The 111589-nt window shown below is 74.5% G+C and carries 87 protein-coding genes and 4 pseudogenes; 36 read left to right on the top strand and 55 right to left on the bottom strand.

The features are described 5' to 3' along the window. Nucleotides 1–162 precede the first annotated feature (162 nt). The 3 genes from K7787_RS13490 to K7787_RS13500 all read right to left on the bottom strand — a co-directional run bounded on the left by K7787_RS13490 (nt 163) and on the right by K7787_RS13500 (nt 3596). A complete protein-coding gene (locus tag K7787_RS13490) occupies nt 163–1458 on the bottom strand; it encodes a ribonuclease D (RefSeq protein ID WP_223001540.1) in 1296 nt (431 codons plus the stop codon). A gap of 326 nt (nt 1459–1784) precedes the next feature. Further along, nucleotides 1785–2441 carry a response regulator transcription factor gene (locus tag K7787_RS13495; protein WP_019981737.1) on the bottom strand — a complete coding sequence of 219 codons (657 nt, stop codon included), beginning with the start codon at nt 2439–2441 and terminating at the stop codon, nt 1785–1787. Between the two features lie 480 nt (nt 2442–2921). Further along, nucleotides 2922–3596, bottom strand: coding sequence for a DUF3000 domain-containing protein (locus K7787_RS13500; protein ID WP_009191239.1), 675 nt, complete (start codon nt 3594–3596; stop codon nt 2922–2924). 126 nt (nt 3597–3722) lie between these two features. Here K7787_RS13500 and hemE point away from each other — a divergent pair, with 126 nt between their 5' ends. Next, entirely contained in the window at nt 3723–4793 is a 1071-nt protein-coding gene (hemE, locus tag K7787_RS13505) for a uroporphyrinogen decarboxylase (RefSeq protein WP_223001541.1), read from the top strand. A gap of 180 nt (nt 4794–4973) precedes the next feature. Here the strand turns inward: hemE and K7787_RS13510 are convergent, their stop codons facing one another. The 3 genes from K7787_RS13510 to K7787_RS13520 form a co-directional block, all read right to left on the bottom strand. Then, entirely contained in the window at nt 4974–7313 is a 2340-nt protein-coding gene (locus K7787_RS13510; RefSeq protein ID WP_247720853.1) for a glycosyl hydrolase family 18 protein, read from the bottom strand. Between the two features lie 285 nt (nt 7314–7598). Next, a complete protein-coding gene (locus K7787_RS13515; protein WP_009191242.1) occupies nt 7599–8675 on the bottom strand; it encodes a YVTN family beta-propeller repeat protein in 1077 nt (358 codons plus the stop codon). 224 nt (nt 8676–8899) lie between these two features. Beyond that, a complete protein-coding gene (locus tag K7787_RS13520) occupies nt 8900–10792 on the bottom strand; it encodes a hypothetical protein (protein WP_223001542.1) in 1893 nt (630 codons plus the stop codon). 265 nt (nt 10793–11057) lie between these two features. On the opposite strand from K7787_RS13520, the gene fes reads away from it, so the two are divergent. Next, the gene (gene fes, locus K7787_RS13525) at nt 11058–12326 is read left to right on the top strand and encodes an enterochelin esterase (protein WP_223001543.1); all 1269 of its coding nucleotides are present in this window, start codon (nt 11058–11060) and stop codon (nt 12324–12326) included. Nucleotides 12327–13198: 872 nt separating this feature from the next. On the opposite strand, the gene K7787_RS13530 is transcribed toward fes, so the two are convergent. Genes K7787_RS13530 through K7787_RS13560 form a run of 7 tightly spaced genes read right to left on the bottom strand, consistent with a single transcriptional unit; the run spans nt 13199 to nt 22690 of the window. Next, on the bottom strand, nt 13199–17131 hold the full coding sequence (locus tag K7787_RS13530) for a non-ribosomal peptide synthetase (RefSeq protein ID WP_223001544.1): 3933 nt from the start codon (nt 17129–17131) through the stop codon (nt 13199–13201). Next, nucleotides 17128–17355 carry a phosphopantetheine-binding protein gene (locus tag K7787_RS13535; protein WP_043261439.1) on the bottom strand — a complete coding sequence of 76 codons (228 nt, stop codon included), beginning with the start codon at nt 17353–17355 and terminating at the stop codon, nt 17128–17130. The genes K7787_RS13530 and K7787_RS13535 overlap by 4 nt, the downstream gene beginning before the upstream one ends. Nucleotides 17356–17360: 5 nt before the next feature. Then, complete coding sequence (locus K7787_RS13540) at nt 17361–17993, bottom strand: isochorismatase family protein (protein ID WP_009191247.1); 633 nt, start codon at nt 17991–17993, stop codon at nt 17361–17363. 15 nt (nt 17994–18008) lie between these two features. After that, nucleotides 18009–19646, bottom strand: a complete 1638-nt coding sequence (locus tag K7787_RS13545; RefSeq protein ID WP_223001545.1) for a (2,3-dihydroxybenzoyl)adenylate synthase — start codon at nt 19644–19646, stop codon at nt 18009–18011. After that, a complete protein-coding gene (locus K7787_RS13550) occupies nt 19643–20857 on the bottom strand; it encodes an isochorismate synthase (RefSeq protein WP_223001546.1) in 1215 nt (404 codons plus the stop codon). Before K7787_RS13550 ends, K7787_RS13545 begins: the two co-directional genes overlap by 4 nt. Before the next feature lie 46 nt (nt 20858–20903). Then, the gene (locus K7787_RS13555) at nt 20904–21710 is read right to left on the bottom strand and encodes a 2,3-dihydro-2,3-dihydroxybenzoate dehydrogenase (RefSeq protein ID WP_164387962.1); all 807 of its coding nucleotides are present in this window, start codon (nt 21708–21710) and stop codon (nt 20904–20906) included. Next, nucleotides 21707–22690: an ABC transporter substrate-binding protein gene (locus K7787_RS13560; RefSeq protein ID WP_009191251.1), complete on the bottom strand. Its 984-nt coding sequence runs from the start codon at nt 22688–22690 to the stop codon at nt 21707–21709. The genes K7787_RS13555 and K7787_RS13560 overlap by 4 nt, the downstream gene beginning before the upstream one ends. 188 nt (nt 22691–22878) lie before the next feature. On the opposite strand from K7787_RS13560, the gene K7787_RS13565 reads away from it, so the two are divergent. The 4 genes from K7787_RS13565 (at nt 22879) to K7787_RS13580 (ending at nt 26947) form a co-directional block, all read left to right on the top strand. Continuing rightward, a complete protein-coding gene (locus K7787_RS13565; RefSeq protein ID WP_164387963.1) occupies nt 22879–23937 on the top strand; it encodes a FecCD family ABC transporter permease in 1059 nt (352 codons plus the stop codon). Then, nucleotides 23934–25253 carry a FecCD family ABC transporter permease gene (locus K7787_RS13570; RefSeq protein ID WP_308036344.1) on the top strand — a complete coding sequence of 440 codons (1320 nt, stop codon included), beginning with the start codon at nt 23934–23936 and terminating at the stop codon, nt 25251–25253. Before K7787_RS13565 ends, K7787_RS13570 begins: the two co-directional genes overlap by 4 nt. Then, nucleotides 25250–26053, top strand: a complete 804-nt coding sequence (locus K7787_RS13575) for an ABC transporter ATP-binding protein (protein WP_223001547.1) — start codon at nt 25250–25252, stop codon at nt 26051–26053. Before K7787_RS13570 ends, K7787_RS13575 begins: the two co-directional genes overlap by 4 nt. A gap of 174 nt (nt 26054–26227) precedes the next feature. Continuing rightward, nucleotides 26228–26947 carry an FAD binding domain-containing protein gene (locus tag K7787_RS13580; RefSeq protein WP_019981753.1) on the top strand — a complete coding sequence of 240 codons (720 nt, stop codon included), beginning with the start codon at nt 26228–26230 and terminating at the stop codon, nt 26945–26947. Nucleotides 26948–27037: 90 nt separating this feature from the next. Here the strand turns inward: K7787_RS13580 and K7787_RS13585 are convergent, their stop codons facing one another. Then, entirely contained in the window at nt 27038–27856 is an 819-nt protein-coding gene (locus tag K7787_RS13585; RefSeq protein WP_223001548.1) for a rhomboid family intramembrane serine protease, read from the bottom strand. 145 nt (nt 27857–28001) lie between these two features. Here K7787_RS13585 and K7787_RS13590 point away from each other — a divergent pair, with 145 nt between their 5' ends. Then, nucleotides 28002–28349 carry a hypothetical protein gene (locus K7787_RS13590; protein WP_169436430.1) on the top strand — a complete coding sequence of 116 codons (348 nt, stop codon included), beginning with the start codon at nt 28002–28004 and terminating at the stop codon, nt 28347–28349. A gap of 637 nt (nt 28350–28986) precedes the next feature. On the opposite strand, the gene K7787_RS13595 is transcribed toward K7787_RS13590, so the two are convergent. Together K7787_RS13595 and K7787_RS13600 are read right to left on the bottom strand one after the other, a co-directional pair. Next, a complete protein-coding gene (locus K7787_RS13595; RefSeq protein ID WP_223001549.1) occupies nt 28987–30387 on the bottom strand; it encodes an FAD-dependent oxidoreductase in 1401 nt (466 codons plus the stop codon). A gap of 103 nt (nt 30388–30490) precedes the next feature. Next, the gene (locus K7787_RS13600) at nt 30491–31675 is read right to left on the bottom strand and encodes a DUF4349 domain-containing protein (protein ID WP_223001550.1); all 1185 of its coding nucleotides are present in this window, start codon (nt 31673–31675) and stop codon (nt 30491–30493) included. Nucleotides 31676–32055: 380 nt separating this feature from the next. Here K7787_RS13600 and hemG point away from each other — a divergent pair, with 380 nt between their 5' ends. Further along, a complete protein-coding gene (hemG, locus tag K7787_RS13605; protein WP_223001551.1) occupies nt 32056–33522 on the top strand; it encodes a protoporphyrinogen oxidase in 1467 nt (488 codons plus the stop codon). A gap of 4 nt (nt 33523–33526) precedes the next feature. Beyond that, nucleotides 33527–34258 carry a hydrogen peroxide-dependent heme synthase gene (gene hemQ, locus K7787_RS13610; protein WP_169436426.1) on the top strand — a complete coding sequence of 244 codons (732 nt, stop codon included), beginning with the start codon at nt 33527–33529 and terminating at the stop codon, nt 34256–34258. Between the two features lie 93 nt (nt 34259–34351). On the opposite strand, the gene K7787_RS13615 is transcribed toward hemQ, so the two are convergent. The 12 genes from K7787_RS13615 to zapE form a co-directional block, all read right to left on the bottom strand. Continuing rightward, nucleotides 34352–36022, bottom strand: a complete 1671-nt coding sequence (locus K7787_RS13615) for an alpha/beta hydrolase (RefSeq protein ID WP_223001552.1) — start codon at nt 36020–36022, stop codon at nt 34352–34354. A 244-nt stretch (nt 36023–36266) separates the two neighbouring features. Continuing rightward, nucleotides 36267–37064: a TIGR04222 domain-containing membrane protein gene (locus tag K7787_RS13620; protein WP_223001553.1), complete on the bottom strand. Its 798-nt coding sequence runs from the start codon at nt 37062–37064 to the stop codon at nt 36267–36269. Between the two features lie 97 nt (nt 37065–37161). After that, nucleotides 37162–37959 carry a DUF4142 domain-containing protein gene (locus K7787_RS13625; RefSeq protein WP_223001554.1) on the bottom strand — a complete coding sequence of 266 codons (798 nt, stop codon included), beginning with the start codon at nt 37957–37959 and terminating at the stop codon, nt 37162–37164. A gap of 392 nt (nt 37960–38351) precedes the next feature. Further along, nucleotides 38352–39800 (bottom strand): multinuclear nonheme iron-dependent oxidase, encoded by a 1449-nt coding sequence (locus K7787_RS13630; RefSeq protein ID WP_223001589.1) that lies wholly within the window; start codon nt 39798–39800, stop codon nt 38352–38354. Nucleotides 39801–39956: 156 nt separating this feature from the next. Beyond that, nucleotides 39957–40688 (bottom strand): aminoacyl-tRNA hydrolase, encoded by a 732-nt coding sequence (locus tag K7787_RS13635; protein ID WP_308036345.1) that lies wholly within the window; start codon nt 40686–40688, stop codon nt 39957–39959. A 61-nt stretch (nt 40689–40749) separates the two neighbouring features. Beyond that, nucleotides 40750–40971 carry a hypothetical protein gene (locus K7787_RS13640; RefSeq protein ID WP_223001555.1) on the bottom strand — a complete coding sequence of 74 codons (222 nt, stop codon included), beginning with the start codon at nt 40969–40971 and terminating at the stop codon, nt 40750–40752. A gap of 60 nt (nt 40972–41031) precedes the next feature. Then, on the bottom strand, nt 41032–41913 hold the full coding sequence (locus K7787_RS13645; protein ID WP_223001556.1) for a polysaccharide deacetylase family protein: 882 nt from the start codon (nt 41911–41913) through the stop codon (nt 41032–41034). Between the two features lie 386 nt (nt 41914–42299). Beyond that, nucleotides 42300–43343, bottom strand: a complete 1044-nt coding sequence (locus K7787_RS13650) for a slipin family protein (RefSeq protein WP_223001557.1) — start codon at nt 43341–43343, stop codon at nt 42300–42302. 174 nt (nt 43344–43517) lie between these two features. Beyond that, entirely contained in the window at nt 43518–45023 is a 1506-nt protein-coding gene (locus K7787_RS13655) for a SulP family inorganic anion transporter (RefSeq protein WP_169436411.1), read from the bottom strand. Next, complete coding sequence (locus tag K7787_RS13660) at nt 45020–45595, bottom strand: carbonic anhydrase (RefSeq protein ID WP_164389011.1); 576 nt, start codon at nt 45593–45595, stop codon at nt 45020–45022. The genes K7787_RS13655 and K7787_RS13660 overlap by 4 nt, the downstream gene beginning before the upstream one ends. A 179-nt stretch (nt 45596–45774) precedes the next feature. Continuing rightward, nucleotides 45775–46179 carry a hypothetical protein gene (locus K7787_RS13665; protein ID WP_247720854.1) on the bottom strand — a complete coding sequence of 135 codons (405 nt, stop codon included), beginning with the start codon at nt 46177–46179 and terminating at the stop codon, nt 45775–45777. A gap of 212 nt (nt 46180–46391) precedes the next feature. After that, on the bottom strand, nt 46392–47498 hold the full coding sequence (gene zapE / locus K7787_RS13670; protein WP_169436409.1) for a cell division protein ZapE: 1107 nt from the start codon (nt 47496–47498) through the stop codon (nt 46392–46394). Between the two features lie 37 nt (nt 47499–47535). On the opposite strand from zapE, the gene K7787_RS13675 reads away from it, so the two are divergent. From K7787_RS13675 to K7787_RS13710, 8 genes are all read left to right on the top strand, one after another. Then, a complete protein-coding gene (locus K7787_RS13675) occupies nt 47536–48363 on the top strand; it encodes a pyrimidine reductase family protein (protein ID WP_223001558.1) in 828 nt (275 codons plus the stop codon). Nucleotides 48364–48970: 607 nt separating this feature from the next. After that, entirely contained in the window at nt 48971–49444 is a 474-nt protein-coding gene (locus tag K7787_RS13680; RefSeq protein ID WP_223001559.1) for a putative universal stress family protein, read from the top strand. 73 nt (nt 49445–49517) lie between these two features. Then, a complete protein-coding gene (murC, locus tag K7787_RS13685; protein ID WP_164391023.1) occupies nt 49518–50909 on the top strand; it encodes a UDP-N-acetylmuramate--L-alanine ligase in 1392 nt (463 codons plus the stop codon). 14 nt (nt 50910–50923) lie between these two features. Next, nucleotides 50924–51331 carry a peptide-methionine (R)-S-oxide reductase MsrB gene (gene msrB / locus K7787_RS13690; RefSeq protein ID WP_009191266.1) on the top strand — a complete coding sequence of 136 codons (408 nt, stop codon included), beginning with the start codon at nt 50924–50926 and terminating at the stop codon, nt 51329–51331. Nucleotides 51332–51578: 247 nt separating this feature from the next. Further along, nucleotides 51579–51944 (top strand): DUF6479 family protein, encoded by a 366-nt coding sequence (locus K7787_RS13695; protein ID WP_223001560.1) that lies wholly within the window; start codon nt 51579–51581, stop codon nt 51942–51944. Between the two features lie 168 nt (nt 51945–52112). Continuing rightward, the gene (locus K7787_RS13700) at nt 52113–53243 is read left to right on the top strand and encodes an ABC transporter ATP-binding protein (protein WP_027758035.1); all 1131 of its coding nucleotides are present in this window, start codon (nt 52113–52115) and stop codon (nt 53241–53243) included. After that, nucleotides 53240–53959, top strand: coding sequence for an ABC transporter permease (locus K7787_RS13705; protein ID WP_223001561.1), 720 nt, complete (start codon nt 53240–53242; stop codon nt 53957–53959). The genes K7787_RS13700 and K7787_RS13705 overlap by 4 nt, the downstream gene beginning before the upstream one ends. Next, a complete protein-coding gene (locus K7787_RS13710) occupies nt 53956–54624 on the top strand; it encodes an ABC transporter permease (protein WP_019981785.1) in 669 nt (222 codons plus the stop codon). Before K7787_RS13705 ends, K7787_RS13710 begins: the two co-directional genes overlap by 4 nt. A 93-nt stretch (nt 54625–54717) precedes the next feature. Here K7787_RS13710 and K7787_RS13715 read toward each other — a convergent pair whose 3' ends face one another. The 4 genes and pseudogenes from K7787_RS13715 to K7787_RS13730 all read right to left on the bottom strand — a co-directional run bounded on the left by K7787_RS13715 (nt 54718) and on the right by K7787_RS13730 (nt 59625). After that, nucleotides 54718–55323 (bottom strand): GTP-binding protein, encoded by a 606-nt coding sequence (locus K7787_RS13715; RefSeq protein WP_223001562.1) that lies wholly within the window; start codon nt 55321–55323, stop codon nt 54718–54720. Beyond that, nucleotides 55313–55727, bottom strand: a pseudogene (locus tag K7787_RS13720) (DUF742 domain-containing protein); the annotation flags it as partial. The gene K7787_RS13715 and the pseudogene K7787_RS13720, both read right to left, overlap by 11 nt. 35 nt (nt 55728–55762) lie before the next feature. Continuing rightward, nucleotides 55763–56239 carry a roadblock/LC7 domain-containing protein gene (locus tag K7787_RS13725; RefSeq protein ID WP_223001563.1) on the bottom strand — a complete coding sequence of 159 codons (477 nt, stop codon included), beginning with the start codon at nt 56237–56239 and terminating at the stop codon, nt 55763–55765. Beyond that, nucleotides 56236–59625, bottom strand: coding sequence for a sensor histidine kinase (locus K7787_RS13730; protein ID WP_223001564.1), 3390 nt, complete (start codon nt 59623–59625; stop codon nt 56236–56238). The genes K7787_RS13725 and K7787_RS13730 overlap by 4 nt, the downstream gene beginning before the upstream one ends. 336 nt (nt 59626–59961) lie before the next feature. On the opposite strand from K7787_RS13730, the gene K7787_RS13735 reads away from it, so the two are divergent. Beyond that, a complete protein-coding gene (locus K7787_RS13735) occupies nt 59962–60930 on the top strand; it encodes an ABC transporter substrate-binding protein (protein ID WP_223001565.1) in 969 nt (322 codons plus the stop codon). A gap of 29 nt (nt 60931–60959) precedes the next feature. Next, the gene (locus tag K7787_RS13740; RefSeq protein WP_308036346.1) at nt 60960–62666 is read left to right on the top strand and encodes an aromatic amino acid ammonia-lyase; all 1707 of its coding nucleotides are present in this window, start codon (nt 60960–60962) and stop codon (nt 62664–62666) included. 198 nt (nt 62667–62864) lie between these two features. Here K7787_RS13740 and K7787_RS13745 read toward each other — a convergent pair whose 3' ends face one another. Beyond that, a complete protein-coding gene (locus K7787_RS13745; RefSeq protein ID WP_009191277.1) occupies nt 62865–63320 on the bottom strand; it encodes a tellurite resistance TerB family protein in 456 nt (151 codons plus the stop codon). Nucleotides 63321–63753: 433 nt separating this feature from the next. Here K7787_RS13745 and K7787_RS13750 point away from each other — a divergent pair, with 433 nt between their 5' ends. From K7787_RS13750 to K7787_RS13770, 5 genes and pseudogenes are all read left to right on the top strand, one after another. After that, a complete protein-coding gene (locus K7787_RS13750) occupies nt 63754–64401 on the top strand; it encodes a ScbR family autoregulator-binding transcription factor (RefSeq protein WP_164388587.1) in 648 nt (215 codons plus the stop codon). 117 nt (nt 64402–64518) lie between these two features. Continuing rightward, nucleotides 64519–66666 (top strand): annotated as a pseudogene (gene cyc2, locus K7787_RS13755) (germacradienol/geosmin synthase Cyc2); the annotation flags it as partial. Between the two features lie 653 nt (nt 66667–67319). Continuing rightward, nucleotides 67320–68219: a PDZ domain-containing protein gene (locus K7787_RS13760; protein WP_247720855.1), complete on the top strand. Its 900-nt coding sequence runs from the start codon at nt 67320–67322 to the stop codon at nt 68217–68219. A gap of 551 nt (nt 68220–68770) precedes the next feature. Next, complete coding sequence (locus tag K7787_RS13765; RefSeq protein WP_223001567.1) at nt 68771–69898, top strand: aminopeptidase P family protein; 1128 nt, start codon at nt 68771–68773, stop codon at nt 69896–69898. A 46-nt stretch (nt 69899–69944) separates the two neighbouring features. Then, a complete protein-coding gene (locus K7787_RS13770) occupies nt 69945–70895 on the top strand; it encodes a phosphotransferase family protein (protein ID WP_223001568.1) in 951 nt (316 codons plus the stop codon). A 123-nt stretch (nt 70896–71018) separates the two neighbouring features. On the opposite strand, the gene treZ is transcribed toward K7787_RS13770, so the two are convergent. Next, nucleotides 71019–72773, bottom strand: a complete 1755-nt coding sequence (gene treZ / locus K7787_RS13775; protein WP_223001569.1) for a malto-oligosyltrehalose trehalohydrolase — start codon at nt 72771–72773, stop codon at nt 71019–71021. A gap of 252 nt (nt 72774–73025) precedes the next feature. Between treZ and K7787_RS13780 the strand changes: the two genes are divergently transcribed. Beyond that, nucleotides 73026–73478, top strand: a complete 453-nt coding sequence (locus tag K7787_RS13780; protein WP_223001570.1) for an SSI family serine proteinase inhibitor — start codon at nt 73026–73028, stop codon at nt 73476–73478. An 85-nt stretch (nt 73479–73563) separates the two neighbouring features. Here the strand turns inward: K7787_RS13780 and K7787_RS13785 are convergent, their stop codons facing one another. The 3 genes from K7787_RS13785 to glgX form a co-directional block, all read right to left on the bottom strand. Beyond that, entirely contained in the window at nt 73564–74814 is a 1251-nt protein-coding gene (locus K7787_RS13785) for a M14 family zinc carboxypeptidase (protein ID WP_223001571.1), read from the bottom strand. Between the two features lie 106 nt (nt 74815–74920). Further along, nucleotides 74921–77287: a malto-oligosyltrehalose synthase gene (gene treY / locus K7787_RS13790; RefSeq protein ID WP_223001572.1), complete on the bottom strand. Its 2367-nt coding sequence runs from the start codon at nt 77285–77287 to the stop codon at nt 74921–74923. Between the two features lie 137 nt (nt 77288–77424). Next, nucleotides 77425–79554 (bottom strand): glycogen debranching protein GlgX, encoded by a 2130-nt coding sequence (gene glgX / locus K7787_RS13795; protein WP_164394672.1) that lies wholly within the window; start codon nt 79552–79554, stop codon nt 77425–77427. A 310-nt stretch (nt 79555–79864) separates the two neighbouring features. On the opposite strand from glgX, the gene K7787_RS13800 reads away from it, so the two are divergent. The 3 genes and pseudogenes from K7787_RS13800 to K7787_RS13810 form a co-directional block, all read left to right on the top strand. Further along, the gene (locus tag K7787_RS13800) at nt 79865–81103 is read left to right on the top strand and encodes a DUF5919 domain-containing protein (protein ID WP_078512117.1); all 1239 of its coding nucleotides are present in this window, start codon (nt 79865–79867) and stop codon (nt 81101–81103) included. A gap of 130 nt (nt 81104–81233) precedes the next feature. Then, nucleotides 81234–81956: a 3'-5' exonuclease gene (locus tag K7787_RS13805; protein WP_223001573.1), complete on the top strand. Its 723-nt coding sequence runs from the start codon at nt 81234–81236 to the stop codon at nt 81954–81956. 323 nt (nt 81957–82279) lie between these two features. Then, nucleotides 82280–82642: pseudogene (locus K7787_RS13810) on the top strand (3'-5' exonuclease family protein); the annotation flags it as partial. A gap of 351 nt (nt 82643–82993) precedes the next feature. On the opposite strand, the gene K7787_RS13815 reads toward K7787_RS13810, so the two are convergent. Continuing rightward, complete coding sequence (locus K7787_RS13815; RefSeq protein WP_223001574.1) at nt 82994–83857, bottom strand: phosphotransferase enzyme family protein; 864 nt, start codon at nt 83855–83857, stop codon at nt 82994–82996. 104 nt (nt 83858–83961) lie between these two features. Between K7787_RS13815 and mgt the strand changes: the two are divergent. Continuing rightward, a pseudogene (gene mgt, locus K7787_RS13820) lies at nt 83962–85201 on the top strand (macrolide-inactivating glycosyltransferase). Nucleotides 85202–85335: 134 nt separating this feature from the next. On the opposite strand, the gene K7787_RS13825 reads toward mgt, so the two are convergent. Next, the gene (locus tag K7787_RS13825) at nt 85336–87612 is read right to left on the bottom strand and encodes an MMPL family transporter (RefSeq protein ID WP_223001576.1); all 2277 of its coding nucleotides are present in this window, start codon (nt 87610–87612) and stop codon (nt 85336–85338) included. A gap of 255 nt (nt 87613–87867) precedes the next feature. Here K7787_RS13825 and K7787_RS13830 point away from each other — a divergent pair, with 255 nt between their 5' ends. The 3 genes from K7787_RS13830 to K7787_RS13840 all read left to right on the top strand — a co-directional run bounded on the left by K7787_RS13830 (nt 87868) and on the right by K7787_RS13840 (nt 90280). Further along, a complete protein-coding gene (locus K7787_RS13830) occupies nt 87868–88422 on the top strand; it encodes a DUF1697 domain-containing protein (RefSeq protein WP_223001577.1) in 555 nt (184 codons plus the stop codon). Between the two features lie 117 nt (nt 88423–88539). After that, on the top strand, nt 88540–89559 hold the full coding sequence (locus tag K7787_RS13835) for a ketopantoate reductase family protein (protein ID WP_223001578.1): 1020 nt from the start codon (nt 88540–88542) through the stop codon (nt 89557–89559). Nucleotides 89560–89602: 43 nt separating this feature from the next. Then, on the top strand, nt 89603–90280 hold the full coding sequence (locus tag K7787_RS13840; protein ID WP_223001579.1) for a mycothiol-dependent nitroreductase Rv2466c family protein: 678 nt from the start codon (nt 89603–89605) through the stop codon (nt 90278–90280). A 137-nt stretch (nt 90281–90417) separates the two neighbouring features. On the opposite strand, the gene K7787_RS13845 is transcribed toward K7787_RS13840, so the two are convergent. The 14 genes from K7787_RS13845 to K7787_RS13915 form a co-directional block, all read right to left on the bottom strand. Continuing rightward, a complete protein-coding gene (locus K7787_RS13845; RefSeq protein WP_019981809.1) occupies nt 90418–91158 on the bottom strand; it encodes a sirohydrochlorin chelatase in 741 nt (246 codons plus the stop codon). Nucleotides 91159–91164: 6 nt separating this feature from the next. After that, nucleotides 91165–92055: an ABC transporter permease gene (locus K7787_RS13850; RefSeq protein ID WP_223001580.1), complete on the bottom strand. Its 891-nt coding sequence runs from the start codon at nt 92053–92055 to the stop codon at nt 91165–91167. Beyond that, on the bottom strand, nt 92042–92821 hold the full coding sequence (locus K7787_RS13855; protein WP_019981811.1) for an ABC transporter ATP-binding protein: 780 nt from the start codon (nt 92819–92821) through the stop codon (nt 92042–92044). The genes K7787_RS13850 and K7787_RS13855 overlap by 14 nt, the downstream gene beginning before the upstream one ends. A 36-nt stretch (nt 92822–92857) precedes the next feature. Beyond that, nucleotides 92858–93970, bottom strand: coding sequence for an aliphatic sulfonate ABC transporter substrate-binding protein (locus tag K7787_RS13860; protein WP_009191298.1), 1113 nt, complete (start codon nt 93968–93970; stop codon nt 92858–92860). Nucleotides 93971–94196: 226 nt separating this feature from the next. Continuing rightward, nucleotides 94197–95552 (bottom strand): sulfate adenylyltransferase subunit 1, encoded by a 1356-nt coding sequence (locus K7787_RS13870; protein WP_009191299.1) that lies wholly within the window; start codon nt 95550–95552, stop codon nt 94197–94199. A gap of 2 nt (nt 95553–95554) precedes the next feature. Next, a complete protein-coding gene (gene cysD, locus K7787_RS13875) occupies nt 95555–96493 on the bottom strand; it encodes a sulfate adenylyltransferase subunit CysD (protein WP_009191300.1) in 939 nt (312 codons plus the stop codon). Next, nucleotides 96490–97026 (bottom strand): adenylyl-sulfate kinase, encoded by a 537-nt coding sequence (cysC, locus tag K7787_RS13880; protein ID WP_043261454.1) that lies wholly within the window; start codon nt 97024–97026, stop codon nt 96490–96492. Before cysC ends, cysD begins: the two co-directional genes overlap by 4 nt. Nucleotides 97027–97054: 28 nt before the next feature. Beyond that, nucleotides 97055–97765, bottom strand: coding sequence for a phosphoadenylyl-sulfate reductase (locus K7787_RS13885; protein WP_009191302.1), 711 nt, complete (start codon nt 97763–97765; stop codon nt 97055–97057). Beyond that, a complete protein-coding gene (locus K7787_RS13890) occupies nt 97762–97944 on the bottom strand; it encodes a hypothetical protein (RefSeq protein ID WP_009191303.1) in 183 nt (60 codons plus the stop codon). Before K7787_RS13890 ends, K7787_RS13885 begins: the two co-directional genes overlap by 4 nt. Then, nucleotides 97941–99638 carry a nitrite/sulfite reductase gene (locus tag K7787_RS13895; RefSeq protein WP_223001581.1) on the bottom strand — a complete coding sequence of 566 codons (1698 nt, stop codon included), beginning with the start codon at nt 99636–99638 and terminating at the stop codon, nt 97941–97943. Before K7787_RS13895 ends, K7787_RS13890 begins: the two co-directional genes overlap by 4 nt. Nucleotides 99639–100001: 363 nt before the next feature. Further along, a complete protein-coding gene (locus tag K7787_RS13900; protein WP_223001582.1) occupies nt 100002–100574 on the bottom strand; it encodes a GNAT family N-acetyltransferase in 573 nt (190 codons plus the stop codon). Nucleotides 100575–100748: 174 nt separating this feature from the next. Beyond that, nucleotides 100749–102152: a hypothetical protein gene (locus tag K7787_RS13905; RefSeq protein ID WP_223001583.1), complete on the bottom strand. Its 1404-nt coding sequence runs from the start codon at nt 102150–102152 to the stop codon at nt 100749–100751. 320 nt (nt 102153–102472) lie between these two features. After that, the gene (locus K7787_RS13910) at nt 102473–103780 is read right to left on the bottom strand and encodes a GAF domain-containing protein (RefSeq protein WP_223001584.1); all 1308 of its coding nucleotides are present in this window, start codon (nt 103778–103780) and stop codon (nt 102473–102475) included. Nucleotides 103781–104209: 429 nt separating this feature from the next. Beyond that, on the bottom strand, nt 104210–105844 hold the full coding sequence (locus K7787_RS13915; RefSeq protein ID WP_164387425.1) for an acyl-CoA dehydrogenase family protein: 1635 nt from the start codon (nt 105842–105844) through the stop codon (nt 104210–104212). Nucleotides 105845–106034: 190 nt separating this feature from the next. On the opposite strand from K7787_RS13915, the gene K7787_RS13920 reads away from it, so the two are divergent. Then, nucleotides 106035–107210, top strand: coding sequence for a YihY/virulence factor BrkB family protein (locus K7787_RS13920; RefSeq protein WP_043261455.1), 1176 nt, complete (start codon nt 106035–106037; stop codon nt 107208–107210). A gap of 269 nt (nt 107211–107479) precedes the next feature. Next, nucleotides 107480–108175, top strand: a complete 696-nt coding sequence (locus K7787_RS13925; protein ID WP_223001585.1) for a helix-turn-helix domain-containing protein — start codon at nt 107480–107482, stop codon at nt 108173–108175. Here K7787_RS13925 and K7787_RS13930 read toward each other — a convergent pair. Together K7787_RS13930 and K7787_RS13935 are read right to left on the bottom strand one after the other, a co-directional pair. Continuing rightward, on the bottom strand, nt 108158–108559 hold the full coding sequence (locus K7787_RS13930; RefSeq protein WP_223001586.1) for a VOC family protein: 402 nt from the start codon (nt 108557–108559) through the stop codon (nt 108158–108160). The genes K7787_RS13925 and K7787_RS13930 overlap by 18 nt on opposite strands. A 78-nt stretch (nt 108560–108637) precedes the next feature. Continuing rightward, complete coding sequence (locus tag K7787_RS13935; RefSeq protein WP_164390208.1) at nt 108638–109654, bottom strand: DUF5954 family protein; 1017 nt, start codon at nt 109652–109654, stop codon at nt 108638–108640. A gap of 396 nt (nt 109655–110050) precedes the next feature. Between K7787_RS13935 and K7787_RS13940 the strand changes: the two genes are divergently transcribed. Continuing rightward, nucleotides 110051–110914 (top strand): isocitrate lyase/PEP mutase family protein, encoded by an 864-nt coding sequence (locus tag K7787_RS13940; RefSeq protein ID WP_009191312.1) that lies wholly within the window; start codon nt 110051–110053, stop codon nt 110912–110914. Further along, nucleotides 110911–111201: a hypothetical protein gene (locus K7787_RS13945; protein ID WP_223001587.1), complete on the top strand. Its 291-nt coding sequence runs from the start codon at nt 110911–110913 to the stop codon at nt 111199–111201. The genes K7787_RS13940 and K7787_RS13945 overlap by 4 nt, the downstream gene beginning before the upstream one ends. The last annotated feature ends 388 nt before the right edge of the window (nt 111202–111589 follow it).

The raw sequence follows: 111589 nt of genomic DNA on the forward strand, positions 1-111589 counted from the left end.
GGGGGGGGGGGCTGGGGGTGGGGGGGGGGGGGGGGGCGCCGCGGGGGGGGGGGGGCGGGGCTTGGGGGCGGGCCCCGTTCCGCACGGGGGCGGGGGGGGGGGGGGCGATGCGCCCGTACCTCAGGCGCAGGGGGCGGAGGCCCCCGGGCCCACGGTGGGGCGCTACGCGTCCGTCGGCTCGCCTGTCAGGGCCGTGACCAGGGGCGGCGTCACCTGGTTGATCTGCCACGGGCGGGCGCCCAGCGCGGCCAGGGCCGCGGCGACCGAGTCCGCGTCCGCCGGCTTCGGGGGCTCCCAGCACAGGCGGCGGACGGTGTCCGGGGAGACGAGGTTCTCCTGGGGCATGTTCAGCCGCTCGGCCAGCGCCGTGACGGCCGCGCGGGCCGCGGAGAGCCGGGCCGCGGCGGCCGGGTCCTTGTCCGCCCACGCCCGCGGCGGCGGGGGACCGGTCACCGGCTGACCCGGCTGCGGCAGCCCCGACTCGGGCAGCGCACGGGCCCGGTCCACCGCCGCCTGCCACTGCTCCAGCTGGCGGCGGCCGACCCGGTGCCCGAAGCCGTTCAGCGCGGCGAGCGCGTGCACGTTGGGCGGCAGGGCGAGGGCGGCCTCCACGATGGCCGCGTCCGAGAGCACCTTGCCCGGCGACACGTCCCGCCGCTGCGCGATCCGGTCCCGCAGCTGCCACAGCTCCCGTACGACGGCCAGCTGCCGCCGGCGCCGCACCTTGTGCATGCCGGACGTACGCCGCCACGGCTCCTTGCGCGGCTCGGGCGGCGGCGCGGACGCGATGGCGTGGAACTCCTGCAGGGCCCACTCCAGCTTGCCCTGCCGGTCCAGCTCCTTCTCCAGCGCGTCGCGCAGGTCGACGAGGAGTTCCACGTCGAGGGCGGCGTAGCGCAGCCAGGGCTCGGGCAGCGGCCGGGTGGACCAGTCGACGGCGGAGTGGCCCTTCTCCAGGACGAAGCCGAGGACGTTCTCGACCATCGCGCCGAGTCCGACCCGGGGGAACCCGGCCAGCCGGCCGGCCAGCTCGGTGTCGAACAGGCTGGTGGGCACCATGCCTATCTCGCGCAGGCACGGCAGGTCCTGAGTGGCGGCGTGCAGCACCCACTCGGCGCCGGACAGCGCCTCGCCGAGGGCGGAGAGGTCGGGACAGGCGACGGGGTCTATCAGCGCCGTCCCCGCGCCCTCGCGGCGCAGCTGCACCAGATAGGCGCGCTGGCCGTAGCGGTAGCCGGAGGCGCGCTCGGCGTCCACGGCGACGGGACCCGAGCCGGCGGCGAACGCCGCGACGGCCCGGTCGAGCGCGTCGGCGTCGGCGATCACGGGCGGAATGCCCTCGCGCGGTTCGAGCAGCGGAATCGGCGCCCCCGTGTCAGAAGTTCCGCCGTCGTCCGGAGGGGCGCCTCCGGTGGTTCGCAGTGAGCTGTCTGCTGCGGTTTCTTGGGCGTCGGTCACCTGTCAAGGGTATCCGTGGATGGACGGCGCCCGCCGACGGAACGTTCCGTCGACGGGCGCCGGGGGGTCGTAAACCGGTCAGGTCGTTGATGCGTCCGGTTCACGGCCGGGACTGGAAAGACGGGGCCGGCGCCTCATGGGGACAGTGCGCGGCAAGGCGGTCGGGCAGGGCGTCGGACGTGTGGCGAACGGATGACGGACGGCGGGCGGACGGGTCGTGGAGCGGGCGGCGGGGCGTCGGAGGAGCGTTCGCGCCGCGGTGGGGAGGGGGCGGCGAGAGCGCCGGCGCCGGTACCGGCAATCGGGTGGGGGGAGGGGATCGGAGATCAGTGGATGATGCCGGTGCGCAGGGCGACGGCGACCATTCCCGCGCGGTCCCCGGTGCCGAGCTTGCGGGCGATCCGGGCGAGGTGGCTCTTGACGGTCAGCGCCGACAGTCCCATCGAGACGCCGATCGCCTTGTTCGACTGGCCTTCGGCGACCAGCCGCAGCACCTCGACCTCACGGCCGGACAGCTCGCGGTAGCCGCCCGGGTGGCTCGGGGCACCCGGGGGGCGGCGGTGCAGACGGGCGGCGCCGATGGGGGCGGCGCCCGGGCGGGCGGGGAGCCCGACGTTGGTGCGGGTGCCGGTGACGACGTAGCCCTTCACACCGCCCGCGAGGGCGTTGCGCACGGCGCCGATGTCGTCGGCGGCGGACAGGGCCAGCCCGTTGGGCCAGCCGGCGGCGCGGGTCTCGGACAGCAGGGTCAGCCCGGAACCGTCGGGCAGATGAACGTCGGCGACGCAGATGTCGCGCGGGTTGCCGATGCGGGGGCGGGCCTCCGCGACGGACGACGCCTCGATGACGTCACGGACTCCGAGCGCCCACAGATGACGGGTGACGGTGGACCGGACGCGCGGGTCCGCCACGACGACCATGGCGGTCGGCTTGTTCGGGCGGTAGGCGACCAGGCTTGCGGGCTGCTCGAGGAGAACGGACACCAGGCCTCCTGGGGGGTGGGGGACGGGGCCGGCTTGTGGGGGGTCAAGCCGGTACGAACCGTGCTTGCAAGGTCACAGTCGTTTTCGGCACCAAACCTGTTGTCCTTTAGAGAATGATCACGATCTGGTGAGTAACAATGCGAGCAATTCGGACACACTGTCGATCATCCGAAGGTCGAATCGGTTCACTCAGGGCCGTTCGGGGTCGCTACATGTCCGAAAGTGGTCGTATCGACAAAGTGACGGCAAGGAACGGGTAAGACCCGCACGGCCGTGCCGGGCGGTACCGCGCGGTCGTCCCCGAAGCGCCTCCCGGCGGCAGGCGACAGCGGCTCCCGGCGGCGGGCGACAGCGACTTCCGGGCGGCCGGAGACAGCACTCGGCCCGGACGGAAGATCCCGTCCGGGCCGAGTGCGTGAGTACGTAAGTGCGTGAGTACGCGAGTGCGTGAGTGCGTGAAGGAAGGAGCCTGCGCCGCGCTCAGCGCGACTGGGGACCGCGCCGCTGCGGCAGCGTCACCACCGAGGCGTCGCCCGGCCCGGCCGGCGGCAGACCGGCGACCTGGGCGAGCAGATCCGACCAGGCGGCCAGGTGCGCCCCGGCGTCCGGCACCCCGCCGAGCCCCTCGCGCGGCGTCCAGGAGGCGCGGATCTCGATCTGCGAGGCCGCCGGCCGCGCCGCGAGCCCGCCGAAGTAGTGCGAGCTCGCCCGCGTCACGGTGCCGCTCGGCTCGCCGTACGTCAGCCCGCGCGCCTGCAGCGCCCCGGTCAGCCAGGACCAGCACACCTCCGGCAGCAGCGGATCGGCGGCCATCTCCGGCTCCAGCTCCGCGCGCACCAGGGTGACCAGCCGGAACGTGCCCCGCCAGGCGTCGTGCCCGGCCGGGTCGTGCAGCAGCACCAGCCTGCCGTCCGCGAGGTCCTGCTCGCCGTCCACGACGGCGGCCTCCAGCGCGTACGCGAACGGCGCGAGCCGCTTGGGCGGCGGCACCGGCTCGATCTCCACCTGCGGCCGCAGCCGCGCGGCCCTCAGCGCCTCCACGGCCGCCCGGAAGGGCAACGGGGCCTCGTCCGCCCTGTTCGCATGCGCGTCCCCCTCCTTCGCGTCGTCCATTCCGCCAGCGCCGTCCGACAGTCGTCCCTGAGCCGCAGCCATGCCGGGAAGATTAAGGGGAACGACGCCTTCGTGCAGGGCAAGACACCCCGCCGTGCCCGCCGACGCCGCCCCGGGGGCCCGACACCGCTGCCGTCGCGCCCCCGCGGTCGTGGGAGACTTGCCACCGTGAGTGCCAACGAGACGCATGCCGGCCACCAGCCGCCGACCGCCACCTACGACTCCGCCTTCCTCAAGGCGTGCCGGCGTGAGCCCGTGCCGCACACCCCCGTGTGGTTCATGCGGCAGGCCGGCCGCTCGCTGCCGGAGTACCGCAAGGTGCGCGAGGGCATCGGCATGCTGGAGTCCTGCGCGCGCCCCGAGCTGGCCGCCGAGATCACCCTCCAGCCGGTCCGCCGGCACGACGTGGACGCGGCGATCTACTTCAGCGACATCGTCGTGCCGCTGAAGGCCATCGGCGTCGAGCTGGACATCAAGCCCGGCGTCGGCCCCGTCGTCGAGCGCCCCTTCCGCACCCGCGAGGACCTGGCCCGGCTGCGCGACCTCACCCCCGAGGACGTCCCCTACGTCACCGAGGCGATCGGCCTGCTCACGGCCGAACTCGGCGCCACCCCGCTGATCGGCTTCGCCGGCGCCCCCTTCACCCTGGCGAGCTACCTCGTGGAGGGCGGCCCGTCGCGGACGTACGAGAACGCCAAGGCGATGATGTACGGCGACCCGCAGCTGTGGGCCGACCTGCTGGACCGGCTCGCCGCGATCACGGCCGGCTTCCTGAAGGTGCAGATCGAGGCCGGCGCGAGCGCCGTGCAGCTCTTCGACTCCTGGGCCGGCGCCCTCGCCCCCGCCGACTACCGCCGCTCGGTGCTGCCCGCCTCCGCGAAGGTCTTCGAGGCCGTCGCCGGCTACGGCGTGCCCCGCATCCACTTCGGCGTCGGCACCGGCGAGCTGCTCAGCCTGATGGGCGAGGCCGGCGCGGACGTCGTCGGCGTGGACTGGCGGGTGCCGCTGGACGAGGCCGTGCGCCGCGTCGGCCCCGGCAAGGCGCTCCAGGGCAACCTGGACCCGACCGTGCTGTTCGCCTCCCGCGAGGCCGTCGAGGCCAAGACCCGCGAGGTGCTGGAGGCCGCCGCCGGTCTGGAGGGCCATGTGTTCAACCTCGGCCACGGCGTGATGCCGGCCACCGACCCGGACGCGCTCACCCGCCTCGTGGCGTACGTGCACGAGCACACCGCCCGCTGAGGCGCGCACGAGCACACCGCCCGCTGAGGCGCGCCGGACCCACACGTGTGACCCGGGCGGGCGGTCCGCCGACCGCCCGCCCGGGAGCCGTTCACGCCGCGGGCGCTGCCGTGCGCGGCGCCGGGACCGCCGTACGGGGTGCGAAGACCGCCGTACGCGCCGTCCGGCGCCGTCGCCGGGTCACTTCAGCCCGTCGTTCAGCGCGGTCATCAGCTGACCGCTCGGGGTGTCGCCGGACATCTCCCAGACGAAGCCGCCCAGCAGCCCCTTGGACTTGATCCAGGCCGTCTTCTTCCCGATCGACCAGGCGTCGTCGAACGTCCACCACTGGCCGCCCGGACCGGTGTAGCCGTACGTCGAGACGGACTGCTCGTCGTGGCGGACGGTCATCGACGGGAAGCTGGTGATCAGGTTGTTGTAGCCGCGCACCCCGGCCTCGGTGTCGAACTGGCCGGGCGCCGCGCCGTTCGCGGCCTGCCACTCACCGGCCGCCCCGCCGTCGGCCACACCCTGCCAGCCGCGCCCGTAGAACGGGAAACCCACCGTCAGCTTGCGGGGGTTGACCCCGGCGTCGAGATACACCTTGATCGCGTCCTCGATGCTGAAGTGGAAGGGGTACGGGTCCTGCGCGTCGGCGTACAGGTTGGAGCCGTGGCCGGTGCGGCCGGGCTCCCACGAGTTGTCGCTGCCGGCGCCGTGGAAGTCGTAGCCCTGTACGTTCGCGTAGTCGAGCGAGTCGAAGATGCGGCCGAGGTCCCAGCCGGCGGAGATCTTCGCCGGGTCGGCCGGGGTGAACGCGGTCAGCAGCCGGTGTTCGCCGCCGAGCGCGTCGAGCTGCTTGCGGAACTCGGCCAGCAGCGCGGTCAGGTTGGCCTTGTCCTGGGCGCCGTAGTGGTTGCCCGGGTGGCCTTCGGAGCCGGGCCACTCCCAGTCGATGTCGATGCCGTCGAAGATGCCGGCGGCCGTGCCGGGGCCGCCCGCGCCGTTGTAGACGGGCAGATCTCCCTTGATCCACACGTCGACGCAGGACTTGACGAACTTCTCCCGCGAGGCCTGGGTGGCGGCGGCGTCCGAGAAGAACTTCGAGTACGTCCAGCCGCCGAGCGACACCACGACCTTCAGCTTGGGGTACTTGGCCTTGAGCTTCTTCAACTGGTTGAGGTTGCCGCGCAGTTTGCCCCAGCCGTCGTCGGCGACGCCGTCCACCGACTGGTCGGCCGACATGGGGCGCGCGTAGTCGGCGTCCGCGTCGCCCGCGCCGGTGCCCTCGTCGGGGTCCTGCGGGTTGGCGGAGACGCCCTTGGTCACCCCGGCCTGGCAGGTGAGGTTGGTCGGATCGAGGTTCTCGAAGGCGTAGTTGACCACGTCGAGCTTGGCCGCGGCGCCCGAGGTGTCGAGGTTCTTCACGAAGTACTGGCGGCCGTAGATGCCCCACTGCGCGAAGTAGCCCACCTTGAGCTGCTTGCCCGCCCCGGCCACGTCGTCGGTGGTGGCGGTCACCGCGTCGGAGGCCGCCGAGGAGTTGTCGGCGGTGTCGCGGGCCTTGACGGTGAAGGTGTAGGCGGTGGCGGGGGAGAGGCCGTCGACGGTGGCCGCCGTGGTGTCCGCGCCGACCGTCCTGACCAGCGTGGTTCCGCGGTAGACGTCGTAGGCGGCCACGGCCACGTTGTCGGTGGACTTGTCCCAGGCCAGGCCGACGCTGGAGGACGTCTTGCCGGTGACACGCGGATTGCCGGGCGCGGTCGGCGGCGTCGGGTCGGTCGCCGGGTCCACGGTTTTCACGGTGAGCGGGGCGCTCGCCGGCCCGGTGTTCCCGCGGGTGTCCTTCGCGCGCACGGTGAACGTGTAACTCGTCGCCGGGGTGAGGCCGTTGACGGTGGCCGAGGTGCCGGTCGCGGTGGCCACGACGGTGGTGCCGCTGAGGACTTCGTAGGAGGCGACGTCGTGGTCGCCGCCCTGCGCCGCCGTCCAGTTCAGGGCGACCGAGTGCGCGGTGACCGCGGTCGCCTTCGGCGTGCCGGGCGCGGTCGGCGGGACGTCGGGGGTGCCGTCGCACTTGTCGCCGTTGACGGTGCAGCCCGTCGGGGCGCCGATCGGTCCGTTGGCGATGAACCAGTAGCTGTACGGCTCGGTGCTGCCGCCGGCCGGGACGTTCGCGTTGTAGAAGGCGTTCTTCACGGTGACGTGCCGCCCGGAGACGGTCGCGTCGCCGTTGTAGTGGCCGGTCACCGAGACCCCGGCCGGGAGGTCGAACTCCAGGCTCCAGCCGCTGACGGCGGCCGCACCGGAGTTGTGGACGACGTATGTGCCCTTCCACCAGGAGCCGTTGTCCTGGGTGGTGAAGGTCGCCGTCAGGGTTCCGGCCGCGTGGGCGGGCGCGGCGAGGGCGGTGAGCAGCGCGAGCGGCAGCAGCAGTGCGGTGCCGAGGGCGGTGAGGAATGTGGTGCGCGGGCGTCCGAGCGACGTGGTGCGCGGGCGTCCGAGCGCCGTCGCGGGTAGTGGTCTGCGCCGGTGGAACATGGCTCTCCCTGTCGTCGTGGGGTGGTACAGGGGTGAGGTGAACCGTGCGTGCGCGGTGTCCGTCTGGGTCTGTCTGGCGGAGCGCCCACAACGTAGAAGGTCTGGACCAATGCGTCAACGGGTTCCGTGAGCCGATTGGTCGAGACCACCGAATGGCCGAAAGTGGCCGTACGACGGGGGGAGTTGACGTCGCTCATGCGCGGAGCCCGGCTCCCTGAAGGGGGAAGCCGGGCTCCGGTTCGGCCGTGCGGGGTGTCGGCCCCTGCGGTTCTGCGCTGCTGTGGCTCAGCGCGCGATACGGATGCGGTACGCCTGGTCCTGGCCCTCCGGGCCGGCGCCGGACTTGTCCACGACGTAGGCCGTGCCCTCGTCCACGGTGATGTGGTTCGGGTTGGCGCCGGTGGCCAGCGTCTCCACGACGACGCCCTTGCGCGGGTCGACCACCGACACGTCGGCGTCCGTGCGGTTGACCACGAGGACGCGGCCGGTGCGCGCGTCGGCGGCCACGGACAGCGCGCCCGCGCCCGTCGGGATGGTCTTGGCGACGGACTTCTTGCGCAGGTCGACCACGGAGACGGCGCCCGCGGCCTGGTCGGCGGCGTAGGCGGTGCGGCCGTCGGCGGACAGGGCCACCGAGATCGGGCCGTCGCCGGCCGGGATGAACACCGGGTCCTTGGCGAACGGGGAGACCGCGATCAGCCGGTCGCCGTTGAGGTCGGCCGCGTACACCGTGCCGGTGCGCTCGTTGACGGCGAGGCCGGCCGGGCCGGCGCCCTCGACGGTGACGCGCTTCTTCTCCTTGAAGGTGCGGGTGTCGAAGGCGACCACGCTGCCGTCGCCGAAGCCGCTGGCCCAGGCCAGGTTGTGGCGCTCGTCCACGACGACCTCGCGGGCGTGGGCGACGTTCGGCAGGGTCGCCAGGTGCTTGCCGGTGCGCTGGTCGTAGACGGCGACGGAGTTGTCGCGGGTGTTCGTCGTCCAGACGGTGTTGTGCTCGTCGTCCACGGCCACGCCGTAGACCGCCTCGACGGCGCCGGTGGCCGCGTCGGTGACCGGCGGCGTGTACGTCGCCTTCACCGCCAGGGTCTTCGGGTCCACCTTGAGCAGCGCCGAGGAGGACACCGGCGGGCGGCCCACAGCGGTGGTCGCCCACAGCACGTGGTTCCGCTCGGAGTACGCCGACTGGTAGAGGCCCTTGGCGAGCGGCGCCGAGGTGACGGTCGAGGTGGGGGCGGGCTTCTGCGGGTGGCCGGTGTGCGCGGAGGCGGTGCCGGTGAGCGCGAGCACGCTGCCCGAGGCGAGGGCCACGGCGATGGCGCTGATACGGCGGACTCGGCGGACCTGGCGGGTGGCTGCGGACATGCTGCGTCGATCTCCTTGGGGTCAGGACCTCCCCACCAGGGGGAGGGGGACGACAATCAACTTAGCTTAGGCTTACCTAACTTTTGACCGCGGGAGGTGTGTCGGTGGTCACAACTCCCCTCTGTGGCCGGTGAGCTGACGTGACGTCGGTTATGGGCATGCCGCGGAGGGGTGCCCGCTCACACGTGTCGAGCGGAACACCCCTCCGGTGGGAGCGGGTCGGGTCAGGCGCCCTCGGCCGGCCGCGCCGGACGGCGGCGTACGACGAACACCGTGGTGGCCGCGGCGCCGGCGGCGCCGCCCACCGCGGCGGCCGCGGCGGACCACGCGATGGTGGCGTAGGAGACCTCGGAGCGCACCGAGGCCACCGGGGCCGTGGCGGGGGTCGCCGCACCGGCGCCCGCGGCCGGGTCGGCCGCGCCGGCCGCCGTGACGCCCGGCTGCGTCACCTTGAAGTCCACCTTCAGCGTGGTGGGCGGGTTCGGCGCGAGGAAGCGCAGCCAGTGCGCGCCGACGGAGGTGTCGGCCGGTATGGTCACGTCCCCCTCGTACGCGCCGGTCGCGTCGGCCTTCCACTGGCCGAGGATGGCGTCGTCGTCCAGCTTGATGGTGACGGTCTGGCCCGCCGGGAACTTCTCCACCTCGAAGTGGAGCTTGCCGCCCGGCTGCACCTGGCTGGCCGTGATCTGCGCTTTCGCGCCACGGGAGTTGGAGGCGGCGGCCGGTGCTCCGGAGGCGGCCGGAATCGGCGTCGCACCGTCGCCGGCGCCACCGCCCGCAGCGCCGCCGGCCGTGGCGGAACCGCCCGTACCCGAACCGCCGGCCGTGGCGGCCGACGCCGGGTCCGCGCCGGAGGTGACGGTGAAGTCGGCGCGCAGGCTGGTGGGCGGGTTGGGGGCCAGGAAGCGCAGCCAGTGCGCACCCTTGGTGGCGTCCTGCGGGATGGTCACGCTCCCGGAGAGGGTGCCGTCCGCGCCGATGCCGTCCGGCCACTGACCGATGATCTTGCTGTCGTCCAGCTTCACGGTCAGCTGCTGGCCGGCCGGGAAGCCGGTGACGCGGAAACTCACCTTGCCGCCCGCCGCCACGCTGGAGCCGGCGGTGATCGTGGCCGAGGCGCCGCTGGTGCTGCCGCCTCCGCCGCCCGAACCGGAGCCGCCGGTGCCGGTGCCTGTGCTGCCCGTGCCGCCCGTGTCCGTGCCGCCGGTGCCGGAGCCGCCGGTGGAACCGCCGCCGCTGCCGCCCGTGGAGCCGCCTCCGCCGGTCGAACCGCCGCCTCCGGAACCGCCCGTGCCACCGCCGCCGGCGGAGGTCACCGTGATGTCGGCGCGCAGGCTGGTGGGCGGGTCGGGAGCCAGGAAACGCAGCCAGTGGCCGCCGGCCGAGGTGCCCTTGGGGACGGTGACCGAGCCGGAGAACGTGCCGTCGGCGCCGACCGCCTTCTGCCACTGGCCGATGATCGTCTCGTCGTCGAGCTTGACGGTGACCGTCTGGCCCTTGACGAAGCCGCTGAGCGCGAAGGAGACCTTGCCGCCCGCCGCGACGCGGTCGCCGCCGGTCAGCCGCACCTTCGGCTCGGCGGCCGGGGTGCTCGGCGTCGGGGTCGGCGTCGGGGTGGGGGTCGGCTTGGGCGTCGGGGTGGGGGTCGGGGTCGGCGTGGGGGTCGACGGGTCCGTGACCGTCAGGTCGTCGCTGCGCACGCTGGTCTGCGGGGCGAGGAACCGCAGCCAGTGCCCCGCGCCGGGCGCGGTCTCCGCCGGGATCGTCACCGAGCCGGCCACGCTGCCGTCGTCGCCGAGGGGGAACTGCTTGAGCAGCGTCTTGTCGTCCAGCTTGACGCTGAGCGTGGCGCCGGCCGGGAAGCCCGAGACGGAGAAGGACACTTGACCGCCCGGCGCCACCGAGCGCGCGTCCAGGGAGACGGTGGGCGCGGTGGCGTCGGCAGCGAGCGCCACGGTGCCGGGGGCGGCCGTCGAGCCCGCGTGCGCGGTGGCGAACGGCGCGGCGAGCGCGCCGAGTCCGAGGGCCGCGCCGGCCGTCAGGGCCGCGGTGCGGGCGGCCCGGCGGCTGCCCCGGGAGGCGGGCGACGGGGTGCGGGTGGGTCTTCCGGAGGTCATGTTCGTTGCTCCTGGCGGGCAGAAGTGAGGCGGGGCGCGATACGCGAAGCGTGCGCGGGACGCGCGGGGGCACCGGAGACGCCGGGCCCGCGAGCGAGACTTAGGTTAGCCTAACCTCAATTTTCGGTCACCGGGAGGGATCGCCTCCTGTGCGGCCCCTGTCCCGATTCCCGGGCCTTATGGCGGCCGGTCCGGCGCGGCGCCGCCAAGGTAAGGTACACCTAAGTCGATCACCGCAGTGTCCCGTGCACCGGAGCCGCCCGCCATGTCCCTGACCGCGCCGCCCGAGGGCGACCCGCAGCACCCGCCCCGTCTGGCCCGCCCCGACGCGCTGCCGCTGCTCGACGCACCGCCCTTCGCCCTGCCCCGACCTGACGGCCTGGCGGACTTCTGGGCGGACGTGCACCGCCGCGGCACCCCCCTGGTCTCCCCGGACCCGCTGGGCGGCGCCGATCACCGGGCGGTCACCTTCCTGTGGCGCGGCACACCCGCGACCCGGGCGGTGCAGGTGCTGCCCAACAAGCTCGGCGACCCGCGCGCCCCCGAGGGCAACCTCATGCGGCACGTGGCCGGAACCGACGTGTGGCACTGGACGCTGCGGCTGCGCGCGGACTGGCGCGGCACGTACGACCTCTACGTGGACGAGGGCGACGGACCCGCGCCGGGCGAGCCGGGCTACTGGCCGTGGCTGCGCGGACAGGTCCGCACCGACCCGTACAACTCCCGCACCCTGCCGAGACGCTGGGGCGGGCAGCCGGTCGGCTACGCCGAACTCCCCGACGCGCCGCGCGCGGTGGACTGGGAGCCGCGCCCGGAGGTGCCGCGGGGCACGGTGACCGAACACGTGGTGGCGAGCGAACTCCTCGGGGACAGCAGGCGCGTATGGCTCTACGAGCCCGCCGCCGAGCACGCGGGGCGGGCCGCCGCCGGGGGACTCCCGGTGCTGGTGCTCCTGGACGGCGAGCACTGGCAGCCGCGGCTCGGTCTCGCCCGTCTGCTGGACAACCTCATCGCGGACGGCCGCGTACCGCCCCTCGCCGCAGTGCTCCCGGAGTCCGTGGACGCGGGCACGCGCTGGGCGCAGTTGACCTGCCGGCCGGAGTTCGTGAGCTTCCTGGAACGGGAGTTGCTGCCCTGGGCGGCGGGCGCGCTGCCGCTCACCGAGGACCCGGCGCGCACGGTCGTCGCCGGGCAGAGCCTCGGCGGCCTCACCGCCGCCTACGCCGCCGCGCACAGCCCGCACCGCTTCGGCAACGCGCTGGTCCAGTCGGGCTCGTTCTGGTGGCCCAACGGCCCCGGGGCGGAGTGGCTGACCGCCGAACTGGCCGCCGCGGGGCGGCTGCCGGTGCGGTTCTGGCTCTCCTTCGGCGAACAGGAGTGGGTGGCCCTGCCGGCCGCCCGCCGCCTGCGCGACACCCTCACCGCGGCGGGCTACGACGACGTGGTGTACCGCGAGTTCAACGGCGGCCACGACTACCTGTGCTGGCGCACGGAACTCGCCGACGGCCTGGTGGGGTTGCTGGGCGACGGCTGAGCCGTCGTCGCCGGTCCCACCCGGCCCGCTCCGCGGCCGCGGAGCCGCCCCGGCCTCCGCTCGGCCTCCGTCCGACCCCGCCTGGACCGCCCGTTGCCGCTCGGCCGACCTCGTTCCCGCCCGGCCGGTCCTGGAGCTGCCCGAACTCCCGTTCCGGTCCGGCCCCGATGCCGCCGGGTCCCGGGCCGGGCGGCCTGGTCGGCACGGTCGGCTGCCGGGGCTGCTGCCGGGGCTGTCGGGGCCGCTGGGGCAGCCCGGGCGGCTGGGACGGTCTGGGACGGCCGGGTCGGACCGACCGCCCCGCCGTCCTTCCTGCCCGGTCAGCCTGCTCGAAGGCGAACCGGGCGATGGGTCCGGCCCCCGCCGTCCTTCCTGCCCGGGGCAGCCGGTCCGGTGCCGTCGGCCCGGTTCCGCGCGGCGCAGGCCGCCGTGTGGTCCGGCGGGGCGCCACCTCCAGGAGGCTCCCACCGGAGAGCGGCGAGGGCCGCCGCCGTGTGCCGCCCGAGCGGGCGGCGGCACACGGCGGCGGTGCCGTGCTCTGCCGAAGCAGCCGTACCGGCCGCACGTGTCGCCCGTCCGCCGGATCGGGCGGCGGGCCTCCCGTCGGCGACCCGGACCACGTCCGGAGCCCCGGCGGGCCCGTCACCGCGTCCGAGCGTCGCCTCCCGGTCACCGCGTCCGGAGCGTCGGCCCTCGGTCACCGCGTCCGGAGCGTAGGCCCTCGGTCACCGCGACGGCTCACGACCACCGCGACAGCCCTCGGACACCGCGATGATTCCCCCCGCCACCGCGACGGCCCCGGCGGACGGCCCCGTCACGTCGGGGCCGTCCGCCGGGGCCGTTCGCCGGGGCCGTCCCTCCTCACCCGTCCCTCACCCGTCCAGTTCCTTCAGCCGGGCCGACAGGACCGACGTGATCGTGTCCAGGTGGGCCTCGCGCAGGAGTTGCGGGTGGGTGCAGTCCAGGTCGTGGTTGTCGATGCTCCCGGCGACGTGCGGGCGCCAGGCCTCGCGGGTCAGCCAGTCCTCGGCGCGCGGCGCGGCGGCCGTGAAGAACAGCACGTCGCCGTCGAAGCGCCGGTGCCGGTGCTCGCGCATCATCCGCGCGTGGTTCGGCACGATGTCCACGATCCGCGCCAGGGTGCGGTCGCCGAGGCCGGCCAGCGGGCTGCCGGCCCGGCGCAGGGTGGCCAGGACGTCCTCGCGGGTGCGTTCGCCCGCCCGCTCGAAGCCGGCCATCCGCAGCACCGCGGTCAGCGCGTCGCCCTCCTCGGGCGCCGGCCGCTCGCGCCACTGCTCGGCCGGGAAGGCGTCCAGCAGCGCCAGCAGATCGACCCGTTCACCGGCCTCCCGCAGCAGCACGGCCACCGTGTGGGCGAGGATGCCGCCCACCGACCAGCCCAACAGCCGGTAGGGGCCGTGCGGTTGGATCTCGCGGATGCGTGCCGCGTAGTCCTCCGCCTCCTCCTGGAGGGTGCGCGGCAGCGGCTCGTCGTCGGCCAGGCCGCGGGCCTGGATGCCGTACAGGGGCTGGTCGGGACCGAGCCGTGCGGACAGCCCGGCGTAGCACCAGGCGAGGCCGCCGGCCGGGTGGATCGCGAACAGCGGGGTCCGCTCGCCGCCGCCGCGCAGCGTCAGCACCACGCCGAGGGCGTCCCCGGCGGCCGGCGCGGCGGCGCCCAGCCGGGCGGCGAGCGCGGCCGGGGTGGGCGCCTCGAACAGCGAGCCGATCGTCAGCTCGGCGCCGAACTCCTCCCGCACCCGCGCCACCAGCCGCACCGCGAGCAGCGAGGTGCCGCCCAGGTCGAAGAAGGTGTCGTCGGGGCCGACCCGGTCGACGCCGAGCACGTCGGCGAAGATCCGGGTCAGCGCCGCCTCACGGGCGTCGGCGGGTTCCCGGCCCTGCCCTGACCCGGCGAACACGGGCGGCGGAAGCTCGCGCCGTTCCAGCTTGCCGCTGGGGCTCAGCGGGAACGCCTCCAGCGCGACGACGGCCGACGGCACCATGTGCTCGGGCAGTTCGCGCGCCACACCGGCCCGTACGGCGGCCGGGTCGGCGTCGCCGGTGACGTAGCCGACGAGGAGTTGCTCGCCGGGCCGGTCCTCGCGCACCAGCGCGCACGCGCCGTCCACGCCGTCCTGCGCGGTGAGCGCCGCCTCGATCTCGCCGAGTTCGATGCGCTGGCCGCGCAGTTTGACCTGGTGGTCGGTGCGGCCGAGATACTCGACCTCGCCCTGCCCGGTCCACCGGGCCACATCGCCGGTGCGGTACATCCGGCTGCCCGGCGGGCCGAACGGGTCGAGGACGAACCGCTCCGCCGTCAGCTCCGGGCGGTGCAGATAGCCGTCGGCCAACTGCCGTCCGGCGAGGAACAGTTCGCCGGGCACTCCGGGCGGGCAGGGCCGCCGGGCGGCGTCCAGGACGTACAGGCGGGTGTTCCACACCGGCCGGCCGATCGGCACCGGGCCCGAGTCCGCCGGGTCGCAGGCGTGGTACGTCACGTCGACGGCGGCCTCGGTCGGGCCGTACAGGTTGTGCAGCTCGACGCCGGGCAGGGTGCGCGCGAAGACGTGGGCGCTCTCGCGGGGCAGCGCCTCGCCGCTGCAGAACACCCGGCGCAGCACTCCGGCGCAGTGGGCGGCGGCCGGCTCGGCGAGGAACACCTGGAGCATGGACGGCACGAAGTGGCAGGTGGTGACGGCCTGTTCGTGGATCAGCCGGGCCAGCTGCGCCGGGTCCTTGTGCACTCCCGGTTCGGCGACGACCAGCGTCGCGCCCTCGCGCAGCGGCCAGAAGAACTCCCACACCGACACGTCGAACGACGACGGCGTCTTCTGCAGCACCCGGTCCTCGCCGGTCAGCCCGTAGGCGTGCTGCATCCAGCGCAGCCGGTTGTCGATCGCCGAGTGCGGCACGACGACGCCCTTGGGGCGGCCGGTGGAACCGGAGGTGTAGATCACGTAGGCCGGGTGGGCGGGGGTCAGGGCGCGCGGCGGGTTCACCCACGGCCGCCCAGACACGTCCAGCGTGTCCAGGGCCACCAGCGGCACCCCGGTGTCCTGCGGGAGGCGGTCGGCGCGGTCGGTGATCGCGCAGACCGGGGCCGCGTCCGCCAGCATGTACGCCAGCCGCTGCGCCGGATAGTCCGGGTCCAGCGGCAGATAGGCGGCGCCCGCCTTGAGGACCGCGAGCAGGGCGACGATCAGCTCCGCCGAGCGCGGCACGGAGACCGCGACGACCGCGCCGGGCCGCGCGCCGAGGGACTGGAGGTGGTGGGCCAGCCGGTTGGCGCGCTCGTCGAGCTGTGCGTAGGTGAGCCGGGTGTCGCCGAACACCAGCGCGGTCGCGCCGGGGGTGCGGGCCGCCTGCGCCTCGATCGGGCCGATCAGCGTGGTCGGCGGCACCGGCCGCTCGGTGCGGTTGAACTCCTCCAGCACCAGGGCGAGTTCCTGCGGGGTGGCGATGTCCAGGTCGCCGGTGGGCCGGTGCGGGTCGGCGGCGGCGATCCGGTCGAGCAGGTGCAGGAACCGCTCCTGGTGGGCGGCGAGCGCATCGTCGTCGTAGAGCGCCGGGTTGCCGTCGTGGTCGACGGCCAGGCCCCGGCCGTCGGCGCGGTCGTAGATGTTGACCGTCAGGTCCTCGACCGGTCCGGCGGACAGGTTGCGGGCGCGGGCGGGCGAGCCCGCGAAGTCGACGCCGTAGTCGAACGGCATCACGTTGACCAACGGGCCGACCAAGGCGCGCTGTTCGCCGAGCAGACCGAGGTCGCGGCGGATGTCCTCGTAGCGGTAGCGCTGGTGGCGGCGCACCTCGCGGATGCTCAGCACCACCTGCCGCACCAGGTCGGCGAAGGTGGCCTCGGGGGTGACGGCGAGCCGCAGCGGCAGCACGTTCATCACCATGCCCGGCACGCGCAGCGCGACGCTGCCCATCCGGCACATCATCGGCATCCCCAGCACCACGTCCGCCCGGCCGGTGGCCCGCGACACGTACAGCGCCTGCGCGGCGACCAGGACGTCCGGCCAGGTGGCGCGCAGCCCCGCCGCCAGTTCGCGCAGCCGCTCGGTGGCCTCGGGCGACAGCCGGGCGCTGCGGCGGCGGAACGTGCGCGAGGGCAGCGCGCCCCGGCCGGCCAGGCGCGGCGCCTCCGGGCGGTCGGCGAACGCCGCCGCCCAGTGGGCGCGGTCGGCCGCGCACCGCCCGGAGGCGCGGTACGCCGCGTCGTCCTCGACCAGGTCGGTCAGGCGCCCGAACCGGCAGGCCGGCGGCCGCTCGCCGCGGGCGAGCGCGGTGTGCACCTCGGCGGTGCGGCGCACCAGCAGCGAGTAGCCGTAGCCGTCCATGACGAGGTGGTGGATGCGCTGGTACCACAGCCAGCGTTCGTCGCCGACGCGGAACAGGGCGTGGGCGAACAGCGGCCCGGCCGCCAGGTCGAACGGCTCGGCCAGGTCGGTGCGCATCCAGGCCAGCGCCTGCCCCTCCGGATCGCGCGCCTCGCGCACGTCCCTTACGGTCAGCGGGAGTTCGACGTGCGACCGGACGTACTGGCGCGGTCCGTCGGGGCCGTCCTCGACGCGGACGCGCAGCGCGTCGCTCTCCGCGACGACCTGCCGCAGCGCCTTCGCGAACACGGCCGGGTCCAGCGGGCCGTCGATCTCCAGGCACTCCGCCGTGTTCTGCGCGGGGCTGAGCGGGTCGAGGGCCTGCGCGTACCACATGCCCGACTGAGCCGCGGTGAGCGGGAGTTCGACCTCGCGCGCGGCCGTGTCCGCCGGGCCGTGGCCGTCGGTGAGCACGGCCGTCATGAGTTCCCCAGCAGGGCCGCCCACGCCTCGACGGTGGGCTGCTCGGCGAGATCGGCGAAGTCCGCGGTGACGGCGTGCTCGCGCCGCCAGCGCTCCAGCAGCGCCATGACGCGCACCGAGTCCAGGCCGTAGTCGACCAGGTTCTCGTCGGCGGGTATGTCGGCCGGGTCCTCGCCGAGGCAGTCGGCGACGTCGGCACGGATCTGTTCCAAAGTGAGGGCCATGCCGCTCACACCTCCTCGAAGAGCGCGTCGGTGGTGGTGACGACCGCGCAGCGGCCGGCGGCCCAGCGCAGGGCCATGTCGTGGTCCTCGCGGGAGAAGTCGGCGACGGCGTCGGCGACGACGAACGCCTGGATGTCCCGCGACCACGCGTCGGCGGCCGTCATCATGACGCCGATGTGCGCGTACACGCCGACGATCGCCAGCTGGTCGCGGCCCCAGGCCCGCATCCGCTCCTCCAGATCGGTGCGGGCGAACGCGCTGTACTTCCACTTGGTGAGCGTGAGGTCGCCCGGCTCGGGCGCGACGGCCCCGGGCACGGCCAGCACCTCGGGGTCGTCGGCGACGCCGGGACCCCAGAAGTCCAGCTGGAGGCCCCGCTGCTGAGGCGTCTGCCCGCCGCGCTGCGCGGAGTACACGACCGGCACGCCGAGCCGGCGGGCCTCCTTCAGCAGCCGGGCGGTGTTGCCGAGCATGCCGGTCAGCGGCTCCTGCCCGGCCGGGAAGGCGGACAGGAAGTGCTGCTGGAGGTCGTGCACCAGCAGCACGGCGCGCGCCGGGTCCACGGTCCAGGACACCCGGTTCGCGGGCAGTTCGGCCGGGGCGGGCAGGGGATAGGCGGGGATCTTGGGAAGTGCCATGGTGTGGGGGGCCTTTCAGCGCTGCTCGGCGGACGAACGCAGCTGCTTCTTGCTGATCTTGCCGATGCCGGTCTGCGGGAAGGCGTCGACGAACTCGACCAGGTCGGGAACCTTGTAGGCGGCGACGCCGCGGTCGCGGACGAACCGCTTCACGGCGACGGGCCGGAGCGGTTCGGCGCCCTCGCGCAGGATCACATAGGCGAGGGTGCGCTCGCCCAGGTACTCGTCGGGCACCGCGACCAGGGATACGTCGTGCACGGAGGGGTGGGCGAGGATGATGTTCTCGATCTCCTCGGCGGCGACCTTCTCGCCGCCCCGGTTGATCTGGTCCTTGGCCCGGCCCTCCACGACGAGGTGACCGCTCGGGGTGCGCCGCACGATGTCGCCGGTGCGGTAGAAGCCGTCCTCGGTGAAAGCCGTCCGGTTGTGCTCGGGCGCCCGCCAGTAGCCGCGGATGGTGTACGGGCCGCGGGTGAGCAGATGCCCGAACTCGCCCTCCGGCACCTCCCGGTCGGCGTCGTCCACGATACGTATCTCGTCGTCGGGCGAGATGGGCCGGCCCTGCGTGGTGACGACCGTCTCCGGATCGTCGTCCAGGCGCGTGTAGTTGACCAGGCCCTCGGCCATCCCGAACACCTGCATGAGCCGGCAGCCGAGGGCGGGCTCCAGGCGGCGCGCGGCCTGCTCGCTGTACTTGGCGCCGCCCACCAGCACCAGCTCCAGGCTGGACAGGTCGTGCGCGGTGCCCGCCGCGGCGTCCGTCCACACCAGGGCGAGCGGCGGCACCAGCCCGGTCATGGTGATCCGCTCCCGCTCGATCAGCTCGAACGCGGTCGCCGGATCGGGCTTGGGGCACAGCACGGCCGTACCGCCCGCGTACAGCACGCCCAGCCAACCGGGCGAGCTCATCGGGAAGTTGTGCGCGGCCGGCAGCACGACGAGGAAGCGGGTGTCCGCGTCCACGCCGCAGATCTCGTTGGAGCCGCGCAGCGAGTAGAGGTAGTCGTCGTGGGTGCGCGGGATCAGCTTGGACACCCCGGTCGTCCCGCCCGACAGCTGGAGGAACGCCAGCTCGTGCGGGGCCGGCCCCGCGAACGGGCCGGCCGGCTCGCACGGCACCTCCGCCAGCGCGGTGTGGGCGCCCGGGTCGCCGGCCACGAACACGTGCTTCAGGCTCGGCGTGCTCTCCTGGACGCGGGCGGCCAGCTCCCGGTGGTCGTACCCGCCGAGCACGTCGGGGACGACATAGGCGACGGCCTCGGAGAAGGCGCAGAAGTGGCCGATCTCGGTGTCCCGGTGCGCGGGCAGCGCGTACACCGGCAGCGCGCCGATCCGGAACAGCGCGAAGACGACCTCCACGAACTCGCCGACGTTCGGCAGCTGGACGACCACCCGGTCGCCGCGGCCGATGCCGCGCGCCGTGAACCCGGCGGCCAGCCGGTCGGCCGCCTCGTCCAGCTCCCGGTAGGTCCAGGTGCGGCGCTCGGGGGCCGGGTCGACGAGCGCGATCCGGTCGGGATGCGCGGCGGCGCGCTCGCGCAGCATCCCGCCGAACGTCTCGCCGCGCCAGTGGCCGGCCGCGCGGTAGCGCTCGGCGAACTCCTCGGGCCAGGTGGGCGCGTCCACGCCCGGGGTCAGAGCGTCGGCGGTCACAGCGCGGCTCCCACGGCGTCCAGGAAGGTACGGAACTTGGCGGCGGTCTCGGCGGTCTCGGCCTCCGGCGAGGACTGCGCGACCACGCCCGCGCCCGCGAACAGCCGCAGCGTGCGGCCCTCCGCCTCGGCGCAGCGGATGGTGACCACCCACTCGCCGTCGCCGTCGGCGTCCTGCCAGCCGACCATGCCGGTGTAGGCGCCCCGGTCGAAGGGCTCCGACTCGGCGATGACGGCGCGCGCCACGTCCGTCGGCGTGCCGCACACGGCCGGGGTCGGGTGCAGCGCGCAGGCCAGGTCGAGCGCGGTGACCTCGGGTCCGGCGATCTCGCCGACGACCGTGGTGGACAGGTGCCACATGGTGGCGGTGCGCACCAGCGTGGGCCGCTCGGGCACCTGAAGACGCCCGCACAGCGGGGCCAGCGCCCGCCGTACGGCGTCCACCACGACCGCGTGCTCGTGCAGGTCCTTGGGCGACTCCAGCAGCGCCACCGCGCGCCGCACGTCCTCGGCCAGGTCGGCGCTGCGCGGCGCGGACCCGGCCAGCGGGTTGGCCGTGAGCCGGTTGCCCCGCCGGGCGACGAGGAGTTCGGGGCTGGCGCCGATCAGGGTGCGGCCGGGGCCGGAGGGCACCGCGAAGGTGTAGCCGGACGGGTCGCGGCGGGCCAGCCGGTTCAGCATCGCCGGCAGGTCCGGGTCCGTCGGCGCGGTCAGCTCCAGGGTCCGGGCGAGGACCACCTTGTCGAACTCGCCGGCCCGCATCCGGGCCACCGCGGCGGCCACCGCGGCCCCGTACGCCTCGGGCGCGGGCCACTCGCGCACCTGCCAGCCGGCGCCGTCCGCCGCCTCCTGGGCGGGCAGCGCGACCAGCGGGTCCTCGGCCAGCGGGGCCGCGCCGCGCACGGTGGCGGGGACGGCGAGGGAGGCGGGGGCGTCCGGGGCGAACGGCACCGCGCCGAGCACCAGCGGCACGGGGCGGCCGGGTCGGCGCAGCCCGGTCAGCAGCTCGTTCACCCGCCGCGTCAAGGGGCGTTCGTCGTGCGGGACTTCCGCGGCGGTGCCGTGGGTGAGCAGGGTGCGCCGGGGAGTGGCGAGGAAGCGGTCGGCGCCGGCCCGGTAGTCGTCCAGCAGGGCGACGGCGGCGCCGGGGGCGTGGTCGGCGGGTGCGGTGGACCCGGCGGCGAGGCCGGGTTCGCTCACGGGGGCGGTCATCGGGACTCCAGGGTGGGGGAAGCCGGGACTGCGGGGGGCGGCGGGGTCAGGCGCGCAGGGTCGCGCCGCCGTCCACGTACAGGTCGTGCAGGGTGATGTGGCGGGCGCGGTCGGAGACGAGGAAGGCGACCGCCTCGGCGATGTCCGACGGCTCGGCGATGCGGCCGAGCGGGATGCCGGTGCGGTACGTGGCCGGGTCGCCCTCGATGACGGCGCGCCGGCCGCTCTCGGCGCCGCCGGGTGAGGCCTCCCACATGGCGCGCTGCATCTCGGTGAGGGTGGAACCGGGGGAGACGGTGTTGCAGCGCACGCCGTGCGCGGCGACCTCCAGACCCAGGCACTTGGTGAACATCACGGCGGCGGCCTTGGAGGCGGCGTAGGCGGCCATGCCGCTGCGGGGGACGCCCGCCGCGTTGGAGGCGACCGTGACGATGCTGCCGCGGCCCCGGGCGGTCATCCGGCGGGCGACGGCCCGCGAGACGTGGAAGACGCCGTTCGTGTTGACCGCGAACACGGCCGCCCAGTCGGCGTCGGTGAGGTCCACCACGGGCGCGCCGCGCAGGATCCCGGCGACGTTGACGGCGATGTCGAGGGGGCCGAGCGCGTCCTCGGCCTCGGCGACCACCGCCTCCACCGCGTCCGCGTCGGTGACGTCCAGCGTGCGGGCGGCGACCCGGTCGCCGAACCGCTTCGCGAGCGCCTCCGGTCCGGGGACGGCGAGGTCGGTGGCCAGCACGCGCGCGCCGCGCTCGGCGAGCGCCTCGACGACGGCCGCGCCGATGCCCCGGCCTGCGCCCGTCACCAGGGCGACACGGCCCGCGAGTTCCTGTTCCGTGCCCAGTCCGGCGCTCACTTGACCATGGCCTTCCGGATGTCGTCCAGCACCGAGACGGCGGCCTTCGCGCCGCCCAGGCTGGTCCACTTGGAGCCGTCGATGACCGTGGCGTGCTTCTCGCGGACGGCGTCGAGCTGCTGGTAGGCGGGCTTCTTGGCGAGCTGGTCGAGCAGGCCCGCGTCCGAACCGGTGGACGACAGCGTGCCGATGAACAGCCAGTCGCCGTCGATCTCCTTCAGGTTCTCGTCGCTGATCGGCGTCGAGTGGCCCTCGCCCTTCTGGTTCTGGATGCCGGGCCGCTTGAAACCGAGGTCGTTCAGCACGTCGCTGATGAACACGCCCTGCTGCATCACGGCGGTGCCCTTGGCGGAGTAGCGGGCGACGGACACGGTCGCGCCGGCCTGCGCGCCGAGGTCCTTCTTCAGCGCGGCGGCCTTGGCGTCGTAGTCCGCGAGGAACTTCTTCGCCTCGTTGGCCTTGCCGAGCGCCTGCCCGGTCAGCTCCAGGGACTTCTTCCAGCTCTTGCTGTCGTCGATGGTGACCAGCGTGGGCGCGATCTTCCGCAGCTGCGCCAGCACCTGTTCGTCGGCGAGCTGCCCGGCGAGGATGACGTCGGGCTTGGCCTGGACGACCTTCTCGATGTCCGGGCCGGTCACCGCGCCGACCACGGGTATGCCCTTCGCCTGCGCGCTCAGGTATTCGGGGGCGCCCTTCTGCCCCCGCCCGGCGGTCAGGCCGACCGGCTTGACGCCGAGGGCGAGCGCGGAGTCCAGGTCCATCTCGCTGAGCGCGAGGACCCGTCGGGGAGCGGCGGGCACCTTCACTTTCGCGCCGGTCGCGTCGGTGACCGTCGTCGTGCCGCCCTTGCCCGCGGACCCGCCCGAGGAGGAGTCGCCGTCCGAGGAGCCGCAGGCGCTCAGGACGAGACCGCACGCGACGGCCAGGGCCGCGGCCGCGGTGCGGCGGGTGGCGGGGGTGGAAAGGCGGGGCGCCATCATGGCCTGAAATCTCCGTTGCTCGACTGTCGTGGCCCGCGGGGGCGGGTCACGGTCCGGTGCGCCGGGCCCCGTTCAGGCATGCGGAAGGACCGGCACCCGCAGACACGGATGCACGGACCGCCCGCCGCCTGACGGAACGGCACTTAGGTTAGGCTAACCATATGCTCATTTCGAGGGGGTCGTCGCTCATGAAGTCCGGAACCGGACGGCCCACGGGTCCACCGGCCCGTGGCCGCACCGCGGTTCCGGCCACCGCGGCCCTCCTCGTCGCGCTGCTGGTCCTGTGTCTGCTCTCACTGCTGATCGGCACCGGCAGCAGCTCGCCGGCCCGCGCCTGGGACTACCTGACCGGCGACCCCTCCGCCCGCGCCGATCCCCAACTGCGCCTGGCCGTCGTGGACGTACGGCTGCCGCGCACCCTGGCCGCCGTCATGGTCGGCCTCTGCCTCGGCACCGCGGGCTGCCTGCTCCAGGCGGCCACCCGCAACCCGCTCGCCGAGACCGGGCTGCTCGGCGTGAACTCCGGCGCCGCGTTCGCCGTCGTGGTGGGGCTCACCTTCTTCGACGCCTCCTCGCCGACCGCGCTGCTGGTGTGGGCGCTCGGCGGCGGCATGGCCGCGAGCGCCGTCGTCCTGCTGCTGGCGGCGAGCGGACGCGCCGCCGGGTCGCCGCTCAGGCTGGTGCTGGCCGGGTCGGCGCTAGGCGCCACCTTCCACGGCATGACCTCCTACGTCCTGCTCGGCACCCAGTCCACCTTCGACGTCTACCGCTACTGGACGATCGGCTCGCTCGCCGGCGTGCGCACCTCCGAACTCCTCCCACTGCTGCCGCTGGTGGCCGTCGGCCTCGCCGTCGCGCTCGGCTGCGCCCGACCGCTGGCCGCGCTCGGCCTCGGCGACGACAGCGCCCGCTCGCTGGGCCACCACCCCGGCCGGGTCCGCCTGGTGGTCGCCGGCGCCGTCTCGCTGCTGGCCGGCTGCGCGGTCGCCGTCGCCGGCCCCATCGCCTTCCTCGGCCTGCTCGCCCCGTACGCCGCCCGCGCGGTGGTCGGCGCGAGCATGTCCGGGCAGCTCGTCCTGTCGGCGCTGATCGCCGCGGACGTGATGATCGTCGCGGACCTCCTCGCCCGGGTCGTCATCCGGCCCTGGGAGGCCCCGGTGAGCGTCCTGCTCGCCTTCGTCGGCGGCCCCCTCCTCGTCTGGATTGCCCGCTCCTCCCGCCTCTCCACCGCCGGAGCCACCTCATGACCCCGCCGACCCCGCCTGCTTCGCCCACTCCGCACGTGCCGCACCGCGGCGACACCGAGGAACAGGGCGGCGGGGCCGTGGCGGCCGGGCGGCCGGCGACGGCCGCCGGGACCGCCGGGCCGCCCTCGGCGGCGGGTGCGCCGGCCGCGGTCAGCACGAAGAGGACGTCCGCTCCGGAGGACGTCCCCGCTCCGAAGGACGTCTCCGTGCCCGAGGACGCTCCCGTTCTCGAAGGCGCTCCCGTTTTCGAGGACGCTCCCGCCTCCGCGAACTCCCTCGTGCCCGAGGACAGTCTCGTCCTGCGCGGCGGGACCTTCTCCTGGCTCTTCCCGCGGCGCAGCGCGCTCGTCGCCGCGCTGCTGGCGCCGTTGCTCATGCTGCTCGTCGCGCTCGCGGTGATGGCGAGTTCGACGGGGATGAGCCCGCGCGACACCCTCTCCGGGCTGCTCGGGACGGGCGACCCCGGCACCGTCATGATCGTGCGGGACTTCCGGCTGCCGCGCGTGTTCGTCGGCATCATGGTCGGCGCGGCCCTCGGCATCGCGGGCTGCCTCACCCAGACCCTGGCCGGCAACCGCCTGGCCACCCCCGACCTGATCGGCGTCAACGAGGGCGCCACCGCCGCCGTGGTGGCCACCGCCGCCGGTTCCTCGACCGGCATGATCGGCGACTGGTGGCTCGGCCCGCTCGGCGCCGTCGCCGCCGCGGTCCTGGTGGTGCTGTGCGCGGGCGGCGCGGGCAGCGCCGGCTACCGCGTCCTCGTCGTCGGCATCGGCGTCTCCACCTTCATCGGCGCCGTGGGCGACCTCATCATGTCCCGCGAGAACGACAACACCGCGGGCGGCGTGTTCCTCTGGGCCGTCGGCAGCCTCAACGGCCGCGACTGGCACGTGGGAACGCCCCTGCTGATCGTGCTGCTCCTCCTGCTGCCGCTCGCCCTCGCCGTCGGCCACCGCCTCCAGCTCCTGCGCTTCGACGACGACACGGCGGCCTGCCTCGGCGTGGACCTGCGCCGGCTGCGCGCCGCCGCGCTCGCGCTGGCCGTCGCCCTGGCCGGCGTGGCCGTCGGCGTCGGCGGCCCCATCGCGTTCGTCGCCCTCGCCGCCCCGATCATCGCCGGCCGGCTGAGCGGACCCACCCGGGTGCCGGTGCTCGGCTCCGCGCTCACCGGCGCCGCGCTGATCACCGCCGCCGACGCCCTCGGCCGGGTCGTCGCCCCCGTCGAACTCCCCGTCGGCGTCGTCACCAGCGTCCTCGGCGGCCCCTTCCTCCTCTGGGTCCTCTTCCGCACGGACTCCACCACCGGAAAGGCATGACCACTCCCATGACCGACGCCCACCCCGGCCTCCAGGTGCGCGGCCTGCACGCCGGTTACCCCGGCCGGCCAGTCGTCCAGGACGTCGAGCTGACCGTCCCAGCCGGGCACGTGGCCGCGATCGTCGGACCCAACGGCTGCGGAAAGTCGACCCTGTTGCGCGCCATCGCCCGGCTGCACCGCCCCACGGCGGGCGCCGTACTGGCGGACGGCGCCGACATCTGGAAGCTGACACAACGTCAAGTAGCGCACCGCGTCGCCCTGTTGCCGCAGTCGCCGCGCGCGCCGGAGGCCGTCACCGTCGCCGGACTGGTCCGCTACGGCCGCCACCCGCACCAGGGCCTGCTGCGCCAGTGGTCCCGCGAGGACGAACGCGCCGTACGCGACGCCCTGGCGGCCACCGGCACCACCGAACTCGCCGGCGAGCGGCTGGACCGGCTCTCCGGCGGCCAGCGCCAGCGCTGCTGGCTCGCCATGGTGCTCGCCCAGCACACCCCCGTGGTCCTGCTCGACGAACCCACCAGCGCCCTCGACCTCGGCCACGTGGTCGACGTGCTGGAACTCGTACGCGAGGTCGCGGCCTCCGGCCGTACGGTGATCATGGTGCTGCACGACCTGGCCTCCGCCGCCCGCTACGCCGACACCCTGATCGCCATGAAGGACGGCCGCGTCGTCGCCCAGGGGCCGCCGAAGGAGATCGTGGACGAGGCGCTCGTCAAGGAACTCTACGACCTGGAGGCCGACATCCTGCGCGCCCCCGGCGACGCCTGCCCGGTCGTCGTCCCCCGGGCACACGGCTGACGCCCCCGCGCCCCCCTCCGTACGACCCCTGAAGCGGCCCCCGTCGAACAAGCGCACACCACGCGCGTGTGAGCCCTGTACGCGCCCCCTTACGTGCGGCCAAAATGCGCCGTGCCGACGGGCAAGTGGCCGAGAGCTGTCCGTCCGAGTCCCCAGAAAGGCAGGGTGGCTGAGGTGTTGGTACGTCTGCCCAAGACCGTGGAGCAAGCGCGGGAGCACCTGACCGAGGGAGCGGTGCCGATAGGCGGCGCGACCCTCGTCTGGGCCACCTGGCAACGCGACGGTTTCCCCGAACAGGCCATGTCCCTGCGCGAGTTGCCGCAGGCCAACGTCATCGGCCCGGAGGAGCTGGGCGGCGCGGTGGTCCTGAGCCGCATCGACGACCGGGTCCCGTACGTCCTGCGCGCGGCGGCCGGCACGGTCGGCACCGGCGCGGTGCGCCGCGCGGCGACGGTCGGCGGCAACCTCGCCGGCAGCGCGCTGCGCTGTCTGCTGCCCGCCGCCCTGGTGCTGGAGGCCCGCGCGACCGTACTGGCCTCGCACGGCGTCTACGAGACCGATCTCGCCGAGGTGACGGCCAAGCGCCCGCTCCTGCTCGGCCTGCGCTGGACCCCGCCGGTCGCCAGCGCCTACCACAAGGCGCCGGGCGAAGTGGGCGGCGAACCGCCCCTCGTCGTCGCCACGGCCCTGCACACCGACACCGACGGCCGCCACCGCCTGCGCGCGGCCGTCCGCGACGGCTACGAGGTCCTGACGGCCACGGCGGCCTACGGCCCGGACGCCCCCCGCCCCCTGGACGAACTGCGTGAGACCCCCCTGGCGGACGTCCCCGGCGCCTGGGACCTCATCGCCGAACAGATACCCACCCTTGTGGCGGCCGCCCCGCACGACTGAGCCCCGCACGACTGAGCCCCGCACGACTGAGCCCCGCACGACTGGGCGACGGCCGAGGCGCCGCGCGCCCCGCCTCCCGAGCGGCGGCCGTCACCACCCCGGCCGCGCCCGCCGTCCGAACAGCAGGCCCCGGGGTTCGGGCGGCGGCGGGGTGCCGGGGCGCAGCGGCAGGGCGAGCAGCATGCCCGCGACGAAGCCGACGACATGGGCGGTGTACGCCACCGTGCCCGCCTCGGAGACGGCGTCGCCCGCCGAGTAGAACGCCTGGAGCACGAACCAGAAGCCCAGCACGATCCAGGCGGGCAGCCGCAGCGGCAGGAAGATCAGGAACGGCACGAGCACCCACACCCGGGCCCGCGGGAACAGCACCAGATACGCCCCGCAGACCCCCGCGATCGCCCCCGACGCGCCGATCAGCGGCTGGCCGGAGTCCGCGTTGAGCAGCGCGAACCCGTACCCGGCGGCGTACCCGCACGCCACGTAGAACAGGGTGAAGCGGATGTGCCCCATCCGGTCCTCGATGTTGTTGCCGAAGATGAACAGGAACAGCATGTTCCCCAGCAGGTGCAGCCAGCTGCCGTGCAGGAACATCGAGGTGAGGACGGACAGCGCGGGCGACTTGTCGTACCCCGGCGGCCCCAGCACACAGCCCGGGCCGTGCACGCCCACCCCCATCTCGCCGGTCGGCACCAGCGTCGGCAGCCGGCCGTGGATCACCTCACGGGGGACGAGGGCCCAGTGCTCCGTGAACGCGTGCAGATGGCACAGCTGGGCGAGCGTGCTCTGTCCCGTCGCGGAACCGCCCACGGCGGGCGACAGCAGGAACACCACGAAGTTCGCGACGATCAGGGCGTACGTCACCCAGGGGGTGCGCCGCGTCGGGTTCAGATCATGGACGGGGATGACCACAGGGAAGTACTGCCCCCGATGCGCCCGCCGAATCGGCCGGAGCCGCCGGTGAACACGGCCGCGCGTTCGTCCGTATGTTCCCCCGACCGCCCGCGGCGCGGCGAGCAGGCCCGCGGGGACGACGCGACGAGGCGAGGTACAGGCGATGAGCGACGGAGTGGGACCCGCGGTGCACGCCCTGCCCGACGGCGAGGCGGAACTGTCCCTGGTGGTGCGGCTGCCCTGGGAGGACGTGGCCCGGCTCGGCCAGGAGGCCGGGCGGCTGGCGGCCCGGCTGCAGCGGCCGGTGACGCTGGACGAGGCCGCCGGGCACCGGCTGCGCTCGACCCCGCTCGGCGCCCACGCCAAACCGGCCGGCGCGCAGCCGCCGGCGGTCGCCGCGGGCTCCTCCGGCACGGCGTCCGTGCCCGCCGCGTCGGTCTCCGCCCTCCCGACCCGCCCCCCGACCGAACCGGCCGCCCGTCCGATGGACCGCATGGGCGGAACCGCCTAGCGGGCCCGGGCCGGGCGGTCCCGCGATACGCCCGCGCTCCCGCCCGGCGCGGACGGCCCGGCCCCGCGTACGGCTCACGCCACCGCCGTACGGCCCGTCGTGCATCCGTTCGGCGTGGCCGGCCGACGGCCCGGCCCCGCGTACGGCTCGCGCGACCGGCGTGCGGCCGGTGGTGCGTCCGCCCGGCGCGGGCGGTAGGCCGGCTCCCCGGCCGCGCGTACGGCTCATGCGACCGGCGCGCGGCCCGTCGTGCATCCGTTCGGCCTGGCCGGTGGACGGCCCGGCCCCGTGTACGGCTCGCGCGACCGGCGTGCGCCGCAGGGCCTGCCGTGCACGGCAGGGCGTACGCCGTACGGTCCGCCGCTTATGCGACCGGCGCGCGCGGTAGTGTCCGCCGCCCACGCGGTCGGCGTGCGCGGTACGGGATGCCGCCCGCGCGACCGGCGTGCGCGGTACGGCCCGCCGTTCACGGGACCGGCGCCGCGGCGGGCGGGCACCGTGCGGCCCGCCCGCACACGCGACTGACGTGTGCCGTACGACCCGCCGTGCGCGCGACCGGCGCGGGCCGTCCGGGCCGCCGTGCGCGGGACCGGCGTCGGCCGTATCGCTCACGCCGTGCGCGGGACCGTCCGGCGGGTCAGCCCGCCGCCTGGTCCCAGGGTTCGCGGATCTTCGCCGCCGCCTTCCGCGCGGCCACCAGGACCGGGTCCCACACCGGCGAGAACGGGGGCGCGTACCCCAGGTCGAGCGCCGTCATCTGCTCCACCGTCAGCCCGGCGGTCAGCGCGACCGCCGCGATGTCCACCCGCTTCGCCGCGCCCTCCCGGCCCACGATCTGCACGCCCAGCAGCCGCCCGGTGCGGCGTTCGGCGAGCATCTTGACCGTCATCGGCGAGGCGCCCGGGTAGTAGCCCGCGCGGCTCGTCGACTCGATCGTGACGGCTTCGAACTGGAGGCCGACCCGGCGGGCGTCCTTCTCGCGCAGTCCGGTGCGCGCGATCTCCAGATCGCACACCTTGCTCACCGCCGTGCCGACCACGCCGGGGAAGGTGGCGTAACCGCCGCCGACGTTCGTGCCGATGACCTGGCCGTGCTTGTTGGCGTGGGTGCCGAGCGCGATGTGCCGCTGCTGGCCCGAGACCAGGTCGAGCACCTCCACGCAGTCGCCGCCGGCCCAGATGTTCTCGTGGCCGCGCACCCGCATCGCCCGGTCGGTGAGCAGACCGCCGTGCGCGCCGAGCGGCAGCCCGGCCGCCCGCGCCAGCGTCGTCTCGGGGCGTACGCCGATGCCCAGCACGACCACGTCCGCCGGGTACTCGGTGTCCTCGGTGGCCACCGCCCGGACCCGGCCGTCCTGGCCGGTCAGCACCTTGGTGACCTCCGCCTCGCCGACCATGGTGACGCCGAGGCCTTCCATCGCCTCGCGCACCAGACGGCCCATGTCGGCGTCGAGCGTGGACATCGGCTCCGCGCCCCGGTTGACGACCGTCACCTCGTAACCGCGCCGGATCAGCGCCTCGGCCATCTCCACGCCGATGTACCCGGCGCCGACCACCACCGCCCGGCGGCCACGCGCGCGTGCCAGGCTGTCCAGCAGCGCCTGGCCGTCGTCCAGCGTCTGCACGCCGTGCACACCGGGAGCGTCGACGCCGGGCAGGTCGGGGCGGACCGGCCGCGCCCCCGTCGCGATCACCAGCTTGTCGTACGACGTCCAGGACTCGGCCCCGGAATCGACGTCCCGCGCGCGGACGCGTCCCGCGGCCACGTCGATCTCCGTGACCTCGGTGCGCAGGCGCAGATCGATGCCCCGCGCGCGGTGCTCCTCGGGGGTGCGGGCGATGAGCCGGTCCCGTTCCTCCACGTCGCCGCCCACCCAGTAGGGGATGCCGCACGCCGAGTACGAGGTGAAGTGGCCGCGTTCGAACGCCACGATCTCCAGCTCGCCGGCCCCGCGCAGCCGCCGCGCCTGCGACGCCGCGGACATCCCCGCGGCGTCGCCGCCGATCACGACCAGTCGTTCCGTTGACTCCGCTGTCATACGAACACGCTAATCCCACGGGGGACTTCATCCGGTCCTGCCCCGCCCCCGCCCCACCCCGCTGGGCCGGGCGCGCGCCCTACTCGCGGTCCGGCCGCCCGGCCTACTCGCGCTCAGGCCGCCCGGCCTGCTCGCCGTCCGGCCGCCCGGCCCGCACCTCGTCCGCCGGCCCGGACTGCGGCCCCTCCGCCGCTCGGCCGTCCGGGCCTTCGGCCGCGGCCGGAGCGCTCGGCGGCTCGGCCGCTCCCGAAGAGACCGGCGCCGTCGCGGTCGCCGGGGCTGTCGGAGCCGCCGGGTGAACCGGAGGCGTCGGACGCGCAGGCGCCGCGCCCTGCCGGGCGCCCGGCAGCGGCCCCACCGCCGTCATCGCGGGCACGGCCGCTGCGGCGGCGCGGCGCGGCAGCCGGCGCCGTACCAGCCGCCACGCCACCACGATCAACGCCGCCGCGACGGCGAACGGCAGCACCGCGCCGAGCACCAGCGCGATCCACCGCACCCCCGCGACGAACACGTGCCAGCCGCCCGACAGCGCGTCCCCGAACCCGGGCTCGTCGTCCGGGGCGGCGTCGTCCCGGTGTACCGCCGGGCCGGACAGCGACAGGGTGATGGTGGCCAGGCTCGTACGGTCCTTCAGGGACGCCTGCTGGGCGAGCAGCGACTCCAGATCGGCCTCGCGGCGGCTCAGCTCGCTCTCCAGCGCGACCACGTCGTCGATCCTCTCGGCGCGCTCCATCAGGGCGCGGACCCGCGCGACGCTCGCCCGCTGCGACGTGATCCGGCTGTCCACGTCGACGACCTGGTCGGTGACGTCCTCGGCCTTCGCCGTGCGCTCCAGCAGCCTGCCCGCGCCCTGCAGTCCGGTGAGCACGTCGTCGTACCGGTCCGCGGGCACGCGCAGCACCACGCGGGTCTGTTCCTGCCCGTCCTCGTCGCGGGTGGTGTTCTCGTCGCCGACGTAGCCGCCCGCGTTCTCGACGGCCGTACGGGCCGCGTCGAGGGCCTTGGCGACATCCTTGACCTCCACGCTCAGCGAGGCGGTGCGCACGATGTGGGCCGTCGTCAGCTTCGGCGCCGCCGTCGCCTTCGCGCTCTCGGCGGCACTGCCACCGCCACTGCCCGTGCCGCTCTTCGCGTCGCCGCGGTACGCGCCCCCGGCGGCGCTGCCGGCCGCGGCCTTGTCCGAGGAGCTGTCGCCGCCGCCCGCGCTGCACCCGGTGAGCGCGAGGGCCGCCGCGAGCAGCAGCCCGGCCAGGGCGGAAGCGGGCCGGACGGAACGTCGTACGTGCATCTGGGTCCCCCCGAGGGTCGTCGTGACCAACTGACGCACCTTCGACGCCCGGACCCGGCGCAACGTTGGCGGAAAACGGTCCCGAAGAGGTCACGGTCGGGACTCGCGCCGGACACCGCGCCGACCGCCGCACCCGCACCACGGCGCACCCGTACGCCGCACCCGCACGCCCCACCCGTACGGCGCACCGCAGCGGAAACCCGTACGCCGCCGCCCTCACGCCGGGCCCCCGCACCGCCTCCTGCGCGCGGGCCCCCTGATCACCAGCTTCCCGTCGATGACCATCCGCGCACCGCCTCCCGCGCGCGGGACCACCGGCCCCCGGCCAGGACCGTCGGGCCCCGGCCGCGCTGTCAGTGGTGTTTGAGAGAGTGGGGGCCATGAGCGCAACGGGTACGGACAGCACGGGGCACGTCGTCGTCATCGGGGCCGGGATCGCGGGCCTGGCCGCCGCGCACCGCCTGCTGCACCGCGGAGCGCGGGTGACCGTGCTGGAGGCCTCCGACCGGGTCGGTGGCAAGCTGCTGCCCGGCGAGATCGCCGGCGTGCGCGTCGACCTGGGCGCCGAGTCGGTGCTGGCCCGCCGCCCCGAGGCGGTGGCCCTCGCGCGCGAGGTGGGCCTCGCCGACGCGCTCCAGCCGCCGGCCACCGCCTCCGCCTCGATCTGGACCCGAGGCGCGCTGCGCCCCATGCCCAAGGGCCATGTCATGGGCGTCCCCGGCACCGCCGCCGCGCTCGCCGGAGTGCTCTCCGAGGAGGGCCTCGCCCGGATCGAGCGCGACGCCGACCTGCCCCGCACCGAGACCGGCGACGACGTCGCCGTCGGCGAGTACGTCGCGACCCGCCTGGGCCGCGAGGTCGTCGACCGCCTGGTCGAACCGCTGCTCGGCGGGGTCTACGCGGGCGACGCCTACCGCATCTCCCTGCGCTCCGCCGTCCCCCAGCTCTTCCAGGCCGCGCAGCGGCACGACTCGCTCACCGAGGCGGTCCGCGACATCCAGGCCCGCGCGGCGGCCGGCGCGCGGCAGGCCGGACCGGTCTTCATGGGCATCGAGGGCGGCATCGGCCGGCTGCCCCTGGCGGTCGCCGCCTCGGTGCGGGCGCGCGGCGGCGAGATCCTGACCGCCACCCCCGTCACCGCACTGCGCCGCGAGGCCGACGGCGGCTGGCGGATCACCGCCGGGGACCGGGTGCTGCACGCCGACGCGGTGGTCGTCGCCACGCCCGCGCCGGCCGCCGCCGAACTGCTGGCGGCCGAGTCGCCCGCCGCCGCGGCCGAACTGCGCGCCGTCGAGTACGCCTCCATGGCGCTGATCACCCTCGCCTACCGACGCGCCGACGCCGACGCCGCCCTGCCCGACGGCAGCGGCTTCCTGGTGCCGCCCGTCGACGGACGGACCATCAAGGCGTCCACCTTCGCCTCCCGCAAATGGGGCTGGATCGCCGACGAGGACCCGGACGTCATGGTGCTGCGCACCTCCGTCGGGCGGTACGGCGAGACGGAGATCCTCGGCCGCTCCGACGCCGACCTGGTCGAGGTCTCCCGGCACGACCTGCGCGAGGCCGTCGGTCTGACCGCCGCGCCCCTGGAGACCCGGGTCACCCGCTGGAGCGACGGACTGCCCCAGTACCCGGTCGGCCACCACGCGCGCGTGGCCCGCGTCCGCGAGCACGTCGCCCGGCTGCCGGGCCTCGCGGTGTGCGGCGCGGTGTACGACGGCGTCGGCGTCCCCGCCTGCGTGGCCAGCGCGTACGCCGCCGTCGACCAGCTCGGCGGCGACCTGAGCGCCGTGCGGGAACTCACCGCCGCCCCGGTGCAGAGCCTGCACGGCGGAGCGGGAGAATAACCCCATGAGTGACGAAGCCTCCACCACCGAGTCCGGCCGGATCCCGAACAAGGGCAAGCTGGCAAAGGACCTCAACGAGGTCATCCGCTACACGCTGTGGTCCGTCTTCAGGCTGAAGGACGTACTGCCCGAGGACCGCACGGGCTACGCCGACGAGGTACAGGAGCTGTTCGACCAGCTCGCCGCCAAGGACGTGACGATCCGCGGCACCTACGACGTCTCCGGGCTGCGCGCCGACGCCGACCTCATGATCTGGTGGCACGCCGAGACCAGCGACCAGCTGCAGGAGGCGTACAACCTCTTCCGCCGCACGAAGCTCGGCCGCGCGCTGGAGCCGGTCTGGTCGAACATGGCGCTGCACCGCCCCGCCGAGTTCAACCGCTCGCACATCCCGGCGTTCCTCGCCGACGAGACGCCCCGCGACTACGTCAGCGTCTACCCCTTCGTGCGCTCCTACGACTGGTACCTGCTGCCCGACGAGGACCGCCGCCGGATGCTCGCCGACCACGGCAAGATGGCCCGCGGCTACCCGGACGTGCGCGCCAACACCGTCGCGTCCTTCTCCCTCGGCGACTACGAGTGGATCCTCGCCTTCGAGGCCGACGAACTGCACCGCATCGTCGACCTGATGCGTCATCTGCGCGGCTCGGAGGCCCGCCGGCACGTCCGCGAGGAGATCCCGTTCTTCACCGGCCGCCGCAAGGACGTGGCCGACCTGGTCGCCGGCCTGGCCTGACGACCGCACGGCGCACCGCGGAGCCCCCGTCCGCTCCGCGGCGCGCCCCGGCCGGTCAGACGACCGGTCCGATGGCCGGTCCGGCGGGCGGGTTCACTTCCCGGACCGTGGCCCCGCGCCGGCCCGCGCCTTCAGCGCGTCGCGCATCTCCCGCTTGCGCTGGTCCCGGAAGGTCGGCCGGTTCGGCCGCGGCTCCGGGTGCGCGGCGCAGGCCGCGTCCGGGGCCGGGACCCTGCCCTCCAGCAGATACGCGTCCAGATACGCGTTGACGCACCGGTTCGGCCCGTAGCCGACGCCGTGCGCGCCCGCGCCCCGCTCGGTCACCAGCACCGAACCGGCCAGCCGCCGCCGCAGCTCCACCGCGCCCTCGTACGGCGTGGCGGCGTCCCGCTCCGCGGCCAGCAGCAGCGTCGGCGGCAGCTCGCCCGGCGCGGTCCGCACGTCCAGGGGCCGCTGCCGGGGCACGGGCCAGTAGGCGCACGGCAGGTTCATCCACACATTGCCCCACGTCTCGAACGGCGCCGTGCGCGCCAGGCGCGTGTTGTCCCGGTCCCACACCGCGAAGTCGGTCGGCCAGGGCGCGTCGTTGCACTCCACGGCGGTGTAGACGGCGGCGCCGTTCTCCGCCTCCTTCGCCCCCTCCTCGACCGGCGCGGCCATCGTGACCAGCGGCTTGTCGTCGCCCTTCAGATACGCCGACAGGGCCTCCGCGCTGCCCGGCCAGAAGTCGTCGTAGTACCCGGTGTTCAGCAGCGCCGCGTGCAACTGGCCGGGGCCCACCGTGCCGCCCGCCGGCTTCGCGGCCAGCCGCTTGCGCGCCTTCTCGTACGAGGCCTGCACCGCCTGCGGCGTCCGCCCGAGCCCGTAGGCGGCGTCGTTCCGGGCCACCCACCTCTTGAAGTCCGTCCAGCGGCCCTCGAACGCGGCCGATTGCGCCATGTTGGCCCGGTACCAGACCCGGGCCGGGTCGGGGTTCACCACCGAGTCGAACACCATCCGGCGTACGTGCGAGGGGAACAGCGTCGCGTACAGCGCGCCGAAGTAGGTGCCGTAGGAGGCGCCCATGAACGTCAGCCGCCGCTCGCCCAGCGCCGCCCGCAGCACGTCCAGGTCGCGGGCGTTGTCGAGGGACGTGTAGTGGCGCAGGGCGGAGCCCGCGCGCCGGGCGCAGGCACGGGCGTACGCCTTGGCCTCGGCGACGCGCTGCTTCTTGTACGCCGCCGAGGGGTGCGTCGGCGCGGGGGTCGGGGCCTTGAGGAAGTCCTTGGCGTCCTGGCAGGACAGCGGGGCCGAGCGCCCGACGCCGCGCGGGGCGTAGCCGACGAGGTCGTAGGCGGCGGCGACCCGCTTCCACTCGGGCAGCAGGCCGATCAGCGGGAAGGACATGCCGTCGGCGCCCGGACCGCCCGGGTTGAACACCAGGGCGCCCTGGCGGGGCACCGTGCGCCTGCCGTCGCGCGGGTCCTTGCGGGTGGCCCGGGCCCGGCTGACGGTGAGCTTGATCTGCTTGCCGTCCGGGTGGGCGTAGTCCAGGGGCACCGAGACCGTGCCGCACTCCAGCGCGGTGGGCAGGTCCTTGGCCTCGGGGCAGGCGCCGAAGCGGATGCCGGCCGCCTCGGCCCGCGCAGCGGCGACGACCGTGCCGCGCAGCTCCGCCGCCCCGCCGGGCACCGCCCGCGCGCTCGCGGGGACGCCGCCGGCCGGGGCGGCGAGGGCGGTCAGGACCAAGGAACCGGCGGCCGTGCAGACGGCGGCTGCTCTCATCGCGTATCCCCTTCGGCGCGCGGCGGCTTCGCTGCCCGGCGGCAGCGGTTCGAGGGCCGGCGGCAACAAAAGGGATGTTTGGTGCGCCCGATGACCGAGGCAAGCACCGGACACCCGGTGTCGCGGCCAATGCGCCCGACGCGCCCCGCCCGAGCGCGCACGCCGTCCGGCGCGCCCCCGCGCCCCGCCCCCGCGCCCCGCTCCCGGCGCGGCGACGCCGCCTGGTCACGCGGCTCGCGGTCGGCTACTCCCGCCAGGGCTGGTCGCGGTGGGTGAAGGCGGCCCGCAGCTCCGGTTCACCGATCGCGCGGATGCCCCGCACGGCCACGGAGGCGAGGTACGAGCGCTCGTCCCCGGCACCGTCCCCGGCGCGGTCCGTGCGCCGGGCCAGCCTCCCGAGCAGCCGCTGCCCGGCCGGGGACGCCCAGGGCGAGTACGGGTGGATCTCGATGCGGGCGATGGCCAGACAGCTCAGGGTGAGCGCGAGGGGCAGCGCGAACCAGAGGGAGACCAGGCCGCGCGGCATCCCGGTCGGACCGGGCATCAGCAGCGCGGTCGCGCCCAGCGCGAGGACGACGAGCGCGGCGGCCCGCACCTGGCGGACCCCGGCCGCGACGTTCGCCGACGTTGCCTCCGGCACCGCCAGACCCGCGCTGACCAGGTGGTCGGCGAGGCCGCGCACCGAGTCGGCGGCGGCCAGGGCGGCCCGTACCGGTGCGATCCGGGACTGGCCCTCCGGGCCGATCGCCCCTATCGCCGACCGCTCCATCTCGTCCCGGCCGCGCGGGTCCACGACGGTCGCCCAGCCGGTGTGCGCGAGCAGCAGCCTGCGCTGGCGGGCCATGGAGACCAGGGTCACCTCGGCGACCCGCGCCGGACCGCCGGACAGGAAGGCGGCCTCGTACAGCGTCAGGTCGCGGTCCCGGCCCGTGGTCGCGGGGCCGGTGTCCCAGGCCGCCGCGCGTACGGCGGCCAGACACAGCCGGGTGCACGCCACACCGGCGACGGCCCAGGCGGGCAGCAGCAGAAGTACCCAGAACATGACAAGTTTCTATGCCAGTGGCGCGGGAAACTCCATGCCCTGTTCACATGGCGGACCAGCTGTGGCCGGTATGTGACTTTCCGTTTGTTTCCGGAGGTCAGGGAGTCGGCGCGGGGGACGGGGGAGGCGGGCTGGAGGCGGCCGGCGGCAAGGTGTACGTCGGCGACGCCGGCGTCCCGGACGGCGTGACGGGCACGACGTCGCCGGGGCCCACGAGGCTCGGCACGGCGGTCGAGGCGGCGTCCGTCGGGGTCGGAGCGGCGGCCAGGTCGCGGGCCACGGAGGCGTAGTCGACGTACCCGGTGGCCTCCAGGACCCTGATGTGGTCCAGGACCGTCGTGTTCGCGTCGTCGGCGAGAGCGCGCACCAGCGAGTTCCGCGTGCCCGCCCGCACCTGGGCGACGCGTTCGAAGACCCTGCCGTCGGCGAGCCGCGCGATGTTGACGAACAGCCGGTCGTACTCCTCGCCCCGCGCCTCGTCCAGGGTGGTCAGCCAGTCCCTCTGCTGGGCGGTGGGCTCGTTGGGCAGCGGCAGTCCGAGCCGGGCGGTCACCTCCCGCACCCGCCGGTCGAGGAAGGCGTGCCCGTCCACGAGGCGCCGGCCCGCCGTCCGCACGGCCTCGGTGGTGCCCCGCCGCTCGGCCTGCTGTCCGGCTGGCGCCTCCCACAGCCCGGCGAGCCGGACCGCGGTGAGGAAGTCGCGGTCCTGGTCGGACAGCGGCCCGTACGGCGTCGCCACGGTCCGCGCGCTCAACGGCTCCGCCGGCGCCTGGGGCCGGTCGGCGTACGACCAGAGCGGGACCAGCAGGGCCACGACGGTGCCGGCCAGCACCGTGATGATGATCCCGGTGCCGCTGAGGACGCCTCGGCCCTGCACGGGCGGTCGCGGTCGCATGGGTGCCTCCTGTCACGGCACCGCACGTCAGTGCGCTACGGGGGTGGGTGAAGGGTTGGCATATTACTTCGGCGGCCCGGCACGCCCGGAATCCACCGGTGTCGCATCGGACACACGGACGGCACGCGGTACGGCGCCACGCCGCCGGGGCGGGCAGGCCGCCGGAGGCAGGCGCGGGGCTGCCGGGAAGGGCGCTGGGCTGCCGGGGCGGGCCCCGGGACCGCCGGGTGGTGGGTGCCGGGGCCGCCGGGGGCGGTGTCAGCGGCGCGGCCGGACGCGCCGGGCCGGGACCGCCGGGGGGCGCGGGGTCCGCCGGAGGCAGACGCTGGGCCGGGACCGTTGGGGGTGTCGGGGCCGCCGGGTGGTGGGCGCTGGGGCTGCCGGGGGCGGTGTCAGCGGCGCAGCAGGACGCGCCGGGCCGCCCTGGCCGCCCGCACCGCCGGCCGGTGGGACCGGGGCGCGGGACCGGAGCGCTCCAGCCACCACGCGCGCAGCGCCCGCCGGGCCTCCCGGTCGTCCGGTTCCCCGGCGCTCAGCAGGGACGCCGCGAACTCCATCGCGTCCAGCCGGTAGCCGCCGCTCATCGGGTGCGCCTGCGCATAGGCCAGGAACGCGGGCCGGTAGCCGGCCCCCAGGATCACCGGCAGTTCCGGCGCGATCTTGGCGACCACGTCCGCCCGCTTGGACGCCAGCGCCCGGGCCTGCACCGCCAGCCGCACCCGGTCGAACCCCTCCGGTGCGGGCGTCCCCGCCACCAGCGCCGACAGCAGCGCGGTCTGCGCGAGCCCGAGCCGCTGCCGGGTCGCCTCGGCGACGGCGGACTCCGCTGCGATGACCTCGGGCTCACCGGCCGCCGGTTCACCGGCCTTGCGCGCGGCGGCGGACTCGGGCTCGTCGGCCTCGGGTGCGGCGGTCGCCCGGGGCGGCCGGCCCCCGGCGGTCGTACGGCCGATCCCGGCCGGATGACCGACGCCGTCCGTACGACCGACTGTGGCCGTACGACCGACTGCGGCCGTACGCCCCAGCTCCACCGCCTTGCCGATCGCGGCCAGCTCCCGCTCCAGCTCGCCCGGTTCGGGGAAGTTCTCGTCGCGCTCCAGCAGGACCCCGGGCGGGGTGACGCGGGAGGCGAGGTCGCTCAGGATGCCGAGGACCGGCTCCGGGACCGGGTGGGCGTGGCTGTCGTGCCAGACGCCGTCCCGCTCGAACCCGCCCGCCACATGGACGTACGCGAGGGCTTCGAGAGGGAGTTCGGCCAGCGCGCGGGCCGGGTCCTCGCCCTGGTTGACGTGGTTGGTGTGCAGGTTGGCCACGTCGATCAGCAGCCGTACGCCGGTGCGGTCGGCCAGTTCGTACAGGAACTGCCCCTCGGTCAGCTCCTCGCCCGGCCACGACAGCAGCGCGGCGATGTTCTCCACGGCCAGCGGCACCGGCAGCGCGTCCTGCGCGACGCGGATGTTCTCGCAGAGCACGTCCAGGGCGTCGCGGGTGCGGGGCACGGGCAGCAGGTGCCCGGCCTCCAGGCGCGGGGAGGCGGTCAGCGCGCCGCCCGCCCGCACGAACGCGATGTGCTCCGTCACCAGCGGCGAGCCCAGCGCCAGCGCCCGCTCGGCGAGCGCGGTCAGGCGGCCCTCGTCGGGCCGTTCGGCGCCGCCGAGGCCGAGCGAGACGCCGTGCGGGACCACGGTCACCCCGCGTGCCCGCAGCCGCTTCAGCGACTCCGGCGGGTGGTCGGGGCACAGGTTCTCGGACACGACCTCGACCCAGTCGACGTCCGGCATCCGCTCCACGGCGTCCGCGATCTCCGGCCGCCAGCCGATCCCCGTCCCCAGCCGCTGCATCGTCCTCGTCACCCCTCTTCCCCCCGGGTCCGGGCGTCGCACGCCCGGCGTTCCTGACCCGCGCAGGACGCGCGTGAGGGGGGTATGGCCCCTGCGCCGGCCCGCGAATCCCGCGCGCCGCGCCTTCAGAGCAACATTTGAGGTTCGGCCGGCGGCCTACCGCAGCGCCGGATGGTCCGCGACCACCGTGCACGAGCCCGGCGCGATCTCCGTGAACCCCGCGTCGCGGACCACCGGGAGGCCGCTCGTGGTCAGCTCCTCCCAGCGGCTGGGAGCGGCGGTGCGCACCGCGAGCGGGTACCCGGCCTCGCGCCAGGCGGCCCGCTGCGGCTGCGTCAGCTCCCACCAGGCGAGCTGCGCGCCGTGCCCGGCCTGCGCCATCGCCTTGCCGGCGGACATCTCCAGACCGGGGTTGAGCCAGAGCACCGGGACGCCCGGCCCGGGCTCGGCGGGCGGCTCGGGGTCGTCCAGGTCGGTGCCGGAGACCTGGAGCTTGGCGAGGTCCTTGGGCCAGCCGTCCAGCGGGACCGGCGGGAAGACCCGTACCTCCGCCGCCTGCCCGGCGACCGTGATGCCGGGCAGCGCCTCGGCCCGCCGCCACTCCGCGCCGCGCGCCCGGCGCACCACCTTGCGGATCCGGGCGTCCTGCCAGTCCCGCACGGCCCGCGCCCACGCGCCGTCGCCGAGGGAGCGCTCGTCGCCGAGCAGCACCAGCACCGCACGGGCCGCCGTCTCCAGCGCGTCGGTCCGGGCCGGGGGAGCGGCGCGCTCGATCCGTACGACCAGCGGCAGGACGAACTGGGGAGCCTGGTCGCGGGCGCTCGGCTCGGACCGGAAGGGGCTGTCCCCGGGGGCGGCGGTGGCGGTGGTGGTCTCGTCGGTGCTCACGCCCTCCAGTCTGCCAGCCGGTGATCGGCGCTCTCGGCCCGCTCCGGCCCGGGGGGCCCGCTCACCCGGAGCAGGCGGTGCGCTGCGCCTCCTGCCACTCGCAGACGGGGCACAGCGTGATCCCCTTGTACGACTCCGGGTACTCCGTGGGCTTCCGGCACAGCACGCACTCCGCGTACGGCGGCCCGTCGGCCCTCGGCGGCCTGGCGGTGTGGATCAGGCAGTAGTCGCCGTCACCGCCGCCCGTGGCGGTCCCGGCGCGTCGTTCGTCGTCCTCGCTCATGACTCCAGCGTAGGACGGCGGGACCGCGGCGCCGCAGGGCCGGGCGGCCGCCGGGCGCGGTCAGGCGTGGCCGCTGGTCGCACCGATCAGCTCGGACACCTTCACGAACCGGTAGCCCTTCGCGCGCAGCTGCGGTACGACCGTGCGCACGACGTGCTCGGTGGTCGGGGCGGCGCTGCGCGTGCAGTGCATGACGACGACCGAGCCGGGCTTGACCCCGTCGAGCACCTGCCGGGCCACCGCGTCGGCGTCCGTCGCGAACGCGTCGCCGCTCACCACGTCCCACTGCACCGCGGTGACGCCGAGCGGGCCGAGGGTGCGCAGCACGTCCTTGTCGTAGCAGCCGCCGGGGAAGCGCAGATACGGCATCGGGTGCGGGACGCCGGCCTTCTGGAACGCCGTGTACGCGCGCTCCACGTCCTCGCGGACACCGTCCTCGGAGATGGTCGGCAGGCCGTAGCAGTCGTCGGTGAAGGCGTAGTGGCTGTAGGTGTGGTTGGCGAGTTCGAAGAGCGGGTCGGAGCCGATGGCACGGGCCTCGTCGGGGTAGGTCTCGGCCCACTTGCCGGTCATGAAGACCGTGGCCGGCACCTTCAGCGAGCGCAGGGCCGCGATGAGCCCCGGGTTGTCGAAGTGCTCGCCCGCCTTGGCCCGCGGCCCCTCGTCGGCGGTCATGTCCGCGTCGAAGGTGAACGCGACCGTCTTGCCGCCGGTCCGCGGGCCGTTGGTGAAGACGGGGGTCAGTCCGCCGGGCCCGGGGGTCAGGGTCGGCGGCTTGGTGGGGGCGGTGGCGGAGGGCTTGGCGGGCAGGCGCTCGGACTTCGTGGGGGCCGGGTGTCCGGCGTGGGGGGCCTGCGTGGTGGTGGAACCGCAGGCGGCGAGGGTGATGAGGGCGGCGCTCAGGGCGCAGGCGGCGGTGATTCGTCGTACAAGTGAGATCACCGGACGAACCTAGGTCGCCTTACAGTCATATGAACGGCACCACGACCGTGGGAGAGGCCGCGGTCACCCGGCCGGTGGGCATCCGGGCGCGAGGCGGCCGCTGGGCATCCGCTGAGCGAGGCGCGCCGGGCACGGTTCGCCGCCGGGGGTTGCTGCGGGGTCCGGTCCGCCGCCGGGGGTCGCTGTCGGGTGCGGTCCGTCGTCGGGGGTCGCTGTCGGGTGCGGTCCGTCGCGGGGCACTGCCGGGTCCGGCCTGCCCCCGGGGGTTGCTGTCGGGTCCCGCCTGCCGCGGGGCGCTGCCGGGTCTCCGGTCCGTCGCAGGTCACTGCCGGGTGCGGTGTCCCACCGCTGGGCACCGCCGGGGCCGGTCCGTCGCGGTCGGTTCCTCACCGCTCCGATCGCTGCTGCTCGGGCCCGGCCCCGGGGGGCGCGGGCTCGGCGGGCTCGGCCTGCGCTTCCGGCTCCGGGGCGCGGGAAGCCGGCCCGCGCTCGCCCTCGGGTTCCGCCTCGAGCGCGGCGGCGTCGGCCGCGGCCCGTACGGGGGTGACGGAGGCCGCCTCGGCGACCGGATGCGCCGGGGTGAAGGGCTGGGAGCCGTTGGCGAGCGGCTTCGGCGGCTCAGGCGTCGGTGCCGGAGCCGGTGCGGCCGGAGTCGGCGCGGCCGGTCCCGGCTGCTGGGCCTTCTCCAGGAAGCGCAGCAGCTCCACCGGGAAGGGCAGCACCAGCGTGGAGTTCTTCTCGGTGGCCACGGCGGTCACCGTCTGCAGCAGCCGCAGTTGCAGCGCGGCGGGCGTGTCCGCCATCTGCTGGGCGGCCTCGGCGAGCTTCTTGGACGCCTGGAGCTCGGCGTCCGCGTTGATGATCCGGGCCCGCCGCTCCCGGTCGGCCTCGGCCTGCCGGGCCATGGACCGCTTCATCGTGTCGGGCAGGGACACGTCCTTGATCTCGACGCGGTCGATCTGGACGCCCCAGCCGATGGCCGGGCTGTCGATCATCAGTTCAAGGCCCTGGTTGAGCTTCTCCCGGTTGGACAGCAGGTCGTCCAGGTCGCTCTTGCCGATGATCGAACGCAGCGAGGTCTGCGCCATCTGGGACACCGCGAACCGGTAGTCCTCCACCTGGATGACGGCGTTGGCCGCGTCGACCACCTTGAAGTAGACGACCGCGTCCACCCGCACGGTCACGTTGTCCCGGGTGATGCCCTCCTGGGCGGGGATCGGCAGCGTGACGATCTGCATGTTGACCTTGTGGAGCCGGTCCACGAACGGCACGATCGTCGTGAAGCCGGGCGAGCGCACGGACCCGGTGTACCGGCCGAGCCGCAGCACCACCCCGCGCTCGTACTGTTTGACGACCCGCGCCGCCCCGGCGATGTACACGAGGCCGGCACAGCCGGCGGCGATCACGGCGGTCAGTACGTCCTCGACCATGATGACGGCTCCTCGGCAGGTCGCCGATGCGCCCCAAGCGGCGCCTGCTTCAACGATAGGCCCGGCCCGACGACCCGGTCGAGCCTGCGGACCGTCCGTCCGGACCGCCCGCCCGGACCGCCCGCCCGGGGGCGTCCCGGCGGTCGCCCGGACGGGACCGCCGGGGCGCCGCCGTCAGCCCGGCGGAGCGGGCAGCCGCGCCGGTTCCGTGTTCAGCCGCACCGGCTCGGTGCCCGCCGCGCTGTGCCGCTCGGCCCAGTTCTCCAGCGCCGTACGGCAGGCGTGGTCCAGGTGGTGCAGTCCGGCCAGGTGCAGTTCGACGGGCCGGTCCTGGGGCAGCGCCTCCAGCGTGTCCAGGATGCGCGGCAGGCGCAGGAAGGTCGCGTTGCCCGACAGATACGCCTGCACGGGGCCTGCGCCCTTGTCGACGACCTCCAGCTTCACGTGCGAGGCGTCCCAGGCGGTCTTGGCCACCGACAGGGCGAGACCGATCAGCACCCCCTCGAACATGTTCACCACGACGATGGACACGGCCGTGACCACCAGGATCACCGCCTCCCCCCGGTGTCCCCGCCACAGCGACGCGAGCCGGCGGAAGGGGATGAGCTTCCAGCCCGCGTGCACGAGGATGCCCGCGAGCGCGGGCAGGGGTATGAGCGCCAGCGCCGACGGCAGCAGCGCCGCGAACACCAGCAGCCACACCCCGTGCAGCACCCGCGAGGCCTTGGTGCGGGCGCCGGCCTGGACGTTGGCGGAGCTGCGCACGATCACCGCGGTCATCGGCAGCGCGCCGAGCAGCCCGCACACCGCGTTGCCCGCGCCCTGCGCCATCAGCTCCTTGTCGTACCGGGTGCGCGGCCCGTCGTGCAGCCGGTCCACGGCCGCCGCGCTGAACAGGCTCTCCGCCGAGGCGATGAGGGCGAAGGCGGCGATCGTGCCGTAGAGCGCGGGGTTCGCCAGCTCCCCGAAGGCCTCGGTCCCGGGCGGCTGGACCGCGTCGAGCAGTCCCCGCACCCGCACCGTGGCCACCGGCAGATCGAGGAGCCGGGCGGCGAGCGCGGCCAGGAGCACCGCGGCGAGCGCCCCCGGCACCGCCCGTGCCCGCCGGGGCAGCCGCGGCCACAGCACGAGGACGGCGACGGTGCCCGCGCCGACCGCGAGCGAGGCCGGGGCCCGGCTGCCGGCGAGGGCGTCGGCCAGCGCCCCCGGCAGCCCGGTGATCTTGTCGATGCCGGACGCCGGGGCCTTCAGACCGGCGGCGGCGTACAGCTGGCCCGCGATGATCACGAGGCCGATGCCGGCCAGCATGCCCTCGACCACCGACACCGAGATGGCCCGGAACCAGCGGCCCAGCCGCAGCGCGCCCATGGCGAGCTGGAGCACTCCCGTGGCGAGCACGAGCACGCCCAGCACGGGCAGCCCGAACTCGCGCACGGCCTCGAACACCAGCACCGTCAGACCGGCGGCCGGGCCGGACACCTGAAGGCTGCTGCCGGGCAGTAGCCCGGTGACGACGCCGCCCACGATGCCGGTGACCAGGCCGAGTTCGGCCGGCACCCCGGAGGCGACGGCCACGCCGACGCACAGCGGCAGCGCGACCAGGAAGACGACGAGGGAGGCGGCGAAGTCCTGCCGCAGGAAGGGGAACCTGGCTATGGCGCGGGACACGGCGGCGCTCACAGGGCCGTGAAGAGGTCGGACTGCGGGCGGTGCGCGAGGACGGCGCCCGTGTGGACCTCGTAGTACCAGGCGTGCAGGTTCAGTAGGCCGTCCGCGAGCTTGCGCTCCACGCACGGGTAGGAGCGCAGCCGCAGCACCTGCGCCAGGGCGTGGTTCTGCACGGCCTCCGCGACGCACGGGTCCTCGGCCGGGCCCGACGGCAGGGGCGTCGCACCCGTCAGCCAGTCGCGCACGGCCGGTACGGCGTCGAGGTCGTCGCCGCGGACCAGGGCGCCGACGGCGCCGCAGTGCGAGTGGCCGCAGACCACGATGTCGCGCACCCCGAGCACCTGCACGGCGTACTCGATGGTGGCCGCCTCGCCGGTGGGGCGGTCCGCGTACGGCGGGACGATGTTGCCCGCGGTGCGCAGCTCGAACAGCTGGCCGGGGCGGGCGCCCGTGATCAGGGCCGGGACGACCCGGGAGTCGGAACAGGTGATGAACAGGACCTCGGGGGACTGGCCGGCGGCGAGTGCGGCGAACTCCTCGGGGCGCTGTCCGAACGTACGGGCGTTGTCGATGAGGGGTTGCATGGGACTCCTCCTGGCGCGCGGCGGGGCGCGCGTCGGGCGTGCACGACTGACGTGGGGGAGAGGGACCGCTGAGGTGGGTGAAGGAACCGCTCACGGCAGGCGGAAGAGACCGCTCGCGTGGGCGGGAGGAACCACTGAGGCAGGCGGAAAGGACCGCGAGGCGGGGACCGCTGAGCCGGTCAGTGGCGGAAGACCTGGAGCGCGGCCGGGGTGCGGCCGGGGGCCGGTCTCGATGCGCGGGCGTACCCGGCGCCGGGCGCCGCCGCCTCGTGGGCGCCGGTGTGGCCGGGGCCGGGCGCGGGGGGTTCGGGGGTCCGGGGGCCGGAGTCGGCGGCCCGGTGGCGGTCGCGCGGGATGCGCAGGGGCCCGGTGGGGCCGTGGCCGGCGGGACCGCAGTCGCGGACGCCGGCGCGCTCCTCACGCGGCGCGGTGCCGGTGGGCGCCGTGGGCGGCCGCTCCTCGGCCCGGACGTGACCGAATGTCTGTGCGGATGCGAAGGACGGGTCGGGCGCGAGGAAAGGAAGCGCCAGCAGTGCGGCGGCGAGGAGCGCGAGCACGGTCCTGGCCGCTGGGCCTGGCCTCATACGCCCCCCTCCGCACATCCGATGTCTCTCGTAACGACCAAGACTTGGTCAACGAATGGTCAAGAGACACGGTAGCGGTACGGAGTCGTTTGCAGGGTTAACGCCACGTTACGTGGTCGAGAGCGCCCGAAAAGTGAGGGTTGTTTGGCGCGATCCGATCTCCCGGCGGGGCCTCGGGCATCCGATGCCCGGCCGGGATGCAGCCATCCGGCTCAGGCGCCGCCCTCGACGAGCCCCTTGGCGTCCCGGGCGAGCGCGGTCAGCCGGGATATCGCGCGGAAGTACTTCTTGCGGTAACCGCCGTTCAGCATCTCCTCGCTGAACAGCCGGTCGAAGGGCACCCCGGAGGCGAGGACGGGCACCTCGCGGTCGTAGAGCCGGTCGGCGAGCACGACCAGACGCAGCGCCGTCGACTGGTCCGGCACCGGCCGCACCCCGGTCAGGCACACCGCCCCGACGCCGTCGGTCAGCGCGCCGTAGCGGCTCGGGTGCACCCTGGCCAGGTGGTCCAGGAGCTGCGGGAAGTCGTCCAGCGAGGCGTTCGCGGTGGCGTGGGCCGCTTTGGTCACCTGCTCGTCGGTGAACGGCGCCGGCGCCTCGGGCAGCCCGCGGTGCCGGTAGTCCTCGCCGTCGATGCGCAGCGCCCTGAAGTGCGCGGACAGGCCCTGGATCTCACGCAGGAAGTCGGCCGCCGCGAACCGGCCCTCGCCGAGCTTGCCCGGCAGCGTGTTCGAGGTGGCGGCCAGCGCCACGCCCGCGTCCACCAGACGGCCCAGCAGCGTGGAGACCAGCACCGTGTCGCCCGGGTCGTCCAGCTCGAACTCGTCGATGCACAGCAGCCGGTGGCCGGACAGGGTCTCGACCGTCTTCTGGAAGCCGAGGGCGCCGACGAGGTTGGTCAGCTCCACGAACGTGCCGAACGCCTTGCGGGCGGGCTCGGCCGGGGTGGCGTGCCACAGGGAGGCCAGCAGGTGGGTCTTGCCGACGCCGTAGCCGCCGTCGAGGTACACACCGCGGGGGCCGGCCGGCGTCTTGGCGGCCTTGCTCCGGCCGAAGCCGAACAGACCGCGCCTGGCCCCGCCCGCGGGCGCCCCGTCCAGCCCGGCGGCGAAGCCCTCCAGGACCCGCACCGCCTCGGTCTGGCTCGGCTGGTTCGGGTCCGGGATGTAGGTCGCGAAGCGCACCGCGTCGAAACGCGGCGGCGGCACCATCTCGGCGACCAGCCGGTCCGCCGGTACGTGCGGCTCGCGGGCGCACAGGGAGAGCGGGGCGGCTTCGGTCACGGGGCTGGTCCCGGCGGCGGCTGTGGAAGAGGACACGGTTCCCCATGGTAAGCGGCGTGGAACACTGCACGGCATGCGACGCCTGTTCCCTGTGACCTACGAAACAGCAGCCCAGGACCCGGGCCGGGACCGTACGGCCGACGGCGCCGGTGCGGCCGGCGCCCTGACGGACCGGGAGTGGTCCCTCGCCGAGCTGGCCGCCGCCTACGCCTACCCCGCGCCGGGGCGGCGGGGCGGCGAGTCGTGGCTGCGGGCCAACATGGTGTCCACGCTGGACGGCGCCGCCCAGCACGAGGGCCGCTCGCAGCCCATCTCCAGCGCCGCCGACATGCGGATCTTCGGCACCCTGCGGGCCCTCGCGGACGTCGTGATGGTCGGCGCGGAGACCGTACGGCAGGAGGGGTACCGGCCGGCCCGCGCGCGTGCGGAGTTCGCCGCGCTGCGCGAGGCGGCCGGGCAGGGGCCCGCCCCGGCGATCGCGGTCGTCACCGCCGGCCTGGAGCTGGATTTCTCGCTCCCGCTGTTCACCTCGCCGCTGGCGCCCACCCTGATCCTTACCGGCGCGGCCGCGAACCCGGACCGGATCGCCGAGGCCGAGCGGGCCGGCGCCCGGGTGGTGATCGCCGGCGACGGCGTCGGCATCGACCCCGTACGGGCGGTGAAGGCCCTGGCCGGGCTGGGGCACACCCGGCTGCTCACCGAGGGCGGCCCGCGGCTGCTCGGCCAGCTGGTGGCCTCCGAGGTCCTCGACGAGCTGTGCCTGACCGTCTCCCCGATGCTCACCGCGGGCGACGCCCAGCGCATCGCCGGCGGCCCCTCGGTCGCCGTCCCGCGCCGCTTCGCCCTCGCCTCCGTCCTGGAGGAGGAGGGCTTCCTGTTCACCAGCTACCGGCGGACGTGACGCCCCCGCCCACCGGCGGACGTGACGCCCCCGCCCACCGGCGGACGTGACGCCCGCGCCCACCGGCGCACCTGGCACCCCCGGCCGCCCGGCGCGCCCGATGCCTCCGGCCACCCGAGGACCCGACGCCCCCGAGCACAGGGGCGGCCGGCCCCCCGAGTCACCGGCGCACCTGCCCCCACCCCCGGAACACCCGCCCCTCGCCACCCGGCGCACCGGGCGTCGTCGCGCTACCGGCGCACCCTTGCGCCCCTCTACCCGCGTAGCGCGCCGCGCCGGCCAGCGGCGCGTCCGGCGCGGCGCGGGAGCGGCGGGGAAGCGGTGGGGGCGCGTACCGGGGAGCGTGGGGCCGGAGGAGCCTCCCGACCAGGGATGACGCGCCCGCGCACGCGGACGGCGCCCCGGCGTTCCCGGTCCCGCCGGGGCGTCCGCGCGGGCGCTCCGGAGCGCGGCAACCGGAGTCGTCCATTCCGCTTACTTGGTGACGGGTACACCAATTCCCGGCGATACGTGCGCGATCACGGGGCAGGATGGTTTCTGCGGGGGCTGGTTCCGGCCCACGGAGGCAGTGCGAGGGCCTGGGCCCTCCGAGGAGAAAGGGCGCCCGGTGTTCACAAGCGTACTGATGATCGAGAAGGCGCTGACATCCGCCGACGTGGAGTTCGTCACCACCCTGCACGGGGACGAGCCGGTCTTCTTCCATGTACTGCTCCAGCCCCGCGGCGACCAGGCCGACCGGCTCCTTCGGGCCATCGACGACATCGCGCTCGGCGAGATCGACGAGGCGGCCCGCGAGGGCGAGACCCCGGAGGGCGAGGCGGCCAAGGGGCAGGGCGAGCAGGCCCTGGACGTGTCCCTGCGGGCGCTGCGCGCGGCGGGCCGGGAGGCCGCGGGACGGCTGGTCGAGGACCATCCGCTGGACGCCCTGAAGGCCCTGGTCGCCGAGATCGGCGCCGACGAGGTGATCGTCCTGACCGACCCGCACTACGTGGAGGAGTTCTTCCACCGCGACTGGGCCTCGCGCGCCCGCCACCAGGTCGGCGTACCGGTCCTGAAGCTGTTCTCGCACAGCAAGGCTTAGGCTGGGGCGGCGCCCCGCGCAGGCGGCGCGCGCACCGTCGTACCGCAGCCGCACCACCTGGGGAGAAAAGCGCATGGCACCCGGCCTTCCTACCGCCATGGACCGACCGCACTTCATCGGCATCGGCGGCGCCGGGATGTCGGGGATCGCCAAGATCCTCGCCCAGCGCGGCGCCCGGGTGGCGGGCAGCGACGCCAAGGACTCCGCGACCGCCGACGCGCTGCGCGCGCAGGGCGCCACCGTGCACATCGGGCACGCGGCCGAGCACCTCGCGGACGACGCGAGCTGCGTCGTCGTCTCCTCGGCGATCCGCCAGGACAACCCCGAGCTGGTCCGCGCGGCCGAGCTGGGCATCCCGGTCGTGCACCGCTCCGACGCCCTGGCCGCCCTGATGGCGGGCCTGCGGCCGATCGCGGTGGCCGGCACCCACGGCAAGACGACCACCACGTCCATGCTGGCCGTCTCCCTGACCGCGCTGGGCCTGAACCCGTCGTACGCCATCGGCGGCGACCTCGACGCCCCCGGCTCCAACGCGCTGCACGGCACCGGCGAGATCTTCGTCGCCGAGGCGGACGAATCGGACCGCAGCTTCCACAAGTACGCCCCCGAGGTCGCCATCGTCCTCAACGTCGAGCTGGACCACCACGCCAACTACGCCTCGATGGACGAGATCTACGAGTCCTTCGAGACCTTCGCCGGGAAGATCGTCCCCGGCGGCACACTGGTGATCTCCGCCGACCACGACGGCGCCCGCGAGCTGACCCGGCGCCTGGCCGGCTCGGTGCGCACGGTGACGTACGGCGAGTCCGCCGACGCCGACGTGCGTGTGCTGTCGGTCGTGCCGCAGGGCCTGAAGAGCGAGGTCACCGTCCTGCTGGACGGCGCCGAGCTGACCTTCGCGGTCTCCGTGCCCGGCCGGCACTACGCGCACAACGCCGTGGCCGCGCTGGCCGCCGGCGTGGCCCTCGGCATCCCGGCCGCCGAGCTGGCCCCCGCCCTGGCCGCCTACACCGGTGTCAAGCGCCGCCTCCAGCTCAAGGGCGAGGCCGCCGGCGTCCAGGTCATCGACTCCTACGCCCACCACCCCACCGAGATGAGCGCCGACCTGGAGGCGATGCGGGCCGCGGCGGGCGACGCCCGGATCCTGGTCGTCTTCCAGCCGCACCTGTTCTCCCGCACCCAGGAGCTGGGCAAGGAGATGGGCCAGGCGCTCACCCTCGCCGACGCCTCCGCCGTGCTCGACATCTACCCGGCCCGCGAGGACCCGATCCCCGGCGTCACCAGCGAGCTGATCATCGAGGCCGCGCGGGCCGCCGGCGCCGACGTGACGGCCGTCCACGACAAGGCCGAGGTCCCGGACGTGGTCGCGGGAATGGCGAAGGCCGGTGATCTCGTTCTCACCATGGGCGCGGGCGACGTCACCGACCTCGGCCCGCGCATCCTGGACCGACTGACCGAGAACTGAGGGGCTGAGGGCTCATGTCGTACGACGTGGAGAAGCCGGACGAGCAGTGGCGTGCGGAGCTGACCCCGGCCGAGTACGCGGTGCTCCGCCAGGCCGGCACGGAGCCCGCCTTCCAGGGCGAGTACACCGACACCAAGACCAAGGGGGTGTACTCCTGCCGGGCCTGCGGCGCGGAACTGTTCACCTCCGACACCAAGTTCGAGTCGCACTGCGGCTGGCCGTCCTTCTTCGACCCGAAGGACACCGACGCCGTGGAACTGCTGGAGGACCGCTCGCACGGGATGGTCCGCACGGAGGTGCGCTGCGCCCGCTGCGGTTCGCACCTCGGGCACGTGTTCGAGGGTGAGGGGTACCCGACCCCGACCGACCAGCGCTACTGCATCAACAGCATCTCCCTGCGGCTGACCCCGGCCGAGGGCTGAGCGGCGCCACCATCGTGGGCCGGGGCGGTCGCCGCCCCGGCCCACCGTGCTGTGCGGAGCCCGCCCAGGGCCGTGCGGGGCCTTGCCGGGAGCCTTACGGGGCCGGGCCGACAGCCTTACGGGGCCGGGGCGGCCCAGATCCACACCGCTTGGCGGCGACTGACCGGAGTGGGACAATATGGGACAGAGGTGGTGTCACCGGCACCACCGCTCCTTATGAACACCTCCGCAGAGGCGGGTGGAAAACATGGTCACAGCCTCCTATGTCGTACTGGCCGCGGGACCGCACGTGTGGGCGGTCGTCGGCGCCTTCGTCGGCGGCCTCGTCATCGTGTGCGCGCTGCTGTGGGCCGTCGGGATGGGCATCGGCGTGATGCGCCGCGAACCGAACCGGCCCGAGGCGGACGAGCAGCCGCGTCTTCCGGTCACCGGCGCCATCGAGGAGATCAGTGAGATGCGCGAGCCGGACGAGGTGGAGTGCGAGGACGGCAAGCGCCTCCTGCCGCACGAACTCCACGCCGCCGGCACCCGGCGCAGCGACGACCAGCACCGGCACCGCTGGGCGCCCGGCGGCAGCGGCTCCTTCGGCAGCGGGGGTCCCGGCGCCCACTGACGCCCCACCTCGCCTTCGGATACGGGGCGGTCCTGTTCACAGGACCGCCCCGTACGGGTGTCGCCGACCGCCGCGATCCCGGGCGTCTAGACTCTTGGCGCAACGGCCCGCGTGACCGTGGCCGAGAGCGGGCAGCTACTGCCAGACACCCGAAGGGTATTCGGCGTCTTGATACGCATAGATTCAGTCACCAAGCGGTACCCGGACGGCACGGTGGCGGTCGACCGGCTGTCGCTCGACATACCGGACCGCTCGATCACCGTCCTCGTCGGACCGTCCGGCTGCGGCAAGACCACCACCCTGCGCATGATCAACCGCATGGTGGAACCGAGCGAGGGCGCCATCCTCCTCGACGGCGCCGACATCAGGAAACAGCCCGTCAACACCCTGCGCCGGTCGATGGGTTACGTCATCCAGAACGCCGGCCTCTTCCAGCACCGCACCATCATCGACAACATCGCCACCGTGCCCCGGCTGCTCGGCTGGAGCAAGCAGAAGTCCCGCGCCCGGGCGGCGGAGTTGATGGAGCGCGTCGGCCTCGACACGGCGCTCGCCAAGCGCTACCCCTACCAGCTCTCCGGCGGCCAGCAGCAGCGCGTCGGCGTGGCCCGGGCGCTCGCCGCCGACCCGCCGGTCCTGCTGATGGACGAGCCCTTCTCCGCCGTCGACCCGGTCGTCCGCAAGGGACTCCAGGACGAACTGCTGCGCATCCAGGCCGAGTTGGGCAAGACGATCGTCTTCGTCACCCATGACATCGACGAGGCCGTCAAGCTCGGCACGATGGTGGCGGTGCTGCGCACCGGCGGCCGCCTCGCGCAGTACGCGCCGCCCGCCGAACTGCTGAGCGAGCCCGCCGACGCGTTCGTCGAGGACTTCCTCGGCACCGACCGCGGCATCCGCCGGCTGTCCTTCTTCGGCAGCGGCGCACTGGAGCTGAGGACCGAGCCGATCGTCGCCGTCGACTCCACCGCCGAGCAGATCGCCGCCCGCGCCGCCGGGGACGTGCCCTACCTCCTCGTCACCGGCCTCGACGGCCGGCCGCTGGGCTGGAGCGCCCCCGAGGACCTCACCGCCGGCGCGGTGGACCCCGGCCGGCTCCTGTCCTGCGGACGCCCCTTCGCGCACGGCGAGGAGTCCCTGCGCGCCGCCCTGGACTGCGCCGTCCTCTCGCCCACCGGCTGGGCGGTCGCCGTGGACGGCACCGGCCGGGCGGTCGGCGTCGTCTCGCAGCAGACCATCGGCGAGGCCATCCGGGGCGCCCACGCCGAGGGCCGCGCCGAGGCGAAGGCCGCCCGATGAACCGCTTCTTCGACCTCCCGAGCGACCTCCAGCACGACTGGCTCGGCCTGATCGGACTGCATCTGCGCGAGGCCCTGCTGCCGGTCCTTGCCGGCCTGGTGCTCTCCCTGCCGATCGCCCAACTGTGCGTGCGCTTCCGCTGGTTGTACGCGCCCGTCCTGGGCGTGACGACGATCCTGTACGCCATCCCGTCGCTGGCCGTCTTCGTGGTCCTCATCGACTACACCGGCCAGACCGAGCTGACCGTGATGATCCCGCTCGCCGTCTACAGCCTGGTGGTGCTCGTCCCGGCCATCGTGGACGGCGTCCGCTCGGTGCCGCAGGAGACGCTCGCCGCCGCCACCGCGATGGGCCTCGGCCCGCTGCGGCGCTACTTCCAGGTGCAGTTGCCGATCGCGCTGCCCGCCATCATCGCCGGGCTGCGGGTGGCCGCCGTCTCCAGCATCTCCCTGGTCAGCGTCGGCATGCTGATCGGCAACCAGGGCGCGCTCGGCAACCTGCTCAACGACGCCAACATCTACCACCGGCCCGAACTGGCCTGGAACTCCGTGCTCACCACGGCGGGCCTGGCCATCCTCGTGGACGCCGCCCTGGTCCTGCTGCGGCTGGTGCTGACCCCGTGGATGCCGCGCGGCACCGGCCGGCGCGGGTCGAGGGCCGCCGCCGAGGTCCGGCCCGAGCCGGCCGCGTCCGCCGCCGAGGAGGCCGCCCGGTGAACGTGCTGCACTTCGTCAACGCCTTCTTCAGCGACGGCGCCCACTGGCACGGCTACGACGGCATCCCCACCCGGCTGGCCGAGCACATCCGCTACTGCCTGATCGCGCTCGCCGTCGCCGCCGCCATCGGACTGCCCGTCGGCCTGGTCACCGGGCACTACGGGCGCGGCGGCAACGCCCTCGCCTTCCTCGCCACCGCCGCCCGCGCCCTGCCGAGCTTCGGCCTGCTGGTGCTGATGACCATCATGGTCGGCTTCGGCCTGCTGCCGGTCATGGTCCCGCTGGTCGTCCTCGCCGTCCCGCCGATCCTGGTCACCACCTACGAGTCGATGCGCTCCGTCGACCCCTCGCCGGTGGACGCCGCCCGGGGCATGGGCATGCAGGAGTCGCGCATCCTGCTCCAGGTCGAACTGCCCGTCGCGCTCCCGCTGATCCTCAGCGGTCTGCGCTCGGGCGCCATCCAGATCGTCTCCACGGCGACCATCGCGGCCTACGTCGGCATCGGCGGCCTCGGCCGCTACATCATCGACGGGCTCTACCAGCGCGACTACGAGAAGGTGGTGGGCGGCGCGAGCCTGGTCGCCGCGCTGGCGCTGGCCACGCTGGTGCTGTTCTGGGCCGCGGGCCGGTTCACGGTGTCCCGGGGGGTGCGGCGCGGGGCGTGAGGGACGCGGGGGCGGGGGCGCTGCCCTGCGCCCCCGCGAACCGTCGGGCGGGGCCGGCTACGGCCCGTCCGGCGTCCCGGGCGGACCGCCGCCTCAGCCGCCGCTCGCGGCCAGCGCCGACTCCAGGACCACCAGCAGGGCGTCCCGTACGGAGCCCCGCTCCCGGGCGTCGAAGACGACCAGCGGGACGTGCTCGGAGACGTCCAGCGCCCAGCGGACGTCCTCCAGGGAGTGCTCCAGCCGGCCGTCGAAGGCGTTGAGCGCCACCGCGAACGGGATGCCCCGGTGCTCGAAGTAGTCGACGGCGGCGTAGCAGTCGTCCAGCCGCCGGGTGTCGACGATGACGAGCCCGCCGACCGCGCCCTCCACGATGTCGTCCCACATGAAGCCGAACCGCTCCTGCCCGGGCGTGCCGAACAGGTACAGCTTCAGCGTCGGGTCGATGGTGATGCACCCGAAGTCCATCGCCACCGTCGTGGTGGTCTTGCGCGGCGTGTGGGTGAGGTCGTCCACGCCCGCCGCGACCTCGGTGATGGCGGCCTCGGTGGTGAGCGGCTCGATCTCGGAGATGGAGCCGACGGCGGTGGTCTTGCCCACGCCGAAGCCGCCCGCGATCACCATCTTGACCGGCAGCGGCGGACGTACGGCGGACTGGTCGCCCGCCGGGACCCCGCGGACGAGTTGTTCGGTCGGTGTCACGGAGTAACCCCCCGGGAGTCGGGGATGGCCCGCAGGCCATCGATAACCCTGCGCAGGACGGACGCGTCGTGGGTGGCGCCGGTGTCGGGCACGTGCACCGTCAGATGACCGGCGGCGCGCAGGTCCTCGGCGAGGATGCGCACCACGTTCAGGTGCAGCCGCAGCCGGGCCGCCAGTTCCGCGATGGACTGCGGCCTGCGGCAGGCGGAGACGATGTCGTGCTGTTCGAAGGAGAGTGCGTCCAGCGCGGCGAGACCGGCGACGGTGGCCACCACCTGGGTCTCCACCGGCACCGGCCGGCCGGCCGCGGTGGGCGCCACCCGGCCGGCGGTGACCAGGAACGGCCGCACGGCGGGAGCGGGGCCCACCGGGTCGGGGCCCGGGGGCGCGGGGCCGTCCGCCATGGGTCCTTCTTCCTTCCTCGACCGGCTCCGGCCGGTCAGCGCGTGGCCGCGGCGCCGACGCTGTTCTTCAGTTCGAGCACCAGCTGCGGGCTGAGCGCCGCGCCGGCGCGGTTGGCGAACAGCGTCATCTCGTAGGCGATGTTGCCGAGCTTGGCCTCCTTGTCGGTGACCACGCCGAGGACCGCGCCGCTGCCGATCGCGGAGACCAGGACGTGGCCGCCCTCCAGGTCGATGATGACCTTGTTCAGGGCGCCGAGGCGGTAGTTGCCGGAGGCGCCGACGGCCAGGCTGGTGATGCCGGACACGATGGCGGCCAGCCGCTCGGAGTCGGCGTGCTCGCGCAGTTGCGAGACGGCGATGAGGAGTCCGTCGGAGGAGACGGCGATGGCGTCGACGACGCCCGCCGTCTCGGTCGCGAAGCGGTTGAGCAGCCAGGTGAAGTCTGCTGCGGCGGCCTGCAGATCGGTCGGCGCGGCGCCTTCCGTCGGGTTGTCACCTGTCGACGTGCTCACTGCTCGGCTCCTTCCGGGAGGTCGTTCCGGTGCTGCGTACGGGGGGTGTCGGTGGGGGCGGCGTCCGATGCGCCGGGCGGCTCGGGCCTGCGGTGGGCGCCGGTGTCGCGGTGGGCGCGCTCCACGGCGGCCTCGAACTCCTCCAGCGCGGACCGCACGGCGTCGGCGTCGGCCTGCGGCACGGGCGCGCGCGCCGCCTGCGCGGCTGCACTGTCGGCGGCCGTCCGCAGGGTGGCACCGCGCACGCGCCGACGGAGCGGCCGGGAGCCGGCGGCGGCACCGGGGGCGCTGCTCGGTCCGGCACCGGGTGCGGTGCCGGGCGCGGTGCTGGGTACGGGGCTTGGGGCGGTACCGGGAGTGGTGCCGGGCACGTGGCTTGGCGCGGTGCCGGACGGGGTGCCTGGGGTGGTGCGGGGCGTGCCACCGGGCGCGGTGCCCGGCAGGCTGCCCGGAGCGGCACCGGAGGCGAGGCCGGGCGCGTGGCCGGGGTTGGTACCGGGCGCGGCACCGGAGGCGACGCCGGGCGTGCCATCGGGGGTGGTGTCCGACGCGGTGCCGTGCGCGGCAGCGGGGGTGGTGCCGGAGGCGAGGCCGGGCGCTGTGTCGCGGGTGGTGCCGGGTACCGCGCCGTGAGTCGTGCCGGGTGCGGTGACGGTCGTCGTTCCGGAGGGGATGGACTCCGTGCGGGCGCGGGGGATGAACGGGAGCGGCCCGCCCGGGACGCCTACGCCTTCCTCGGGCGCGGTCTCGCGCCGGGGGACCCGGCGGGGGAGGGGACGTGCCTGGCCGTCCCCGTCACCGACGCGGGCATGCTCGTCCGCCGCAGCGGCGGACGCCGTCGGGTCCGGCGTCGCGGCGGTGGTCGGTGCCGCCGGCTCCGAGACGTCCGGGTTCGCGGTGGCCGCGCTCGGCGAGGCCGGACGCGGGCCGGCCGGGCTCTGCGCCGGAGGCGTCCCGGCACCGGAGTCCGCCGTGCCCGCCTCCACAACGGCGGTCGGTACGGCCGGGCTCGACGCGCCCGCGAGCGGCGGGGCGGAGTCCGCCTCGGCCGGGTCCGTTCCGGCCGCCCGCGCGGCAACCGGTACGGCCCGGCTCGGCGCGGCCGAGCCGGAGGCGGCCGGGCTCGTGGCGGAGGCCTCGGCGGTGACGGAGCCCGCGGAGGCCGCTACCACCAGGCCCGACGCGCCCGCCTGCGGCGTGGCCGAGTCCGAAGGGGCCGGGCTCTTGGCGGCCGTCTCCGCGGCTGCCGGGCTCGGTGCGAGCGGACTCGCGGCGGAGGCCTCGGCGGTTGCGGAGGCCACCGTGGTCGCGGAGGCCGGGCGGTCGGTCGCGCCGGGCGCCGGGCGGTCCGCCGCGCCCCGGCCGGCGGATTCCGGCCGGGCGGCCGGACCCGCGGCGTCCAGCGCGCTCATCGTCAGCAGCAGCGAGGACGGGATCAGCACCTCGGCCGTCACCCCGCCGCCCGGAGTGCGGGAGAGGGTGACGCCCACCTCCCAGCGACGGGCGAGCGCGCCGACCACGAACAGGCCCAGCACCTTCGTCGGCACGACGTCCAGCCGCTCGCGCCGGATCAACCGGGCGTTCTCCTCGGCCAGCCGCTCGGCGCTCATCCCGAGACCGTGGTCGGCGATCGCGATGGACGCGCCCTCGCCGCCGTGCCGCACGCTGACCTCGACCGTGCTCCCCTCGGGCGAGAACGACACGGCGTTCTCCAGGAGTTCGGCCACCATCAGCGTGAGGTCGCCGATGATGTCCGGCTCCACCATGACCTCGGTCTCGGCGTACAGCCGTACCCGCTGGTAGCCCTCGATCTGCCCGAGCGCGGCGCGCACCACGTTGGTGAGCGCGGTGGGCCCGGAGTCCAGGACCGTCTCGCGGATGCCGGCCAGCAGCATCAGGCTGTCGGCGTTGCGGCGCAGCCGGACGGCGATGTGGTCGATGGAGTAGAGGCGCTCCAGCAGCGCGGGATCGGTCTCGCCGCGCTCCACCGCGTCGATCAGCGCGAGTTGACGTGTCGTCAGGTTGCTGACGCGGCGGCCGACGTTGCCGAACATCTCGCCGATGTTGCGGCGGCTGAGCACCTGCCGTTCCAGCAGCGCGGCGGCGGTGGTCTGCACCTGGTTGAACGCCTCGGCGAGGTCGCCGATCTCGTCGCGCGCGGTGACCGGCACGTCCCGCAGCCGCGGCGGGCCGCCGTCGTCGGCGTCGTCGTCGGCCACCCGCGCCAGCTCCCGGCTGGTGGCGGCGGACACCTCCTGCGCCGCCCCGGTGAGCGCCTGCACCGGCCGGATGACCGAGCGGCGTACGGCGACCGAGAAGGCGAGCCACAGCAGGAAGCCGACGAGGGCCGAGGCCAGCAGCGCGGCGGCCCGCCACCAGGCGTCGGAGGAGGCGTCGTCGGCGGAGTCGGCGATCTCGTCGATCAGCGAGGAGGCGATCTTCAGCCGGTTCGCGGCCTGTTCGGGATAGGCCCGGTAACCGGCGAGCGCCGCCTGGAACGTGCGCCGCACCTCTTCGCGGCTGTTGGCCTGCAACCCGCTGGGGTCGATCTGGAGTTCGGCGTACGCCTCGGCGATCTCGCGCTGCGCGGCGCTGTGCTCCATCTCCGAGAGCCGGTCGGCCTGCTCCTCGGTGGCGAACCGGGCGAAGCGGTCGGCCTGGTGGAGATACAGGTCGTAGGAGCCGACCGCGGCGGTGAACTCGATGAGCGCGTTGGTGTCGCCGGTCGTCGCCGAGAAGACGCTGGTCTCGAAGGAGCTGTGGGCGGCGTCGGCGCGCAGCAGGGAGTCCAGCAGGTTGCCGGTGAAGGTGGCCGCGAGCGCGGCGTTGCGGTCGAGGCCGAGACCGTCGATCAGGGACCTGGCGGCGCCCGTGTAGGCGGGGTCGATGTTGTCGGCGGGCAGGTAGCTCTGCTCGATGGTGTCGCGCAGGCTGCTCAGGCCCTCGATCTCCTTGAGGGCCTGCGCCTCGGTGTCCGGCAGCCGGTCGCCGAACGCCTCCCGTACGGCGGCGACCTGGGCGTCCACGGCGGTCTGCGCCCGGCGGTAGGCGACGGGCGAGGGGCGGCCGTCGGCGCCCGCGGCCTCGTAGCGCACGGAGAGCAGCACGGCCTGCTGGTGCTCGGCCTCCACCCGGTCCACCAGGGCCGCCACCTGGGCGCTGTCACGGACCAGTTGGGCCGCGGCGGCCGCGTCCCGGGCCTGGCCGACCTGGTCGGTGATGAGGTAGGCGAGCAGCAGGGCCACCACCGCGAGCGGCACCCCGACCAGGACGTTCAGCTTGCGCCGGAAGGGCCACCGGTCGGCGAATCCCCGGATGCCGCGACTGCCGGGCGGCGTGGGCGGCGGGGCCGGCCGGTCGGGCGCGTCCACCTGGCTCGTGGACACCGGGCCTCCTTCGAAGGGTGTTCCCACCCGGAACGGACGTGACGGCGATGACGCGTGGGCAACCGAAGCGGCCCCTGCGCACCGCTGTGGCCGACGTCGACTCCCGTGAAATCTACCGTTCCGGCGGGCGGACCCGGCTCGTCCCATGTCAAGAATGGGTTACGAAGCGTCCGTACGAGCTTCACAACTGACCGCCGATCGAAGCCAATCGGTGACCCGGCGGCCCTTGACTGACCGAGAAGCGGCTGGATTGGATCAGTACGGTGCGGCACCCGCATGCCGCGCGCACCCGCCACCGCCATGCCCTCACCAATCTCTGAGCCCGGAACGGGAATTGTGACTTCTTACGCGAAGAACACCAGGTCCAGCACGAGGCACACCGGCGCGATCGCCGTCGCGCTCGCCGCCACCGCGGCACTGGTCGCCGGGTGTTCGTCGTCCTCCGACGGCGATTCCGGCGGCGACCCGCTCAAGGGCGGCGGCAAGGCGAGCGGCGACAGCGTCGTCGTCGGCTCCAACAACTTCGCCGAGTCCATCCTGCTCGCCGACATCTACGGCGAGGCCCTCAAGGCCAAGGGCGTCAAGGTCACCTACAAGCCCAACATCGGCAGCCGCGAGACCACGTACGGGCTGCTGAAGAACGGCTCGATCACCGTGCTGCCCGAGTACAACGGCGCACTGCTGGCCTACCTCGACAAGGACGCCGCCCCGCAGTCGGTCGCCGCCACCACGGCCGCGATCAACGCCAAGCTCGACCCGAAGCTGACGCTGCTGGACCCGGCGCCCGCGCAGGACAAGGACTCGGTCACGGTCAACGCCGAGACGGCGAAGAAGTACAGCCTGACCGAGAAGTCCAGCATCGCCGACCTCAAGGACGCCGCCAAGGACCTGGTCATCGGCGGCTCGCCGGAGTTCCAGACCCGGCACCAGGGCCTGGAGGGCCTGAAGTCGGTCTACGGCGTGGAGTTCAAGTCCTTCAAGGCGCTGGACGCGGGCGGCCCGCTGACCCAGGCGGCGCTGAAGAAGAACACCGTGCAGGCCGCCGACCTGTTCACCACGGACACGACCATCGCCAAGGAGAAGTTCGTCGTCCTCCAGGACCCGAAGAACCTCTTCGGCTTCGAGAACGTCCAGCCGCTCGTCTACAAGAGCGCGCTCGACCAGAAGGGCGTGGACGCGCTCAACGCCGTCTCCGCCAAGCTGGACACGGCCACCCTGCTCGACCTGGACACCCAGGTGCAGCAGCAGAACAAGGACCCGATGGACGTGGCCCAGGCCTGGCTGAAGTCCGCCGGACTGATCTGACCCGCCACCGGCACGAGCGGACACGGCACGTGGACACGACCGCCGGCGGCACGGACCGGACGCCCGCGGCCTCCCCCGGCGGGGAGGCCCGGCCCGGCCGTGCCCGCCCGGACTCCGCCGCCCCGCGCCACGGCGACGTCTACGTGGTTCCGGGCGACGGGACGGTCCACGTGTTCCGCGACCCCGGCGCCGGCCGCGAGCACGGCGACGGCGAAGCCGCCCCGGGCGGCGGCGCGGACCGGGCCGACCGCGACCGGGCCGACCGTGACCGGGCGGCCCCGGACGAGGTCGTCCTGGACGGCCGCGGCCTGGAGCCGGCCGAACTGGTCCGCATCGCCGACGGCACGGCCGTGCCCGTCGTCCCGCCCGAGGCGTACGAGCGGGCGCACCGCTCCTGGCGGGCGGCCGACCGGCTCGCCGCCGCCGGCCGCCTCTACGGGCGCGGCACCGGCGTGGGCGCCCACCGCTCGGTCCCGGTCGACGCCGAGGACGAGGCCGCGCACGGGCTGCGGCTGCTGCGCAGCCACGCGGGCGGCGCGGGCGCGGTGCTCCCGGTCCGGCAGATCCGCGCCTTGCTCGCCGTCCGCGCCAACCAGCTGCTGGCCGGCGGCTCCGGCATCCAGCCCGCCTTCGTCACCGCCCTCACCGAGGCCCTGCGCCTCGGCGTCCACCCCGCGGTCAACGAGTACGGCGGCCTCGGGACCGGCGATCTGACCGCCCTCGCCCAGACCGGCCTGACCCTGATCGGCGAACGCCCCTGGCACCGCGACCGGAAGACCGCCGCCCCCGCCGAACTGCCCGCCCCGGTCGTGCCGCGGCCCGGCGACGCGCTCGCGCTGCTCAGCAGCAACGCGCTCACCCTCGCCCAGGCCGCGCTCGCCTGCCACGACCTCGACGTACTGCTGCGGGCCACGCACGCGGTGGCCGCCCTGTCGCTCGCGGCGGTCTCCGGCTCCCTGGAGGCGTACGCCCCCGAGGTGCACGCCCTGCGCCCGTACCCCGGGGTCGCCCGCGCCGCCGCCGAGGTGCGGCGGCTGCTGGACGCGCCCGGCCCGGCGCCCTGGCCGGGCCGCCGGATCCAGGACCCGTTCGGCTTCCGGGCCTTCCCGCAGGCGCACGGCCCCGCCCTCGACGCCGCCGAAGCACTGCGTCGCATCGTCGGGACGGAGGTCAATTGCCCCTCGGAGAACCCGCTGATCGCCCCCGACGGCACCGCCGCCCACCACCACGGCGGCTTTTACGCGGCCCCGGTCGGCCTCGCCCTGGACGCCCTGAACCTCGCCGTCCTGCAGACCGCGCAGCTCTCCGCCGCCCGCCTCACCGCACTCGGCCGCCCGGACCTCACCGGCCTGCCCGCCTTCCTCGCCGGGGGGCCGGCCAGCAGCTCGGGCACGATGATCCTGGAGTACACCGCCCACTCGGCCCTGGCCGAACTGCGCCACTGCGCCGCCCCCGCCTCCGCCGGGCACGCCGTGCTCTCACACGGCCTGGAGGAGGCCGCCAGCTTCGCTTCCCAGGCGGCCCGGCAGACCCTGCGCGCGGTGGACGCGTACGGCACCGTACTGGCCTGTGAACTCGTCACCGCTGTAAGGGCGTTGCGGCTCCGTCCGGACCCGTCGGCCGTCCGCGCGTTCACCGTCGCGGACGCCGCGCTGCCGACGGGCGTCGAGGACCGCCCGCTGACGGCGGACGTGACGGCCGCGACGGAACTGCTGCGCACCCTGGCCGAGATCTGAGCCGCCCGGCCGGGCGGCGCGCCGCCCGGCCCGGAGACGCGCCGCCCGGCCCGGAGACGCGCCGCCCGGCCCGGAGACGCGCCGTCCGGGCCGGAGACGCGCCGCCCGGGCGGGGGGTGCACCGCTCCGGCCCGGACGGCCGCCGGGTGCGGCCGTCCGGCGGGAGCCGTCCCGTGCCGCCGGTGCGGCGGCCGTGCCTCAGAGGTCGAACTCGTGCGGCGGCAGGTCCAGCGCGTAGCAGGCCTCGCGGACCACGGCCTGCTCGGTCTTGTCGAAGTCGCCGTCCGCGCCGCCGATGACGATGCCGATCTGGACGACGGCCCGCGCCTCGGCCGGCTTCTTCTTGGCCTTGGCGACCTCCTGGAGCACGCTCACCTTGCCGAAGGCGAAGTCGGCGGTCAGCTTGTTCAGGTTGTCCTCGAAACGGCGGCGCAGGTCGTCCGCGGGGAAGTTCTGCAGGACCTCGTTGGTGGCGATCAGCTGGGCGACGCGCTGCCGCTCCGACGGGTCCACGGTGCCGTCGGCGGCGGCCACGAGCGCGCACATCGCCATGCTCGCGTCGCGGAACGCGCCGCTCTTGAGGTCGTTCTTCTTCGCCACCAGCTGGGTCTGCATCTGCGTCGCGGAGTCCTTGATGCGGTCCCACAGGGCCATGTGCTCTCCAAATGTCGTGTCAGCCCCGTACGGACGGGCCGTACGGGGGTGGTGCGTGTTCCGGTCTGTTTCTACAGCAACGTAGAAACTGGCGGCGGCCGGGAAAAGTTCCTGCGCCGCCCACCGGTTCGCGCGACCCGTGTCACGGGCCCGGTCGGTCGGCCGGGACCACCGTGGCCGTGCGGGCGACTTCCACGGGGCGCGGCGCCCCTCCGGTCCGCGCAGAAGTTGTTCACAATGCAAATGCCCGCGACCGCGGGCGCGGCTCCGGGGCGAGTGGCCGACGCGGCGGACGGGACACGGCGACCGAGGTCATGGCCGGATCAACTGGCCCTGGCGGCGCACTTGTCGGGACTCTCGCGAGGTGCGTTATCGTGTGTACGCAGCAAACGAACTGCACGCCCGTGCGTCACCACCCTGGAGTGCTCTGTCCATGCCGAGGCAGTTACGCGCCGAGCAGACGCGCACGGCCATCATCACCGCGGCCGCCGACCTCTTCGACCGGCGCGGCTACGAACGCACCAGTCTCGGCGACATCGCCGAGCACGCCCGGGTGACCAAGGGCGCCCTGTACTTCCACTTCGCGGCCAAGGAAGACCTCGCCCAGGCCATCATGGAGGCGCAGTCCCGGGCCGCGCGCCAGGCGGTGCGCGAGGTCGACGGGCGCGGCTGCCCCTCGCTGGAAGCCCTGATGCGCATCACCTTCGCGCTCACCCGGCTCTCCGTCGAGAACCCGATCGCCCGCGCCGAACTCCGCCTCGTCACCGGGGGAGTCGCGGTGCGCCCGCCGCTGCGCCACCCCTTCACCGAGTGGCTGGAACTGGTCACCCGCAAACTCCTCGGCGCCGTCCGGGAGGCCGACGTCCACCCGGACATCGACGTGCACGCCGCCGCGCACTCCCTCGTCTCCTTCCTCGTCGGCGTCCGGCTCGCCTGCCGGCCCCTGGAGCCGGTGGCGCGGCTGCCGCGCCGGATCACCGAGATGTGGCACCTCATGATCCGCGGCCTGGTCCCGGTGCCCCGCCGCCCCCGCTATCTCAGCCTCGCCACCCAACTGGCCCGCGAGGCCCGCGCCGTGTGACCCGCCGCCTTGCCCGGCCACTCCTGTCGCCGGGGCCTTTCGCGCCCGATTCACGCGATGGTGTGATCACCGGGGGGCGGGCGGATGCGGCCGGAGTGTCCCGGGTAGGGCCGGGCCATGACGCAGCAGCCCTTCGAACTCCCGCACTTCTACATGCCGTATCCCGCGCGGCTAAACCCGCACCTCGACGAGGCGCGGGCCCACTCCACGCAGTGGGCGCGCGAGATGGGCATGCTGGAGGGCTCCGGCATCTGGGAGCAGGCCGACCTCGACGCGCACGACTACGGACTGCTGTGCGCCTACACCCACCCCGACTGCGACGGACCCGCGCTCTCCCTCATCACCGACTGGTACGTGTGGGTCTTCTTCTTCGACGACCACTTCCTGGAGACCTTCAAGCGCGGCCAGGACCGCGCCGGCGGCAAGGCCTACCTGGACCGGCTCCCCCTGTTCATGCCGCTCGACCTCGCCACCCCCGTGCCCGAGCCGCAGAATCCCGTCGAGGCGGGCCTCGCCGACCTGTGGGCGCGCACCGTGCCGTCGATGACCGAGGACTGGCGGCGGCGGTTCGCGCTGGCCACCGAGCACCTGCTGAACGAGTCCATGTGGGAGCTGTCCAACATCAACGAGGGGCGGATCGCCAACCCCGTCGAGTACATCGAGATGCGCCGCAAGGTCGGCGGCGCCCCCTGGTCGGCCGGGCTCGTGGAGTACGCGACCGCCGAAGTCCCCGCCGTCGTCGCCGGGTCCAGGCCGCTGCGGGTCCTGATGGAGACCTTCTCCGACGCCGTGCACCTGCGCAACGACCTGTTCTCCTACCAGCGCGAGGTGGAGGACGAGGGCGAGAACAGCAACGGCGTCCTCGTCCTGGAGACCTTCTTCGGCTGCACCACGCAGGAGGCCGCCGACGCCGTCAACGACGTCCTGACCTCCCGGCTGCACCAGTTCGAGCACACCGCGCTCACCGAGGTCCCCGCCCTCGCGGCGGAGCACGGCCTCACCCCCGACCAGATCGCGGCGGTCGCCGCGTACACCAAGGGCCTGCAGGACTGGCAGTCCGGCGGACACGAATGGCACCTGCGCTCCAGCCGGTACATGAACAAGGGCGCCCGCCCCGACAACCCCTGGCAGCGCCCCACCGGACCGGGCGCCTCCGCGGCCGACGTGCGCGCGCTGCTCGCGGCGGCCGGCGTCGAACGCCTGCGCGCCTACACCCACGTGCCGTACCAGAAGGTCGGCCCCTCCCGGCTCCCCGACTTCCGCATGCCCTACCCGCTGGCGCTCAGCCCGCACCTGGACCGCGCCCGCGCCACCCTGCTCGACTGGTGCCACCGCATGGGCATCCTCGAGGAAGGCGTGTGGGACGAGGACAAGCTCGCCGCCTACGACCTCGCCCTGTGCTCCGCCGGCATCGACCCGGACGCCACCCCCGAGGCGCTCGACCTCAGCGCCCAGTGGCTCGCCTTCGGCACCTACGGCGACGACTACTACCCGCTGGTCTACGGCCACCGCCGCGACCTGGCCGCCGCGAAGCTGACCACGGCCCGGCTGTCCGCGTGCATGCCCGTCGACGGCGAGGAGGCGCTCGTGCCCCTCGACGCGATGGAGCGCGCGCTGACCGACCTGTGGGCGCGCACCACCGCCGGGATGACCCCCGACCAGCGCCGCACCCTGAAGCACGCCATCGACTCGATGACCGAGAGCTGGGTGTGGGAGCTGTCCAACCAGATGCAGAACCGGGTCCCCGACCCCGTCGACTACCTGGAGATGCGGCGCGCCACCTTCGGCTCCGACCTCACCCTGAGCCTGTGCCGGATGGGGTACGGCCCGGCGATCCCGCCCGAGGTCTACCGCGCGGGCCCGGTCCGCTCCCTGGAGAACGCGGCCATCGACTACGCCTGCCTGCTCAACGACGTGTTCTCGTACCAGAAGGAGATCGAGTACGAGGGCGAGATCCACAACGCGATCCTCGTCGTGCAGACCTTCTTCGGCATCGACTACCCGGCCGCGCTCGCCGTCGTCCACGACCTGATGACCCAGCGCATGCGTCAGTTCGAGCATGTCGTCGCCCATGAACTGCCCGTCGTGTACGACGACTTCGAGCTGTCGAAGGAGGCCCGTGCGGCGATGGAGGGCTATGTCGCCGATCTGCAGAACTGGATGGCGGGCATCCTGAACTGGCACCGGCAGGTGGACCGTTACAAGGACGAGTGGCTGTCCCGCCGCGCCCACGCCTTCCTCCCCGACCGCCCCCCGACGGCCCCGGCGCTACCGGTCCGCCCTCCGGCACCGCCCCTGGCCGGCTGGTCCGCGGCGGCGGCCGCGTCCGACCGGTCTCCGGTGCCGGCGGTCCCGGTCGGCACGGCGGAGCCGGCCGCGTCGACGCCGGCCGCGCCGGTCAGCCCGCCCGCGCCGGTCAGCCCGGCCGCGCCGGTCAGCCCGGCGGCGCTGGTCAGCCCGCCCGCGTCGGCCAGTCTGGCCGCGCCGGTCAGTCCGCCTGTGTCGGTCGGCCCTGCTGCGTCGGCCAGTCCGCCTGTGCCGGTCAGTTCGGCCGCGTCGACCAGTCCGGCTGTGCTGGTCAGTCCGTCTGTGTCGGTCGGCCCTGCTGCATCGGCCAGTCCGCCCGTGCCGACCAGTCCCCCTGTGCCGGTCGGTCCTGTTGCGTCGGTCAGTCCGGCCGTGCGCGTCAGGCCGGCGGCGCTGGTCCGTCCGGCTGTGTCGGAGGGTCCGGCCGTGTCGACCAGTCCGCCCGTGCCGGTCGGTCCGTCGGCGTCGGCTCTGCCGGAGCAGCGTCCGGCGGCGGCCCCGCCGGCCGGCCCGCCGGCGCTCCGCCTGCCCGCCCATCCGCCGGCCCCCGTCCTGCCGGTCGGCTGAACCCCGCGCGATCCGGCGGGCGGAGCCCGGCCGGAGGAGAACCGATGGAACACACCGCGTTGCGCCCGAAGCCCATGCCCGGCCGGGAGCCGGGCGGGGGCGGGGCGTCCGACGCCGACCGGCTCCCGCCCGCCGTCGCGCCCCGGCGCGGCCGGCGTGCGGTGGCCGTCACGACCGTTCTGCTGGCCGGTCTGATCCTGCTCCTGGCCGGGATCGGCCTCGGCGCGGTGGCCGGGACGGTGATCGGCCTGACCCGGACGGCCGGGCACGGGCCGCCGCCCTGGCCGGTGGGGGCACCCGGCGTGCCGTCGGCCGGGTCCGGTCCGGCGGGTTCCGGCTCGGCGCGCACGGGCCCGTTCGCCCCCGGCGTCCCGTCGGCGGGAGCCGGCCGGGCGGGTACGGGGTCGGCCGCGCCCGGAGCCGCGTCCGCCCGGTCCGGCCCGGCGGACGCGGGCGGGTCGGCGGGCTCCCCGGCCGCCGGAGGCCCGGCCGCCGGTCTGCTCGCGGCCGACTCCGCGACCGGCGACCGGCGGAGCGCAGGCTCCACGACCGGAGACTCGTCGGCCGCAGACTCCACAGTCCCCGACTCCACGACCGCGCACGGCCCGACGGCAGGCTTCGCGGCCGCCGGTTCCGCGGCCGTCGGCTCCCCGGGGGCACGCTCCGTGCCGTCACCCCCGCGGGCGGCCCTCGGGATCGAGGCGGTGGACGACGACGGCCGGGGCGCGCGCGTGACCGCCGTCGAGGTCCCCGGCCCCGGCTCCGCGGCCGGCTTGGCCCGCGGCGACGTGCTCCTTGCCTTCGGCGGCACCCGGGTCGCCTCGGCGGCCGACCTCTCCCGCGCCGTGGCCCGTGCCCGTCCGGGCCGTGCGGTGACCGTGACGGTACGGGGCCGCGACGGCCGCCGCCGGTGGCTGACGCTCACCCCCGACATCGCCCCCTGACCCCCCCCGAACACCGGCGGCCTCTCGCCACGGAACGTCGCCCAAGCCCCCGCCCGAGGGCCCCGCTCCCTGACGGAGTGCTGCCCGCGCATCCGGCCGAGCGCTGCCCCCACCCTCCGGCCGAGCGCCGCTCTCGCTCCTCGGCCGAGTGCCCCACACCGCTTCGCCGAGCGCCGCCCCCGCCCCCGGCGGAGTGTCCTCACGCCCCTTCGCCAAGTGCCGCTCACGCCCTCCGGCCGAGCGCCGCCCCCGCCGTCTGGCCGAGCGCCTCCACGCCCCTTCACCGAGCGCCGGTCGCGCCTCCGGCCGAGCGCCCCCGCCCCCTCACCGAGCGCCGCCCCCGCCCCCTGCCCAGGCGACGGTCACGACCTCTGCCGCACCCCCACCCACTACTATGTCCCCCAAAACCACTGGTCGCGTGGCCGCTCGACCGGCCGGGCCGGGGTGTGCCGCGGACGAGTGAGGCCGATCGGCTCGCGCGGCCCCGTGCGTGCGGGCAGGATGCTGCCCGTAGCCCCGCAGCGCACGCCCGACCGCACAGGGAGGCCTGGATGACCGGCACCGCGCCCGCGCCCTTCACCGCCGACGACTACCGGGCCCGGATGGACCGCGCGGCCTGGGCCGCCGCCGACGCCGGACTCGCCGGGCTGCTGGTGGCCCCCGGACCGGACATGGTCTGGCTCACCGGCTACGCGCCCACCGCCGTCACCGAACGGCTCACCCTGCTCGTCCTCGCCCCCGGCCAGGACCCCGTCCTCGTCGTGCCCACCCTGGAGGCCCCGGACGCCGAGCAGGCCCCCGGCGCGCCCGCGCTGACCCTGCGCGACTGGACCGACGGCAAGGACCCCTACGCCGTCACCGCCGCCCTCCTCGACCGTACCGGCCGGTTCGGCATCAGCGACAACGCCTGGGCCATGCACCTGCTCGGCCTCCAGCAGACCCTGCCCGGCGCCGCCTACACCTCCCTCACCACCGCGCTGCCCATGCTGCGCGCCGTCAAGGACGCGGCCGAGCTGGAGCTGATGGCGGCCGCCGCGGCCGCCGCCGACGCGACGTTCGAGGAGATCCGCAAGGTCCCCTTCAGCGGTCGGCGCGAGTCCGAGATCGGTGCCGAACTCGCCGGGCTGCTGCGGCTGTTCGGGCACTCCCAGGTCGACTTTACCATCGTCGGCTCCGGACCCAACGGCGCCAACCCGCACCACGAGATGGGCGACCGCGTCATCGAGCGCGGCGACATGGTCGTCCTCGACTTCGGCGGCCTCAAGGACGGCTACGGCTCCGACACCACCCGCACCGTCCACGTCGGCGAACCCACCGACGAGGAGCGCCGCGTGCACGACATCGTGCGCGAGGCCCAGGAGGCCGGTTTCCGCGCCGTACGCCCCGGCGTCGCCTGCCAGGAGATCGACCGGGCCGCCCGCGCGGTCATCGCCGAGGCCGGGTACGGCGAGTACTTCATCCACCGCACCGGCCACGGCATCGGCGTCACCACGCACGAGCCGCCGTACATGATCGAGGGGGAGGAGCAGCCCCTCGTGCCCGGCATGTGCTTCTCCGTGGAGCCCGGCGTCTATCTGCCCGGCCGGTTCGGGGTGCGCATCGAGGACATCGTGACCGTCACGGAGGACGGCGGCCGCCGGCTCAACGACACCACCCGCGAGATGGTCCTGGTGGACTGACCGGCCCGGCAGCCCCCATCCGTTACCGACACGACACGGCGCGACGATGACCCAGGCACCGACACCCACCGCGGACACCGTCCGCCGGCTGGTCCGCACGCTCCTCGCCGACGGCGCGGACACCGCGGCCGGCCCCGACGTCCGGCCCGTCGCCGAGGACGGCGGGCCCTGGACCTGGTGGGTCGGCGCCCGCCATGTGCTGCGCCTCGCCCCCGACCGCGAGGCGGCCCTGCGCCAGCGGCGCGAGCTGCGGCTGCGCGATCTGGCCCGCCCCCATGTGCCGGTGGCGGTGCCGGCGAGCGTCGCGCACGGCGAGTGGGCGCCCGGGCTGGCGTACACGCTGGACGCGAGGATCGCCGGCGGCACGGCCGGGCAGCAGGTCTCCGCCCTCGGGGAGGACGATCTGGCCGGGCTGCTCAGCGGGCTGCGCGAGGTGCCCGCCCGGCAGGCCGGGACGCTCGGCGTGCCGCGCACCGCGCCCCGCTCCCTGGAGGCGCTGCGCCGGATGGCCGCGCACGCCGCCGAACAGCTCGGCAAGGCCGACGAGTTCGACCCCGCGCGGATGGCCCAGCTCGCGGGTCCGGCCGCGGCGCAGCTCGCCGCCCAGCCGAACACCGCGGTGCTCGTCCACCACGGCCTGACCGCCGACCATCTGGTGGTCGGCGCCGACGGCCGGGTGCGCGGTGTGCTGGGGTGGGGCGAGGCGGTGATCGGCGACCCGGCCGAGGACATCGCCTCCCTGGCGCGCGCCGTGCGGTCCCCGGCCGCCGTGCGCGCCGCCACCCTCGCCGGGTACGGCGCCCGCCCCTGTCTGCGCGGTCTGTGGCTGGCCCGCTGCGACACCGTGATCCGCCTCGCCGAACGCCTCGAAGGCCGCGACGACACCCCGCTGCCGCTGCTGCGGACCGAGCTGCGGCACGCCTGGGAGGCGATCCTGCTGGAGCGGGTGACGGAGTTCCGCGACGACGCCGCGGACGGCCCGGCCGAGGAGCCGTAGCCGCACCCCTCGGCCGAAGGCCCGGCCGCCGTCGCCCCCTCACCCTCACCGCTGGACCGGAACCAGGCGTCTCACCGCTGGACCGGAACCAGGCGTCTCACCCCCGGACCGGCGCCAGGCGCCTCACTCCTGGACCAGCACCACGCACGACTGGCCCGGCACGTGCAGGACGCCGTCCTCGCCGGGCGGCGTCACCGGCTCCCAGGCCGCCAGCACCCGCACCGGGTGGGTGCCCAGCGGGATCGCGGCCGGTTCCTTGCCCAGGTTCACCGCCACCCGGACGTCCCCGCGCCGGAACGCCAGCCAGCGGCCCTCCTCGTCGAAGGCGACCTTCGTGTCCGCGAGGTCGGGGTCGGTGAGGTCGGGCTGTTCGCGCCGCAGGGCGGTCAGCCGCCGGTACCAGTCCAGCACGCGCGCGTGCGGCTCGCGCTCCGGTTCGCTCCAGTCCAGGCAGGAGCGGTCCCGGGTGGCCGGGTCCTGCGGGTCGGGCACGTCCTCCTCGGCCCAGCCGTGCGCGGCGAACTCCCGCCGCCGGCCCCGGCGGACCGCCTCGGCCAGCTCCGGGTCGGTGTGGTCGGTGAAGTACTGCCACGGCGTGCCGGCCGCCCACTCCTCGCCCATGAACAGCATCGGCGTGAACGGCGCCGTCAGCGTCAGCGCCGCCGCGCAGGACAGCAGGCCGGGGGAGCCCGCGAGCAGGGAGGACAGCCGGTCGCCCTGCGCCCGGTTGCCGACCTGGTCGTGGGTCTGGCTGTAGCCGAGCAGCCGGTGCCCGGCGACCCGGGTCCGGTCCAGCGGCCGCCCGTGCCGCCGCCCCCGGAAGCTGGAGTAGGTGCCGTCGTGGAAGAAGCCGCCGGTCAGCGTCTTGGCGAGGGCCGCCAGCGGGGCCCGCGCGAAGTCGGCGTAGTAACCCTGGGACTCGCCGGTCAGGGCGGTGTGCAGGGCATGGTGGAAGTCGTCGTTCCACTGAGCGTGCAGGCCGAGGCCGCCCTCCGCGCGCGCGGTGACCAACCGGGGGTCGTTCAGGTCGGACTCGGCGATCAGGAACAGCGGCCGGCCCAGGCTCGCGGCGAGCGTGTCCACGGCCGCGGACAGCTCCTCCAGGAAGTGGCACGCGCGCGTGTCCACCAGCGCGTGCACCGCGTCCAGGCGCAGTCCGTCGATGCGGTAGTCGCGCAGCCAGGCCAGCGCGCTGCCGACGAGGAAGTCCCGCACCTCGTCCGAGCCGGCCGCGTCCAGGTTGACGGCCGAGCCCCACGGGGTGTGGTGCGTGTCGGTGAAGTACGGCCCGAACATCGGCAGATAGTTGCCGGAGGGGCCGAGGTGGTTGTGGACCACGTCCAGCACCACGCCCAGGCCGAGTTCGTGCGCCCGGTCCACGAACCGCTTCAGCCCCTCCGGGCCGCCGTACGGCTCGTGCACGGCCCACAGCGAGACCCCGTCGTAGCCCCAGCCGTTCGTGCCGGGGAAGGGGCACACGGGCATCAACTCGACGTGCGTGACGCCCAGTTCGACCAGGTGTTCAAGACGCGCGGCGGCCGCGTCGAAGGTGCCCTCGGGCGTGTACGTGCCCACGTGCAGCTCGTAGAGCACCGCGCCCGGCAGCGCGCGCCCGGCCCACTCGCCGGTGCGCCAGGCGTGGCGCCCGTGGTCGACGACGGCGCTCAGCCCGTCCGGACCGTCCGGCTGCCGCCGCGACCGCGGGTCGGGCAGCACCTGCCCGCCGTCCAGCGCGAACCCGTAGCGCGAGCCGTCGCGCGCCTCGGCCTCGCCGGTCCACCAGCCCGCGCGTTCCGGGTCGCGCTCCAACGCGCGCGTGACGTCGTCGCACTGGAGCGTGACGTGATCGGCCTGCGGTGCCCACACCTCGAACTGCACGGACGGTTCCCCTTCGTCTGCTCACCGTGATGTAGCCCGTCCATGGTGCGCCAAACGAGATCAATCCGCTTCCGCATCCGCCCTTTTGCGGCGGGTGTCGCCGGCTGCGCCCGGCCTCGGTTCCTTCCCGTTCATTCCGGGCACACCGGCCGGCCGTCCGGGACACGGGAACTGACCGGGCGTCACGCGCGCGTGCTCCCGTTCGAGTGACCGGGGCTGGGGAGCGCGGGCCGTCGTGCCGATACCCCGGGCATGAACCACTTCACCAGGACGACGGCCCTGCTGCGGCGCGGCGCGACCACGGCGGCGGCCGTCCTGCTCGCGGCCCTCCCCGTCCAGGCCGCCCACGCCGCCCAGGACTCGCACCCGCGCCCCCGGCACACCGCCGACCAGAGCGACTGGCTCTACGTCACGGTCAGCCACGGCGACGACGCCCGCACCGGCGACAGCCGGGGCGCCCTGCTGCGCTGCGAGCCGCCCCAGGGCCACCCGCACGCCGCCGCGGCCTGCGACCAGCTCCGCTCGGCCCACGGCGACATCCGCGTCATCCCGCACAAGGAGGTGTTCTGCTCGATGATCTACGCCCCCGTGACCGTCCAGGCGCGCGGCCAGTGGCAGGGGCGCGCGGTCGACTACACGGAGACCTTCCCCAACGCGTGCGTGATGAGGGCCCGTACGGGAGACGTGTTCGCCCTGGATCAGTGACCTCTCGAACCGGTGTCCGGGCGCGGGTGCACGCCCGGACATCGGTCGGAGAAGAGGGTGTCCGGGCAAGCGGAGGATCGTTTCATCAGATCATCAGTTCCCGGGCGTGGTGGGCCGCCGCCAGGACCGTACGGCTCTGGTGCTCGACCTGGTGGTCCAGGGGCACCCAGCGGGCCCGGAACCGGGCCGCGAACGCCGTGCTCCACGCCGCCACCAGGCGCTCCAGCTCGGGCACGGCGGGATCGCCGGCCGCCCGCAGCACCCGCAGCAGCATCGCCGCCGCCCTCAGCGGCAGCCGGCGGCCGAACGCGTCCACGCTGCCCACGTACGACATCGTCGTCTCGGCGGGCGGGACGCGCACCCAGTCCGCGGCCAGGCCCGGCACCAGACCGAGCCCCCAGCGCGCCGCCCGCAGCAGCGGCCCCTCGGGGCCGTCCAGCCGGGGCAGCGCCTCGGCGAGCACCGCCTCCACCCGCCCCGCGTCCCGCAGCAGCCGGTCCGCCAGCCGCCGCTGCGCCCCGGCCGGATCCGGGTGCGGGACCGGGTCGTCGACCAGGTCGCTCGCCCACATCGGCACCTCCACCACCGCGGTCATCCCGCCGTGCCGGTGCGCCTCGTACCAGGTGCTGTGCCGGGCGTCGTCCGGCAGGCTCGGATACGCCGGGTCCGTGCCCGGCGCGGGCATCACCCGCACCCCGGGGCCGGAGACGGGCCAGCCCGCCGCGTCGCAGGCGCCCGTCTCCACCGGGATGTGCAGCTCGGCGGCCGACTTGCGGAACGGCTCGGCGAGGCCGGGCACGTCCCGGGTCAGCTGCACCCAGCTGCCGCCCAGTTCGGTGCCGTGCAGCGACACCTGGAGGTAGGGCCGCAGCGCGGCCACGACGGCGGTCAGCGCGCGCGTCTCCGGCGGCAGCAGCTCGGGCGGCAGCACGGACGGCGACCACTCCGGCTGCTCGGGACCGGCGGGCCGGAAGAACCCGAGGTGGTAGTCGTAGAGGCTGCGCGGGGCCGGCGTCACGTGCAGGCTCGCCCCGTCCGGGTCGGCGCACAGCAGGAAGTGCCAGGAGACGCCGGCCCGCAGCCGGGGGTCGTCCGCCACCCGGTGCACCAGCGAGAGCAGCGTGGCGCCGCCGGTGGGCTCGTTGGCGTGGGCGCCGGCGACCACCAGCACGGCACGCCGGGCGTGCCCGACGGACAGCAGGTGCAGCGGCCGGCCCGCGCGGGACGCGCCGACCTCCTCCAGGCCGCACAGACGCGGGCGGTGCGCGGCCAGTTCCCGAACCGCCGAGACCAGTTCGGGAACGCTGGGGTAGCGCGGCTCCGGCAGCAGACTCACCCCCGTACTCGTCCGCCAGGCTTCGCATTCGCAGTACCCCACGGACGCGGACGGCTGTCAAGAACGCCCAGCCGCCCGCCTCCCGCCCGGGCCGCCCCCGGACCGGTCACTCGGTCCCGGCCGGCTCCGTCACCCGCTCCAGCAGCGCCACCGGCAGCTCTTCGAACAGCTCCGCCACGCGCGCGTGCCCCTCGAACTCACGTCCCGGCGCCAGCGCGTCGGCCCACCGGCCCGGCGGCAGCGTCAGCCGTGTCTCGCGCCAGCCGCCCGCCTCGGCCAGCCGCAGCGACAGCCGGGTCACGGCCGTCAGCACCTGCCCGGACCGCGCGAACGCCAGGCAGTGCTCCGCCGCCGGCCCCTCGGCCGCCAGCGGCTCGTACGTCGCCTTGTCGCCGAAGACCTCCGGGCGGCGCGCCCGCAGCCGCAGCGCCGCCGCCGTGACCGCGCCCTTCTCGCCCGGGTCGGGCGGCGGGAAGTGCGCGGGGCGGCGGTTGTCCGGGTCCACCAGGGCCCGGTACTCGGCCTCCGCGCCCTGGTAGACGTCGGGCACGCCCGGCATCGTCAGATGCACCAGCGCGGTGGCGAGGACATTGGCCCGGATGTGCGGCTCCAGCTTCTGGCGGAAGGCGGCCACCGGCTCGCCCGCCGCCCCGCACGGCCCCTCGGCGACGAACCGCTGCACCGCCTCCTCGTACGGCGGCTCCTGCTCCGTCCAGCTCGTGTGCAGGCCCGCCTCGCGGACGTGCTTGAGCAGCGCCTCCCGCACCCGTCCCGCGTCCGCCGGGCCGAGCCCGAACACCGTCTGCCAGGCCGCCCACGCCAGCTGCGCGTCCGGCGCCTCGGCCCCCGCGCCGGACACCCCGGCCAGCAGCTCCGCCCACTGCCGCGGGCACTCGGTCAGCACCGCCAGGGCCGCCCGTACGTCGGCGCTGCGCTTGGTGTCGTGCGTGGAGACCACGGTCCCGGTCGCGGGCCAGTCGCGCTGCACGCGCGCGCAGTACGCGTGGAAGTCCGCCGGGCCCACCGCCGGGCGCCCGGGCTCGCCGCCGACCTCGTTGGCCGACAACAGCGGCACGTAGCGGTAGTAGGCGGTGTCCTCGACGGACTTGGCGCGCAGCGCGGAGGCGGTCTGCGCGAACCGGGTGCGGAACTCCACGGCGTCCGGACCCGTACCCGCCCGGCCCAGCACCAGATCGCGCACCACGTCCACCGCCTCGCCCTCCTCGGGCACCGCGAAGGCCCGCTTCGCCTCGGCCGCGGCCTCCTCGGTGACCACGGCGGAGGCGTCCACGGAGGCGTAGGGCCGGTACACCTCCAGGCGCACCAGCAGCTCGCGCAGCGCGGTGCGCAGCGCCCAGGGCGCGCGGTCGCGCAGCGCCGGGTCCGGGGAGCCGGCGCACACCCGGTGCGCGGCGCGGGTCAGCCGGTCCGTCTCGGCGGCCAGCTCGTGCGTGATCACCTCGTACGCCGCCTGCCGCGCCGTCGCCGCCCAGTCGCCGCCGCGGTCGGTCCGCGGGGCGGCGAAGCGGCGGTAGGCGGTCAGGAGTTCGGCACCGCCCTCGGGGTCGGCGAACAGGCCGTCCACGTGGCGCAGGGCGTCGTAGCCGGTGGTGCCGGCCACCGGCCAGGCGGCGGGCAGGTGCTCGCCGTCGGAGAGGATCTTCTCCAGGACGGTCCACCGGCCGCCGGTCGCCGTGTGCAGCCGGTCCAGATAGGCGTCGGGGTCGGCGAGGCCGTCGGGGTGGTCCACGCGCAGGCCGTCCACCACGCCCTCGCCGAGCAGCTGGAGGATCTTGGCGTGGGTCGCCTCGAACACCTCCGGGTCCTCCACCCGCACCCCGATCAGCTCCGAGATGCTGAAGAACCGCCGGTAGTTCAGCTCGGTGCGGGCCAGCCGCCACCACGTCAGGCGGTACCACTGCGCCTCCAGCAGCTCGGGCAGCGGCAGCCTCTCCGTCCCGGCGCGCAGCGGGAAGACGTGGTCGTAGTAGCGCAGGACGTCGCCGTCCACGCGCAGCTCGCCGATCACCTTGCCGACCGGACGGCCGAGCACCGGCAGCAGTACCTTGCCGCCCTGCGCCTCCCAGTCGATGTCGAACCAGCGCGCGTACGGCGAGGCGGGCCCCTCCCGCAGCACCTCCCACAGGACGCGGTTGTGCCGGGGCGCCACCGCCATGTGGTTGGGCACGATGTCCACGACCAGGCCGAGCCCGTGCTCGCGCGCCGTGCGGGACAGCGCCCGCAGCCCCTCCTCGCCGCCGAGTTCGGCGCGCACGCGCGCGTGGTCGACGACGTCGTAGCCGTGCGCGGAGCCGGGGACGGCCTCCAGGACGGGGGAGAGGTGCACATGCGAGACGCCGAGCGAGGCCAGGTACGGCACGGCCGCCTCGGCGGCGGCGAACGGGAATTCGGGCTGGAGCTGGAGCCGGTAGGTGGCCGTGGGCACGACGGGTGCGGTGCGCTCGGGTGTCATGGAGAGCTACGTACCCGCCCGGCCGCCTTTCGTGCCGTCCGCCGGTCAGGTGCCCGTCGCCCCACCCGGGCGGCCCAGCGGCTCACCCGGACGGGGGACGACGCGAAATCACCCGAACGGGTGAGCGTGGTGGTGGGTCAGGCCGGCCGCTGGAGCACGGTCATGCTGCGGTCCTCAAGGGTCAGCCGGTCGCCCGCGCGCACCTTGCGCCCGCTGCCGGCGGCCAGCGGCCGGTCCCGCGCGGTGTCCACCACCACCTGCCACTGGCGGCCGTGGTCCACCGGCACCACGAAGTCGAGCGCCTTGGGCGCGGCGTTGAACATCAGCAGGAACGAGTCGTCGGTGATCCGCTCGCCGCGCTGGCCCGGCTCCGAGATGGCGTTGCCGTTGAGGAACACCGTCAGCGCCGAGGCGCGCGCCGAGTCCCAGTCCCGCTGCGCCATCTCCTTGCCCTCCGGGGTGAACCAGGCGATGTCGGACAGCTCGTCGTGGGTCCCCTCCACGGGCCGGCCGTGGAAGAAGCGGCGCCGGCGGAAGACCGGATGGTCCCGGCGCAGGGCGGCCATCGCCCGGACGAACTCCAGCAGCTCCTCGTCCTCGCCCGCACCCTCGCCCTGGCCCTCGGGCCAGCGCACCCAGGACAGCTCGTTGTCCTGGCAGTAGGCGTTGTTGTTGCCCCGCTGGGTGCGGGCGAACTCGTCGCCGTGGCTGATCATGGGCACGCCCTGGGAGAGCATCAGCGTCGCGACGAAGTTGCGCATCTGCCGCGCCCGCAGCCGCAGCACGCCCTCGTCGTCGGTGTCGCCCTCCGCGCCGCAGTTCCAGGACCGGTTGTGGCTCTCGCCGTCGCGGTTGTCCTCGCCGTTGGCCTCGTTGTGCTTGTCGTTGTACGACACCAGGTCGTGCAGGGTGAAGCCGTCGTGGCAGGTGACGAAGTTGATCGAGGCCAGCGGGCGGCGGCCGTCGTCCTGGTAGAGGTCGGAGGAGCCGGTCAGCCGGGAGGCGAACTCCGCCAGCGCCCGCGGCTCGCCCCGCCACAGGTCCCGCACCGTGTCGCGGTACTTGCCGTTCCACTCGGTCCACAGCGGCGGGAAGTTGCCCACCTGGTAGCCGCCCTCGCCCACGTCCCACGGCTCCGCGATCAGCTTCACCTGGGAGACCACCGGGTCCTGCTGCACCAGGTCGAAGAACGACGACAGCCGGTCCACCTCGTGGAACTGGCGTGCGAGCGTGGCCGCCAGGTCGAAGCGGAAGCCGTCCACGTGCATCTCGGTGACCCAGTAGCGCAGCGAGTCCATGATCAGCTGGAGCACGTGCGGGGACCGCATGAGCAGCGAGTTCCCGGTGCCCGTGGTGTCCATGTAGTAGCGCGGATCGTCGGTGAGCCGGTAGTACTGCGGGTTGTCGATGCCCTTGAAGGACAGCGTCGGGCCCAGGTGGTTGCCCTCGGCGGTGTGGTTGTAGACCACGTCGAGGATGACCTCGATCCCGGCCTCGTGCAGCGCCCGCACCGCCGACTTGAACTCCAGCACCTGCTGGCCGCGGTCGCCCCAGGAGGCGTACGCGTTGTGCGGGGCGAAGAAGCCGATGGTGTTGTAGCCCCAGTAGTTCGACAGGCCCATGTCGACCAGCCGGTGGTCGTTCACGAACTGGTGTACGGGCATCAGCTCCAGCGCCGTCACGCCCAGTTCGGTCAGGTGCTCGATGACCGCCGGATGGGCGAGGGCCGCGTAGGTGCCGCGCAGCTCCTCGGGCAGCCCCGGGTGGCGCATGGTGAGGCCCTTGACGTGCGCCTCGTAGATCACCGTCTCGTGGTAGCCGCGGCGCGGGCGCCGGTCGTCGCCCCAGTCGAAGTACGGGTTCACCACGACCGACGTCATGGTGTGCGGCGCCGAGTCCAGGTCGTTGCGCCGCTCCGGGTCGTCGAAGTGGTAGCCGTACACCTCCTCTCCCCAGTCGATCGCCCCGCTGATCGCACGCGCGTACGGGTCGAGCAGCAGCTTCGCGGAGTTGCAGCGCAGTCCGCGCTCCGGGGCGTACGGGCCGTGCACCCGGAACCCGTACCGCTGTCCCGGCATGACCCCCGGGACGTACGCGTGCCGGACGAACGCGTCGCTCTCCCGCAGTTCCACCGCCGTCTCCGAGCCGTCGTCGTGCAGCAGACACAGCTCTACTCGGTCCGCGGCCTCCGTGAAGACCGCGAAGTTGGTGCCGGCGCCGTCGTACGTGGCGCCGAGCGGATACGCCTCTCCAGGCCAGACCTGCATGGACACGACTCTTTCAGGTGTGCGGCGCCGGGGTGGCGCCCTGGCCCCGAGTGTCCCCGAAAGTGAGGGCGCCACCTATGACTCCTGCCGGGTGCGTCGCCCCGGCCGGCGGTCCTATCTGCCCGGGACGGTGCCCGTCAACGCTATGAATAACCTCACTCCGCCCCGGCGGACGGACCGGAACGGACGGAAAGCGTGGGGAAGTTGAGAAAGGAGCTGCCCATCCGGCTGCACCGCGGACCGCTCCCGGAGTACCCTTCCTTGATCGTTGGGACGGGGAGGCTCCGGGGGAGCGGAAGGCGGTGCACGGGTGGGCTCGGGAGGCCTGGAGCTGCCCCCTGGTGACGAGGGTCACGAGGGGAACTCCACAGACGTCCCGCCCGGTGCGGTGTCCCTGGCCCGGCCGATGGACGCCGGCGCCATCGGCCCCGAGCTGGACTGGGACGCCGACGCCTGGCGCGAGGTGCGCACCCGCGCCCAGCGGGCCGGCCGGGCCTACATCTGGCTGAACCTGGTCGAACAACGGCTGCGCGCCGTCGTCGCCGCCGTGCTGCGGCCCGTCTACGAACCCGTCCACGGCGAGGACTGGGTGGTCGCCGCCGCCGGCCCGGCCGGCCAGGAGTGGGCCCAGCGCGCGGTCGCCGTGCGCGAGGTCAGCCGCCGCAAGGGCTATCTGCTCGACCCGGCCGACGACAACGTCATCAGCTTCCTGACCCTGCCCCAGCTGCGCGAGCTGATGGTGCAGCACTGGCCCTGCTTCGAGCCCTACCTGGACGACCGCCGCGACGTCGAACTCGCCCTGGACGAGCTGGAGGTCACCCGCAACGTCGTCTCCCGCAACCGGGCCCTGTCCGAGGCGGTGCTCGCCCAGGCCGAACGCGCCTCCGCGCGCCTGCTGGAGATCCTCGGCGCCGGCGGCGACGTGCCCTCCGCCCGGCGGCTGCCGGTGGACGCGGTGGAGGACCTGATCGGCGACCGGTACGCCGACGTGGTCGCCGTCCACCCGGACCGGGTGCGGCTGCTGCGCCAGTTCCCGGCCGAGGACATCTTCGGCGGCGCCCGCCGCCTGGACGCCATCGGCATCGGTCTCAACCTGCTCGTGCAGAACTTCTCCGGCCGCCGCCTGGTGCGGCTGGCCGAGTCCGGCTGCCGGGTGCGGCTGCTGTTCCTGAACCCGGCCTCCAGCGCGGTCAAGCGGCGCGAGCGCGAACTCGGGCTCAAGCGCGGCGAGCTGAGCCGCTCGGTGGAGATGAACATCCTGCACATGCGCCGGGTGCGGGCCCGGCTGCGCGACCCGGGCGCCTTCGAGATCCAGGTCTACGACGAGACGCCGCGCGTCTCCGCGTACCTGGTGGACGGCGACGGCTCCGATGGCATCGCGGTCACCCAGTCCTATCTGCGGCGCAGCCGGGGCATGGAGGCGCCGGTGTTCGTCCTGCGCAACGGCGGCCGGGTGGTCAAGTCGGGCGAGGTGGACGAGGGCGGTCTCTTCGCCGCCTACCGCGAGGAGTTCGAGACGATGTGGGTCGATTCGCGCCCGGTGTCCTGAAATCGCCGCCGATCCCGGGCTTGTGGGGGTGCCGGCCGGGCCGGAAAGCGGAACGCGGTCCTCTGATTGTCAGTGGCGCGTGCGAAGGTGAGAACCACTGGGGGAGAGCACCACGAGAAGGGGGGCCGCCATGGGCTGGCACCAGGAGCTGCTGATCGGCTTCGACCTGGAGACGACGGGGACGGATCCGCGGACGGCGCGCATCGTCACGGCAGCCGTGATCGAGGTCCGGGACGGTGAGCCGGCCGGGCGCCGGGAATGGCTGGCCGACCCGGGCGTGCCCATACCGCCGGACGCGGTCGCCGTGCACGGCATCAGCACCGAGCGGGCCGCCGCCGAGGGGCGGCCCGCCGACCGGGTCGCCGACGCCATCGCCGAGGCCCTGACGGGGTACTGGCGGGCGGGGGTGCCGGTCGTGGCGTACAACGCCGCCTTCGACCTGACCCTGCTCTCCGCCGAACTGCGGCGGTACGGGCTGCCGTCGCTCGCCGACCGCCTCGGCGGCGCGGAGCCCGGCCCGGTCGTGGACCCGTACACCATCGACCGCTGGGCCGACCGCTACCGGCGCGGCAAGCGCACCCTGGAGGCGGTGTGCACGGAGTACGGCGTCGTGCTCGGCGCCGCCCACGACGCCTCGGCCGACGCCCTCGCCGCGGCCCGCCTGGCCCGCGCGATAGCCGTCCGGCACGCCAAGGTGGCCGCCCTCGGCCCGGCGGAACTGCACCGCTCCCAGATCCAGTGGCACGCCGCCTGGGCGGCGGACCTCCAGACCTTCCTGCGCGGCAAGGGCGACCCGACGGCGGTGGTCGACGGGGCGTGGCCCCTGCGGGAACTGACGGAGGAGCGGGTCTGAGAACCGCCGCCCGCCGGTTCACCGGCCGCCGGGGGTGCCGGCCGCGGGGCGGACCGACCGGGCGGGTGGTCCGCCCCGACCGCCCTTCCTGGCCCGGCCCTTCCCGGCCCTTCCCGGGCGGGGGCGGTTCGGCGGGGCCGGGCCGGACCCCGGTCGGAGCGTCGGCGGGCGGAGAGGCTGACCGCGGCGGGGCGCCCGGCGGTCCCGGCGCCGCCGACCGGGAGGTCCGGGCGCGGGCGAGCGCGTCGGGCGCGTCGGCCGCATCGGGCAGCCCGGTCGGGCGGACGGCTCGGCCGGGTTCGGGGCGCGCGGGCCATGGCCGGGAGCGCCCGGCGGGGGCGGCGCCCGGCCCGGTCGTGGACCCGTACACCATCGACCGCTGGGCCGACCGCTACCGGCGCGGCAAGCGCACCCTGGAGGCGGTGTGCACGGAGTACGGCGTCGTGCTCGGCGCCGCCCACGACGCCTCGGCCGACGCCCTCGCCGCGGCCCGCCTGGCCCGCGCGATAGCCGTCCGGCACGCCAAGGTGGCCGCCCTCGGCCCGGCGGAACTGCACCGCTCCCAGATCCAGTGGCACGCCGCCTGGGCGGCGGACCTCCAGACCTTCCTGCGCGGCAAGGGCGACCCGACGGCGGTGGTCGACGGGGCGTGGCCCCTGCGGGAACTGACGGAGGAGCGGGTCTGAGAACCGCCGCCCGCCGGTTCACCGGCCGCCGGGGGTGCCGGCCGCGGGGCGGACCGACCGGGCGGGTGGTCCGCCCCGACCGCCCTTCCTGGCCCGGCCCTTCCCGGCCCTTCCCGGGCGGGGGCGGTTCGGCGGGGCCGGGCCGGACCCCGGTCGGAGCGTCGGCGGGCGGGGAGGCTGACCGCGGCGGGGCGCCCGGCGGTCCCGGCGCCGCCGACCGGGAGGTCCGGGCGCGGGCGAGCGCGTCGGGCGCGTCGGCCGCATCGGGCAGCCCGGTCGGGCGGACGGCTCGGCCGGGTTCGGGGCGCGCGGGCCGTGGCCGGGAGCGCCCGGCGGGGGCGGCGCCCGGGTTCAGAACGGGTACCAGCGGACCGATTCGTCGCCCTCGCGCAGGGACGCCACCCGGCGTTCGAACTCGGTCAGGGCCTTGGGGTTGGCCGGGGCGTGCTGGGCGACCCAGGCGCAGCTCGCCGTCTCCCGGGCGCCGCGCAGCACCGAGCAGCCCGCCCACTCCCGCACGTCCCAGCCGTACGCCGCGGTGAAGGCGTCGTACGCCTCGGCGGGCAGGCCGTAGCGGTCCCGGGACAGGGCCATCACCACCAGGTCGTGCTCGCGCAGGTCGGCGGAGAAGGTCTCCAGGTCCACCAGGACCGGACCGTCCGGTCCGATGTGCACGTTGCGCGGCAGCGCGTCGCCGTGGATCGGGCCGGGCGGCAGATGCGGGACGAGCGCGGCGGCGGCCGCCGCGAACCCGTCGCGCCGCTCGCGCAGATAGGCGGCGTCCGCCGGGTCGACCGCGTCGCCCGCGAGCCGCAGCCAGCGCTCCACCCCGCCGAGCAGTTCGCGCGGCGGCAGCGCGAAACCGGGGGCGGGCAGCGCGTGCACGACGCGCAGCAGTTCGGCGAGGTCGCGGGGTTCGGCGGGCCGCACCGGGTCGGGCAGCCGGTGCCACACGGTCACCGGATGTCCCTCGACGAGCAGCGCCTCGTCCTCGGCGGCGCGCACCGCCGGGACCCCGGCCTCGGCCAGCCACCGCGCGATCCGCAGCTCGCGCCGCGCGCGGTCCAGCAGCTCGGCGTCCCGGCCCACCTTGACGACGAGGTCCCCGGCGGCGAAGACCGCGTTCTCGCCGAGCGCGAGCAGCCGCGCCCCGTCCGCCGCCCCGGCCACCACGTTCGCCGCCGCCAGCACGCCCCGCGCCCGCGCCTCGTCCATCGTCCGCCTCCCTGTCCGTCGTCGTCCAGCGGCGGCTGTCGTCCTCCGCCGCCGGACGGTCAGTGTCGCATCCGCACTGGTGGGAGGCGTGCGCGGTTAATGTATTGCACGAGACGTCTCGTCTCGCCTAGGGTCTCGGGCATGACCAGTCGCGCTCATATCGCCATGTTCTCCATCGCCGCCCACGGCCACGTGAACCCCAGCCTGGAGGTGATCCGCGAACTCGTCGCCCGGGGCCACCGGGTGACCTACGCCATCCCCCCGCTGTTCGCGGAGAAGGTCGCCGAGACCGGCGCGGAGGTCAAGCCCTGGCACTCCACGCTGCCCACGCCCGACGACGACCCGTCCGCCTGGGGGACGACGCTCCTGGACAACGTCGAGCCGTTCCTGAACGACGCGATCCAGGCCCTGCCCCAGCTGATCGACCTCTACGACGGCGACGAACCGGACCTCGTCCTGCACGACATCACCTCCTACCCGGCCCGCGTCCTCGCCCACCGCTGGGGCGTGCCCGCCGTCTCCCTCTCGCCCAACCTCGTCGCCTGGGAGGGGTACGAGGAGGAGGTCGCCGAACCGATGTGGGCCGAGCCCAAGAAGACCGAACGGGGCCGCGCCTACTACGCCCGCTTCGAGTCCTGGCTGCGCGAGAACGGCGTCGCCCTGCACCCCGACGACTTCGCCGGCCGTCCCGACCGCTCGCTGGTCCTGATCCCGAAGGTCCTCCAGCCGAACGCCGACCGGGTCGACGAGCGCGTGTACTCCTTCGTCGGCGCCTGCCAGGGCGACCGCTTCGCGCAGGGCGCCTGGGAGCGGCCCGCCGGCGCGAAGAAGGTGGTGCTCGTCTCGCTCGGCTCGGCCTTCACCCGGCAGCCCGCCTTCTACCGGGAGTGCGTCAAGGCCTTCGGCGAGCTGCCCGGCTGGCACACGGTGCTCCAGATCGGCAAGCAGGTGGACCCGGCCGAGCTGGGCGAGGTGCCGGACAGCGTCGAAGTGCGCTCCTGGGTGCCGCAGTTGGCGATCCTGCGCCAGGCCGACCTGTTCGTCACGCACGCCGGGGCCGGCGGCAGCCAGGAGGGGCTGGCCACCGGCACGCCGATGATCGCCGTTCCGCAGGCCGTCGACCAGTTCGGCAACGCCGACGTGCTCCAGGGCCTCGGCGTCGCCCGGCATCTGCCCACCGAGGAGGCGACCGCCGAGGCGCTGCGCGCCGCCGCCCTCGCCCTGGTCGACGACCCGGAGGTGGCCCGCCGGCTCAAGGAGATCCAGGCCGGCATGGCCGAGGAGGGCGGCACCCGGCGGGCGGCCGACCTGATCGAGGCCGAACTGCCCGCGCACCGCCGCTGATCCGGCGACGCGGCAGGGCACGGCACGGCACCCTGCAAGCCGCGCCGCGTCACCGCGCCGCCGTGCCGCGCAAAGGGCGGGACCCGCCGGCTCGTACGCGGCCGACGGGTCCCGCCCTTCCATGTCCCGGAGGTTCACACCCCCAGCCGCTCACCCTCCCGAGGCGCGGGAGGCGCGGGAGGCGCGGGCGGTGCGGAGGGTGCGGCCACCGCCTCCGGGGACTCGTCGTGCGTGAGGTCGGGCAGCCGGTGCAGCCACTTGGGCAGGTACCAGTTGCGCTCGCCGAGCAGCGACATCACCGCCGGCAGCAGCACCCCGCGGATGACCGTGGCGTCGATGAGCACCGCCGCCGCAAGGCCCACGCCCATCTGCTTCATCGACTGCATGGACAGCGTTCCGAAGATCGCGAACACGGCGACCATGATGACCGCGGCGCTGGTGACGACGCCCGCCGTGGTGACCACCCCGTGCTGGACGGCGTCCTTGGTGCTCCGGCCGCGCAGCCGCGCCTCGCGGATGCGGGACACCACGAACACGTGGTAGTCCATCGACAGCCCGAACAGGATCACGAAGAGGAACAGCGGCAGCCAGGTGACGATCGCGCCGACGCCCTGCGCGCCCACCAGCGAGGCGCCCCAGCCGTGCTGGAAGACGGCGACGAGGATGCCGTAGGCCGCGCCCACCGACAGCAGGTTGAGCAGGATCGAGGTGATCGCGACCGTCAGCGAGCGGAAGGACAGCAGCATCAGCAGGAAGGCGAAGACCACCACGAACGCGAAGACCGGGACGACCGAGCCGAGAAGCTGGTCGTTGAAGTCGACCGACCCGGCGACCTGGCCGGTGACCGGCGCCCGGACGCCCTCGACCGTGCCGAGCGTGGCGGGCCGCACCTCGTCGCGCAGCTTCTTCAGGCTCTCGCCGGCCCGGTCGAAGTCGGAGCCGCCGACCAGCGGGACGGAGACGAAGGCGACGTTCCGGTCCTCGTACAGCTTGACGTCCACCGGGCCCCGCGAAGCGCCCGAGGAGACGGCCCGCTCCTTGAACGCGGCCAGCGCCGAGCGCACTTCGGGAGCCTTGATGTCCTTGGCGCTGACGATCACCTGAGCCGGCTCGGAGCCGCCCGGGAAGGCGTCGTTGACCCGGTTGTAGGTCTGCACGATGGGCAGCGAGTCGCCGAACTCCTGGTCCAGCGTGAGCTGCGAGGTCTTCATGCCGAGCGCCGGAGCGGCGACCGCCAGCAGCGCGCCGACCGCGACGACCACGCTGACCACCGGCCGGGCCAGCACCCGCCGCAGCACGGCGGTCCAGAACCGGCTGCCCTGGTCGCCCGCGGTGGCGCGCCGCCGCCTCAGGAAGGGCAGCCGCCCCTTCTCGACCCGCTCGCCCAGCAGCGACAGCAGCGCCGGCAGCACGGTCACCGACCCCACCATGGCGACCGCCACCACGATCAGCGAGGCCAGGCCCATCGCCTCGAACTCGGCGATGCCGGTGAACAGCATGCCCGCCATCGCCACGCACACGGTGACGCCGGAGACGACGATCGCCCGGCCGCTGGTCGCGGCGGCGATGCGCAGCGCGGTGGCCGCGTCCCGTCCGGCGGCCCGCTCCTCGCGCTCGCGGCGCAGGTAGAACAGGCAGTAGTCGACGCCGACGGCCATGCCGACCAGCAGCATCACGGAGTTGGCGGTGTCGCTCATCGGCTGGAGATGGCTGACGATGCCCATCAGGCCCATCGTCGCCATGATCGCCGTGATGGCCAGCGCCACCGGCAGCAGCGCGGCCACCAGCGCGCCGAAGGCGATCAGCAGGATGCCCAGTGCCACCGGCACCGCGGAGTACTCGGCCTGCTGGAAGTCGTCCCCGAAGGCGTCGGCGTACTGCTTCTGCATGCTCGCGCCGCCGATCTCCTCGATCCGCAGCGACGTGTGCTCCCTCTGGACGCCCTCCACCGCCTTCAGCACCGGCTCGATCCGGTCCCCGGCACTCTCCGCGTCGCCGCGCACGTCGAACTGCACCAGCGCGCTGCGGCCGTCCTTCGACACGGTCTTCGTGTCGTACGGCGACTTCACGTCCGTGACCCGGCCGGTGGCGCCGACGGCCTTCACCACGTCGGCGACGGCGGCCCGGAAGGCGGCGTCACCGGCCCGCACGGACCCGTCCCGGCTCTGCACGAGGACGGTCTCGCTCGCCGGCTCCTTGATCCCCGCGTCCTCGATGATCTTCGCGGCGGTGTGCGTCTCGCCGCTGAGCTGGTCGCTCTCCTTGACGTCCAGCCGGCCCGCGGCCGAGCCGAGCCCCATCGCCAGCACGACGAACAGCACCCAGATGCCGACCGCCGCCCACCGGTGCCGGGCGCTCCAGCCGCCGGCCCGCGCGGCGACGCCCCGCACCCCTGATCCTCGGTTCCCCATGACGGGCTTGCCCCCTCCAGGCCCGGTCACCAGGCCCCTGCGCGGCGCCGGCCCCCTGCCGCCGCCTTCCGCAACGACGCTACGGCCCGCGCACGGTCCGCTCGTCGTGCTGCCCGGTGAACCGCGGCCGCCGCCCCTCCTCCGCTCGTACGCCCGCCCCTCCGTACTGGGGAGGACAGCGGCCCCTTACACCTACCCCCGCTTCTCGGGGGCGCTGATCAGGGGGACCGCCCCAGGCCGCTCTACGCTGGGCGGATGACGACATACGCGGCGCTGCTGCGCGGGATCAACGTGGGCGGCAACAAGAAGGTTCCGATGGCCGAACTGCGCGCCCTGCTTCAGGAGTCGGGGCATGGCGCCGTGCGCACCTACCTGCAGAGCGGCCAGGCCGTCTTCACCAGCGACCACGGCGACGAGGAGACGCTGGCGGCGGAGCTGACGGCCGCGATCGAGCGGCGGTTCGGCTTTTCGGCCGATGTGATCGTGCGCGGCCACGAGTACCTCCGCGCGGTCGCCGAGGCCTGCCCGTTCCCGGCCGCGGACCTCGAGCCCAAGCAGCTCCACGTCACCTACTTCTCCGCCCCCGTCGACGCGGCCCGCTTCGCCGGGATCGACCAACCGGCTTTCCTGCCCGAGGAGTTCCGGCTCGGCGACCGCGTCCTCTACCTCTACGCCCCCGACGGCCTCGGCCGCTCCAAGCTCGCCGAGCAGCTGTCCCGGCCCCGCCTGACCAAGGACCTGATCGCCACCAGCCGCAACTGGAACACCGTCCTCAAACTCGTGGAGATGACGGCCCCCGCACACCCCTGAGCCGCCCGCCCGGCACACCCCTGAGCCGGTCCCTGCGCGGCCCTGAGCCGCCCGCCCGGCGCACCCCAGAGCCGGGCCAGGACCGCACCCGGACCGGCGTCGTGGGAGGCTTCCCGCATGCGCTACGTCATCATCGGGGCAGGAGCGGTCGGCGGGGCCGTCGGAGGCCGGCTGGCCCAGAGCGGACGCGAGGTGGTGCTGGTCGCGCGCGGCGCCCACCTCGCCGCGCTGCGCGACGGCGGGCTGCGCCTCAGGGTGCCCGAGGGGGAGCTGACGCACCGGCTGCCCGCCGTGGCCGGGCCCGAGGAACTCGGCGTGCTGCGCGCCGACGACGTACTCGTCCTGGCGGTCAAGACACAGGACGCCGAGGCGGCGCTCGCGGCCTGGGGCCCGGCCCCGGTCGAGGGCGGCGGCACCGCCGCCGAGCGGCTGCCGCTGCTGTGCGCGCAGAACGGCGTGGAGGGCCAGCGGATCGCGCTGCGCCGCTTCCGGCACGTGTACGGCGTCTGCGTGTGGCTGCCCGCCACCCATGTCGAACCCGGCGTCGTCTCGGCCGCCGGCGCCCCGCTCACCGGCATGCTGCACCTCGGCCGCTACCCGCACGGCGCCGACGAGGTCCTGCGGGACATCGCCGCCGACCTGGAGGCCGCGCACTTCGAGGCGCCCGTGGTGCCGGACGTGACCCGCTGGCAGTACGCCAAGCTCCTCGGCAACCTCGCCAACGCCGTCGAGGCCCTGACCGGCCCCCTCACCGACGAGGCGGCGCGGACCCTGTACGAGAGGGTGCGCGCCGAGGGCGAACGCGTCCTGACCGCCGCCCGCATCCCGTACGCGAGCGCCGCCGAACAGCGCGAGAAGCGCGGCGACAAGGTCACCCTGGCGCCCCTGGACGGCGCGGGGCGCGGCGGCGGCTCCTCCTGGCAGTCCCTCACCCGCGGCACCGGCACCATCGAGGCCGACCACCTCAACGGCGAGATCGTCCTCCTGGGACGGCTGCACGGCGTGCCCACCCCGCTCAACGAGCTGCTCCAGCGCCTGGCCAACGCCTACGCCCGCGAACACCGGCCGGCCGGGTCCCTCCCGGTGGCCGAACTGGTCCGGCTGGCGGACCGGGCGGAGCAGGAAAAGAACGGCTGATTGGACCGGGACCCGCCGCCGGCACGCCACTAGCGTCCACGGCATGAGCGACCCCGCACCCGAGACCGTCCCCGCCACCCGCGTCGACTTCTACTTCGACCCCGCCTGCCCCTTCGCCTGGATCACCTCCCGCTGGCTGCTGGAGGTCGAGCGCGAACGCCCGCTCGACCTCCGCTTCCACGTCATGAGCCTGTACCTGCACAACACCGGCAACGAACTGCCCGACTGGTACCGGGACCTGGTCGACAAGTCGATCGGCCCGGTGCGCGTCGCCGCAGCCGCCGCCGAACTCCTCGGCGACGAAAGGGTGTTGCGGGACCTTTACACCGCCTTCGGCACCCGGATCCACGAGCGCGGCGAGAAGGACTTCGACGCGGTCGTCGCCGAGTCCCTGGCCGAACTCGGCCTGCCCGCCGAACTCTCCGCCGCCGCGCACGACTCCGCCCACGACGACGCCGTACGCCGCAGCCACGCGGCCGGCGCCGAACCGGAGTCGGGCGGCTACGTCGGAACGCCCACGCTGCACGTCGACGGCGCCGTGTGGTTCGGCCCGGTGCTGCGCGCCGTCCCGCGCGGCGCGGAGGCCGCCCGGCTCTTCGACGCCTTCCGGGTCCTGGCCGGGCACCCGGACCTCTTCGAGCTGAAACGCACCCGTACGGGTTCCCTGCGCTTCGACCGACCCGGCGCCCGCCCACGTCCGTCACACTCCGTGACGCAGTGACATCCCAGCGCCGCCTGACGCTGAATCAAGTGAACCGAGACAGGCCCCGCCCACCGGGCACGGGCCGACGCGCCCGTGGGCCGGCGCCACGGGGGAGCGCCGGCCCACGGACGTACGAGCACCTCAGGCGGGGCGGCTCACGCGCCCACCGCCGCCACGAGCGGTCGCCGGGCGGCGTCGTACCGCTCCAGCAGCACCCGCGCCACCTCCGGCGCCGGGCCGAGGACGTCCGCCAGGACGTCCGCGTCGGCCGCGCCCCGCGCGATGCGGTCCGGCAGGAAACCGGGGGCCAGCACGTACGGCGCGACCGCGACCTTCGCGCAGCCCAGCGCGCGCAGTTCGCGCACCGCGTCCTCGGTGCGCGGAAGGGATGCGGAGGCGAACGCGGGCCGCACGGCGCACCAACCGGTGTGCCGCCACTCCCGCGCGATGTCTGCGATCACCGCGATCGCCTCCGGGTCACTGGACCCCGCCGAGGCCAGCACGACCCCGGTCGAGGACTTGTCGGCGGGGGACAGCCCCGCCTCCCGCAGCCGCCGCTCCAGGGCCGCCGTCAGCAGCGGGGACGGCCCCAGCACGTCGGCCTGCCGGATGCGCAGCCGGGCCGGCGCCGCCCGCAGCACCGCCGGGATGTCGGCCTTGGCGTGGAAGGCGCGGGTCAGCAGCAGCGGCAGCGCCACCACGTCCCGTACGCCGTCGGCCGCCAGGGACTCCAGCACGCCCGGCACGGAGGGCACGTTGAAGTCCAGGAAGCCGGTCTCCACCCGCAGGTCCGGGCGGGCCGCCCGCACCCGCCGGACCAGGGCGTGCACGGTCGCGGCGTGCCGTGCGTCGCGGCTGCCGTGGGCGATGACCAGGAGGACCGGCTGGTGGATCATGGCGGTTCAGCTCTTCACGAACAGGCCGCGGCTGCGCAGCACCCACCGCTCCAGCGGACTGAAGATCAGCAGGTCGATGGCGATGCCGACGAACAGGATCAGGATGATGGCCTCGAACACCATCGACATGGAGCTGGCGTTGCGGCCGTTCTCCAGCAGTGCGCCGAGGCCGATGCCGAGGTCGGGCGAGGAGGCGATGATCTCCGCCGCCATCAGCGAGCGCCAGGAGAACGCCCAGCCCTGCTTGAGCCCGGCGAGATAGCCCGGCAGCGCGGCTGGCAGGACGATGTGCCAGGCGCCCTTCAGTCCGGTCGCGCCCATCGTGCGGCCCGCCCGCAGATACAGCGGCGGCACCTGGTCGATGCCGGAGACCAGGCCGTTGGCGATGGAGGGCACCGCGCCGAGCAGGATCACCGCGTACATCATCGAGTTGTCCAGGCCCAGCCAGATCACGGCCGGCGGCACCCACGCCACCGACGGCAGCGACTGGAGACCCGACAGGACCGGGCCGATGGCGGCGCGCACGAACTTCACCCGGGCCACCAGCAGCCCCAGCGGGGTCCCGATGGCCAGCGCGAACAGGAAGCCCAGCAGACCGCGCGAGACGGACGTCCAGATGTAGTCGAGCAGGGTGCCCTGGAGCCAGGCGTCCTTGAACTCGGCACCCACGTCGGACGGCGAGGGCAGCTTGGTCGGGTCGTCGACCACGTTGAAGGTGATCAGCGCCTGCCAGGCCAGCAGGACCACCACCACCGCCACGATGGGCGGGAAGATCTTGTTGACGAACGTCTGCCGCAGCGGTGTGCGCCTGCTCTCGGCGGTGTCCAGCGCGTCGAGCCCGGCCTCGACGCCGGCCAGTCCGGCGCCCTGCGCCGTCTTCGTGTCAGTGCTGGCCATGGCGGCGGATCTCCCCACGCAGGACTTCGGTGATCTCCAGGGACAGCTCCGCGACGGGCGCGTCCTCGATGCGGCGCGGCTGCGGGATGTCCACCGTCCACTGCCGGGCCACCCGGCCCGGACGGGAGGACAGCAGCACGACGCGCTGCGCGAGCCGCACCGCCTCGCGCACGTTGTGCGTGACGAACAGGACGGAGACGCCGGTCTCCTGCCAGATCCGGGTCAGCTCGTCGTGCAGCACGTCCCGGGTGATGGCGTCCAGGGCCGCGAACGGCTCGTCCATCAGCAGCAGGTTGCTCTCCTGGGCGAGCGCCCGGGCCATCGCCACCCGCTGGCGCATACCGCCGGACAGCTCGTGCACCCGCTTGCCGTACGCGCCCTGGAGCCGGACCAGTTCGAGCAGCTGCTCGGCCCGGCCGCGGCGCTCCTGCTTGGCGACGCCCCGCAGTCTCAGGGCGAGTTCGATGTTCTTGCCCGCGGTCAGCCACGGGAACAGGGCGTGCTCCTGGAACATCAGGGCGGGGCGGCCGTCCGTGGTGATGGACCCGGCGGTGGGCCGGTCCAGGCCCGCCACCAGGTTCAGCAGCGTGGACTTGCCGCAGCCCGAGGCCCCCAGGAGGGTGACGAACTCGCCCGGGGCGACATCGAGGCTGATGTCGTCCAGGACCAGCTGCTGCCCGCCCGGAGTCGCGAAGGACTTCGAGACGTTCTCAAGGCGCGCCGCGTGCTCTACGGACTCGGCGGCCTTGGCGAAGGTCGTGGCCATGGTCGTCACCTCCTGGGAACTCTTGGGCTTCGGGCTCTACTTGACGCCGAGGCCGGCGTCGCTGACGGTGGGCTCGCCCTCGGCCGCGAGGACCTTGTTGAGGAGGGTGAGGTCGTAGATGCCGTCCAGCTTGGGCTGCTTGAGCAGACCGGCCTTGACCGCGTGCTCCGCCTCGGTGTTGAGGGTGGCGGCCAGCGGGTCGTCGATGATCTGGATGGACTTCCACGCCGGGTCCAGGACCTCGGCCGGCAGCGCCTTGCCGGAGTCGACGGCCAGCTGTTTGTTGGCCGCCGCCTTCGCCTCGTCCGGGTTGGCGTTGATCCACTTGTTGGCCTCGACGGATGCCTTCAGCACCGCTTCGACGGCGTCGGGGTGCTCCTTGAGGAAGGCCTGCCGCACGATGATGTTCGTGATCACGAACTTCTTGTCCGGCCACAGCGTGGACTCGTCCAGGAGCACCTTGGCGCCCTCGGAGACCAGCTTGGACGCGGTCGGCTCCGGCACCCAGGCGCCGTCGATGGAACCGGACTTGTAGGCGTCCGGGGTGACCTTGTTGTCGGAGCGGACCACCGACACGTCGCCCTTGCCGCTCTGCGGGTCGACCTTCCAGCCCTGCTCGGCGATCCAGTTGAGGAACGCCACGTCCTGGGTGTTGCCGAGCTGCGGGGTGGCGATCTTCTTGCCCTTGATGTCCTTCAGGGACTTGATCTTGTCCGGGTTCACCACCAGCTTGACGCCGCCGGAGGCCGAACCGCCGATGATCCTCAGGCTCTTGCCGTCCGACTTGGTGTAGCCGTTGATCGCGGGGGAGGGGCCGATCCAGCCGATGTCGATGGAGCCCGAGTTCAGCGCCTCGATCTCGGAGGGGCCGGCGTTGAAGATCTGGTACTTGGCCTCGGTCGCCCCGAGCGACTTCTGGAAGAAGCCCTTCTGCCGGCCCACCAGGGCGGAGGCGTGCGTGATGTTGCCGAAGTAACCGATCTTGACGGAGTCGAGTCCGTCGATCTTCTTCGCCCCGGCGGCGACCTTCTGGCCGGCGTCGTCGTCCTTCGACTCCGAACCGTAGCTGCAGGCGGTCAGCGCGAGGAGCGGCAGGGCGACGGCCGCCGCGAGACCGCGGCGGAGTATGGCGGAGGTGTTGACAGGCACGGGAGGCTGTCCTCTCGGAGGCCCGGCGGTCACGGTCTCTCAGGTCGTGGCCGGGAGGTCGGCAGGTCTTCGTCTACTTCGGCGGTGGGGGGTGAGGGCGCGCGGGCAGTGCGCGTACGTCAGCGCACACATCGGGCCACTCCGCCCTGTCCGCTGCCGAGGGCGCCGCTGCCGACGCGGCCGCCCTCCTTGGCGAACGTCGAGTAGAAATCGGAAGAGTTCATGCTCAGAAGTCCCAGCCGTCCTCGTCGTCGGCACCCTTGACCGGGTCCGGCGCGGCGAACGACTCACCGACCATGCCGGCGGTCAGCGTGGTGCCGTCGCTCGGGTCGATCAGGATGAACGAGCCGGTGCGGCGCGAGTCGGCGTAGGAGTCGACCGGCAGCGGCTCGGCGGTGCGGATCTTCACCCGGCCGATGTCGTTGGCGACGAGCCGGCCCGGGTGCGGGTGCAGGGACAGGTCGTCCAGGGTGAGCCGGGACGGGATGTCCTTGACGATCGCCTTGACGGTGCGGGTGCCGTGCTTGAGGAGCACCCGGTGGCCGACGGTCAGCGGCGCGTCGGCGACGTGGCAGACGGTCGCCTCCACGTCCTGGGTGGTCGCCGGCGCGTCCTTGCTCGGCACGATCAGATCGCCGCGCGAGACGTCGATGTCGTCGGCCAGCAGCACGGTCACCGACTGCGTCGTCCACGCCACCTGGACCGGCTCGCCCAGCAGGTCGATGCCGGAGATCTTCGAGGTGCGCCCGGAGGGCAGGACGGTGACCTCGTCGCCGACCCGGAACGAACCGGCGGCGATCTGGCCGGCGTAGCCCCGGTAGTCGGGGTGCTCGGCGGTCTGCGGGCGGATCACGTACTGCACGGGCAGCCGGGCGTGGCAGTGGCTCAGGTCGTGGCTGACCGGCACCGTCTCCAGGTGCTCCAGCACGGTCGGGCCGCCGTACCAGTCCATGACCGCGGACGGCTCCACGACGTTGTCGCCGGCCAGCGCGGAGATCGGGATGGCGGTGACCTCGGGGACGCCCAGCTCGGTCGCGTACGCCGTGAACTCCTCGGCGATCTCGGCGAAGACGGCCTCGCGGTAGTCGACGAGGTCCATCTTGTTGACGGCGAGGACCACGTGCGGCACCCGCAGCAGCGCGGCGATCGCGGCGTGCCGGCGGGTCTGCTCGACCACGCCGTTGCGGGCGTCGACCAGGATCACCGTCAGCTCGGCGGTGGAGGCGCCGGTGACCATGTTGCGGGTGTACTGCACATGGCCCGGCGTGTCGGCCAGGATGAACCGGCGGCGGGGCGTGGCGAAGTAGCGGTAGGCCACGTCGATGGTGATGCCCTGCTCGCGCTCGGCGCGCAGGCCGTCGGTGAGCAGCGCGAGGTCCGGGGCCTCCTGGCCGCGGCTGGCCGAGGCGCGCTCGACGGCCTCCAGCTGGTCGGCGAGGACCGACTTGGAGTCGTGCAGCAGCCGGCCCACCAGGGTGGACTTGCCGTCGTCGACGGACCCGGCGGTGGCGAACCGCAGCAGGGTGGTCTCCGACAGCTGCTCGACCGACAGCGGCTCGGCGGGTTCGGTGGTGCTGGACATGGCTAGAAGTACCCCTCGCGCTTGCGGTCTTCCATCGCGGCCTCGGAGAGCTTGTCGTCGGCGCGGGTGGCGCCGCGCTCGGTGAGCCGGGAGGCGGCGATCTCGGCGATCACCTGCTCCAGCGTCACCGCGTCGGAGTCGACGGCGCCGGTGCAGGACATGTCGCCGACCGTGCGGTAGCGCACCAGCCGCTTCTCGACGCTCTCGCCGTCCTTGGGGCCGCCCCAGTCACCGGCGGTCAGCCACATGCCGGCCCGCCGGAACACCTCGCGCTCGTGCGCGAAGTAGATCGACGGCAGCTCGATGCCCTCGCGGGCGATGTACTGCCACACGTCCAGCTCGGTCCAGTTGGACAGCGGGAAGACGCGGACGTGCTCGCCGGGCGCGTGCCGGCCGTTGTACAGGTTCCACAGCTCGGGGCGCTGGCGGCGCGGGTCCCACTGGGAGAACTCGTCGCGGAGTGAGAACACCCGCTCCTTGGCGCGGGCCTTCTCCTCGTCGCGGCGGCCGCCGCCGAAGACCGCGTCGAACCGCGCCGACTGGATCTTCTCGGTGAGCGGCAGCGTCTGCAGCGGGTTGCGGGTGCCGTCCGGGCGCTCCTTGAGCACTCCCCGGTCGATGTAGTCCTGCACGGAGGCGACGTGCAGGCGCAGCCCGTGCTCGGCCACGGTCCGGTCGCGGTACTCCAGGACCTCCGGGAAGTTGTGCCCGGTGTCCACGTGCAGCAGCGCGAACGGCACCGGCGCCGGCGCGAACGCCTTCAGCGCCAGGTGCAGCATCAGGATCGAGTCCTTGCCGCCGGAGAAGAGGATCACCGGGTTCTCGAACTCGCCCGCGACCTCGCGGAAGATGTGCACCGCCTCGGACTCCAGCGCGTCCAGGTGGGTCAGGGCGTACGGGCTGCCCGTGCCCTCGCCGGTCTCGGCGACGGTCGTCGTCATGCCAGTCCCCTTTCGCTGAGCAGGGCGTACACCGACGCCGCGGACTCCGGCACGCTCTGGTGCTGCGACTCGATCCTGAGGTCCGGCGCCTCGGGCTCCTCGTAGGGGTCGTCGACCCCGGTCAGCCCGGTCAGTTCGCCGGCGGCCTGCTTGGCGTACAGGCCCTTCACATCGCGTACGGAGCACACCTCGACCGGGGTGGCCACATGCACCTCGACGTACGCGGTGCCGTTCGCCTCGTGCCGCTTGCGCACCGCCGCCCGGCTGTCCGCGTACGGCGCGATCACCGGGACCAGGGCCAGCACGCCGTTGCGGGCGAGCAGTTCGGCGACGAAGCCGATGCGCTGGACGTTGGTGTGCCGGTCCTCGCGGCTGAAGCCGAGGCCCGCCGAGATGAACTCGCGGATCTCGTCGCCGTCGAGCACCTCGACGCGGTGGCCCTCCTCGCGCAGCCGGCCCGCCAGCTCGTGCGCGATGGTGGTCTTGCCGGCGCTCGGCAGGCCCGTGAGCCAGACGGTGGCTCCGGTCGTCACGTGTGTCTCCTGTATGTGTGTCATCGTCTCAGCCGTGCAGTCCGCACTCGGTCTTGGCGCGGCCCGCCCAGCGGCCGGCCCGGGCGTCCTCGCCCGCCAGCAGCCGGCGGGTGCAGGGCGCGCAGCCGACGGAGCCGTAGCCGTCCATCAGCAACGGGTTGGTCAGCACGCCGTGTTCGGCGACGTAGGCGTCCACGTCGTCCTGGGTCCAGCGGGCGATCGGGGAGATCTTCACCTTGCGCCGCTTCTCGTCCCAGCCGACGACCGGGGTGTTCGCCCGGGTCGGGGACTCGTCGCGGCGCAGTCCGGTCGCCCAGGCCTGGTAGCCCTTCAGGCCCTGCTCCAGCGGGCGCACCTTGCGCAGCGCGCAGCACAGGTCGGGGTCGCGGTCGTGCAGCTTCGGGCCGTACTCGGCGTCCTGTTCGGCCACCGTCTGCGCGGGGGTGATCGTGATGACGTTGACGTCCATCACGGCCTCCACCGCGTCCCGGGTGCCGATGGTCTCCGGGAAGTGGTAGCCGGTGTCGAGGAACACCACGTCCACCCCGGGCATGGCCCGGGCGGCGAGGTGGGCGACGACCGCGTCCTCCATGGACGAGGTCACGCAGAACCGCTTGCCGAAGGCGCCGGCCGCCCACTGGAGGATCTCCAGCGCGGTGGCGTCCTCGAGGTCGCGCCCGGCCTGTTCGGCCAGCGCCTTCAACTCCTCGTCGGTGCGCTCTTGCTGAGCCGTCGTCATGATCGGTCGTCCCCTCCGTCGTCGGCCCGCTGGAATCCCCGGGCCAGCAGCCCGAGGAACTTCAGCCGGAAAGCCCGGTTGCACGCCGCGCATTCCCAGGCGCCGTGCCCCTCCTCGCTCGGCCGCAGATCCTCCTCACCGCAGTACGGGCAGTAGAACGGCGCGGCGCGCTCGCTCACGACAGGGCCTCCTCGGAGGCGCGCGCGGCCCACGTGGCGAACCGCTCGCCGTCCTCGCGCTCCGCCTGGAAGCGCTTGAGGACCCGCTCGATGTAGTCGGGCAGTTCGGCGGAGGTCACCTTGAGGCCGCGCACCTTGCGGCCGAAGGCCGGCTCCAGGCCGAGCGCGCCGCCGAGATGGACCTGGTAGCCCTCGACCTGCTCGCCTTGCTCGTCCAGCACCAGCTGGCCCTTGAGACCGATGTCCGCCACCTGGATACGGGCGCAGGCGTTGGGGCAGCCGTTGAGGTTGATGGTGATCGGCTCGTCGAAGTCCGGCAGGCGGCGCTCCAGTTCGTCGATGAGCGCGGCGCCGCGGGCCTTGGTCTCGACGATGGCGAGCTTGCAGAACTCGATGCCGGTGCAGGCCATGGTGCCGCGCCGGAAGGAGGACGGCCGGGCGGTGAGATCCAGCGCCTCCAAGCCCTCGACCAGCGAGTCGACCTGGCCCTCCTCGACGTCGAGGATGATCATCTTCTGCTCGACGGTGGTGCGCACCCGGCCGGAGCCGTGCGCCTCGGCCAGCTCGGCGATCTTCGTCAGGGTGGTGCCGTCGACGCGGCCGACCCGGGGGGCGAAGCCGACGTAGTAGCGGCCGTCCTTCTGGCGGTGCACGCCGACGTGGTCGCGCCACTGCTGCACGGGCTGCTCGGGGGCGGGGCCGTCCAGCAGCTTGCGTCCGACGTACTCGTCCTCCAGCACCTGGCGGAACTTCTCCGCGCCCCAGTCGGCGACGAGGAACTTCAGCCGGGCCCGGTTGCGCAGCCGCCGGTAGCCGTAGTCGCGGAAGATGGAGATGACGCCCTCGTAGACGTCCGGGACGTCCTCGATCGGCACCCAGGCGCCCAGGCGCACGCCGAGCTTGGGGTTGGTGGACAGGCCGCCGCCGACCCACAGGTCGAAGCCCGGCCCGTGCTCGGGGTGGCGCACGCCGACGAAGGCCACGTCGTTGATCTCGTGGACCACGTCCAGCAGGGGCGAGCCCGAGATGGCCGTCTTGAACTTCCGGGGGAGGTTCGAGTACGCCTTGTTGCCGAGGACGCGGCGCTGGATCTCCTCCAGGGCCGGGGTGCCGTCGATGATCTCGTCCTCGGCGATGCCGGCCACCGGCGAGCCGATCATCACCCGCGGGGTGTCGCCGCAGGCCGTCACCGTGGAGAGGCCGACGCCCTCCAGCCGCTCCCAAATCTCGGGCACGTCCTCGATCCGGATCCAGTGGTACTGGACGTTCTGCCGGTCGGTGATGTCGGCGGTGCCGCGCGCGAACTCCTGGGAGATCTCGCCGATCACCCGCAGCTGCTGCGTGGTGAGCCGGCCGCCGTCGATGCGCACCCGCAGCATGAAGTAGCGGTCGTCCAGCTCCTCCGGCTCCAGGATCGCGGTCTTGCCGCCGTCGATGCCGGGCTTGCGCTGGGTGTACAGCCCCCACCAGCGCATCCGGCCGCGCAGGTCGCTCGGGTCGATGGAGTCGAAACCGCGCTTGGAGTAGATCGTCTCAATGCGTGTCCGCACATTGAGACCGTCGTCGTCCTTCTTGACCTGCTCGTTGCCGTTGAGCGGAGTGAAGTGACCCGCGGCCCACTGCCCCTCGCCGCGGTGACGGCTCACCTTGCGGCGGGGGCTCGCGGCAGCAGCGTTCTGCGGGGTGGCGGCCATGGTTGGTACGTCCTTCGGGACAGGCGGGAAAGCGGCTCGGACCTGCGCGTTCAGGCGCAAAGGGCAGGAGTGCGCGTCCTTGCGCGGAAGGCGAGGGAAAGCTGGGGTGATCGCGGCGTGGCTGGTGAATCAGCGCGCCGGACAGATGGCGCTGGACATGCGGCCGTGGTCGACGTGCCGTCGGCTCACCAAGGCGATTCCAGTTCCAGACATGACGGCAGCGTGGCACGGCGATCTGGACACAGTCCAGCTTCATCCAGAATGCGGACACCCTTGTCCCGTATGGTGGGATAAGGGTGTCGTTGATCACACGCCCGCACAGCGGCCGGTCCCGTGCGGGGACAGGGGTGTGCCGGGGCCGGTTCAGGCCGGGAACGCGCCCGGCCAGGGGCCCGGGGTGGCAACCTCCGGCTCCTCCTCGACCTTGGTGTCGAAGAGCTTGAAGCCGCGCCGCTGGTAGTTGTCCATCGCGTGCTCGCCGTCCTTGCTGCACGTGTGCAGCCACACCCGCTTCGTCGTGGCCAGCCCCGGCCAGCGGTCCGCCAGGTCCCAGGCGCGGGCGGCGCCGTACGACAGCAGATGGCCGCCGATGCGCCGGCCGCGGAAGGCCGGGACCAGCCCGAAGTAGACGATCTCCACCACCCCGTCGTCCTGCGCCTCCAGTTCGACGTACCCGGCCGGCGTGTCCCGGTCGTACGCCACCCATGTCTCGACCCCCGGACGCTCCAGGTGCTCCCGCCACCGCGCGTACGTCCAGCCGAGCCGGTCGGTCCAGCGGATGTCGCCGCCGACCGACGCGTACAGGAACCGGCTGAACTCGGGCGAGGGCACCTCGGAGCGGACGATCCGGACGTCGCCCTCGGGCGCGGTGGCCGGGAGGAGGTCGGTCGGCGCGGTCTGCTCCAGGGACCAGGTGGTCACGGCGATGTTCGTCATGCCGGTCAGGGAATCATCCGGCTCCGCCCCCTGTCGAACGAGAACCCCAGGTCGCGCGCCCGCGCGCCCCCTCCCGCACCACGCCCGACGCCCCGGGACGGGCGGCCTGCCGACGCGGAGCCCGCGCCCTTGCGCGGCCCCGCGCCCGCGCCCTCCTGCGGTCCGGCGCCGCGCCTACCGCAGCGCCCGCTCCACCGAGGGGCGGGGGACCGCGAACAGGGTCCGCCCGGACAGCGACCACACCTCGTCGGTCTGCGGCCAGTAGGACAGGGAGCCGGTGCCGTCGCCCCAGCAGCGGTGGGTGTCGTAGGACGAGCCGCACTCTGTCGTCCCCGCGCCCCGCAGGTCCTGGCGCCACAGCGTGCCGTGCGCGCTGTCGGGCCCGGCGGCCCGGGACAGGTACCAGGAGGTGCGGCCGTAGGGGCCGGTGCGCCGGGACAGCACGCCCCGCACGCCGTCCACCTTCGTCTCGTACGCCTCCTGCGCGCTCACCGTCCCGGCGGAGTCGGCGGCCAGCAGCCCGGCGCGGGCGGGGTCGGCGCTGAAGGAGTAGCGCCACAGCCGGGTGGGCCGCTCGCTGCCCCGTGGCGCGGCCTCCCCGGCGACCAGGCTGCCGGGGGCGGAACTCCGGTCCAGGGAGAGACTGTTCGGACAGGGCGCGGCGTTCGTGCCGGAGGCGGACGCGAAGTCCGCGGATTCGGCGGCGTCTTCAGAACCGGTCGCTGCCGCCGACTCCTGCGCCGGGGTGCAACTGCCCTGCGTGGGGCGGTAGGAGGCGACCGCGGGCAGCACCCAGCGGTAGCCGTGCGCCGACCAGCCGCCCGGCACCCGGCCGACCGCGTCGCCGGCCACGGTCGCGCGCTGGATGCGGCGCAGGTCGTAGACGTACAGCGCGTCCCGCTCGCCGCCGGACGCGGTGACCAGCAGCTTGTCCCCGTACCAGACCATCCCCGACACGTGCGAGGCCAGGCCCCGGTAGTCGCGGCCGCCGTCGACCGGGACGACGAGCAGCGCCCAGGTGTAGGCGAGGCGGTCGGGGTCGTCGGCGTTCACGAAGGCGACCCGGGCCAGATCGCGGCCGGCGCCGTCGCCGTGCCGGGTCCAGCCGGAGAGGATCACCCGGTGGCCTCCCCACAGGCCGTCGTCGGCGGCGTCCCCGGAGGTGGTCACGGACTCCGGGCGCCACTCGCGGGTCGCGGAGTCGGCGGCGTTCCAGCAGTACGCGCGCGTGGCCGCCGGTTCGACCGGCAGCGCCTTCTTCTCGTCGGCGGTGCAGCCGCCCGCGTCGCGCAGCGTCCGGTCGGCGCCGGCGAGCACCGTGCCCGCGTCGACCGGGCGGCCCATCGCCGCGGCGAGCCGGTCCAGGGACCGCTCGGGCACCGGCTGTTCCGTCAGCCGCAGTCCGTCGAGGCGGGCGGAGGCCGCGAGCGGCTCCAGCGCGCCGGGGTCGTCGGTGACCGTGGCCTGCGAGGTGCTGATCAGGGTCGCGGCGGCGGTCAGCGCGAGTCCGGCCCCGGCCAGCGCCGCGCGCAGCGCACGGCCCCGTGCACGCCTGCGGTGTCTGCCGCGTTGCCTCATCCAACCCCCCTGTCCAGGGCTCGGTCCGCCGCGGGACGCCCGCCGGCCGTGACGTCAACTGCGTCGCGCTGGTCGAGCGTTGACCGGGGTACCGAGGGACGACCCGGAAGGGATGCTACGGCAGTCCGGCGCGCCACAGGACGAAGACCCCGCAAATATGCGGAAGATGCCACGGCGGGACCAGTCGGACCACTCCGCGTGCCCGGCCCGGCACGGCACGCACACCACGACACCGCGGGGAACGCCCGCACGGCCTCACCGCGGGGAACGCCCGCACGGCCTCACCGCGGGGCGCGCCCCGCACGGCAGGACACGCCGGCTCACGCCCCGGGAGGCGTTCCCCGCCCCCGCAGCACCGTCGGCGCCGTCGAGTGCGGCAGCAGATCACGCGGGTCGTCCGGGAGCAGCACCCGCACCTCGGTGTCCTCGCCGAAGCGGTACGGCCGGTGGTCGAGGAACGCGCCCAGATAGCGCCGTATCCGGGACATCTCGGCCCGTACGGTCACCGTGCGGGCCGGGTCGCCGAACACCTCGCCGGCCAGTTCCGCCGCGGTGCGCCCGGCCGGCGCCGCCGCCAGGAGGTAGAGCAGTTCGGCGTGGCGCGGGCTCAGTTCATGGGTCCACGAGCCCGCGCTCCCCGTGACGCCGACCGTCCAGCGGCGCGGCCCGGTCAGGTCCAGCACGATCCGCGCGCCGTCGTCCGGGTCGGGTTCCGCGCCCGCCCGCACCAGCCAGCCGTCCGCCACCGGCTCCAGGGTGCACACGCCCAGCGCGGGCAGCCATCCCGGGCCCGGCGAGGGCGACTTGGGCAGCGCGATCCGCGGCGCGTACGGCATCCCGGCCACCGCGGCGGTCCAGCCGTCCCGGTCCACCACCGCCGCGCGGCCCTCCAGCCGGGCCAGCATCGGCGCCACCACCGCCCGCAGCCGTTCCAGCGTGGCGAGGTGCAGCTCCCGCAGCCGCGCCTCGGCCAGTTTGGCCACCGAGTCCACCCAGGCCAGCGTCGCCGGGTGCATGGTCCGCAGCGGCCCGCTCACGTCCACCACGCCGAGCAGCCTGCCGTCCCTGGGGTCGGTGACCGGGGCGCCGGTGCAGGTCCAGGTGGTGTGCGAGCGGACGAAGTGCTCGGCGGCGAAGACCTGGACGGGCCGGCGCACCACCGCGGGCGTGCCGACGCCGTTGGTGCCGACCACGTCCTCGCGCCAGTCGGCGCCGAGTTCGAAGCCGAGCCCGTCGGCCCTGCGGAGCACCGACGGGTGCCCCTCGCGCCACAGCACACGGCCGTCCGCGTCGGCGACCACCATGATGTGGTGGGCGACGTCCGCGACGGACAACAGGCCCTCGCGCAGCACCGGCAGGACGTGCCGCAGCGGGGACGCCGCCCGCCGCCGCTCCAGTTCCTCCCGGGTCAGCAGCCCGGCGCGCACGTCGTGTTCGGGATCGACGCCGCTGCGCCGCACGCGTTCCCAGGACTGCCCGATCACCGGGCGCGGGGTCAGCCGCGTGCGCCGGCCGGCGAGGGTCGCCGAGCGCACCTCGTCGAGCAGCCGCGCCGCGCGCGCCGCGTCGACGGCTGCGAGCCGCGTCACGTCCACCGGCGCCTTCACCACTGGTCCTCCCGCAGACATGGGGACCGGCGACCGGTTTCCCCGAAGTGTTCCGGCCACGCGCCGGCGCCTCGCCGGCTGTCCGGTTCGCGGCGCTTGCCGTCGTCGGGTTCATAGTGCCGTCCCGCGGCGCGGCGGGGGCGCGGGTCGGCCATGCTCGCCGCCGGTTGCAACCTGGTGCAACCCTGGTGAACAGGGCGGCGGCCGACCGACACTTGTCCGACGCCGCCCGTGCGGCGTGTCTGGCCCGTGACGGCCGTGGCGGGGGTGGTGCCGTGTCGGCGCGGCACCACCCCCGCGTCACGGCGGCACCACCCCCGCGTCACGTCCGGAAACGACCGCCCGTACGGGCCGCTGCTTCCGGCCGTTCCCGGTGGGCTCCGCAAGCCCCGGCCCCGTCAGGCTCCGTAAGCCGTCGGCTCCCGTCGGACTCCGCGGCCCCCCCGGACCTCACTCCACCGGCCGCGCCCGCTCCACCACCGACGCCAGGTCCAGCGTGTGGGGCAGCGTGCCGAAGGACGCTCCCCGGTCGCCGCCCAGCCGGGAGGCGCAGAACGCGTCCGCGACCTCGGGCGGCGCGTACCGCACCAGCAGCGACCCCTGGAGCACCAGCGCCAGCCGCTCCACCAGGCGCCGGGCGCGCGCCTCCACGCCGGCCAGGTCGGCGAGTTCGGTGAGCAGGTCCTTGATCGCGGCGTCCAGCCGGTGGTCGGCGCCGCGCGCCAGACCCACCTCCCGCAGATACGCGTCGAACGCCCCCGGCTCCCGCCGCAGCGCCCGCAGCACGTCGAGCGCCTGCACATTGCCGGCGCCCTCCCAGATCGAGTTGAGCGGCGACTCGCGCACCAGCCGGGGCAGCCCCGACTCCTCGACGTACCCGTTGCCGCCCAGGCACTCGGACGCCTCCACGGCCAGCGGCGCGCACCGCTTGGTCACCCAGTACTTGGCGGCCGGCACCGCGATCCGCAGCAGGGCCCGCTCCTGCTCGCCCCCGTCGTCGCAGGCCGCGGCGAGCCGCAGCGCCAGCGTGGTGGCGGCCTCCGACTCCAGCGCCAGATCGGCCAGGACGTTGCGCATCAGCGGCTTGTCGAGGAGCCGCCCGCCGAACGCCTCCCGATAGGTGCAGTGGTGCACCGCCTGCGCCACCGCCTGCCGCATCAGCCCGGCCGAGCCCAGCACGCAGTCCAGCCGGGTGGCCGCCACCATCTCGATGATGGTGCGCACCCCGCGCCCCTCCTCGCCCACCCGGCGCGCCCAGGTGCCGTCGAACTCGACCTCGGCGGAGGCGTTCGACCGGTTGCCGAGCTTGTCCTTCAGCCGCTGGACGCGGAACACGTTGCGGGCGCCGTCCGGCAGGACGCGCGGCACCAGGAAGCAGGTCAGCCCCGCCGGGGCCTGCGCGAGCACCAGGAAGGCGTCCGACATCGGCGCCGAGCAGAACCACTTGTGCCCGGTCAGCTCGTACCCGCCGGACTCGGCGAGCGGCCGCGCCGCGGTGGTGTTGGCCCGGACGTCGCTGCCGCCCTGCTTCTCGGTCATGGCCATCCCGAACAGGGCCCCGGGCTTCAGGTGCGCGGGCCGCAGCTCACGGTCGTACACCATGGAGGTCAGCCGGGGCTCCCACTCGGCGGCCAGCTCCGGGTCGGCGCGCAGCGCGGGCACCGCCGCGTGGGTCATCGACAGCGGGCAGCAGTTGCCCGCCTCGACCTGCGTCCACACCAGGAACGCCGCCGCGCGCCGCACATGCCCGGCCGGGCGGTTCCAGGCGGCCGTCAGGCCCGCCGAGACGCCCTTGCCCAGCAGCCGGTGCCAGGCCGGGTGGAAGTCCACCTCGTCGATGCGGTGGCCGTAGCGGTCGTGGGTGCGCAGCCGGGGCGGGTTCTCGTTCGCCTGCGCGCCCCACTCCTGGAGCTGTGCGGAGCCCGCCGCCCGGCCGAGACCCGCCAGCTCGCCGCGCACCTCGTCCAGCAGCCCGGCCCCGACGTGCCGGTCCACGGCCTCGGTCAGGGCCCGGTCGGCGGTGAAGACGTCGTAGCCGGACAGCGGCGGCGGCTGGTTGGTCACGGTGTGGGTGCTGGCTGCCATGGCACGGAACCTACCCGTGCCGCGCCGACGCTCACCACCCGGTCGCGGTCCCGCCCGCGGCGAGGACAGCGGCCCGCGCGGTGGCGCCGCCCGGGCGCCGTGTCCCGGTTGTCCGCCGGTGTCGTGTCCCGTCCGGGGTGCGTTTCCCGCGGATGAGTGGGAGGGGCACGGACAGGGATACCTTTAGGGCGTGCAGCAAGCCAGTGAAACCCCCGACAGGCCGACCGGCCGCTTCCACCGGGCCCGAGCGCTCTACCGGAACGTCTCCAAACGCAGGACCGCCTGGCTGCTGCTCAAGGACACCGTCAACTCGTGCATGGAGTACCGCATCCTCGGCCTGGCCGCCGAGGCCGCGTTCTTCACCCTGCTGTCGGTGCCGCCGCTGCTGCTCAGCCTGATCGCGCTGCTCTTCTACGTCGACTCCTGGACCGGCGCGCACACCATCGCCAGCCTGGAGCGCAACATCCTCGACGCCTCCCGCACGGTCCTGTCCGACCAGGGCGTCAAGGAGATCACGCAGCCGATCCTGAAGGACGTGATGCAGGGCGGCAGACCCGACGTCATCTCCATCGGGTTCGTGTTCGCCTTGTGGTCGGGCTCGCGCGCGGTGAACGTCTTCATCGACACCATCACCGTGATGTACGGCCTCGACGGCGTGCGCGGCATCGTGAAGACGCGGCTGATGGCGTTCGCGCTGTTCGTGGTGGGTCTGCTGATCGGCTCGGTCGCGCTGCCGCTGATGGTGGCGGGACCGGACGCGGTGGTGCGGGTCGTGCCCTGGTCCACGACGGTCGTGCAGGTCCTGTACTGGCCCGTCGTGATCGTCCTGTCCATCGCCTTCCTGACCACGCTGTACCACGTGTCCGTGCCGGTGCGTTCGCCGTGGATCGAGGACGTGCCCGGCGCGCTGGTCGCGCTCGCCATGTGGGTGGTGTGCAGCTTCCTGCTGCGGATCTACCTCACCAGCACCGTCGAGGGCCCCACCATCTACGGCTCGCTGGCGGCGCCGGTCGCCGTGCTGCTGTGGATCGGCGTGTCCGCGTTCGCCGTGCTCGTCGGGGCCGCCGTCAACGCCGCCATCGACCGGGTGTGGCCGGCCGCCGCGACGGCCGCGGCCCGCGCCGCCAACGAGCGGGTGCGCGAGGCCCAGATCGCCGAGTACGTCGCCTGGGCCGCCGCCGTCCGCGAGAACGACCCGGACGACCCGGAGGACGCCGACATGCCCTCCGAGTTCCCCGAGCGCTGGTCGCGCTTCCTGCCGCCCGAGGACGTCACCGCCCGGCTGCGGACCCACGCCCGGAGCACCCAGGCGCGCGGCCCGCACAAGGAGGAGAACAGCGGCAACGGCGCGGCGCCGGGCAGATGACCCGCCCGGGGCCGGGCGGCCTCCGCCCGCCGTCTGACCTGGCGTACGTGGCTGCCGAGAGGACCGCGCGGGCGGACGGGTACGCGGAACGGCCCTCCGCGCTGCCCGGCGCGGTGGTGTGGACGAAGACCCCGGCCCCGCCCGGCGCGCCGGGCGGCCTAGGGTCTTTCGTTTGGGGCAGGCCGGATCAGGGAGCGGGGTCTGGTGATGGGGGCACCTCCCACGCCGTTCAGGCAGTGGGGGAGCCTCGCAAGGCGGAGGAGGGCGGCATGGCGGAGCCATGGCAACCGACGACAACGCGGCGAGGTGCGGTGCCAGGGCCCGCGAGCCCGGCATGGTCCAAACGAGAGGCCCTAGTGCTGCCGGACGGGTGCATGGACCTGCTGTGGAGCGAGGGGCGGCTGCTCGTCGCCGGACCCGACACCCGGGCGTTCGAGCCGGCCGGCCCGCCCGCGCACTGGGCCGGCCTGCGGTTCTTCCCCGGCACGGCCCCCGGCTACCTCGCCGTGCCCGCGCACGAACTGCGCGACCGGCGCGTGGACCTCGCCGACCTGTGGCCCGCTCCTGCCGTACGGCGGCTGCGCGACCGCGTCGAGGCCGCCCCGTCCGCCGCGACCGCGCTGGAGGCGGCGGCCCTGGAGCGGGCGGCGGAGACCGGCCCGCCCGACCCGCTGCTGGGAGCGCTCGTCGCGGCCCTGGACGCCGGCCGCCCGGTCGCCCGCACCGCCGACGCACTCGGCCTCGGCGCCCGCACCCTGCACCGCCTCGCCCTGGCCGCCTTCGGCTACGGCCCCAAGACGCTGGCCCGGGTGCTGCGCCTCCAGCGGGCGCTGCGCCTGGCCCGCGCCGGAGTGCCGTACGCCGCGTGCGCGGCCCGCGCCGGCTACGCCGACCAGGCGCATCTGGCACGGGACGTCAAGGAGCTGGCGGGCCGGCCGCTCGGGCGGCTACTGGGCGGCGGATAGCGGGGCGAACAGGTCGACGCCGTTGCCGTCCGGGTCGTGCACGACCGCGTACCGCATCCCCCAGACCGCGTCCCACGGCTTCAGCTCCCCGTGGTGCCCCGCGCCCACCAGCTCGTCGTACACGGCGTCGACGTCGGCGGGGGAGTCGCAGCGGAAGGCGAGCGAGACCCGGCCGCCCCCGGCCGGGGGCCGCCAGGCGGGATGGAAGGAGCGGACGGTGTCCTCGGTGTCGAGGGCGAGGACGAGCCCGCCGGGCAGCTCCGCCTCGACGTGCGGTTCCCGCTCGGCGCCGTCCGGGAAGACGAGACCGAGGCGACGGTAGAAGGCGAGCGCGGCGGCCAGGTCGGAGACGACCAGACCGACGCCGGCGAATCGTGGAGTCATGCCGCCACGCTAGGCACGGCCCCGCACACCGGTCTTGAACGAATCGGACAGCGCCGGCCGCCCGCCGCCCGCCCGCTGTCAGTGGGTGATGGTGCCGTCCTCGTCCATCGTCGGATGCATCTTCGTCGGGCCGTACTCGTCGACGTCCGAGGGCCGCGCCGGCTCCGGGCCGTCCGGGCCCATTCGCACCATCCGCTCGACACGGCAGATCCGGAACGCCCGGCCGTCCACCGTGAACTCGTCGGCCCGCTGCAGGGCCCGGTACTCCTCGGCGGCCCGCGCGTACCGGGCCTTCTGCTCGTCGTCGTAGTCGTGGAGCATCGCCCAGATCTCGGCCATGCCGTCGTAGAACATGCGCCGCGCCTGGTGCGGGGCCGCATGGAGCCCGCCGCGCGGCATCCAGCCCTCGCCCCGGCGCTCGACCAGCCCGAAGGCGACCGGCAGCAGCACCACGTCCGGGTGCGTGGTGAGCGCGCGTTCGGAGTCGGCGCGGATGTCGTCGGGACAGCGCCCGCCCCGGTACGAGAACTCCCGCAGCCCCTGCTTCAGTGCGTACGCCATCGGCCCGGCCACACGGTCCGGGTCGAGGACGAAGTCCGCGTCCGGGGACGGCTCGGCGCGCTGCCGGCGCTCCCACGTCCGGTCGGCCGGCTCGGGGTCGGTCGGCCGGGGCGGCTCCGGGGCGCCGTCCAGCGCGCAGCGCATGAACTCCTCGCCGCGCACCACCCGGTAACGCACCCCGCACGCCGTCACCTCGTTCGCCGGCTCGCGCTCCAGCAGCGCGACCGCGGCGAGGAGTTCGCGCCGCACGGCGCGGTCGTCGGTGCCGTCCTTCGCGGTGAACCACAGATGCGAGTGCATGCCGTCGCGGGCCACCTGCGGCATGCCGTCCACCACCGGCTTCAGCACCCGCCACCCGGGTCCCGCCGCCGGGTCCTGCACGGCCACGCCGAAGACCGGCCCGCGCAGCGCGAGATGGGGATAGCGCAGCGAGGCGTCCACCGCGTCGGCCTCCTTCACCCAGGCCGCCGGATCGTCCCGGCGGATCAACTCCTCGTGCAGCGCGTGCAGCTGTCGCTGCCAGTCATCGGTCATACACGCATTGTCGCGGGACCGGCGGGCCCGGGGAGGCGGAACGACCCAACAGGCGGCGCGGTGGGGAGGTCCGGGCGCGCCCCGGCCGCCGGATGCGCCGCCCGGGTCGATCCCGGCTTCCGTCGCGCCCGCCTGCACGCGGCACCGACCGGGCGTCCCGACACGCCGACCAGTGACGTTTCTCCGGTGAAGGCGTTACTCCGTCGGAGTGAGTAAAAGGCGTCCCATAGTGAGGTCTGGGACGGATCAAGCAATCCTTTTGTCTTGGCAAAGGGACATCGTGCCGTGGACGGCCGCCACCGGCGGTCCCCCTCGGCGTTCCCCGTCCCCCGGGCGCCCCGCGGCCGAGCCGCACCCCCAAGCGCCCGCACCCCCCCACCTCGGAGGAGTCACGCCTTGACGTACGGAAAGAAGCTGCGCGAGCAGATCGCCGGACCGGGCACCACCCCGCTCATCGGCGTCTACGACATGTACTCGGCCTCCATCGCCGCCGGACACTACGACGGGATGTTCGTCTCCGGGTTCGGCTTCGCCGCCTCCTACTACGGCCTGCCGGACATCGGCTTCATCGCCTGGCCGGACATGGTGGCGTTCGTCCAGCGGCTGCGCGGCGCCTTCCCCGCCCACCACCTGCTGGTCGACATCGACGACGGCTACGTCGACCCGGAGGTCGCCTGCCACGTGGTGGAGCAGCTGGAGCGCATCGGGGCCTCCGGGGTGATCCTGGAGGACCAGAAGCGGCCCCGCCGGTGCGGGCACGCCGACGGCAAGCAGGTGCTCCCGCTGGAGGAGTACCTCGCCAAACTGGAGCAGGTCCTGGCGACCCGGCAGGACCTGGTCGTGGTGGCCCGCACCGACGCCACGGACGAGACCGACATCCTGCACCGGGCCAAGGCCCTCGCGGCCACCGCGGCCGATGTGATCCTGGTCGACGGCATCCGCAGCGTGGAGTGGATCCGCCGGGTGCGCGACGTGGTCGGCGACAAGCCGCTGCTGTTCAACCAGATCGCCGGCGGCAAGTCCCCGCGCCTGTCGCTGGGCGAGCTGTCCGAACTCGGCGTGGACGTCGCGATCTACAGCACCCCCTGCCTGTTCGCCGCGCACGAGGCGATGGACAGCGCCCTCGCCGAACTGCGGCGCGCCGACGGGCGGTTGCCCGTGGTGGACCCCGCACAGGGCATCGGCGTGCAGGCCTCGACCAGCCTGCTGGAGCGCAACATGGCGCACCGGCGGCCCGAGCGGGCGGGCGTGGGCGCGTGAGCGGAACCTCGCCCCGGCTGCGCACGGCGGTCGTCCTGGCGGCCGCGCTGCTGGGCGGCGCGGCCCACCAGGCGGCGGCGGACGACGGCTCCGGCACCGCCGTGGGGAACAGCGGCCTGGTCACCGTCATCGACAACTCGCACGCGGACTCCATCCTGGAGGTCGACCGCACGGGCAACCTCCAGACCGGCAGCGGCACCGCCGGCAGCGACCACGACGGCAGCGCGGTGGACATGATGGAGGCGCTGGTGGGCGCGGCCCACGACGACGAGGAGGACGGCGCCTGACCCACTCCGAACGGCCGGGCCCCACCCGGCCGTTCGCCTTCACCGGCTCCACCGCCTTCGTCGCCCGGCAGCCGCCTTCGGCGGGCGCCTATGTCACCGTCCGCCGCGCGTCCGGCTTGCCCCGGACCTCCGGCGGGAGCGACGGGCCTCCGGGCGGGATAGCCGGCCCGGTGGTCGCCCGACCGCCCGCCGTGGCGGTTGCCGTGCCCGCGCGCGCCGGGGCGCCGACAGGCCGGCCGCCCGGCCGCCCGGACCGGCGGGGACGCCCAATGGCGCCCCGCCCGGGCCGTGGGGGAGATAGGGAGAGCGGCGGGGGGGGGAAGAGGGGTCTCGCCTCTGTAGAGTTTTGGTGGCGGCGGAGCCTTCTCAAAAAAAAAATAACGAGGCG

Origin of the sequence: Streptomyces sennicomposti, assembly GCF_019890635.1 — a bacterium.
GTDB classification, from domain to species: domain Bacteria; phylum Actinomycetota; class Actinomycetes; order Streptomycetales; family Streptomycetaceae; genus Streptomyces; species Streptomyces sennicomposti.

Excerpts from the sequence above, each read along its gene's own strand:
- K7787_RS13500 (WP_009191239.1), bottom strand. The coding sequence starts at position 3,596 with ATGGCTGCGGCTCAGGGACGACTGTCGGACGGCGCTGGCGGAATGGAC.
- K7787_RS13510 (WP_247720853.1), bottom strand. The coding sequence starts at position 7,313 with ATGTTCCACCGGCGCAGACCACTACCCGCGACGGCGCTCGGACGCCCG.
- K7787_RS13515 (WP_009191242.1), bottom strand. The coding sequence starts at position 8,675 with ATGTCCGCAGCCACCCGCCAGGTCCGCCGAGTCCGCCGTATCAGCGCC.
- K7787_RS13520 (WP_223001542.1), bottom strand. The coding sequence starts at position 10,792 with ATGACCTCCGGAAGACCCACCCGCACCCCGTCGCCCGCCTCCCGGGGC.
- fes (WP_223001543.1), top strand. The coding sequence starts at position 11,058 with ATGTCCCTGACCGCGCCGCCCGAGGGCGACCCGCAGCACCCGCCCCGT.
- K7787_RS13530 (WP_223001544.1), bottom strand. The coding sequence starts at position 17,131 with ATGACGGCCGTGCTCACCGACGGCCACGGCCCGGCGGACACGGCCGCG.
- K7787_RS13535 (WP_043261439.1), bottom strand. The coding sequence starts at position 17,355 with ATGGCCCTCACTTTGGAACAGATCCGTGCCGACGTCGCCGACTGCCTC.
- K7787_RS13540 (WP_009191247.1), bottom strand. The coding sequence starts at position 17,993 with ATGGCACTTCCCAAGATCCCCGCCTATCCCCTGCCCGCCCCGGCCGAA.
- K7787_RS13550 (WP_223001546.1), bottom strand. The coding sequence starts at position 20,857 with ATGACCGCCCCCGTGAGCGAACCCGGCCTCGCCGCCGGGTCCACCGCA.
- K7787_RS13560 (WP_009191251.1), bottom strand. The coding sequence starts at position 22,690 with ATGATGGCGCCCCGCCTTTCCACCCCCGCCACCCGCCGCACCGCGGCC.
- K7787_RS13565 (WP_164387963.1), top strand. The coding sequence starts at position 22,879 with ATGAAGTCCGGAACCGGACGGCCCACGGGTCCACCGGCCCGTGGCCGC.
- K7787_RS13570 (WP_308036344.1), top strand. The coding sequence starts at position 23,934 with ATGACCCCGCCGACCCCGCCTGCTTCGCCCACTCCGCACGTGCCGCAC.
- K7787_RS13575 (WP_223001547.1), top strand. The coding sequence starts at position 25,250 with ATGACCACTCCCATGACCGACGCCCACCCCGGCCTCCAGGTGCGCGGC.
- K7787_RS13590 (WP_169436430.1), top strand. The coding sequence starts at position 28,002 with ATGAGCGACGGAGTGGGACCCGCGGTGCACGCCCTGCCCGACGGCGAG.
- K7787_RS13595 (WP_223001549.1), bottom strand. The coding sequence starts at position 30,387 with ATGACAGCGGAGTCAACGGAACGACTGGTCGTGATCGGCGGCGACGCC.
- K7787_RS13600 (WP_223001550.1), bottom strand. The coding sequence starts at position 31,675 with ATGCACGTACGACGTTCCGTCCGGCCCGCTTCCGCCCTGGCCGGGCTG.
- hemG (WP_223001551.1), top strand. The coding sequence starts at position 32,056 with ATGAGCGCAACGGGTACGGACAGCACGGGGCACGTCGTCGTCATCGGG.
- hemQ (WP_169436426.1), top strand. The coding sequence starts at position 33,527 with ATGAGTGACGAAGCCTCCACCACCGAGTCCGGCCGGATCCCGAACAAG.
- K7787_RS13615 (WP_223001552.1), bottom strand. The coding sequence starts at position 36,022 with ATGAGAGCAGCCGCCGTCTGCACGGCCGCCGGTTCCTTGGTCCTGACC.
- K7787_RS13620 (WP_223001553.1), bottom strand. The coding sequence starts at position 37,064 with ATGTTCTGGGTACTTCTGCTGCTGCCCGCCTGGGCCGTCGCCGGTGTG.
- K7787_RS13625 (WP_223001554.1), bottom strand. The coding sequence starts at position 37,959 with ATGCGACCGCGACCGCCCGTGCAGGGCCGAGGCGTCCTCAGCGGCACC.
- K7787_RS13630 (WP_223001589.1), bottom strand. The coding sequence starts at position 39,800 with ATGCAGCGGCTGGGGACGGGGATCGGCTGGCGGCCGGAGATCGCGGAC.
- K7787_RS13640 (WP_223001555.1), bottom strand. The coding sequence starts at position 40,971 with ATGAGCGAGGACGACGAACGACGCGCCGGGACCGCCACGGGCGGCGGT.
- K7787_RS13650 (WP_223001557.1), bottom strand. The coding sequence starts at position 43,343 with ATGGTCGAGGACGTACTGACCGCCGTGATCGCCGCCGGCTGTGCCGGC.
- K7787_RS13660 (WP_164389011.1), bottom strand. The coding sequence starts at position 45,595 with ATGCAACCCCTCATCGACAACGCCCGTACGTTCGGACAGCGCCCCGAG.
- K7787_RS13665 (WP_247720854.1), bottom strand. The coding sequence starts at position 46,179 with ATGAGGCCAGGCCCAGCGGCCAGGACCGTGCTCGCGCTCCTCGCCGCC.
- K7787_RS13675 (WP_223001558.1), top strand. The coding sequence starts at position 47,536 with ATGCGACGCCTGTTCCCTGTGACCTACGAAACAGCAGCCCAGGACCCG.
- murC (WP_164391023.1), top strand. The coding sequence starts at position 49,518 with ATGGCACCCGGCCTTCCTACCGCCATGGACCGACCGCACTTCATCGGC.
- msrB (WP_009191266.1), top strand. The coding sequence starts at position 50,924 with ATGTCGTACGACGTGGAGAAGCCGGACGAGCAGTGGCGTGCGGAGCTG.
- K7787_RS13695 (WP_223001560.1), top strand. The coding sequence starts at position 51,579 with ATGGTCACAGCCTCCTATGTCGTACTGGCCGCGGGACCGCACGTGTGG.
- K7787_RS13705 (WP_223001561.1), top strand. The coding sequence starts at position 53,240 with ATGAACCGCTTCTTCGACCTCCCGAGCGACCTCCAGCACGACTGGCTC.
- K7787_RS13745 (WP_009191277.1), bottom strand. The coding sequence starts at position 63,320 with ATGGCCCTGTGGGACCGCATCAAGGACTCCGCGACGCAGATGCAGACC.
- K7787_RS13750 (WP_164388587.1), top strand. The coding sequence starts at position 63,754 with ATGCCGAGGCAGTTACGCGCCGAGCAGACGCGCACGGCCATCATCACC.
- K7787_RS13760 (WP_247720855.1), top strand. The coding sequence starts at position 67,320 with ATGGAACACACCGCGTTGCGCCCGAAGCCCATGCCCGGCCGGGAGCCG.
- K7787_RS13765 (WP_223001567.1), top strand. The coding sequence starts at position 68,771 with ATGACCGGCACCGCGCCCGCGCCCTTCACCGCCGACGACTACCGGGCC.
- K7787_RS13770 (WP_223001568.1), top strand. The coding sequence starts at position 69,945 with ATGACCCAGGCACCGACACCCACCGCGGACACCGTCCGCCGGCTGGTC.
- K7787_RS13780 (WP_223001570.1), top strand. The coding sequence starts at position 73,026 with ATGAACCACTTCACCAGGACGACGGCCCTGCTGCGGCGCGGCGCGACC.
- treY (WP_223001572.1), bottom strand. The coding sequence starts at position 77,287 with ATGACACCCGAGCGCACCGCACCCGTCGTGCCCACGGCCACCTACCGG.
- glgX (WP_164394672.1), bottom strand. The coding sequence starts at position 79,554 with ATGCAGGTCTGGCCTGGAGAGGCGTATCCGCTCGGCGCCACGTACGAC.
- K7787_RS13805 (WP_223001573.1), top strand. The coding sequence starts at position 81,234 with ATGGGCTGGCACCAGGAGCTGCTGATCGGCTTCGACCTGGAGACGACG.
- K7787_RS13815 (WP_223001574.1), bottom strand. The coding sequence starts at position 83,857 with ATGGACGAGGCGCGGGCGCGGGGCGTGCTGGCGGCGGCGAACGTGGTG.
- K7787_RS13825 (WP_223001576.1), bottom strand. The coding sequence starts at position 87,612 with ATGGGGAACCGAGGATCAGGGGTGCGGGGCGTCGCCGCGCGGGCCGGC.
- K7787_RS13830 (WP_223001577.1), top strand. The coding sequence starts at position 87,868 with ATGACGACATACGCGGCGCTGCTGCGCGGGATCAACGTGGGCGGCAAC.
- K7787_RS13835 (WP_223001578.1), top strand. The coding sequence starts at position 88,540 with ATGCGCTACGTCATCATCGGGGCAGGAGCGGTCGGCGGGGCCGTCGGA.
- K7787_RS13840 (WP_223001579.1), top strand. The coding sequence starts at position 89,603 with ATGAGCGACCCCGCACCCGAGACCGTCCCCGCCACCCGCGTCGACTTC.
- K7787_RS13845 (WP_019981809.1), bottom strand. The coding sequence starts at position 91,158 with ATGATCCACCAGCCGGTCCTCCTGGTCATCGCCCACGGCAGCCGCGAC.
- K7787_RS13850 (WP_223001580.1), bottom strand. The coding sequence starts at position 92,055 with ATGGCCAGCACTGACACGAAGACGGCGCAGGGCGCCGGACTGGCCGGC.
- K7787_RS13855 (WP_019981811.1), bottom strand. The coding sequence starts at position 92,821 with ATGGCCACGACCTTCGCCAAGGCCGCCGAGTCCGTAGAGCACGCGGCG.
- K7787_RS13870 (WP_009191299.1), bottom strand. The coding sequence starts at position 95,552 with ATGTCCAGCACCACCGAACCCGCCGAGCCGCTGTCGGTCGAGCAGCTG.
- cysD (WP_009191300.1), bottom strand. The coding sequence starts at position 96,493 with ATGACGACGACCGTCGCCGAGACCGGCGAGGGCACGGGCAGCCCGTAC.
- K7787_RS13885 (WP_009191302.1), bottom strand. The coding sequence starts at position 97,765 with ATGACGACGGCTCAGCAAGAGCGCACCGACGAGGAGTTGAAGGCGCTG.
- K7787_RS13895 (WP_223001581.1), bottom strand. The coding sequence starts at position 99,638 with ATGGCCGCCACCCCGCAGAACGCTGCTGCCGCGAGCCCCCGCCGCAAG.
- K7787_RS13900 (WP_223001582.1), bottom strand. The coding sequence starts at position 100,574 with ATGACGAACATCGCCGTGACCACCTGGTCCCTGGAGCAGACCGCGCCG.
- K7787_RS13905 (WP_223001583.1), bottom strand. The coding sequence starts at position 102,152 with ATGAGGCAACGCGGCAGACACCGCAGGCGTGCACGGGGCCGTGCGCTG.
- K7787_RS13910 (WP_223001584.1), bottom strand. The coding sequence starts at position 103,780 with ATGTCTGCGGGAGGACCAGTGGTGAAGGCGCCGGTGGACGTGACGCGG.
- K7787_RS13915 (WP_164387425.1), bottom strand. The coding sequence starts at position 105,844 with ATGGCAGCCAGCACCCACACCGTGACCAACCAGCCGCCGCCGCTGTCC.
- K7787_RS13925 (WP_223001585.1), top strand. The coding sequence starts at position 107,480 with ATGGCGGAGCCATGGCAACCGACGACAACGCGGCGAGGTGCGGTGCCA.
- K7787_RS13930 (WP_223001586.1), bottom strand. The coding sequence starts at position 108,559 with ATGACTCCACGATTCGCCGGCGTCGGTCTGGTCGTCTCCGACCTGGCC.
- K7787_RS13935 (WP_164390208.1), bottom strand. The coding sequence starts at position 109,654 with ATGACCGATGACTGGCAGCGACAGCTGCACGCGCTGCACGAGGAGTTG.